The sequence below is a fragment of the Variovorax sp. ZS18.2.2 genome, from assembly GCF_024701975.1.
In the GTDB taxonomy this organism is placed as follows: domain Bacteria; phylum Pseudomonadota; class Gammaproteobacteria; order Burkholderiales; family Burkholderiaceae_C; genus Variovorax.
In genome coordinates this window covers 446,805-556,885 of sequence record NZ_JANLNM010000001.1, presented here as the reverse complement: position 1 = coordinate 556,885, position 110,081 = coordinate 446,805, and the positions used below count along the sequence as shown (strand labels likewise).

115 protein-coding genes (2 of these 115 cut by a window edge) are annotated in these 110,081 nt (G+C 67.1%); 52 read left to right on the top strand and 63 right to left on the bottom strand.

The window, feature by feature from the left end:
- Positions 1-1,058, bottom strand: the 5' end (the start) of a protein-coding gene (locus NU688_RS02770; RefSeq protein WP_257860491.1) for a DNA internalization-related competence protein ComEC/Rec2. It extends 1,378 nt beyond the left edge of the window; the window shows 1,058 of its 2,436 coding nt (coding positions 1-1,058); it begins with the start codon at positions 1,056-1,058; its stop codon lies beyond the left edge, outside the window.
- 141 nt (positions 1,059-1,199) lie between these two features.
- On the opposite strand from NU688_RS02770, the gene NU688_RS02765 reads away from it, so the two are divergent.
- From NU688_RS02765 to NU688_RS02740, 6 genes are all read left to right on the top strand, one after another.
- Positions 1,200-4,724: a DUF2126 domain-containing protein gene (locus tag NU688_RS02765; protein ID WP_257859015.1), complete on the top strand. Its 3,525-nt coding sequence runs from the start codon at positions 1,200-1,202 to the stop codon at positions 4,722-4,724.
- Positions 4,725-4,787: 63 nt separating this feature from the next.
- The gene (locus NU688_RS02760; protein WP_257859014.1) at positions 4,788-7,559 is read left to right on the top strand and encodes a circularly permuted type 2 ATP-grasp protein; all 2,772 of its coding nucleotides are present in this window, start codon (positions 4,788-4,790) and stop codon (positions 7,557-7,559) included.
- Positions 7,560-7,595: 36 nt separating this feature from the next.
- Positions 7,596-8,417, top strand: coding sequence for a basic amino acid ABC transporter substrate-binding protein (locus NU688_RS02755; protein WP_257859013.1), 822 nt, complete (start codon positions 7,596-7,598; stop codon positions 8,415-8,417).
- Between the two features lie 24 nt (positions 8,418-8,441).
- On the top strand, positions 8,442-9,398 hold the full coding sequence (locus tag NU688_RS02750; RefSeq protein WP_257859012.1) for a transglutaminase family protein: 957 nt from the start codon (positions 8,442-8,444) through the stop codon (positions 9,396-9,398).
- On the top strand, positions 9,395-9,853 hold the full coding sequence (locus tag NU688_RS02745) for a RidA family protein (RefSeq protein WP_257859011.1): 459 nt from the start codon (positions 9,395-9,397) through the stop codon (positions 9,851-9,853). The genes NU688_RS02750 and NU688_RS02745 overlap by 4 nt, the downstream gene beginning before the upstream one ends.
- A 58-nt stretch (positions 9,854-9,911) precedes the next feature.
- Positions 9,912-10,277 (top strand): DUF2845 domain-containing protein, encoded by a 366-nt coding sequence (locus tag NU688_RS02740; protein WP_257859010.1) that lies wholly within the window; start codon positions 9,912-9,914, stop codon positions 10,275-10,277.
- Between the two features lies 1 nt (position 10,278).
- Here the strand turns inward: NU688_RS02740 and NU688_RS02735 are convergent, their stop codons facing one another.
- On the bottom strand, positions 10,279-11,190 hold the full coding sequence (locus NU688_RS02735; protein WP_257859009.1) for a LysR family transcriptional regulator: 912 nt from the start codon (positions 11,188-11,190) through the stop codon (positions 10,279-10,281).
- A gap of 72 nt (positions 11,191-11,262) precedes the next feature.
- On the opposite strand from NU688_RS02735, the gene NU688_RS02730 reads away from it, so the two are divergent.
- Complete coding sequence (locus NU688_RS02730; RefSeq protein WP_257859008.1) at positions 11,263-11,925, top strand: HAD family hydrolase; 663 nt, start codon at positions 11,263-11,265, stop codon at positions 11,923-11,925.
- A 13-nt stretch (positions 11,926-11,938) separates the two neighbouring features.
- Entirely contained in the window at positions 11,939-13,078 is a 1,140-nt protein-coding gene (locus NU688_RS02725) for a DSD1 family PLP-dependent enzyme (RefSeq protein WP_257859007.1), read from the top strand.
- Between the two features lie 19 nt (positions 13,079-13,097).
- On the opposite strand, the gene NU688_RS02720 is transcribed toward NU688_RS02725, so the two are convergent.
- A complete protein-coding gene (locus tag NU688_RS02720) occupies positions 13,098-14,657 on the bottom strand; it encodes a serine hydrolase (protein WP_257859006.1) in 1,560 nt (519 codons plus the stop codon).
- 212 nt (positions 14,658-14,869) lie between these two features.
- On the opposite strand from NU688_RS02720, the gene NU688_RS02715 reads away from it, so the two are divergent.
- The gene (locus tag NU688_RS02715; protein WP_257860490.1) at positions 14,870-16,522 is read left to right on the top strand and encodes a GMC family oxidoreductase; all 1,653 of its coding nucleotides are present in this window, start codon (positions 14,870-14,872) and stop codon (positions 16,520-16,522) included.
- A gap of 138 nt (positions 16,523-16,660) precedes the next feature.
- On the opposite strand, the gene NU688_RS02710 is transcribed toward NU688_RS02715, so the two are convergent.
- From NU688_RS02710 to NU688_RS02675, 8 genes are all read right to left on the bottom strand, one after another.
- The gene (locus tag NU688_RS02710) at positions 16,661-17,686 is read right to left on the bottom strand and encodes a LacI family DNA-binding transcriptional regulator (protein ID WP_257859005.1); all 1,026 of its coding nucleotides are present in this window, start codon (positions 17,684-17,686) and stop codon (positions 16,661-16,663) included.
- Positions 17,687-17,810: 124 nt separating this feature from the next.
- The gene (locus NU688_RS02705) at positions 17,811-18,791 is read right to left on the bottom strand and encodes a D-glycerate dehydrogenase (RefSeq protein ID WP_257859004.1); all 981 of its coding nucleotides are present in this window, start codon (positions 18,789-18,791) and stop codon (positions 17,811-17,813) included.
- Positions 18,792-18,796: 5 nt separating this feature from the next.
- Positions 18,797-19,750 carry a sugar kinase gene (locus NU688_RS02700; RefSeq protein ID WP_257859003.1) on the bottom strand — a complete coding sequence of 318 codons (954 nt, stop codon included), beginning with the start codon at positions 19,748-19,750 and terminating at the stop codon, positions 18,797-18,799.
- Positions 19,751-19,762: 12 nt separating this feature from the next.
- Positions 19,763-20,506 carry a sugar phosphate isomerase/epimerase gene (locus NU688_RS02695; protein ID WP_257859002.1) on the bottom strand — a complete coding sequence of 248 codons (744 nt, stop codon included), beginning with the start codon at positions 20,504-20,506 and terminating at the stop codon, positions 19,763-19,765.
- Positions 20,507-20,516: 10 nt separating this feature from the next.
- Complete coding sequence (locus NU688_RS02690; RefSeq protein ID WP_308340278.1) at positions 20,517-21,272, bottom strand: amino acid ABC transporter ATP-binding protein; 756 nt, start codon at positions 21,270-21,272, stop codon at positions 20,517-20,519.
- A gap of 27 nt (positions 21,273-21,299) precedes the next feature.
- Complete coding sequence (locus tag NU688_RS02685) at positions 21,300-22,097, bottom strand: transporter substrate-binding domain-containing protein (RefSeq protein WP_257859001.1); 798 nt, start codon at positions 22,095-22,097, stop codon at positions 21,300-21,302.
- A 52-nt stretch (positions 22,098-22,149) separates the two neighbouring features.
- The gene (locus tag NU688_RS02680) at positions 22,150-22,803 is read right to left on the bottom strand and encodes an amino acid ABC transporter permease (protein ID WP_176658372.1); all 654 of its coding nucleotides are present in this window, start codon (positions 22,801-22,803) and stop codon (positions 22,150-22,152) included.
- A gap of 25 nt (positions 22,804-22,828) precedes the next feature.
- Entirely contained in the window at positions 22,829-23,500 is a 672-nt protein-coding gene (locus tag NU688_RS02675) for an amino acid ABC transporter permease (protein WP_257859000.1), read from the bottom strand.
- Between the two features lie 133 nt (positions 23,501-23,633).
- Between NU688_RS02675 and NU688_RS02670 the strand changes: the two genes are divergently transcribed.
- Together NU688_RS02670 and NU688_RS02665 are read left to right on the top strand one after the other, a co-directional pair.
- Positions 23,634-25,346 carry a CorA family divalent cation transporter gene (locus NU688_RS02670; RefSeq protein WP_257858999.1) on the top strand — a complete coding sequence of 571 codons (1,713 nt, stop codon included), beginning with the start codon at positions 23,634-23,636 and terminating at the stop codon, positions 25,344-25,346.
- Between the two features lie 9 nt (positions 25,347-25,355).
- Positions 25,356-26,093 (top strand): metallophosphoesterase, encoded by a 738-nt coding sequence (locus tag NU688_RS02665; protein WP_257858998.1) that lies wholly within the window; start codon positions 25,356-25,358, stop codon positions 26,091-26,093.
- Between the two features lie 3 nt (positions 26,094-26,096).
- Here the strand turns inward: NU688_RS02665 and NU688_RS02660 are convergent, their stop codons facing one another.
- Genes NU688_RS02660 through NU688_RS02650 form a run of 3 tightly spaced genes read right to left on the bottom strand, consistent with a single transcriptional unit; the run spans position 26,097 to position 28,681 of the window.
- The gene (locus NU688_RS02660; RefSeq protein ID WP_257858997.1) at positions 26,097-26,633 is read right to left on the bottom strand and encodes a cysteine hydrolase family protein; all 537 of its coding nucleotides are present in this window, start codon (positions 26,631-26,633) and stop codon (positions 26,097-26,099) included.
- 4 nt (positions 26,634-26,637) lie between these two features.
- Complete coding sequence (locus NU688_RS02655; protein WP_257858996.1) at positions 26,638-27,051, bottom strand: hypothetical protein; 414 nt, start codon at positions 27,049-27,051, stop codon at positions 26,638-26,640.
- 40 nt (positions 27,052-27,091) lie between these two features.
- Entirely contained in the window at positions 27,092-28,681 is a 1,590-nt protein-coding gene (locus NU688_RS02650; RefSeq protein WP_257858995.1) for a triacylglycerol lipase, read from the bottom strand.
- Positions 28,682-28,901: 220 nt separating this feature from the next.
- On the opposite strand from NU688_RS02650, the gene NU688_RS02645 reads away from it, so the two are divergent.
- Entirely contained in the window at positions 28,902-30,023 is a 1,122-nt protein-coding gene (locus NU688_RS02645; protein ID WP_257858994.1) for an MBL fold metallo-hydrolase, read from the top strand.
- Positions 30,024-30,043: 20 nt separating this feature from the next.
- On the opposite strand, the gene NU688_RS02640 is transcribed toward NU688_RS02645, so the two are convergent.
- Genes NU688_RS02640 through NU688_RS02615 form a run of 6 tightly spaced genes read right to left on the bottom strand, consistent with a single transcriptional unit; the run spans position 30,044 to position 37,084 of the window.
- Complete coding sequence (locus NU688_RS02640; protein WP_257858993.1) at positions 30,044-30,382, bottom strand: hypothetical protein; 339 nt, start codon at positions 30,380-30,382, stop codon at positions 30,044-30,046.
- A 7-nt stretch (positions 30,383-30,389) separates the two neighbouring features.
- A complete protein-coding gene (locus NU688_RS02635) occupies positions 30,390-30,575 on the bottom strand; it encodes a hypothetical protein (RefSeq protein ID WP_093434093.1) in 186 nt (61 codons plus the stop codon).
- The gene (parC, locus tag NU688_RS02630; RefSeq protein WP_257858992.1) at positions 30,575-32,980 is read right to left on the bottom strand and encodes a DNA topoisomerase IV subunit A; all 2,406 of its coding nucleotides are present in this window, start codon (positions 32,978-32,980) and stop codon (positions 30,575-30,577) included. Before parC ends, NU688_RS02635 begins: the two co-directional genes overlap by 1 nt.
- A 52-nt stretch (positions 32,981-33,032) precedes the next feature.
- On the bottom strand, positions 33,033-34,151 hold the full coding sequence (locus NU688_RS02625; RefSeq protein WP_257858991.1) for a kelch repeat-containing protein: 1,119 nt from the start codon (positions 34,149-34,151) through the stop codon (positions 33,033-33,035).
- A gap of 42 nt (positions 34,152-34,193) precedes the next feature.
- Positions 34,194-35,072, bottom strand: coding sequence for a lytic transglycosylase domain-containing protein (locus NU688_RS02620; RefSeq protein WP_257860488.1), 879 nt, complete (start codon positions 35,070-35,072; stop codon positions 34,194-34,196).
- 23 nt (positions 35,073-35,095) lie between these two features.
- Positions 35,096-37,084, bottom strand: a complete 1,989-nt coding sequence (locus NU688_RS02615) for a DNA topoisomerase IV subunit B (protein ID WP_257858990.1) — start codon at positions 37,082-37,084, stop codon at positions 35,096-35,098.
- Between the two features lie 154 nt (positions 37,085-37,238).
- Here NU688_RS02615 and NU688_RS02610 point away from each other — a divergent pair, with 154 nt between their 5' ends.
- The 6 genes from NU688_RS02610 to NU688_RS02585 all read left to right on the top strand — a co-directional run bounded on the left by NU688_RS02610 (position 37,239) and on the right by NU688_RS02585 (position 42,194).
- Complete coding sequence (locus tag NU688_RS02610; protein WP_257860487.1) at positions 37,239-38,462, top strand: MFS transporter; 1,224 nt, start codon at positions 37,239-37,241, stop codon at positions 38,460-38,462.
- A 33-nt stretch (positions 38,463-38,495) separates the two neighbouring features.
- Complete coding sequence (locus tag NU688_RS02605) at positions 38,496-38,624, top strand: hypothetical protein (protein WP_257860557.1); 129 nt, start codon at positions 38,496-38,498, stop codon at positions 38,622-38,624.
- Positions 38,625-38,640: 16 nt separating this feature from the next.
- Positions 38,641-39,210, top strand: coding sequence for a bifunctional 2-polyprenyl-6-hydroxyphenol methylase/3-demethylubiquinol 3-O-methyltransferase UbiG (locus NU688_RS02600; RefSeq protein ID WP_257858989.1), 570 nt, complete (start codon positions 38,641-38,643; stop codon positions 39,208-39,210).
- Between the two features lie 78 nt (positions 39,211-39,288).
- Entirely contained in the window at positions 39,289-40,179 is an 891-nt protein-coding gene (gene dapA, locus NU688_RS02595; protein WP_080898296.1) for a 4-hydroxy-tetrahydrodipicolinate synthase, read from the top strand.
- A gap of 141 nt (positions 40,180-40,320) precedes the next feature.
- Positions 40,321-41,412, top strand: coding sequence for an outer membrane protein assembly factor BamC (gene bamC / locus NU688_RS02590; protein ID WP_257858988.1), 1,092 nt, complete (start codon positions 40,321-40,323; stop codon positions 41,410-41,412).
- A 5-nt stretch (positions 41,413-41,417) separates the two neighbouring features.
- Positions 41,418-42,194, top strand: coding sequence for an MBL fold metallo-hydrolase (locus NU688_RS02585; protein WP_257858987.1), 777 nt, complete (start codon positions 41,418-41,420; stop codon positions 42,192-42,194).
- Positions 42,195-42,272: 78 nt separating this feature from the next.
- On the opposite strand, the gene NU688_RS02580 is transcribed toward NU688_RS02585, so the two are convergent.
- The 3 genes from NU688_RS02580 to NU688_RS02570 form a co-directional block, all read right to left on the bottom strand.
- Complete coding sequence (locus NU688_RS02580; RefSeq protein ID WP_257858986.1) at positions 42,273-42,533, bottom strand: hypothetical protein; 261 nt, start codon at positions 42,531-42,533, stop codon at positions 42,273-42,275.
- Positions 42,534-42,627: 94 nt separating this feature from the next.
- Positions 42,628-43,131, bottom strand: a complete 504-nt coding sequence (locus tag NU688_RS02575) for a hypothetical protein (protein WP_257858985.1) — start codon at positions 43,129-43,131, stop codon at positions 42,628-42,630.
- A complete protein-coding gene (locus NU688_RS02570) occupies positions 43,121-44,263 on the bottom strand; it encodes a JmjC domain-containing protein (RefSeq protein WP_257858984.1) in 1,143 nt (380 codons plus the stop codon). The genes NU688_RS02575 and NU688_RS02570 overlap by 11 nt, the downstream gene beginning before the upstream one ends.
- A 14-nt stretch (positions 44,264-44,277) precedes the next feature.
- Here NU688_RS02570 and NU688_RS02565 point away from each other — a divergent pair, with 14 nt between their 5' ends.
- Positions 44,278-44,802, top strand: coding sequence for a peptidylprolyl isomerase (locus tag NU688_RS02565; RefSeq protein ID WP_206178330.1), 525 nt, complete (start codon positions 44,278-44,280; stop codon positions 44,800-44,802).
- 59 nt (positions 44,803-44,861) lie between these two features.
- Here the strand turns inward: NU688_RS02565 and NU688_RS02560 are convergent, their stop codons facing one another.
- The 4 genes from NU688_RS02560 to coaBC all read right to left on the bottom strand — a co-directional run bounded on the left by NU688_RS02560 (position 44,862) and on the right by coaBC (position 47,674).
- Positions 44,862-45,362: a glycine zipper 2TM domain-containing protein gene (locus NU688_RS02560; RefSeq protein WP_257858983.1), complete on the bottom strand. Its 501-nt coding sequence runs from the start codon at positions 45,360-45,362 to the stop codon at positions 44,862-44,864.
- A gap of 189 nt (positions 45,363-45,551) precedes the next feature.
- Positions 45,552-45,998: a dUTP diphosphatase gene (gene dut, locus NU688_RS02555; RefSeq protein ID WP_257858982.1), complete on the bottom strand. Its 447-nt coding sequence runs from the start codon at positions 45,996-45,998 to the stop codon at positions 45,552-45,554.
- The gene (locus NU688_RS02550; protein ID WP_257858981.1) at positions 45,999-46,451 is read right to left on the bottom strand and encodes a hypothetical protein; all 453 of its coding nucleotides are present in this window, start codon (positions 46,449-46,451) and stop codon (positions 45,999-46,001) included.
- Complete coding sequence (gene coaBC / locus NU688_RS02545; protein ID WP_257858980.1) at positions 46,451-47,674, bottom strand: bifunctional phosphopantothenoylcysteine decarboxylase/phosphopantothenate--cysteine ligase CoaBC; 1,224 nt, start codon at positions 47,672-47,674, stop codon at positions 46,451-46,453. The genes NU688_RS02550 and coaBC overlap by 1 nt, the downstream gene beginning before the upstream one ends.
- A 123-nt stretch (positions 47,675-47,797) precedes the next feature.
- Between coaBC and NU688_RS02540 the strand changes: the two genes are divergently transcribed.
- From NU688_RS02540 to NU688_RS02500, 9 genes are all read left to right on the top strand, one after another.
- A complete protein-coding gene (locus NU688_RS02540; protein WP_257858979.1) occupies positions 47,798-49,477 on the top strand; it encodes a CTP synthase in 1,680 nt (559 codons plus the stop codon).
- Positions 49,478-49,532: 55 nt separating this feature from the next.
- The gene (gene kdsA / locus NU688_RS02535) at positions 49,533-50,390 is read left to right on the top strand and encodes a 3-deoxy-8-phosphooctulonate synthase (RefSeq protein WP_257858978.1); all 858 of its coding nucleotides are present in this window, start codon (positions 49,533-49,535) and stop codon (positions 50,388-50,390) included.
- The gene (locus NU688_RS02530) at positions 50,387-50,677 is read left to right on the top strand and encodes a DUF1330 domain-containing protein (RefSeq protein WP_257858977.1); all 291 of its coding nucleotides are present in this window, start codon (positions 50,387-50,389) and stop codon (positions 50,675-50,677) included. Before kdsA ends, NU688_RS02530 begins: the two co-directional genes overlap by 4 nt.
- A gap of 26 nt (positions 50,678-50,703) precedes the next feature.
- On the top strand, positions 50,704-51,987 hold the full coding sequence (gene eno, locus NU688_RS02525; protein WP_013540608.1) for a phosphopyruvate hydratase: 1,284 nt from the start codon (positions 50,704-50,706) through the stop codon (positions 51,985-51,987).
- 92 nt (positions 51,988-52,079) lie between these two features.
- Positions 52,080-52,358 (top strand): cell division protein FtsB, encoded by a 279-nt coding sequence (gene ftsB, locus NU688_RS02520; protein ID WP_257858976.1) that lies wholly within the window; start codon positions 52,080-52,082, stop codon positions 52,356-52,358.
- Between the two features lie 22 nt (positions 52,359-52,380).
- Positions 52,381-53,001 (top strand): nicotinamide riboside transporter PnuC, encoded by a 621-nt coding sequence (pnuC, locus tag NU688_RS02515; RefSeq protein WP_257858975.1) that lies wholly within the window; start codon positions 52,381-52,383, stop codon positions 52,999-53,001.
- Positions 52,998-53,678 (top strand): ATP-binding protein, encoded by a 681-nt coding sequence (locus tag NU688_RS02510; protein WP_257858974.1) that lies wholly within the window; start codon positions 52,998-53,000, stop codon positions 53,676-53,678. The genes pnuC and NU688_RS02510 overlap by 4 nt, the downstream gene beginning before the upstream one ends.
- Positions 53,679-53,709: 31 nt before the next feature.
- Positions 53,710-54,684 (top strand): hypothetical protein, encoded by a 975-nt coding sequence (locus NU688_RS02505; protein ID WP_257858973.1) that lies wholly within the window; start codon positions 53,710-53,712, stop codon positions 54,682-54,684.
- A gap of 16 nt (positions 54,685-54,700) precedes the next feature.
- Positions 54,701-55,501: an aminoglycoside phosphotransferase family protein gene (locus tag NU688_RS02500; RefSeq protein ID WP_257858972.1), complete on the top strand. Its 801-nt coding sequence runs from the start codon at positions 54,701-54,703 to the stop codon at positions 55,499-55,501.
- 15 nt (positions 55,502-55,516) lie between these two features.
- On the opposite strand, the gene NU688_RS02495 is transcribed toward NU688_RS02500, so the two are convergent.
- Complete coding sequence (locus tag NU688_RS02495) at positions 55,517-56,344, bottom strand: AraC family transcriptional regulator (protein ID WP_257858971.1); 828 nt, start codon at positions 56,342-56,344, stop codon at positions 55,517-55,519.
- Positions 56,345-56,483: 139 nt separating this feature from the next.
- Here NU688_RS02495 and NU688_RS02490 point away from each other — a divergent pair, with 139 nt between their 5' ends.
- Together NU688_RS02490 and NU688_RS02485 are read left to right on the top strand one after the other, a co-directional pair.
- The gene (locus tag NU688_RS02490) at positions 56,484-57,251 is read left to right on the top strand and encodes an SDR family oxidoreductase (protein WP_257858970.1); all 768 of its coding nucleotides are present in this window, start codon (positions 56,484-56,486) and stop codon (positions 57,249-57,251) included.
- Positions 57,252-57,280: 29 nt separating this feature from the next.
- Positions 57,281-58,144 carry an NAD(P)-dependent oxidoreductase gene (locus tag NU688_RS02485; protein WP_257858969.1) on the top strand — a complete coding sequence of 288 codons (864 nt, stop codon included), beginning with the start codon at positions 57,281-57,283 and terminating at the stop codon, positions 58,142-58,144.
- A gap of 22 nt (positions 58,145-58,166) precedes the next feature.
- On the opposite strand, the gene NU688_RS02480 is transcribed toward NU688_RS02485, so the two are convergent.
- Together NU688_RS02480 and NU688_RS02475 are read right to left on the bottom strand one after the other, a co-directional pair.
- A complete protein-coding gene (locus NU688_RS02480) occupies positions 58,167-59,165 on the bottom strand; it encodes an Hsp33 family molecular chaperone HslO (RefSeq protein ID WP_042579482.1) in 999 nt (332 codons plus the stop codon).
- 38 nt (positions 59,166-59,203) lie between these two features.
- On the bottom strand, positions 59,204-59,728 hold the full coding sequence (locus tag NU688_RS02475) for a gamma carbonic anhydrase family protein (RefSeq protein WP_257858968.1): 525 nt from the start codon (positions 59,726-59,728) through the stop codon (positions 59,204-59,206).
- A 37-nt stretch (positions 59,729-59,765) separates the two neighbouring features.
- Here NU688_RS02475 and NU688_RS02470 point away from each other — a divergent pair, with 37 nt between their 5' ends.
- Positions 59,766-60,578, top strand: a complete 813-nt coding sequence (locus NU688_RS02470; protein ID WP_257858967.1) for a ferritin-like domain-containing protein — start codon at positions 59,766-59,768, stop codon at positions 60,576-60,578.
- Between the two features lie 13 nt (positions 60,579-60,591).
- On the opposite strand, the gene NU688_RS02465 is transcribed toward NU688_RS02470, so the two are convergent.
- The 10 genes from NU688_RS02465 to phnD form a co-directional block, all read right to left on the bottom strand.
- Positions 60,592-61,065: a MaoC family dehydratase gene (locus NU688_RS02465; protein WP_257858966.1), complete on the bottom strand. Its 474-nt coding sequence runs from the start codon at positions 61,063-61,065 to the stop codon at positions 60,592-60,594.
- Positions 61,066-61,107: 42 nt separating this feature from the next.
- The gene (locus tag NU688_RS02460) at positions 61,108-62,241 is read right to left on the bottom strand and encodes a thiolase family protein (RefSeq protein ID WP_257858965.1); all 1,134 of its coding nucleotides are present in this window, start codon (positions 62,239-62,241) and stop codon (positions 61,108-61,110) included.
- 94 nt (positions 62,242-62,335) lie between these two features.
- Complete coding sequence (locus NU688_RS02455; RefSeq protein ID WP_257858964.1) at positions 62,336-62,932, bottom strand: TetR/AcrR family transcriptional regulator; 597 nt, start codon at positions 62,930-62,932, stop codon at positions 62,336-62,338.
- A gap of 51 nt (positions 62,933-62,983) precedes the next feature.
- Positions 62,984-63,955: a tripartite tricarboxylate transporter substrate binding protein gene (locus NU688_RS02450; protein WP_257858963.1), complete on the bottom strand. Its 972-nt coding sequence runs from the start codon at positions 63,953-63,955 to the stop codon at positions 62,984-62,986.
- Positions 63,956-64,002: 47 nt separating this feature from the next.
- Positions 64,003-65,463, bottom strand: coding sequence for a phosphonoacetaldehyde dehydrogenase (gene phnY / locus NU688_RS02445; protein WP_257858961.1), 1,461 nt, complete (start codon positions 65,461-65,463; stop codon positions 64,003-64,005).
- Positions 65,460-66,563 carry an iron-containing alcohol dehydrogenase PsrA gene (gene psrA, locus NU688_RS02440; protein WP_257858960.1) on the bottom strand — a complete coding sequence of 368 codons (1,104 nt, stop codon included), beginning with the start codon at positions 66,561-66,563 and terminating at the stop codon, positions 65,460-65,462. Before psrA ends, phnY begins: the two co-directional genes overlap by 4 nt.
- Before the next feature lie 10 nt (positions 66,564-66,573).
- A complete protein-coding gene (gene phnA / locus NU688_RS02435) occupies positions 66,574-67,836 on the bottom strand; it encodes a phosphonoacetate hydrolase (protein ID WP_257858959.1) in 1,263 nt (420 codons plus the stop codon).
- A complete protein-coding gene (phnE, locus tag NU688_RS02430; protein ID WP_257858958.1) occupies positions 67,833-68,654 on the bottom strand; it encodes a phosphonate ABC transporter, permease protein PhnE in 822 nt (273 codons plus the stop codon). The genes phnA and phnE overlap by 4 nt, the downstream gene beginning before the upstream one ends.
- Complete coding sequence (gene phnC / locus NU688_RS02425; protein WP_257858957.1) at positions 68,651-69,484, bottom strand: phosphonate ABC transporter ATP-binding protein; 834 nt, start codon at positions 69,482-69,484, stop codon at positions 68,651-68,653. Before phnC ends, phnE begins: the two co-directional genes overlap by 4 nt.
- Positions 69,481-70,344, bottom strand: a complete 864-nt coding sequence (gene phnD / locus NU688_RS02420) for a phosphonate ABC transporter substrate-binding protein (protein WP_257860486.1) — start codon at positions 70,342-70,344, stop codon at positions 69,481-69,483. Before phnD ends, phnC begins: the two co-directional genes overlap by 4 nt.
- A gap of 207 nt (positions 70,345-70,551) precedes the next feature.
- On the opposite strand from phnD, the gene NU688_RS02415 reads away from it, so the two are divergent.
- Positions 70,552-71,436, top strand: a complete 885-nt coding sequence (locus tag NU688_RS02415) for a LysR substrate-binding domain-containing protein (RefSeq protein WP_257858956.1) — start codon at positions 70,552-70,554, stop codon at positions 71,434-71,436.
- Positions 71,437-71,448: 12 nt separating this feature from the next.
- Here NU688_RS02415 and xerD read toward each other — a convergent pair whose 3' ends face one another.
- Both xerD and NU688_RS02405 read right to left on the bottom strand, forming a co-directional pair.
- Positions 71,449-72,360 carry a site-specific tyrosine recombinase XerD gene (gene xerD, locus NU688_RS02410; protein WP_257858955.1) on the bottom strand — a complete coding sequence of 304 codons (912 nt, stop codon included), beginning with the start codon at positions 72,358-72,360 and terminating at the stop codon, positions 71,449-71,451.
- A 67-nt stretch (positions 72,361-72,427) separates the two neighbouring features.
- Positions 72,428-73,402: a tripartite tricarboxylate transporter substrate binding protein BugE gene (locus NU688_RS02405; RefSeq protein WP_257858954.1), complete on the bottom strand. Its 975-nt coding sequence runs from the start codon at positions 73,400-73,402 to the stop codon at positions 72,428-72,430.
- Positions 73,403-73,519: 117 nt separating this feature from the next.
- On the opposite strand from NU688_RS02405, the gene NU688_RS02400 reads away from it, so the two are divergent.
- A complete protein-coding gene (locus tag NU688_RS02400) occupies positions 73,520-74,437 on the top strand; it encodes an AEC family transporter (protein WP_257860485.1) in 918 nt (305 codons plus the stop codon).
- A 1-nt stretch (position 74,438) separates the two neighbouring features.
- On the opposite strand, the gene NU688_RS02395 is transcribed toward NU688_RS02400, so the two are convergent.
- Both NU688_RS02395 and NU688_RS02390 read right to left on the bottom strand, forming a co-directional pair.
- Complete coding sequence (locus NU688_RS02395) at positions 74,439-75,188, bottom strand: sulfite exporter TauE/SafE family protein (protein WP_257858953.1); 750 nt, start codon at positions 75,186-75,188, stop codon at positions 74,439-74,441.
- A gap of 67 nt (positions 75,189-75,255) precedes the next feature.
- Positions 75,256-76,506 (bottom strand): MFS transporter, encoded by a 1,251-nt coding sequence (locus NU688_RS02390; RefSeq protein WP_257858952.1) that lies wholly within the window; start codon positions 76,504-76,506, stop codon positions 75,256-75,258.
- Positions 76,507-76,595: 89 nt separating this feature from the next.
- On the opposite strand from NU688_RS02390, the gene NU688_RS02385 reads away from it, so the two are divergent.
- From NU688_RS02385 to NU688_RS02370, 4 genes are all read left to right on the top strand, one after another.
- Positions 76,596-77,447, top strand: a complete 852-nt coding sequence (locus NU688_RS02385) for a helix-turn-helix domain-containing protein (RefSeq protein WP_257858951.1) — start codon at positions 76,596-76,598, stop codon at positions 77,445-77,447.
- 82 nt (positions 77,448-77,529) lie between these two features.
- On the top strand, positions 77,530-78,240 hold the full coding sequence (locus NU688_RS02380) for a phosphatase PAP2 family protein (RefSeq protein WP_257858950.1): 711 nt from the start codon (positions 77,530-77,532) through the stop codon (positions 78,238-78,240).
- 96 nt (positions 78,241-78,336) lie between these two features.
- On the top strand, positions 78,337-78,579 hold the full coding sequence (locus NU688_RS02375) for an acyl carrier protein (RefSeq protein WP_198787721.1): 243 nt from the start codon (positions 78,337-78,339) through the stop codon (positions 78,577-78,579).
- Positions 78,576-79,790 carry a beta-ketoacyl-[acyl-carrier-protein] synthase family protein gene (locus NU688_RS02370; protein ID WP_257858949.1) on the top strand — a complete coding sequence of 405 codons (1,215 nt, stop codon included), beginning with the start codon at positions 78,576-78,578 and terminating at the stop codon, positions 79,788-79,790. Before NU688_RS02375 ends, NU688_RS02370 begins: the two co-directional genes overlap by 4 nt.
- Here the strand turns inward: NU688_RS02370 and NU688_RS02365 are convergent, their stop codons facing one another.
- Complete coding sequence (locus NU688_RS02365; RefSeq protein WP_257858948.1) at positions 79,791-80,696, bottom strand: LysR substrate-binding domain-containing protein; 906 nt, start codon at positions 80,694-80,696, stop codon at positions 79,791-79,793.
- Positions 80,697-80,826: 130 nt separating this feature from the next.
- On the opposite strand from NU688_RS02365, the gene NU688_RS02360 reads away from it, so the two are divergent.
- From NU688_RS02360 to NU688_RS02345, 4 genes are all read left to right on the top strand, one after another.
- On the top strand, positions 80,827-82,179 hold the full coding sequence (locus NU688_RS02360; protein ID WP_257858947.1) for a M20/M25/M40 family metallo-hydrolase: 1,353 nt from the start codon (positions 80,827-80,829) through the stop codon (positions 82,177-82,179).
- Positions 82,180-82,272: 93 nt separating this feature from the next.
- A complete protein-coding gene (locus NU688_RS02355; protein WP_257858946.1) occupies positions 82,273-82,710 on the top strand; it encodes a DUF2501 domain-containing protein in 438 nt (145 codons plus the stop codon).
- Positions 82,711-82,798: 88 nt separating this feature from the next.
- Positions 82,799-84,517, top strand: coding sequence for a SulP family inorganic anion transporter (locus NU688_RS02350; RefSeq protein WP_257858945.1), 1,719 nt, complete (start codon positions 82,799-82,801; stop codon positions 84,515-84,517).
- A gap of 11 nt (positions 84,518-84,528) precedes the next feature.
- Positions 84,529-85,413: a LysR substrate-binding domain-containing protein gene (locus NU688_RS02345; protein WP_257858944.1), complete on the top strand. Its 885-nt coding sequence runs from the start codon at positions 84,529-84,531 to the stop codon at positions 85,411-85,413.
- Positions 85,414-85,422: 9 nt separating this feature from the next.
- On the opposite strand, the gene NU688_RS02340 is transcribed toward NU688_RS02345, so the two are convergent.
- Positions 85,423-86,001: a DUF3299 domain-containing protein gene (locus NU688_RS02340; RefSeq protein ID WP_257858943.1), complete on the bottom strand. Its 579-nt coding sequence runs from the start codon at positions 85,999-86,001 to the stop codon at positions 85,423-85,425.
- Positions 86,002-86,109: 108 nt separating this feature from the next.
- On the opposite strand from NU688_RS02340, the gene NU688_RS02335 reads away from it, so the two are divergent.
- Positions 86,110-86,637, top strand: a complete 528-nt coding sequence (locus NU688_RS02335) for a hypothetical protein (RefSeq protein WP_257858942.1) — start codon at positions 86,110-86,112, stop codon at positions 86,635-86,637.
- Here the strand turns inward: NU688_RS02335 and arfB are convergent.
- Genes arfB through clpB form a run of 3 tightly spaced genes read right to left on the bottom strand, consistent with a single transcriptional unit; the run spans position 86,606 to position 90,029 of the window.
- Positions 86,606-87,013 (bottom strand): alternative ribosome rescue aminoacyl-tRNA hydrolase ArfB, encoded by a 408-nt coding sequence (arfB, locus tag NU688_RS02330; protein WP_093434177.1) that lies wholly within the window; start codon positions 87,011-87,013, stop codon positions 86,606-86,608. The two genes, NU688_RS02335 and arfB, sit on opposite strands and share 32 nt — an antisense overlap.
- Positions 87,014-87,056: 43 nt before the next feature.
- Positions 87,057-87,398: a hypothetical protein gene (locus NU688_RS02325; protein WP_257858941.1), complete on the bottom strand. Its 342-nt coding sequence runs from the start codon at positions 87,396-87,398 to the stop codon at positions 87,057-87,059.
- Between the two features lie 9 nt (positions 87,399-87,407).
- Positions 87,408-90,029, bottom strand: a complete 2,622-nt coding sequence (clpB, locus tag NU688_RS02320) for an ATP-dependent chaperone ClpB (RefSeq protein WP_257858940.1) — start codon at positions 90,027-90,029, stop codon at positions 87,408-87,410.
- Between the two features lie 141 nt (positions 90,030-90,170).
- On the opposite strand from clpB, the gene NU688_RS02315 reads away from it, so the two are divergent.
- Entirely contained in the window at positions 90,171-91,166 is a 996-nt protein-coding gene (locus NU688_RS02315; protein WP_257858939.1) for a Bug family tripartite tricarboxylate transporter substrate binding protein, read from the top strand.
- Here NU688_RS02315 and NU688_RS02310 read toward each other — a convergent pair.
- On the bottom strand, positions 91,163-91,639 hold the full coding sequence (locus NU688_RS02310; protein WP_257858938.1) for a molybdenum cofactor biosynthesis protein MoaE: 477 nt from the start codon (positions 91,637-91,639) through the stop codon (positions 91,163-91,165). The genes NU688_RS02315 and NU688_RS02310 overlap by 4 nt on opposite strands.
- Before the next feature lie 253 nt (positions 91,640-91,892).
- Between NU688_RS02310 and dapA (NU688_RS02305) the strand changes: the two genes are divergently transcribed.
- Complete coding sequence (gene dapA, locus NU688_RS02305) at positions 91,893-92,783, top strand: 4-hydroxy-tetrahydrodipicolinate synthase (RefSeq protein ID WP_257858937.1); 891 nt, start codon at positions 91,893-91,895, stop codon at positions 92,781-92,783.
- Here the strand turns inward: dapA (NU688_RS02305) and moaD are convergent.
- The 6 genes from moaD to NU688_RS02275 form a co-directional block, all read right to left on the bottom strand.
- Positions 92,770-93,021, bottom strand: a complete 252-nt coding sequence (moaD, locus tag NU688_RS02300; RefSeq protein ID WP_013540539.1) for a molybdopterin converting factor subunit 1 — start codon at positions 93,019-93,021, stop codon at positions 92,770-92,772. The genes dapA (NU688_RS02305) and moaD overlap by 14 nt on opposite strands.
- A gap of 169 nt (positions 93,022-93,190) precedes the next feature.
- Positions 93,191-94,477: a gephyrin-like molybdotransferase Glp gene (gene glp, locus NU688_RS02295; protein WP_257858936.1), complete on the bottom strand. Its 1,287-nt coding sequence runs from the start codon at positions 94,475-94,477 to the stop codon at positions 93,191-93,193.
- Entirely contained in the window at positions 94,470-95,015 is a 546-nt protein-coding gene (mobB, locus tag NU688_RS02290; RefSeq protein WP_257858935.1) for a molybdopterin-guanine dinucleotide biosynthesis protein B, read from the bottom strand. The genes glp and mobB overlap by 8 nt, the downstream gene beginning before the upstream one ends.
- Positions 95,016-95,033: 18 nt before the next feature.
- The gene (gene thrC / locus NU688_RS02285) at positions 95,034-96,449 is read right to left on the bottom strand and encodes a threonine synthase (RefSeq protein WP_257858934.1); all 1,416 of its coding nucleotides are present in this window, start codon (positions 96,447-96,449) and stop codon (positions 95,034-95,036) included.
- A 20-nt stretch (positions 96,450-96,469) separates the two neighbouring features.
- Entirely contained in the window at positions 96,470-97,792 is a 1,323-nt protein-coding gene (locus tag NU688_RS02280; RefSeq protein ID WP_198787701.1) for a homoserine dehydrogenase, read from the bottom strand.
- A 95-nt stretch (positions 97,793-97,887) separates the two neighbouring features.
- Complete coding sequence (locus tag NU688_RS02275) at positions 97,888-99,120, bottom strand: pyridoxal phosphate-dependent aminotransferase (protein WP_257858933.1); 1,233 nt, start codon at positions 99,118-99,120, stop codon at positions 97,888-97,890.
- 99 nt (positions 99,121-99,219) lie between these two features.
- On the opposite strand from NU688_RS02275, the gene NU688_RS02270 reads away from it, so the two are divergent.
- The 8 genes from NU688_RS02270 to NU688_RS02235 all read left to right on the top strand — a co-directional run bounded on the left by NU688_RS02270 (position 99,220) and on the right by NU688_RS02235 (position 104,916).
- Entirely contained in the window at positions 99,220-99,603 is a 384-nt protein-coding gene (locus NU688_RS02270) for an Mth938-like domain-containing protein (protein ID WP_257858932.1), read from the top strand.
- Between the two features lie 135 nt (positions 99,604-99,738).
- Positions 99,739-100,215, top strand: coding sequence for a peroxiredoxin (locus NU688_RS02265; protein WP_007830801.1), 477 nt, complete (start codon positions 99,739-99,741; stop codon positions 100,213-100,215).
- 220 nt (positions 100,216-100,435) lie between these two features.
- On the top strand, positions 100,436-102,226 hold the full coding sequence (locus tag NU688_RS02260; RefSeq protein WP_257858931.1) for a PhoH family protein: 1,791 nt from the start codon (positions 100,436-100,438) through the stop codon (positions 102,224-102,226).
- A 152-nt stretch (positions 102,227-102,378) separates the two neighbouring features.
- A complete protein-coding gene (locus NU688_RS02255; protein WP_257858930.1) occupies positions 102,379-102,750 on the top strand; it encodes a VOC family protein in 372 nt (123 codons plus the stop codon).
- 6 nt (positions 102,751-102,756) lie between these two features.
- Complete coding sequence (locus NU688_RS02250) at positions 102,757-103,206, top strand: EVE domain-containing protein (RefSeq protein ID WP_257858929.1); 450 nt, start codon at positions 102,757-102,759, stop codon at positions 103,204-103,206.
- Positions 103,207-103,256: 50 nt separating this feature from the next.
- Positions 103,257-103,706 carry a GyrI-like domain-containing protein gene (locus tag NU688_RS02245; RefSeq protein ID WP_257858928.1) on the top strand — a complete coding sequence of 150 codons (450 nt, stop codon included), beginning with the start codon at positions 103,257-103,259 and terminating at the stop codon, positions 103,704-103,706.
- On the top strand, positions 103,703-104,170 hold the full coding sequence (locus NU688_RS02240; RefSeq protein ID WP_257858927.1) for an MGMT family protein: 468 nt from the start codon (positions 103,703-103,705) through the stop codon (positions 104,168-104,170). Before NU688_RS02245 ends, NU688_RS02240 begins: the two co-directional genes overlap by 4 nt.
- The gene (locus tag NU688_RS02235) at positions 104,170-104,916 is read left to right on the top strand and encodes a YafY family protein (RefSeq protein ID WP_257858926.1); all 747 of its coding nucleotides are present in this window, start codon (positions 104,170-104,172) and stop codon (positions 104,914-104,916) included. Before NU688_RS02240 ends, NU688_RS02235 begins: the two co-directional genes overlap by 1 nt.
- A 16-nt stretch (positions 104,917-104,932) precedes the next feature.
- Here the strand turns inward: NU688_RS02235 and dnaB are convergent, their stop codons facing one another.
- From dnaB to ppsA, 7 genes are all read right to left on the bottom strand, one after another.
- Entirely contained in the window at positions 104,933-106,339 is a 1,407-nt protein-coding gene (dnaB, locus tag NU688_RS02230) for a replicative DNA helicase (protein ID WP_198787693.1), read from the bottom strand.
- Between the two features lie 256 nt (positions 106,340-106,595).
- Positions 106,596-107,048, bottom strand: a complete 453-nt coding sequence (gene rplI, locus NU688_RS02225) for a 50S ribosomal protein L9 (RefSeq protein ID WP_176658462.1) — start codon at positions 107,046-107,048, stop codon at positions 106,596-106,598.
- Positions 107,049-107,060: 12 nt separating this feature from the next.
- The gene (gene rpsR, locus NU688_RS02220; RefSeq protein WP_007830781.1) at positions 107,061-107,342 is read right to left on the bottom strand and encodes a 30S ribosomal protein S18; all 282 of its coding nucleotides are present in this window, start codon (positions 107,340-107,342) and stop codon (positions 107,061-107,063) included.
- Between the two features lie 21 nt (positions 107,343-107,363).
- Positions 107,364-107,678: a primosomal replication protein N gene (gene priB / locus NU688_RS02215; protein ID WP_013540524.1), complete on the bottom strand. Its 315-nt coding sequence runs from the start codon at positions 107,676-107,678 to the stop codon at positions 107,364-107,366.
- Between the two features lie 4 nt (positions 107,679-107,682).
- Positions 107,683-108,057, bottom strand: coding sequence for a 30S ribosomal protein S6 (rpsF, locus tag NU688_RS02210; protein WP_198787691.1), 375 nt, complete (start codon positions 108,055-108,057; stop codon positions 107,683-107,685).
- A 116-nt stretch (positions 108,058-108,173) separates the two neighbouring features.
- The gene (locus tag NU688_RS02205) at positions 108,174-108,623 is read right to left on the bottom strand and encodes a hypothetical protein (protein ID WP_257858925.1); all 450 of its coding nucleotides are present in this window, start codon (positions 108,621-108,623) and stop codon (positions 108,174-108,176) included.
- Between the two features lie 132 nt (positions 108,624-108,755).
- On the bottom strand, positions 108,756-110,081 hold the 3' portion of the coding sequence (ppsA, locus tag NU688_RS02200) for a phosphoenolpyruvate synthase (protein WP_257858924.1). Its footprint extends 1,068 nt past the window's final position; 1,326 of the gene's 2,394 nt are visible here — the last part of the coding sequence; its start codon lies beyond the right edge, outside the window; it ends in the stop codon at positions 108,756-108,758.

Here is a 110,081-nt window from a genome sequence, read left to right as displayed (position 1 = left end):
GCAATGGTGGCGAGCATCCACACGGTGCGCTGCGCGGGCACGCCCCAGCCGCTGAAAAGCGCATAGAGCGTGGCGAGCAGCACGCCGCCGATCAATGCCGCCTGCGGCGCGGGCAGCCGCAGCATCAGCCGGGTGCTACGCCGCCACAGCGCGCCGACCACGTGCGCCGCGAGCCAGGCAAACATCGTGATGTGGAGGCCCGAGATCGACATCAGGTGCGCCACGCCCGTCGCCCTGAACACATCCCAGCCGGCCCGGTCGATGGCGCCCTGGTCACCGGTGACCAGCGCTGCGATCACGCCGGCCTGATGGCGGTCGGCCACGCGTTCGAACACGGCGTCGCGCACCGCCTCCCGCGCGCGCTCGACAGGGTGCCGCCATGTGTTTTCCAGATATACCGGCGCGGCATCGCGCGCACCGGTTCGCACATAGCCATTGGCATGCACGCCCTGCTCCCACAGCCAGAGCTCGCTGTCGAAGCCATGCGGATTGAGATTGCCATGCGGCGCCCTAAGCCGCACCGTCAGCTGCCATCGCTCGCCGGCATGGAGTTCGCCGACGACAGCAGAGGTAGATGCCCGCCCCTCGACGGCATGCCCCCAGAGCCCGGTGTTCTCGCCATACCAGCCCAGCGCGATGCGCGAGGGCACGGTCGGCGGCGCGTCGTTGCGCGCGTCGGCCCATCGGGCGGATTCGACATCGAGATGAAACCGCGTTCCAGTCTCGCTGCGTTGCGGCATCTGCGACACCACGCCGGTCACCTGCAGGTCGCGCCCTTCGAGCGCCGCGTCGAGCGCGCCGTCTGCATAAGCCACGGCACGCCAGCCCGCAAGGCCCGCGCCGGCCATCGCACCGCACATCAACGCCACGACCAGCAGCAGCAGCCCAAAAGCACGCCGCCACCACAGCCCTGCCGCTCCTGCGAACAGCAGGGTCGCATAGACGCTAGCCGCCCACAACGCCGGCTGATGCAATTGCAACGCCGCACCGATCAGCGATCCCCCCAACGCGGCAAACGCCCACGACCCGCCCCTGCCGGACGCGCGCGACGGCGTCAGCACACAACCTCACGACACATGATGCAAACCCTCCCCGAACCCGCGCTCGATGGCGCGTTAATTGCTTGGCTTCTGGGCTAGTATGCGTCTCACAAGAGACATCTTTTCGATGCAATCTCGCAGTACTGCACACAAAAACGCATGTCCATTCACGCCGCACTCCACCACGTCACCCACTACAAATACGACCGCCTGGTGCAGTTGGGCCCGCAGGTCGTGCGCTTGCGGCCTGCGCCGCATTGCCGCAGCAACGTGATCTCGTACTCGCTGACGGTCGAGCCGGTCGAGCACTTCGTCAACTGGATGCAGGACCCATTCGCGAACTACCAGGCACGGCTGGTGTTCCCCGAGAAGACACGCGAATTCAAGGTCACCGTCGACCTCGTGGTCGAGATGGCGGTCTACAACCCCTTCGACTTCTTCTTGGAGCCGCAGGCCGAGAACTTTCCGTTCAAGTACACCGCCTCGCAGGCCGAGGAACTCGCGCCCTACCTCGTGGCCGACCCGGTCACGCCGCTGGTGGAGGCCTACCTCGAGAAGATCGACCGCAAGGAACAGCGCACCATCGACTTCCTGGTGGGCCTGAACCAGCAGGTCCAGCAGGACGTCAACTACCTGATCCGCATGGAGCCCGGCGTGCAGACGCCGGAAGAAACGCTCACCAACGGCAGCGGCTCGTGCCGCGACTCGGGCTGGCTGCTGGTGCAGCTGCTGCGCCACATGGGCCTGGCCGCGCGTTTCGTCTCGGGCTACCTGATCCAGCTCACGCCCGACGTGAAATCGCTCGACGGCCCGAGCGGCACCACGGTCGACTTCACCGACCTGCACGCCTGGTGCGAAGTGTTCCTGCCGGGCGCAGGATGGGTCGGCCTCGATGCCACCTCGGGCCTCATGGCCGGCGAAGGGCACATTCCGCTTGCCTGCACGCCCACGCCTTCGAGCGCCGCGCCTATCGAAGGCGGCGTGGACGAGGCCGAGGTCGAGTTCGGCCATGAAATGAAGGTCACGCGCATCTACGAATCGCCGCGCGTCACCAAGCCCTACACCGAAGAACAATGGGCCGAAGTGCTCGCTCTCGGCGATGCCGTCGATGCGCGCCTGAAGGCCGGCGACGTGCGCCTCACGATGGGCGGTGAGCCCACCTACGTGGCCACCAGCGACCGCGATGCGCCCGAGTGGAACACCGACGCACTCGGCCCCACGAAGCGCGGCTACGCCACCGAACTCGTTCACAAGCTGCGCGCCGAATACGGCAACGGCGGCTTCCTGCATTTCGGCCAGGGCAAGTGGTACCCGGGCGAGCAACTGCCGCGCTGGGCGCTCTCGATCTTCTGGCGCGCCGATGGCCAGACGCTGTGGCATGACCCCGCGCTTTTTGCCGATGAACGTTTTCCCACGCACTACACCAGCGAGGACGCGCACCGCTTCACCAACACGCTGGCGCAGAACCTCGGCCTGAGCGAGCGCTACATCCAGCCCGGCTACGAAGACACCTACTACTACCTCTGGCGCGAACGCCGCCTGCCGGTGAACGTCGACCCCTTCGAATCGAAGCTGGACGACGAACTCGAACGCGTGCGCCTGCGCCGCGTGTTCACGCAGAAGCTGGACGCGGTGATCGGCTACATGCTGCCCATCGAGCCCGGCAACGCAGATGGCGATGCGCCCGCGCTCGCCGGCCCCGGCTGGAAGACCGGCCCCTGGTTCCTGCGCGACGACCGCCTGTTCCTGATCCCCGGCGATTCGCCCATGGGCTACCGCCTGCCGCTCGACTCGCAGCCATGGGCCAGCAAGGGCGACTACCCCTACCTGATCGAGCGCGACCCGACCGCCCCGCGCGGCGCGTTGCCGAGCGCGGCCGACTACCGTGCGCGCTACATCACGGGTGCAGCCGGTGCAACCGGTGCAGGAGCCCTCGGCGACGTGCCCTACACCTTCGGCGCGCCGCCGGTGGTGCCCGCGTCGCTTCGCATGCAAAGCCCCGGCGATGCGGCGAGTGGCGATGCAGCCGCATCGGCCGCCGCACTTGCCGCCGATGCCTCCGCCACGCCCGCCACCCGCCTGCCCCTGCGCGGCGAATCGGCCCACTGGGTCACGCGCACCGCGCTGTGCGTCGAAGTGCGCGACCCGCGCCGTGCCAATGGCCCCTCGGCCGAGAAGAAGGGCAGCGCCTCGGGTGTGCTCTACGTCTTCATGCCGCCGCTCGCGCGCCTGGAGGACTACCTTGACCTCGTCGCGGCCGTCGAAGCCACCGCGCGCGATCTCGGCATGCGCATCGTGATGGAAGGCTATCCGCCGCCACGCGATCCGCGCCTGAAGATGCTGGCCGTGACGCCCGACCCGGGCGTGATCGAAGTCAACATCCACCCGGCCCACAACTGGAAGGAACTGGTCGCGCACACCGAGTTCCTCTACAACGCCGCGTTCGAAACGCGCCTCTCGGCCGAGAAGTTCATGACCGACGGCCGTCACACCGGCACCGGCGGCGGCAACCACTTCGTGATGGGCGGCGCCACGCCGGCGGACAGCCCGTTCCTGCGCCGGCCCGAGCTGCTCGCGAGCCTCTTGCTGTATTGGCACAACCATCCGTCGCTGAGCTACCTGTTCTCGGGCATGTTCATCGGCCCGACCAGCCAGGCGCCGCGCGTGGACGAGGCGCGCAACGACCAGGTCTACGAGCTCGAAATCGCCCTGCAGGAAATCGCGAAGAACCGCGAGATCTACGGCCAGAACATGCCTGCATGGCTGGTCGACCGCACGCTGCGCAACATCCTGATCGACGTGTCGGGCAACACGCACCGCAGCGAGTTCTGCATCGACAAGCTGTATTCGCCCGACTCGAGCACCGGCCGCCTCGGCCTGCTGGAGCTGCGCGCCTTCGAGATGCCGCCGCATGCGCGCATGAGCATCGCGCAGCAGTTGCTGATCCGCGCGTTGGTCGCCCGCTTCTGGGACGAGCCCTACAAGGCCCCCGTCACGCGCTGGGGTACCGAGCTGCACGACCGCTTCCTGCTGCCGACCTTCGTGAAGATGGACTTCGACGACGTCATCAGCGAAATGCGCCAGGCCGGCTTCGCCTTCGACCCGGACTGGTTCGCGCCGCACTTCGAATTCCGCTTCCCGCTCGTGGGCCAGATGCAGGCGATGGGCGTGGAGCTGTCGCTGCGCAACGCGCTCGAACCCTGGCACGTGATGGGCGAGGAAGGCTCGGCGGGCGGCACGGTGCGCTATGTCGATTCGTCGCTCGAGCGCATCGAGGTGCGCGTGACGGGCCTGAACGAGAGCCGCCACGTCATCACCGTCAACGGCAAGGTGCTGCCGCTGCAACCTACCGGCGTCACCGGCGAATTCGTCGCGGGTGTGCGCTACAAGGCGTGGAACCCGCCTTCGGCCCTGCACCCGAGCATCGGTGCCCATGCGCCGCTGACCTTCGACCTCGTCGACACCTGGATGAAGCGCTCGCTGGGCGGCTGCCAGTACTTCGTGGCCCACCCGGGCGGACGCAACTACGACAGCTTCCCGGTCAATGCCTACGAGGCCGAGAGCCGCCGCCATTCGCGCTTCACGCGCATGGGCCACACGCCCGGCCTCATGCGCACGCCGCCGGCCACCATCGAGCTTCCGGGCAGCCGCGAATTCCCGTTCACGCTGGACTTGCGCCGGTAAGGGGACATTTCGCACAGTGCCCGAGCGGAGCCCCCGTGACGGCGGTGTGACAATCCCCCACCTGTGGAACCTTTGAACGAATCCCTGTTCGACGCCCAGGCCCTGGAGTTTCCAGCGGCCCTGGCGTCGGCGCTCGCACCGGCCGCGCTGCCCGGCCACTTCGATGAATTGCGTGGCGGGGCCACGCCGGCGGCGCCTGCGCGGCCCGCTCCGCCGAGTACGGCCCCGGCGGCAAGTGCCCCGCTGCTGTACGACGCGACAGCGGAACGCCCGGCGGCCACGCAATCGCAATCCCAATCTTCTGCATCGCAGTCCCAGAGCCAGTCGCAGTCGCAGTCGCAAGCGCAGCAACCGGCAGCGGCGCCCGGCGAAACCCCACCGCTCACCCCCGCCTGGAACGCCTTCTTCGACCAGCTCGGCCCGGGCGGCTTCAACGACCTGCCGCGCCGCGCGGTCAGCCTGGAGCGGCAGATCCGCGACAACGGCGTCACCTACAACGTCTACGCCGATGCCACCAACGGCCCGCAGCGGCCCTGGTCGCTCGACCTGTTCCCCTTGATCGTCTCGCCCGAGAGCTGGAGCCAGATCGAGGCCGGTGTGCTGCAGCGCGTGCGCGTGCTCGACCGGGTGATGGCCGACGTCTACGGCCCGCAGCAGTTGCTGAGCGAAGGGCTCATCCCGCCGGCACTGGTACGCGGCCATCCGGGCTACCTGCGCGCACTGCACGGCGTGAAGCCACCGGGCGACACCTGGCTGCACATCGCGGCCTTCGACCTCGCGCGCGGCCCTGACGGCAACTGGTGGGTGGTGTCGCAGCGCACCCAGGCGCCCTCGGGCCTGGGCTACCTGCTGGAGAACCGGCTGGCCATCACGCGGCAGTTCCCGCAGGCCTTCGAGGCGCTGCACGTGCAGCGCCTGGCCGCCACCTACAGCGCCATGATGGACGGCCTGCAGCGCATGTGCCCGGCCGGCGTGCCGCCCCACATCGCGCTGCTCACGCCCGGCCCGTACAACGAAACCTACTTCGAGCACGCCTACCTCGCGCGCTACCTGGGCGTGACGCTGGTCGAGGGCAGCGACCTCACGGTGCGCGACCAGCGGCTCTACCTCAAGACGCTGCAGGGCCTGCGCCCGGTGCACGGCCTCATCAAGCGGCTGGACGACCAGTTCCTCGACCCGCTGGAGCTGCGCCCCGATTCCACGCTCGGCGTGCCCGGACTCCTGCAGGCGATTCGCGCCGGCAACGTGCTGGTGGCCAACATGCCGGGCTCGGCCTTCCTCGAATCGCCCGCGCTGCTCGGCTTCCTGCCGGGCCTGGCGCGCCGGCTGATCGGCGAGAAGCTCAAACTGCCCGCCCTGCCGACCTGGTGGTGCGGCGAGCGCGCCGCGCTCGAGGCGGTGCTGCCACAGCTGGGCGATTGCTTCATCAAACCCACCTACCCCGGCATCGACGGCCGCACGAGCTTCGATGCGGTGCTCGGCAGCCAGTTGCGGCGGCGCGAACTCGACGAGTGGGCCGGCCGCATCGTGCGCGAGGGCGACGCCCACACGGTGCAGAGCTACCTGCCGCTGTCGCAGATCCCCACCTGGGCGAGCGACCTGGGCCCCGGCCACATCGCACCGCGCGCGGCGCTGCTGCGCGTGTTCGCGGTGAGCGACGGCGCGCAGTCTTGGCGCGTGCTGCCCGGCGGCCTCGCCCGACTCGCGGGCGCCGACGCGCAGATCGCCTCGATGCAGCGCGGCGGCAGCAGTGCCGACGTGTGGGTGCAGACGCACGGCGAGGTCGATCGGACCACGCTGCTGCAGCCGCACGCCACGCCGGCCTCGCTCGCGCGGCACCGCGCGCCGGTCACCAGCCGCGCCGCGGAGAACATGTTCTGGCTCGGCCGCTACACCGAGCGCGCCGAGAACGCGGTGCGCCTGGCACGCCTCACGCTCAACCTCTTGGGCGGCGAAGACCAGTCGTCGCGCCCGCTGCTCGAATGGCTGCACCGCATGGCCGTGCGCAACGCGCTGGTGCCGGCCGAGGCGCCGAGCGCGCCGCAGTCGCGCCGGGTGTTCGAGCGTGCCCTGGTGGCCGAACTCGGCGACGTCGACGGGGGCGGCAGCGTTGGCTATAGCCTGCGCTGCATCCGGCAGACCGCAGCCGCGGTGCGCGAGCGACTCTCGCAGGACAACTGGAACCAGATCGTGCGCGCCGAGGCCGACTTCCTGCGCCGTGCCGCGGAGCAGGCCGGCGAAGGCAGCTTCGCGGCCAGCGCCGCGCTGCGCGCGCTCGAATCCGCCAGCACCGCGCTGGCCGCCATGACCGGCGCGCAGACCGACCGCATGACGCGCGACGACGCCTGGCGCCTGCTGTCCATCGGCCGGCACATCGAGCGGCTGGGCTTTTTGTCGAACGCGCTCGAAGTCGGCTTCGACAACGGCGCGGTGCACGAGGTCAGCGGCTTCGAGGCGATGGTGGCGCTGTTCGACAGCACCATCACCTTCCACGCGCGCTACCAGCAGCGGCGCGACGTCGCCACGCTGGTCGACCTCCTGGTGCTCGACGCGGAGAACCCGCGCTCGCTGGCCTGGGTCACGCAGACCCTGCGCGGGCGCATCGCGCGGCTCGCGGGCAGCGCGCCCGGCAAGCTCACCGCGCTGTCGTACGAGCTGCCCGACCCGGCCACCTGGACGCTCGAGCACCTGTGCGCCGGCGGGGCCGATGCGAACTACCCCGCGCTGGTTCACCTGCTCGCCAACTGCGAGACGGCCGCCTACCATGTGTCGGACGCCATCGGCACGCGCTACTTCACGCTCACATCCGAATCGCTGCGCTCCGTCGGAGCCTGATCGATTCCACAACGATATTTCGAAGGAGGCATCTCCATGTCAGGCATCGCCATCAACCGCCGTTTCACGCTGACCGCCGCTGCACTTCTCGTCGGCCTTGCACTCGCCGGCTGCGGCAAGCAGGAAGCCGCCGCGCCCGCAGCCGCTTCAGCACCACCGCCGCCCGCCGCGGCGCGCGCGCTGGTCGTGGGCACCGACGCGGCCTACGCACCCTTCGAATTGCAGAACGAAAAGGGCGAGGTCGTAGGCTTCGACATCGACGTGGTGAAGGCCGTCGCGCAGAAGGCCGGCATCGAGGTGAAGTTCGTCAACACGCCGTGGGAAGGCATCTTCAATTCGCTCGACCAGGGCGACCGCGACCTGCTGGTGTCTTCCATCACCATCACCGACGAGCGCCGCCAGACCATGGACTTCTCGCAGCCCTACTTCGAAGCCAGGCAGCTCATCGCGGTGAAGAGCGACTCGCCCGTTGCGAAGTTCGAGGACATCAAGACGCTGAAGGTTGGCGTGCAGAACGGCACCACCGGCGACGAGGTCGTGGGCAAGCTGCTGGGCAAGTCGAGCACCGCCATCAAGCGCTTCGAATCGACCCCGCTCGCGCTCAAGGAGCTCGAAGCCGGCGGCGTGCAGGCCGTGGTGGCCGACAACGGCGTTGTGGCGCACTACCTCGCGAACAACGCTGCGGGCGGCTTCAAGACGGTGAGCGATGTGGGCTTTCCGGCCGAGCAATACGGCATCGCGGTGAAGAAGGGCAATGCCGAGCTCCTGGCGAAGATCGACAAGGGCCTGGCGGACATCAAGGCCGACGGCACCTACGCGAAGATCTACGCCTCGCACTTCGGCGCGGCGTCGAAGTAAGAAGTCCATCGCCACGACAACGCCATGCTGCTGCACGTCACCCACGAAACCCGCTACGAGTACGCACCACCGGTCGAGACGGCGCAGCACCTGGCCCACCTGAAGCCACTGGCCACCGGTTCACAGCGGCTCGTGAGCCACCTGCTCACGATCGATCCGCCACCGGCACAGCGCGGCGAGTTGCCCGATGTGTATGGCAACACCCGCGCCTTCTTCGCGCTCGAAGCCACGCACGACCGGCTGGTGGTCACGGCCGAGAGCGTGGTCGATACCTCGGTGCCGGTGCTCTCGGGCGCCATCGCCCGCGAACTGCCCTGGGAGACCGTGCGCGAGCGCTTCCGCTTCCGCAAGGACGCCACTTTCGATGCGGCCTCCGAGTTCGTCTTTCCCTCGCCCTACGTGCCGCGCCACGACGACTTCGCCGCCTATGCGCGCGCGAGCTTCGTGCCCGGACGCCCCACCTTCGATGTGGCGATGGACCTCACCGAGCGCATGTACCGCGACTTCGACTACGACGCCGACAGCACCGAGATCAACACCCCCGCCGTCGAGGCGCTGGCCCAGCGCAAGGGCGTGTGCCAGGACTTCGCGCACATCATGATCGCGTGCTTCCGCACCCTGGGCCTGCCCGCGCGCTACGTGAGCGGCTACCTGCTCACGCAACCGCCGCCGGGCCAGCCGCGGCTGGTGGGCGCGGATGCCTCGCACGCGTGGGTGTCGGTGTACCTGCCCGGCAAAGATGACGGGGCTGGCGGCTGGGCCGACTTCGACCCCACCAACGGTCGCCAGCCGGGCGAGGACTACGTCACGCTGGCCATCGGCCGCGACTACTCCGACGTCTCGCCGATGCGCGGCGTACTGCATGGCGGCGCAAGGCACACGCTGAGCGTCGGGGTGACCGTGCAGCCGGTGGGGGAAGTGATCCAGCTCGCGCCGCAAAGCCAGACACAATCGACATCCCAAGACAAGGAGTCTCCATGAGCGTTTACGACAAACTTTCCAGCCTCGGCATCACCCTGCCCCCCGTCTCGGCCCCGGCCGCCGCCTACGTGCCCTTCGTGCAGACCGGCAACCTCGTGTTCCTGTCGGGCCACATCGCCAAGAAGGACGGCAAGGTCTGGGCCGGCCAGCTCGGCCTGAACATCACCACCGAGGAAGGCAAGCAGGCCGCACGCGCCATCGCCATCGACCTCCTGGGCACACTGCACGCGGCCGTGGGCGACCTCAACAAGGTCAAGCGCATCGTCAAGGTGATGAGCCTCGTGAACTCGGTCGGCACCTTCACCGAGCAGCACCTCGTGACCAACGGCGCGAGCGAATTCTTCGCCGAAGTCTTCGGCCCCGAAAAGGGCGCGCATGCGCGCAGCGCGTTCGGCGTGGCACAGGTCCCGATGGGCGCCTGCGTCGAGATCGAGCTGATCGCCGAAGTCGGCTGATCCGGCAGAAGAAAAAGCGCCCCGCCGGTCGGGGCTTTTTTTTGAAGCCTTCAAAACCATGAACATCGTCCTGCGCACCCTCGCCTCGACTGCACTTCTGTTCGCAGCCATGCACCCGGTCGGCGCCTCTGCGCAATCGCTCAGTTGCGGCGGCTTTCTCGCAGGCGCCGGCGAATCGAAGTTCTCCGTCCTCAACAAATGCGGCGAGCCGGTCCTGAAGGACATCGTCTGCGTCCCGCGCCCGCAAGTCGAAGTGATCGTCGCGCCGGGCCTGCGCGGCGGCGGCACGCGGCAGATCATCAGCCAGCAATGCATTCCGATGGAAGACTGGACCTACCACCGCGGCCAGGGCAACTTCCTCGGGATCGTGCGGTTCTACAACGGCGCGGTCGAGTCTGTGCGCGACGGCGACCGGGTGCAGTGACCTAGCTGCCGAAGCTCTCCCCCAGAAACTCGATCAACGCCTGCACGCGCGCCGTGCGCCCCTTGCGGGTCGGCACCAGCAGCACCACCGGTGCGCTGTCGAACGCCCAGTCCTTCAGCACCCGCACCAGCGAGCCCCGCGCGATCGCATCGGCCGCATCCCATTCGGAGCGCAGCACCAGCCCCATGCCCTGCTCGGCCCAGTGCCGGGCCACACTGCCGTCGTTGGTGACGAAGGCCGGTGCGATGCGCAGCGTTTCGCGCGCGCCCACTCGTCGCAAGGCCTTTGGCTTCGCGGCACGGCGCACATGCCACAGCGTGACGTCTTCGTCGTTCTCGCGGATGACGATGCAGTCGTGCGTCATCACATCGCGCGGAACGCGGGGCGTGCCGCGCGCACGCAGGTAGTCGGGGCTCGCGCACAGCCAGCGCTCGTTGGCGCTGAGTGTTCGCGCGATCCACGACGAATCGTGCACCGTGCCGATGTGGATGATCGCGTCGGCATCGTGCCGGTCGGGCCATGGCGTCTCGCGCAGGTCGAATTGGATGCGCAGGCCCGGGTGCAGGCGGGCGAAGCGCGCGAGCATCGGCGCCACGTACTGCCGGCCGTAGCCGAAGGGCGCGGCGATGCGCAGCGTGCCGGTGAGCCGGCGGTCGTCGCGCTGCATCGATTCGCGCAGGCCCTCGATCTGCCCGAGCAGCGCCGCGGCCTCGCGCGCAAAGCGCTCGCCCTCGGCCGTGAGGCTCAGCCGCCGCGCGGTGCGGGTGGCGAGAGACAAGCCGAGCGTGGCTTCGAGCTTGCGCAACCGCATCGACAGCGCGGGTGGCGTGACATCGAGCGAGCGCGCCGCGGCGCTCAGGGACGGCTCGCGCAGTAGAGCAGCCGCCAGTTGCATGTCTTCGATCTGAATCATTAATCTGTGCTTAACGATTGATGAGTTCGCATTGAAGCACAACGAAGGCTTTGAAACGTACAGTCCGTACCCATGCAAGCCCCCGTTTCCCCAACCAACGCCTACCCACGCGCCGTGCTCTTCGACCTGCTCACAGCCCTGCTCGACTCCTGGACCGTGTGGAATGCCGCGGCGGGCTCCGAGGAAAAGGGCCGTGCATGGCGCGCCGAATACCTGCGGCTCACCTACGGTTGCGGCGCCTACGTGCCCTACGAGCAACTGGTGAAAGACGCCGCCCGCAACACCGGCATGGCCGACACCGCACCGGATGCGCTCGAAGCGCACTGGGACGAACTGCCCGCATGGGACGGCGCACGCGAACTGCTGCAGGCGCTCAAGCCGCACTGCCAGCTCGCGGTGGTCACCAACTGCTCGCGCCGGCTTGGCCATCGCGCAGCGGCGTTGCTCGGCGTCGACTGGGACGTGGTCGTCACCTCCGAAGAAGCCGGCTTCTACAAGCCCGACCCGCGCCCCTACCGCATGGCGCTCGACCGCCTCGGCGTGCAGGCGAGCGATGCCGCCTTCGTCGCCGGCTCGGGCTACGACATGTTCGGCACCTCGGCGGTGGGCCTGCGCACCTTCTGGCACAACCGCGTGGGGCTCGCCTTGCCGAACGGTGCGCCACCGCCTGAACAACAGGCCGCGACGCTCGCACCCGCGCTGCCGTGGCTCCAATCCTTCGCTTCGATTGCCTGAACGGAACTCCTTCATGAACACCCCTTCTCTCTTCACCATCGACACGCCCGCCGCCATCGTCGAGCGGCCGCGCATGCAGCACAACATCGCGCGGATGCAGGCGCGCATGAACGCGCTTGGCGTGCGTTTCCGGCCGCACGTGAAGACCAGCAAGTGCATCGACGTGGCGCGCGCGCAGCGCGATGCGGGCGCGCAGGGCATCACCGTCTCCACGCTGAAGGAGGCCGAGCAGTTCTTCGCCGCGGGCTTTACCGACATCCTCTACGCGGTGGGCATGGCACAGCACCGGCTGCCGCATGCGCTCGAGCTGCGCCGCCGCGGCTGCGCGCTTTCGATCATCACGGACGGCGTGGCCTCGGCACGCGCCATCGCCGAGTTCGGCCGCGCGAACAGCGAAGTCTTCGAGGTGCTGATCGAAGTCGACACCGACGGCCACCGCTCCGGTATCCGCCCGGACGACGACGTGCTGCTAGCGGTTGCCCACGTGCTGCACGACGGCGGCATGCGCCTCGCCGGCGTGATGACGCACGCGGGCTCCAGCTACGACCTCGACACGCCGGAAGCGCTCAAGGCCATGGCCGAGCAGGAGCGCGCCGGCTGCGTGCGCGCCGCGCAGCGGCTTCGCGATGCGGGCCTGCCCTGCCCCATCGTCAGCGTGGGCTCCACGCCGACGGCGCTGATGGCCGAGCGCCTCGATGGCGTGACCGAAGTGCGCGCGGGCGTCTATGTTTTCTTCGACCTCGTGATGCGCAACGTCGGCGTGTGCGACACGGACGAGATCGCGCTGAGCGTGCTCACCACCGTGATCGGCCACCAGGTCGAGAAGGGCTGGGCCATCGTCGATGCGGGCTGGATGGCGATGAGCCGCGACCGCGGCACGCAGAAACAGAAGCGCGACTACGGCTACGGCCAGGTCTGCGGGCTCGACGGCGCGGTGCTCGACGGCTACGTGCTCAGCGGTGCGAACCAGGAACACGGCATCCTGTCGCGCGAAGGTGCGCCCGACACCGACATTGCGACGCGCTTTCCGATCGGCACGCGCCTGCGCATCCTGCCCAACCACGCGTGCGCCACCGGCGCGCAATTCCCCGAGTACCAGGCGCTGGCCGAAGACGGCGCGCTGCAGCCCTGGGGCCGCTTCCACGGCTGGTGACCGGTCTCAGTCAGCTGTCTCAAGCCTTCGCGCGGGTCCCCGTGAGCGTCGGCAGTTCCGTCGCGCTGGAGTTGACGTTCACGCTGCGGTCGAAGCGCATGTACGGCCCCGAGAAGCGGCACTCCACCGTGTCGCGGAACGCCGACTCGACGAAGGTCCACGTCATGACGAAGGTGCGCGCGTCGCGCCATTCGCCGCTGGCCACCACGCGCATCACGTCGGGCTGGTACTCGTGGTGCAGCTTGTTGCCGGTGATGGTGGTGTCGCCCTCGAAGGGCTTCTTCAACCCGGCCTGCACCTTGTGCGTTCCGCGGTCGTCTTCCATCGTGAAGGTGCAGATGTCGCCCGTGAAGTCGAGGCGCATCGACTTCACCTTCTCCGCGTTCTCGGGAAAGTCGAAGCGCACGCCCGAGACGTTCGCCGCGACGGGAGAACTCGTCGCCTTCACCGGCGGGAGGAGTTGCAGCGTGCGCGTGCGGTTCTTCAGCGTGGCGTAGTCCCGCTCGCTGGCCGGCAGCGTGTTGCCGAACGCCGCGGGAAAGTGCTTGTACAGAATGCCCGCATTGAAGCCTGCCTTCGGCGGCAGCGCCGAGTTGAGCGCGAGCACCGCGTTCTGCTCGGGGAACACCACCGAATACTGGCCGAACAATCCGTCGGCGTTGTAGGCACCGTGCTGGCCCAGCCACCACTGGTAGCCATAGCGGTCCTTGGTGTGCGGCTGGTGCACCGACGCGACCCATTCCTTCGTGAGGATCTGCTTGCCGTTCCACTGGCCGTTCTGCGCATGCAGGATGCCGAGCTTGAGCGAATCGACCGTCTTCCAGCTCAGGCCGTTGGCGCCGGGCGAGATGCCCTCGGGCCCCACGTCCCACTCGTAGCCGGTGATGCCCAGCGGATCGAAGAAGCGGGGCTTGAGGTAATCGGCCGTCGACTGCCCCGTGGTCTTCGTGACGATGGCCGACAGCATGTAGGTGGCCGCGCTCGTGTAGACGAACTTGCTGCCCGGCGTGTAGACCACCGGGATCTTGAAGAACTCCGCGATCCAGCTCGTGCGGATCGGCCGCCACACCGAGCCCGACACCATCGACTCGTGGCCGGTGCGCATCGTCAGCAGGTCGCGCACCGTCATCGCCGCGAGGTTGGCGCTGACGGTAGGCGGCAGGTGCTCTGGGAAGAAGGAGACGACCTTGTCGTCGAGGCTGAACTTGCCATCGGCAATCGCCATGCCCACCGCGCACACGGTCACGCTCTTCGTGAGCGAGTGCGTCATGTGCCGGCGCTCGGGCTTGTAGGGGTCCCACCAGCCCTCGGCCACCACATGGCCGTTGCGCCACAGCATGAAGCTGTGCAGTTCGAACGCACCGCGCTCCGCATCGTCGAGGAAGGCGAGGATCGCCGCGGGCGAGATGCCCTGCGCCTCGGGCCGGCTGCGCGGCAGGCCGTCGGCAAAGACCGGTGCAGCGGCGCCGGTGGCGGCCCAGCCGATGCCAGGCAGCGAGGCCATGGCGGTGCCGCCGAGGGAAAGGCGCAGCAGGCCGCGGCGCGAGATGGCGGAAGGGATCGTTGTTGTCTCTTGCATGTTGTTGGCTTCCTTGTCTTGCGGATGGACAGGTTGCATCAGTTTGGTGCAAGGACCTGTCAATCCCCTGTCGCGGGTGGCAGGGGAAACCCGGGAGCTGCGGCCGGCTGCATACCTTCGACCAACGGGAAAACGCTAGGTGCCCGTCTGCGCGTTGTTCCTACAGTCGATCCCGCCCGGCAGGCCGCAACAACAAAAGGAACATGAGCGCCATGGAATTCGACTACGTGATCGTGGGCGGTGGCTCCGGCGGCGCGACGCTGGCCTCCCGTCTCAGCGAAGACCCGGGCGTGACGGTCTGCCTGATCGAAGCCGGCGGCGACGGCCGCGGCATCCTGGTGCGGGCCCCCACCGCCACGGTGGCGATGCTGCCGGGCCGCCCGAAGATCAACAACTACGCCTACCAGACCGTGCCGCAGCCCGGCCTGAACGGGCGCCGCGGCTACCAGCCGCGCGGGCGCTGTCTCGGCGGATCGAGCGCGATCAACGCCATGCTCTATGTGCGCGGCCATCGCGACGACTACGACGACTGGGCGCGCGCCGGCTGCGCGGGTTGGTCGTTCGACGAGGTGCTGCCGTACTTCAAACGTGCCGAAGGCAACGAGCGCGGCGAGAGTGCGATGCACGGCGGAGCCGGGCCGCTGCAGGTGTCCGAGCAGCAGAGCCCGCGTCCGATCACCGAAGACTTCGTGCGGGCGGCCGCGGAGTGCGGCATTCCGCGCAACGACGATTTCAACGGCGCCGAGCAGGAAGGCGCGGGCCTCTACCAGGTCACGCAGTTCCACGGCGGCGCGAAGAACGGCGAGCGCTGTTCGGCGGCCGCGGCGTACCTGCACCCGGTGATGAACCGCCCCAACCTCACGGTGCTGACCGGCACGCAGGCCCTGCGCGTGGTGCTCGAGGACAGCCGCGCCACCGGCGTGGAAGTGCGGCGCGGCGGCGCCACCGAAGTCATCCGCGCGCATCGCGAAGTGGCGCTGTGCGGCGGCGCCTTCAACTCGCCGCAACTGCTGATGCTCTCGGGCATCGGCGACCCCGCCGAGTTGGGCCGCCACGGCATCGCGGTGCGGCATGCGCTGCCGGGCGTCGGCCAGAACCTGCAGGACCACACGGATTTCATACTCGCCTACACCTCGAAGGACACCGACCTTTTCGGCATCGGCGTGAAAGCCGGGTTGAAGCTGATGAAGGCGATCTTCGAGTGGCGCAAGAGCGGCAAGGGCCTCGTCGCGACACCCTTTGCCGAAGGCGGCGCCTTCATCAAGTCGTCGCGCGAATTGCGCCGGCCCGACCTGCAACTGCATTTCGTGATCGCGATCACCGACGACCATGCGCGCAAGCTGCATGCGGGCTTCGGCTTCTCGTGCCATGTGTGCGTGCTGCGTCCCAAGGGCCGCGGCGACGTGCGGCTGAACGATGCGAACCCGCTGTCGGCACCGCGCATCGACCCGCGGTTTCTCTCCGACGCCGAAGACATGGCGCTGCTGCTGCAGGGCGTGAAGAAGATGCGCGAGATCCTGCGCGCGCCGGCGCTCGAGAAGTACCGGCACCGCGAGGTCTACACGGCCGATGCGCACTCCGACGAAGAGCTCACGCAGCACATCCGCGCGCGCGCCGACACCATCTACCACCCGGTGGGCACCTGCAAGATGGGCGTGGATGCGATGGCGGTGGTCGATCCGAAACTGCGCGTGCACGGCATCGAGAACCTGCGCGTGGTCGACGCCTCGGTGATGCCGACGCTGATCGGTGGCAACACCAATGCGCCGACGATCATGATTGCCGAGCGTGCGGCCGACTGGATGCGCGGGCCGATCACCTTCGATCGCGCGGTGCAGGACGCCAGGGTGCTGTCCCACCAATAGCTGCGCAGATGAAATCGATGCGTTTCGCGTCAGGGCAAGGCGCAAACCGCAGCGATACCGTCGGTATCGCGAGGATTTGCAACGCCGCCCTGGCGCGAAAGGCGCGATTTCATGCGCAGCTATTGGTGGGACAGCACCCTATCGCGCCTGCGACGAGCCCCGCACCATCAGCTCCCCTGGAAGCAGAAGCTGGCGTGGCGCAGAATCCAGCCCCCGCAGCCGCTCGATCAGGCATGTAGCGGCGGTGCGGCCGATGGCGTCGGTCGGCTGTGCCACGGTGCTCAGGCCCGGGCCGATCAGCGAGGCCCATTCGGGATCGTCGAAGCCGACGAAGCCCAGGTCGTCACCGAAATGCAGGCCGAGGCGCGCCATGGCCTGCGCCACACGCAGCGTGACCACGGCATTGCCCGCGACCACGGCGGCGCGGCGGCCCCGCTTGGCGCGCTTGCGCAAGGCGGTCAGCGCGGCATCGAGCGCATCGCCCTCGCCTTCGACGCTTTCGAACACCTCGCCCGCCACGCGCGGCTCGTGCGCCGACACGCATGCGCCGAACGCGGCCGTGCGCTCGCGCCGCGAGCTCACGCCCTTCTGCGGCTCGGTGACGTAGAGCAGTTCGCGATACCCGCCCTCGACCAGGTGGTTGCAGGTGGCCTGCATCGCCGCATGGTTGTCGAGCGAAACGAAGTCGGTGTGCATGCCCGTGTGGCGGCGGTCGACCAGCACCGCGGGCTTGCCATGCAGCGTGACCGCATCGACCACGTTGCTGCCGCGCCCGAGCGTGTTGAGGATGAAGCCATCGACCTGGTAGCCCGCGAGTGCATCGATGGCCTCGCGCTCGCGTTCGCTCTCGTTGCCGAGGTTGAACAGCATCACGAGGTAGCCGGCGTCCTGGCAGGCCTTCTCGGCGCCGCGCAGCACCGCCACCGAATACGGGTTGGTGATGTCCGCCACGATCAGGCCGATGAGCCGCGAGCGGCCGTGGCTCAGCGCTTGCGCCATCGGGCTCGGCGAATAGGCCAGTGCCGCAATTGCCACCTCGACGCGGGCGGCGATGTCGGGGCTGAGCAGCCGCTCGCGATGGTTGAGGAAGCGCGAGACGGTGGCTTTGGAAACGCCCGCCGCTTCGGCGACATCGGCGATGGTAGCGCGGCCCGTGGGCTTCATGGTCTTGCTCCTTCCCCCTCTGGGGGAAGGTTGGGATGGGGGCAGGCAGAGCGCTCGATGGATGCGCCGCTTGCCCCCACCCCAGCCCTCCCCCAGAGGGGGAGGGAGAAAAGCAGGGTCGCAGTCATGCGGCGGTCGTGTCGTAAGGCGCCGTCGGCTTCTCTCCGGCCAGCACCTGCAGCAGGTTGGTCGTCGCGAGCTCCGCCATCGCGTGCCGCGTCTCGTGCGTGGCCGAGCCGATGTGCGGCAGCGGCGTCACGCGCGGGTGCGTGCGCAGCGGTGAATCGGCGGGCAGCGGTTCCTTCGCGAACACATCGAGGCCGGCGGCGCGCAGCGTGCCGTGGTCGAGCGCGTGGAGCAGCGCCTCTTCGTTCACCGTGGCGCCGCGGCCGCCGTTGATGAACGATGCCCCCGGCTTCATGCGCGCGAAGAAGGCGGTGTCGATCATGCCGCGCGTGGCCTCGGTCAGCGGCAGCATCGCGAGCACGATGTCGGCGCGCGCGAGCAGGTCATCCAACGGCGTGTGCGTGGCGCGGCCTTGCAGCTCGGGCGCCTGCGCGGCCAGGTCGACCGGGCGGCGTGCGTGATAGAGCACCGGCATCCCAAAGCCCAGCGCCGCGCGCCGTGCCACGGCCTGGCCGATGCGGCCAAAGCCCAGGATGCCCAGCGTCTTGCCATGCACGTCGGTGCCGAAAAGCTCTTCGCCGATGTTCTTGGTCCAGCGGCCTTCGCGCACTAGGTTCGAGAGTTCGACGACGCGGCGCTGCGTGGCCATGAGGATCGCGAACACCGTGTCGGCCACGGTCTCGGTGAGCACGTCGGGCGTGTGGCACAGCACGATGCCGCGCTTGTGCAGCTCGGCCAGCAGGTAGTTGTCGACACCGACCGACACGCTGGAGATCACCTCGAGCTTCGGTGCCGCATCGAGCAGCGCGGCATCGACCGTGTGGCTCGATCCGATCAAACCGTTCGCGGTGGCGAGCGCGGCGGCGAAGGCCTCGGGCTCCTTGCGCGGATCGGCCACGGTGACGTGGTGCGCAGCCTGCAAGCGCGCGAGTTGGTCTTCGGGCAAGGGCCGGAAAACGAGCACGTTCTTTTTCGTCATGTTCTTCAGAGTCCCGCTTCTTCGAGTTGCGCACGCGTCGGCAGGCCCTCGGTATCGCCCAGCACCTGCACGGCGCGCGCACCGATCCACGCGCCGCGGCGCACCGCCTCGGGCACGCTCTTGCCTTCGAGCAGCGCACTCACCACACCGGCCGCGAAGCCGTCGCCCGCGCCCACGGTGTCGATCACTTCCTTCACCGGAAAGCCTTCGACGCGGCCGGTGCCGGCCACGTCGCTGTCGTAGTAGGCGCCCTCGGCGCCGAGCTTGACGACCACCAACTTCGCGCCGCGCTCGCGATAGAAGCGCGCGACGGCCTCGGGCTCGCTGTGACCGGTGAGCAGCAGGCCCTCTTCGATGCCGGGCAGCACCCAGTCGGCACGCGAGGCGAGTTCGTTGATCCAGTGGCGCATCGTCTCGGTCGAAGACCACAGCGTCGGGCGCAGGTTGGTGTCGAACGAGATCGTGCGGCCAGCCGCACGCATCACATCCATGGTCTTCAATGCAGCCTGCAGGCTGGTCTCGGAGATCGCGGCGAACACGCCCGTGGCGTGCAGGTGGCGCGCCGAGCGCAGCCAGGCTTCGTCAACATCGGCCGGCCCCATCTGGCTCGCGGCCGAACCCTTGCGGTGGTATTCGACAGGCGGGTCGCTGCCGTCGGTGACGCGGCCCTTGAACTGGAAGCCGGTGCGCTGCGCCGGATCGCAGATGACGTGCGAGCAGTCGATGCCTTCGCCCTTCATCGTCGCGAGCAGCGAACGCGCCATCGAGTCGGTGCCCAGGCGGCTGGCCCAGCCCACCTTGAGGCCCAGGCGCGAGAGGCCGATCGCCACGTTGGTCTCGGCACCCGCGGTGCGCTTGTGGAACGCCTCTGCGTTTTCCAGCGGCCCGGGGCGGTCCGCCACCAGCAGCATCATGGCCTCGCCGAACAGGGCGACATCGAAAGCGGTGGGTTCTGGCATGTGTGGTGGGTTCTACGCCCGTGCGGCGCGGATGAAGTCGATTTGCGAGCGGGTGACGGCCAGCAGGTCGTCGCCCATCAGAGGGTATTCGATGGCGTGGGGCACGTCGGCGGGCAAGGCGCGCAACACCGCGCGCCACGGTGCGACCGAATCGCCGAGCGGCACCGCCACCCACTTGTGCGGCAGGCGCTGCGCGCCCTTGCAGTGCACGTAGCGCACGCGATGGCCGAGCGCCTGTGCGGCCTGCAGCGGGCACTCGCCGAGCCAGTGCCAGTTGCCCATGTCGAAGGTCATGCCCAGCGACACGCCGGCGCGGTCTGTTGCATCGAAGAAGGCTTGCAATGCGGGCAACGTGCCGGCGCGCACGGTCTGGTCGTTCTCGATCAGCAGTTCGACGCGGGTCTCGGCAAGCTCCACCTTCAGGCCCCAGAGCGAGCCGTGCGAGGACGCCTGGAAATCGCCGATGGACATCTTGAGCCGCTTCGCGCCGACGCGCGTGGCGGCGGCGATGCCGCGCTTGAGCGCCGCGCTGTCGAGCCAGCCGCCCTCGGCCCACAGGCCTTCAGGGCTGGAGTACACAGAAGCAAGACCTTTGAGCGCAGGCAGTTCGGCGTCCGCATCGCGCAGCATCTCGCCGCGCACTTCGACCGAATCGGCGCCAGCTGTGCGTGCAAGTTGCGAACACCAGAGCTGGCCGTGCCGCCCCACCTCGGCCGCGCCGAAGGACGACAGAGAAATCAGGACCTCGAATGACATCAGTGGGCGATCAATGGGCTTGGTGGGAACTGAGGATCTGGCCGAGGAACTGGCGCGTGCGCTCGTCCTTCGGGTTGCCGAAGAATTCTTCGGGCGGTGCCTGCTCGACGATCTTTCCTTCGGCCATGAAGATCACGCGATCGGCCACGCTGCGGGCAAAGCCCATCTCGTGCGTCACGCACAGCATGGTCATGCCGTCTTCGGCCAGGCCGATCATGGTGTCGAGCACTTCCTTGACCATCTCGGGGTCGAGGGCCGAAGTGGGCTCGTCGAACAGCATGATCTTGGGCGCCATGCACAGCGCACGCGCAATCGCCACGCGCTGCTGCTGGCCGCCCGAGAGCTGGCTCGGGTACTTCTTGGCCTGCTCGGGAATGCGCACGCGCGTGAGGTACTTCATCGCCACCTCTTCCGCTTGCGCTTTGGTCATACCGCGCGAGCGCATCGGCGCGAGCGTGCAGTTCTCCAGGATGGTCAGGTGCGGGAACAGGTTGAACTGCTGGAACACCATGCCGACTTCGGCGCGCACCGCGTCCACGTTCTTGCCGCCGGCCGTGAGGTCGATGCCATCGACCACGATGCGGCCCTTCTGCACCGTCTCCAGCCGGTTGATGCAGCGGATGAGCGTCGACTTGCCCGAACCCGAAGGCCCGCAGATCACGATGCGCTCGCCCTGGCGCACCGACAGGTCGATGCCGGTCAACACCTGGAATTCACCGTACCACTTGTTGACCGCTTCCATGCGGATGATCGATTCCGTCGTCATGCCAGGGATTCCTTCAAGCGCTTCGGCTTATTGCATCTTGGGCAGGTCGGCCTGCAGCCACTTCTGGTACAGCTTGTTCAGCTCGCCATTGGCGGTGTTCTTCTGCACGAACTCGTTCACCGCCTTGGTCAGCTCTTCCTGGCCCGGACGCATCGCGATGCCCATCGACTGCTGCACCAGCGTGAACTTGTTTTCGTAGGTGCCGGCGGGCACGCGCTTGGCGATTTGCGCGGCGACGGTGACCGAACAGCCGATCGCATCGACCTGGCCCGAAATCAGCGCCTGCATGGCCGAGGCGTCGTCGTCGAAGCGGCGGATCTCGGTGCCTTCGGGTGCGGCCTTGGTCACGGCCACGTCTTGCGTGGACGCGCGGGCCACGCCGACGCGCAGGCCCTTCAGGTCGGTCGCTGTCTTGATGGGGGTCTTGGTCGCGCCGTACAGCACGATGGTCGCGGCCGCGTAGGGCTGCGAGAACTGCACCTGCTTCGCGCGCTCGGGCGTCACGGCCAGCGAAGCGACCAAGAGATCGACCTTGTTGGTCAGCAGGAACGGAATGCGGTTCGGGCCGGTCACCGGCACGATGTTGGCCTTCACGCCCCAGTCCTTGGCCAGGAGCTTGGCCACGTCGGCGTCGTAGCCGTCGGGCTGGTTCTTAGCGTCGGTGGTGCCGTAGGGCGGAAAGTCGACCAGCATGCCGATGGTGATCTCGCCCTTCTTCTTGATGTCGGCCACGCTTTGCGCCGAGGCGAAAGGCGCGAACACGGTGAGGGCGGCGCCGAGGCCGAGGGCTGCGAGCGCTGCGCGGCGGGTAGAGGTACGGGTCATGGGTTGTGTCTCCTGAATAAAGAAAGGAAGCGACGAGAAAAACGAAAGACGATCAGCGTGCGAGGGCCCGGGCGCGCTTGCGCTCCATGCGTGCGGCCAGCAGTGACAACGGCCAGCAGATCACGAAGTAGATCGCCGCCACCACCGAGAACACGATGAGCGGCTGGAAGGTGGCGTTGTTGATGATCTGCCCCGCGCGGGTGATCTCGGTGAAGCCGATGATGGCCGCGAGCGATGTGCCCTTGATGATCTGCACCAGGTAGCCGACGGTGGGCGCGAGCGCGATCTTGAAGGCCTGCGGCAGCACCACGTCGCGCATGCGCGCACCGTACTTCAGGCTCAACGCCTCGGCCGCTTCCCACTGGCCGCGCGGAATGGCTTCGATGCAGCCGCGCCAGATCTCGCCGAGGAAGGCCGCGCTGTTGAGGATGAGCGCCACGCCCGCGGCGATCCACGGGTTGATGTCCAGCCCCAGCACCGGCGCGCCGAAGAAGATCAGGAAGAGCTGCAGCAAAAGCGGCGTGCCCTGGAACACCTGGATGAAGACCATCGACGCGTTGCGCGCCCAGGCCGAATCGGAGGTGCGCATGAGCGCGATGATCAAACCCAGGATCGCGCCGCCGACGAAAGCGATGGCCGACAGCGCCAGCGTCCACTGGGCCGCTTCGAGGATGAAAAGGAATTCGGGAAAGCCGAAGGTACGCATGATGTTGTCTTCCGTGCGGCTCTCGTTACCGGCGGTCCGGATAGTTGAGCGTTCGCTTGTAGATCAGCTTGAACATCGCCGAGAAGGCCAGCGCCAGCGCAAGGTAGATGGCGGCCACCACGATGTAGATCTCGAAGCTGCGGAAGGTCTGCGACTGCAGGTTGGCCGCCACCGATGTCAGGTCGTCGGCCGAGATGACCGACACCACCGCCGAGCTCAGCATCAGCAAGATGAACTGGCTCGTGAGCGCCGGGTAGATCGCCTTGAGCGCGGGCTTGATGATGACGAAGCGGAAGATTTCCCAGGGCTTGAGGTTCAGCGCCCTGCCCGCCTCGATCTGCCCCTTGGGAATCGACTCGATGCCCGCGCGGATGATCTCGGTGGCGTAGGCGCCCAGGTTCACCACCATCGCCACCAGCGCGGCCGTCTGCGGCGACCACCGGAGGCCAATGGCCGGCAGCGCGAAGAAGAAAAAGAACAACTGCACGAGGAATGGCGTGTTGCGGATTACCTCGATGTACGCATTGACGATGAAGCGCAGCCACGCCGGCCCCGAGGTCTTGCCCCAGGCGCAGAAGATCGCGACCAGGAGGCCCAGCACCGTCGCGATGAGCGAGAGCTGGACCGTGATCCACGTGCCCTTGAGCAGCAACGGCCAGGCAGCGAAGACGGCGTCGAATTGAAACTGGTAGTTCATGGTGCGGCGTGCACGAAGGCCGTGCACGTGCCTCGAAAAGCAATGCTTGCAGCTTATATGAAACCGGTTTCAGGCCTGACTAGGGATTCCCCTAGGTGGGCGTTTTGACCTACCTTCTGCCTACACTGGCGCGATGCTGAACCCACCTGCAGCCACCCTGCCCACAGAGGCGAATGCCCTCTCATCCGGCGCCCCCGGCACTCCCGTCGTTCAGCATTTCAGGCAGGCCCTGCTCTGGCCCCTGCGGCTGATGCCCTCGCCCGATGCCAAGCCCACGCACCACGGCCCCTGGCAGGTGCTGCGCGACATGGGCGATGCCTCCCCGTGGCACGAAGAGGTCGACGAATACACCGGCGACAGCAGCCGCTTCCACGAGCGGCACTACAACGAGTTCGTGAGCTTCCTGCCGTATGTGCAGCGCTTCCTGTACGGCGAAGGGCGCTCGCGCAACAAGGCGGACGATTCGGCATCGGGCAGCGATGGCGATTCGCCAATGCGCATCTTCCGCCGCCACGACATCGCCGCCGTGCGCGTGGTGTCGCAGCCCGGTGATGCACCCATCACGCTCGACGTGGTGCATTGCGACCTCTACTTCTTCTTCGACATCGACGTGGTGCTGCTCAACCTCGAAGTCGGCGTGAACAACCTGAGCCTCGCAGAGGCGCAGGACATCCTCTACCGCTTCGGCCGCGCCTACCCCTCGGGCTGGGAGCCCGACGGCTCCGCGCTGCATTGCATGGCGAGCGTCGAATGGCTGGGCGCCGACGGCCGCGTGCTCGCGAGTTCCGATGCGCAGCAGCGCGAGAGCTTTCTCTCGCACGTGGCGCAACACCGCGCGCCGCGCATCTCCTCGCACTGGGCCTACCTGATGCAGCCGCTGGTGAGCGACCATTCGGAAGACCCCGGCACGCTGCGCTACCGCCAGATCGAGTACTACCGCATGCCGGTGATGGCGTACCTCTCGATGGACGATCCGCGCCGCCTCACGCGCGACGACTTCGTGCGCCTCGCGCTGGTGACGGGTGCGGGCACGACCGATGCCCACCTGCCCTACGCCGATCACCACCTCGCGGACTTCGAGCACAAGTACTGCTACGACCGCTTCTGGGTCGACGCGGGCGCAGCGCCCAACACGCGGTATCTCTGCAACGGCCACGCGCTGATCGTGGTGGGCGATGCGCACTCCGATTTCTTCTGCTGTCGCGACCGCGGGGTGCTCGCGCAGTTCAGGCACCAGCACTTCCTGCTGTTCCTCATCGCGCACTTCCAGAAAGCGTCGCTCCTGATGTTCTCGGACCAGCTGGTCGAGGCGCTCAAGCGGCTGGACATCCGCAGCACACCGAGCGTGAAGCAATTCAAGCGCGCGATCCGCTCGAGCTTCGAGCGCTTTCTGCGCTTCACGCACCGCTACTGGTTCCACGAGATTTCCGAGCAGGCGCAGGTGCGCGCGCTCTCGCACATGTGCGCCACGCACCTCGGGCTCGATCCGCTCTACGACGAGGTCAAGTCGCGCATCGCCGACATGAACACCTACCTCGATGCGGACAGCCTGCGCCGGCAGGCCAGCACCGTCGTGCGGCTCACGGTGGTCACGCTGTTCGGTTTGATCGGCACCGTCACCACGGGCTTCCTCGGCATGAACCTGCTCGCCGAAGCCGACGCGCCGTTGTGGCGCAAGGCGCTGTGGTTCGGCGTGGTGTTCGTCGCGACGACCTGGCTCACGATCTACACGATGGTGAAGTCGCAGCGGCTGTCGGATTTCATCGATGCGCTGTCGAACGACCGGCTGGGGTTTCGCGGGAAGCTGGCGGCGTTGGCGCGGGTCTGGCGGCCTGGGGCGGATTAGAGTCTGCCGATGCGCATCGCCATCGTCTCCGACATTCACGGAAATCTCCCCGCACTCGAAGCCGTGGTCGAAGACATCGAACGCCGCGGCGTGGACGCCATCGTCAACCTGGGCGACAGCCTCTCGGGTCCGCTGATGCCGCTGGAGACCGCGCAGTTCCTGATGGCGCAGGACTGGGTTCAGCTTGCAGGGAACCACGAGCGTCAACTGCTCACTGTGCCCGCAGACCGGCGCGGCGCCTCCGATGCGTTCGCACACGCACGACTCGGTGCGAAAGAATTTGCCTGGATCGCATCGCTGAGGCACACGCACCGCTTCAGCGCGGAAGTGATGCTGTGCCATGGCACACCGGCGAGCGATCTCGAATACTTCCTCGAGACCGTAGCGCCCGATAACTTCCGCGCAGCCACGCAGGCGGAGATCGATGCGCGGACCGGCGATGTCGATGCAACGTTGATCGCCTGCGGGCACACGCATGTGCCGCGCGTGGCGCGTGCGTCCGGCGGGCAACTGATCGTCAATCCGGGCAGCGTCGGCCTGCCAGCCTACGACGACATTCACCCCTATCCGCATGCTGTCGAGACCGGCTCGCCCCATGCACGCTATGCCATCGTCGAGCAGCGCGACGGCGAATGGACCGCCAGGCTTGTCGCCGTTCCGTACGACCACACGGCGATGGCGAGGCTGGCACTCGAGAACGGGCGGCCGGACTGGGGCCATGCACTCAAGACCGGGCGCATGCCCTGAGGATCAATCGCCCAATACGATCTCCGCGCTGTCGACCGCACTGATGCGCACACCGAAGCTCGTGATGTCCGACAGCGTTGCGTTGTGGTGCGCGCGGATGAAGGCGCCCGTGGCATGCGGCTTGTCGTGCGAGGTGTGCGCATCGGCCGCAAGCACCACCTCGTAGCCCAGCGCGGCCGCGCGACGGGTGGTGGTGTCGACGCAGAACTCCGACGAGTAGCCGCAGATCACCACGCGCCGCACACCCTGCCCCATCAGCCACGCTTCGAGCGGCGTGCGCAGGAAGGAGTCGGGCGTGGTCTTGCGGATCCGGGTGTCGGCCGCATCGATCTGCAGTGCATCGGCCAGCTGCCAGCGTTCGGAATCGAATTCCAGATCGACTGCGTTCTCATGCTGGATGAAGGCCACCGGTGCGCCGGCGGCGCGGGCTCGCACGGTGAGCGCGTTGATGCGCTCGATCACTTCCGGTGCCTCGTGCGGGCGCGGCGGATCGTCGCAAAGGCCGCGCTGCACATCGATGACCAGAACTGCAGTTTTCATGGCGTCAGAAGGCAATGCCCTTGACCGACCAGAGGATGGCACCGGACAAGAGGGTCGAGATGAATGCGACGACGGCGCTGGCACCGAAGGAGGTACCGATGCCGATCTGGAAGCCCAGCGTGTAGGCCACGAACAACCCCACCATCACCGCAATCGCAGGCAGCCCTTCGACATGGTGAATGCCGGTTCCGCTGGAGAAGCTCATGTAGGCCAGCAACACCAGCGCCACCAGCAGGGAGGCATAGAACACCGACTTGAACGACTCGCCCAGGGTCGGCGACACGCCCGCCACGACCTGCGCCGAGATCTTCACCACCACCGTCACGAACAGCACCAGCGCGCAGATCGCGATCGCAAGCTTCAGCGGCGTCATGAACGCGAAGAAGATGAGCGCGCCGATGAAGAGGAGGTAATGCATGTGAGGTGCGATTGTGGGGCCATCCGTATGGCCTGCGACCTCAACTCCAGGCGCTCACCTCCAGCCGCACCTTGCCGGAGATGCCCGGCGCCGCCGCTGCGGCACCGAGGCTGGAGAGCGGCACGACGAACTGCAGCTTGCCGCCGGCCAGCTGCTTCGGACTGATCGGCAGCGACGCCTGCCCCGCCGTGTCGGTCTGCCAGCCGTACTTGAGGTTCCAGTTCTGCGCCGGGTCGTCAGCCTGGGGCGGCGCGATCTCGATGATCAGCGTGTCGCGAAAGAGAGAGCTTCCTTCGTAGTGCCCGTCGAGCCAGAACTTCTTGTTCACCTGATAGTCGGGCACGCGCACGCCCAGCGTCATGGCGTAGGCCAGCGTCGGGCGGTCCTGGTTGACGCGGGCCTTGTTGGCCAGGAACACGGTCGAGAGATAGATCGAGCGGCGCTCGGGCTTCTTCGGGTCGGTCAGCTCCTTGTGCGTGCGGCAGGCGGGCGAGTCTTCCTCGGCCACGCGCCGGCTCAGGTACCAGCGCTTGCCGCGCGGCGCGGCCAGGAGCTCGACCTGGTAGAGCGCATCGATGTCGGCGTCCTTGGGCAGATCAGGCGGTAAGGTCACGCCGTCGACGTCGAACCAGAGGTCGACGCGCACATCGCCGAAGAGAAAGCGCACGAGGTTCTGATAGGCCTCCTCGGAATTGACGATGCCGAAATAGCCCGAGTGAGAACGAAAGGCGTACGCGGTGGCCACGGGCTGCGTCTTCTTGTTCGCGTCGATGGACCAGAGCGAGGCGTTCTCGATGCGCACCAGCCCGTCGCTGCCGTGGCCCGCGAACATGCGGGAGAGCCCCTTGGCGGTTTCGTAATCGCCGCGGTTGGAGCCGACCATGCAGAAGAAGCGCTCGGCCGGGAAGGCCGAGGCCGGCAGGTAGTCCATGCGGCCGTTGACGGCCGGCGTGGCGAGAAATTCGGACATCTTCTCGCGGTTGAAGGTGTTCATCTCGTTGGCCGTGAGCCAGGCCGGGATGTTGACGCCGCCCATGTCGATGCCGTTGTGCGGCGTGGCATAGGTGAACACCTTGTCGACGCAGGCCCGCGCCGCGGGGTCGCCCAGCGCCGGGTTCTGCAGGAAGGCGCGCACCACCAGCCCGCCCATCGAATGCGCCACCAGGTAGCAACGAAAGTCAGCTGCAGCGGCAGCCCCTTCTCGCTGCCCCACGAGGTCGCGCACCCGCAGGATCAGCTTGCTCAGGCCCTGCGCGTAGAACTTGATGTTGCGCGACTTGCCGTCGCCCAGCAGCTCGGAGCCGGTGTCGTAGTAGCGGTAGATGATGACCGAGGCGGAAGGGATGCCGTCCACGTCCTTGCCGGTCTCGTCGGGCGAAGGCTTCCAGTCGTCGTCCAGGATGTCCAGGCCGTTCTGGTAGACGCTCTGGTACTGGAAGTCAGCCAGGAGGCGCACCACCGGCGACTCGAAGACGAACTTCTGCGCGGGCGCGTCTTTCTTGACCGTGGCGCGATAGACCGTGGAGCCGATGTTGAAACCGCAGAACGGGTCTGCCGCGGTCTCGTCGCGCTCGGATTCGGTCATGGCATAGCCACGCACGTAGATGATGGGATAGCGGTTGCCGCTCATTTTTGTATCGCCTTCTCCTGGCCCATGAAGGCCCCGAGTGTGCCGTGCCGAAGCGGTGCGTGCCATAGGGCGCATGGCATAAGGACAGACTTGGCCGGGCACGGCGAGCCCGCCCCGAAATTCCCCTGTCCGCCGAATGTTTCTGTCCTTGAAACCATTGAAACATCGGCTCGCGATAGTCTCGCGCCTCAACACAAACACACGTCCAGAGGTTCTTTCCATGGCTGACGATTCGGCTTCGCAGGGGTCCTACCTGCCCCAACTCCTGCGCCGGGGCACGGCGCTCGCCGCAGTCGGCTGCGCCTTCGTCGCGGGCTGCAGCGCCGCCGGTGGCGGTGAAACGCGCTACGACAGCTCGCCGCAGTTCCGGGACGGCGTCTTCCAGAACATGGTCAACCCCGACGAGAAACCCTCGGCCAGCGCCTGGCGCATCTGGTCGCGTTTCATCGTCGGCAGCAAGGTCGACACGGTGCCGGTCGATGCGATCCCGGTGCGCGAAATCAGCACCAAGGACCTGGATGCGCTCGACACCAAGGCCAACCACGTGGTGCGCCTGGGCCACTCGTCGCACCTGCTCAAGCTGCGCGGCAAGTACTGGCTGATCGACCCCGTGTTCAGCGAGCGCGCGTCGCCCGTGCAGTGGGCCGGCCCGAAGCGCTTTCACAAGCCACCGCTCACGCTGGAGCAGTTGCCGCCCATCGAGGGCGTGATCCTCTCGCACGACCACTACGACCACCTCGACGTGGCGACCATCGAATACCTCTCGAAAAGCGTGAAGCGCTACTTCGTGCCGTTGGGCGTGCGCTCGCGGCTGGTGGTGATGGGCGTGCCCGCCGAGCGCGTGACCGAGCTCGACTGGTGGCAGGACGCCGAGCACGACGGCGTGAAGCTCACCGCCACGCCCGCCCAGCATTTCTCGGGCCGCACGCTCGCCGACCGCGGCCGCACGCTGTGGGCCTCATGGGTGGTGCAGAGCGGCGAGCAGCGCATCTTCTACAGCGGCGACTCGGGCTACTTCCAGGGCTTCAAGCAGATCGGCGAGCGCTTCGGCGGCTTCGACCTGGCGCTGATGGAAAACGGCGCCTACGACGCCTACTGGCCCGGCGTGCACATGACGCCCGAGCAGAGCGTGCAGGCCTTCGAGGACCTGCGCGGCAAGGTGTTCTTCTCGGTACACAACAGCACCTTCGACCTCTCCTTCCACACCTGGCACGACCCGCTGGACCGCATCGCGAGCCTCACCGAGGCCAAGAAGATCGAGCTGGCGACGCCGGTGATCGGCGAGGTGGTGACGGTGGGGCAGGCGCGGACCAATACGCGGTGGTGGCAGGGGCTGCGTTAGCCTGACCCTCTTGCTGCCAGTCAGTTCGTCGTCGGTTCGGCGAGAGGAAGCGATTGTTCGACATACCCGTGCTTCAGCAGATCGGCAACGAGCCACTTCTTGCCGAACCATCCGAACAGGAACATGAGCACGACGTACCCGAGCAAACCGGCTGTCGCCACCAGCGCCGAGCCCGAAGAGCGATAGACGTCGATCGAGAATTTCGCGAAGGCGCCCCCCAGAAGGGCGAGGCCGAAGGGGCGCCACAGTCCTTCGGAAATCGCCCAGAGCATGGGCAGAAGAAACGCGAACCACGAAAACCCAAGGCGGACGGTTCTCGTCTTGCCGCCGCGATGGGTCAGCAGGATCGTTGCCGCCACTTCCGCCTCAACGTTCGCGCCGCTCGCGCGCCCGGCGCACCTGCCGCGTCTCGATGGCCTGCGCCGCGGCGCGGTCCTTCTCGCGCCGCTTGGCCGCCCGCTTCATCCGGAAGTGCCGCCCCACCAGGAAGCTGGCAAGGCCGGTGACCACCGCGATGAACAGGCCGATGACGCTGATGTCGATGCCGCCCATCACAACACCCGCACGATGCTGGCCGGCTTGAAGCCCAGGTCGGCCGCCTTGCCCTTGCGCGCACGGGTGCCGCGCGCGTTGTTGAGGGTGCGGATCTCCAGCGTCTCGTCGCGCTCCTTGCCGCCGCGGCCGATGCCTTCGATCTTCACGCTGCGCGTGTAGGCCGCGGCACCCGCGAGGGTGTCCTTGGGTTCCAGGTCGATCAGCGTGAGGCCGCGGCCGCCCTTGGGCAGGCTCTTGAGCTCGGCGATGTCGAAGGTCAGGATGCGGCCGCCGGTCGAGGCGCAGGCCACGTGCGTGGCGGCCGGCATCGGCTCGGCGCCGCTCGCGCCGCCCACCAGCGAAGGACGGCAGAGCTGTTCGCCCTCGCCCACGTCGATGAAGGCCTTGCCGCCGCGCTGGCGCGACATCATGTTCTCGACCGTTGCGATGAAGCCGTAGCCGCCGGTGTTGGCCAGCAGCACGCTCGCGCCCACCGGTCCAGCGAAGAAGTGCGTGACGTGCGTGCCGGCATCGAGCTCGATGAGCGTGGTGACGGGCTGGCCGTCGCCGCGCGCGCCGGGCAGCGAGGCCACGGGCACGGTGTAGACGCGCACCGATTTGTCCTTGGAGGAGCCGAAGACCAGCAGCGTGTCGACGCTGCGGCACTCGAAGGCGCCGTAGAGCGCGTCGCCGGACTTGAAGCTGTACTCGGGCGCTGCGGAACCGTTGCCACCGTTCGCGCCGGCCTTCTCGCTGGCCCAGCCCTTCTGCGCACGGACCCAGCCCTTCTGCGACACGATCACGGTGACGGGCTCGTCGACCACCTTCACTTCGGCAACGGCGCGCTTCTCGGCCTGGATCAGCGTGCGGCGCGGGTCTTCGAAGGTCTTGGCGTCGGCCTCGATTTCCTTGATCAGCAGGCGACGCAGCGTGGCCGGGCTGCCGAGGATGTCTTCGAGCTTTTTCTGCTCTTCGCGCAGGCCCTTGAGTTCCTGCTCGATCTTGATGGCTTCGAGCCGCGCGAGTTGGCGCAGGCGGATTTCAAGAATGTCCTCGGCCTGCCGTTCGCTGAGGTTGAAACGCGCGATCAGCGCCGCCTTCGGGTCTTCCGCCGCACGGATGATCGCGATCACCTCGTCGATGTTCAGCAGCACCAGCTGCCGGCCCTCGAGGATGTGGATGCGCTCGAGCACCTTGTTCAGGCGATGCCGCGAGCGCTTCTCGACGGTGATCTCGCGGAACGCGATCCACTCGGTGAGCATCTGGCGCAGCGACTTCTGCGTCGGTTTGCCGTCGATACCGACCATCGTCAGGTTGATCGAAGACGAGGTTTCGAGCGAGGTCTGCGCGAGCAGCGTGGTGATGAACTCTTCCTGGCTGATGCGCGAGGTCTTGGGTTCGAACACCAGGCGCACGGCGGCGTCCTTGCTCGACTCGTCACGCACCACGTCGAGCACCGACAGCATCGCGGCCTTCAGTTGCGTCTGGTCGGCCGAGAGCGCCTTCTTGCCGGCCTTGACCTTCGGGTTGGTGATTTCCTCGATCTCTTCGAGCACCTTCTGCGTGCTCACGCCGGGCGGCAGTTCGTTGACCACGAGCTGCCATTGGCCGCGCGCGAGGTCTTCGATCTTCCAGCGCGCGCGCACCTTGAGCGAGCCGCGGCCGGTGCGGTAGGCGTCGGCGATGTCGTTCGCGCCGCTGATGATCTGTGCGCCGCCGGGGTAGTCGGGACCGGGCACGATGGCGAAGAGCTCTTCTTCGCTGAGCTTGCCGTTCGACTTGATCAGCGCGACGCAGGCGTCGGCGATTTCGCGCAGGTTGTGGCTCGGGATCTCGGTGGCAAGGCCCACCGCGATGCCGCTCGCGCCGTTCAGCAGCGTGAACGGCAGGCGCGCGGGCAGGAGGCGCGGCTCTTCGGTGCTGCCGTCGTAGTTGGGAATGAAGTCGACCGTGCCTTCGTCGATTTCGTCGAGCAAGAGGCTGGTGATGCGGGCGAGCCGCGCCTCGGTGTAGCGCATGGCCGCGGCACCGTCGCCGTCGCGGCTGCCGAAGTTGCCCTGGCCGTCGACCAGCGGGTAGCGCTGCGAGAAATCCTGCGCCATGCGCACCAGCGCGTCGTAGGCGGCCTGGTCGCTGTGCGGGTGGAAGCGGCCAAGCACGTCGCCGACCACGCGCGCGCTCTTGACGGGCTTGGCGCCCACGGTGCCGTTGGTGCCGCCGAAGCCGAGGCCCATGCGCGACATCGAATAAAGAATGCGCCGCTGCACCGGCTTCTGGCCGTCGGACACATCGGGCAGCGCGCGGCCCTTGACCACGCTGAGCGCGTATTCGAGATAAGCGGTCTGTGCGTAGTCGGCCAGCGTGAGGGTGGTGTCGCCGTCGGTGGGACCTGCGAGATCGAGCGGAGGTTGGGAGTCGTCCATGAAGAAGAGAGAAAGAAAAACAGTTGCTGCAGGCCGCGCGCTTGGTTCGCGTTCAGCCCAGGGTGAAAGCCTCGTGCACCGCGGACTGCACGGCACCGCCGAGCACCGCGCCGCCGCCGGCCACGTAGATGAAGTCGCCGATCGCCGCGGCGCCGACGGCATGGCGCGGCGTGGTCATCGGTGCATGGCGCTGCCAGGTGTCGTCCACGGGGTCGTAGCTTTCCATCTGGCCGAACACCTTGGCCTGGCGCGGCACGCCGCCCACGAGAAAGCCGCCCTCTCCGCCCATGGCGAAGAAGCGCCCCCTGTACACCACAAGGCCGTGGCCCGAACGCGCGGTGGGCAGCGGCGAGCGCAGCTCCCAGGTGTCGCGCGTGGGCAGGTAGACGTGGTGCAGGTCGGTGTTGTATTCGAAGGTGTTGAAGCGCCCGCCGATCACGTGGATCTGGTTGCCGTGCGAGACGCAGCCCACGTGGTCGCGCGCGCCGGGCAGCGGCTTGCGCGCGGACCAACGGTCGGCCTTCGGGTCGTACACCTCGTGCCAGCCGACGCTCGCGCGCTCGGCCGCGGGCTCCGAGGCGCCGCCGATCAGGTGCAGCGAGCCACCAAGCATGACCGCGGCCGCCGCACCGCGCGGGCGCGGCAGTGGTGCGATCGCGGTCCAGCGGTTGGCGGCGATGTCGTAGACGTAGGCGTTGGTGTCCGAGCGGCGGTTCTGCTCGACGAAGCCGCCGAGCGCGTAGACCCTGCCCTCTTCCGCCGTCACCGCGACGTGGTTGGCACCGCGCGGCAACGGTGCGCCGTCGAGCCAGCGGTCGACCTTGGGGTCATAGATGTGGTGGTAGTCGCGGTTGACTGCGCCCTCGCCGTAGCCGCCGACCACATGCATGCGGCCCATGGCGGCGGTCGCCCAGGCCATTTCGCTGCGCGGGATCGGCAAGGCGGCACGGGTCACCCATCGGCCCTGCGGACCGGCCGGTGCGGGGCTGTCGGTGACGCGCTGCGACTCCTGCTCGGGCGTCATGTGGTGCGGCACGCCGCCCTGCAGGCGCGCGTAGGGCTCCTTCGACGAAGGCGCGGCCGGCAGCGTGTCGTGCGTGGCCGCATGCTGGGCGCGCGCACCGGCCACCGCGCAGGCGGCGGTCGCGAGGACGAAGCTTCGACGGTGCATGACGGACTCCTTCTTCATCGGCGGAAAGGGCTGCTTGCGCGATCAGGACACCGGCGGCTCGGCCGCGCTGGCCGGCACCAGCGATTGATCGGGAATGTCGGGCATCGCAGGCATGCCGCCGGGCGAATCGGGTGGCATGTTGCCGCGGCCCACGGCCCCGCCCTTGGGCACCACCAGCTCCATGCGGATGCGTCCCGGCGTCTTGCCGCCGCGCGCACCGCCGCCACCCGTCGCCACCGAGGGCTTGAGGTAGACGTAGAGCTGCAGCACCGTCTGCACGTAGTTCTGCGTTTCCTTGTAGTTCGGGATCTTGTTGCCCGCGCGCTGCACCGCACCCTCGCCCGCGTTGTAGGCGGCGAGGGCCAGTTCGATCTGGCCCGGGAACATCGCGATCAGGTCGCGCAGGTAGCGGGAACCGGCGGCGATGTTGATGCGTGGGTCGAACAGCTTCTTCTCGATGCTCGTGCGCTTGTCCGCCGCGACGCCGTAGCGCTGCGCAGTCGCTGGCATGAGCTGCATGAGGCCCATCGCGCCCTTGGGCGAGACGGCCTGCGCATCGAAACCCGACTCGGTGGCGATCAGCGCCTGCAGCAGTTCGTAGTCGATCGAATGCTTGTTCGAGGCATCGCGCAGCGCCGCCTTGGCGGTCTTGTAGCTGGGCGAGGCCTCGAAGAGCGCCAGCAGGCTCTGCGCCGCCGGCGGCACCTTGCCATCGAGCTTGCGCCCGCTGCGCGAGAGCGGCGAGACGCCCTGCGCCGTGTCGAAGCTCTGGCCGCCGCGAAAGAACACCTGGTAGCGCTCGTCGACCTTCTCGGCGGCGAAGTGCGCAACGCCCTTGCTGTCGATGTAGCCGTAGATGTCAGCGGCGTGCGCCAGCCCCTGCTGCACGCACAACAGCAGGGCCAACAACAACGGACGCATGAAGTCTTGGAGGGTCACGGGGGTCAAACATCGATGTCGACGTCGTCGGCACGCAATTCCATCAACTCGCGCCGGGCGGCCGCTTCGCCCTTGCCCATGAGCTTGGTGATCTCGCCCTGGGTGGACGTGAAGTCGAAGCGTCCCAGCTGGACCTTCATCAGGCGCCGGGTATCGGGATTGAGCGTGGTTTCCCACAATTGTTCCGCGCTCATCTCGCCCAGGCCCTTGAAGCGGCTGATGCTCCAGGCGCCTTCGCGCACGCCGTCCTTGCGCAGCTTGTCGAGCGTGGCGGTCAGTTCGCCCTCGTCGAGCGCGTAGACCTTGGAAGCCGGCTTCTTGCCGCGCGCGGGCGCATCGACCCGGAACAGCGGCGGTTTTGCGACATACACGTGGCCGGTTTCGATGAGTTTCGGAAAGTGGCGGAAGAACAGCGTGAGCAGCAGCACCTGGATGTGCGAGCCGTCCACGTCGGCATCGGAGAGGATGCAGATCTTTCCGTAGCGCAGGCCGCTCATGTCGGGCGTGTCGCTGGGGCCGTGCGGATCGACGCCCACGGCCACCGAGATGTCGTGGATTTCGGTGTTGGCGAAGAGCCGGTCGCGCTCGACTTCCCAGGTGTTGAGCACCTTGCCGCGCAGCGGCAGGATGGCTTGGCTTTCCTTGTCGCGGCCCATCTTGGCACTGCCGCCGGCGGAGTCGCCCTCGACCAGGAAGACTTCGTTGTGGCTGATGTCCTTGCTCTCGCAGTCGGTCAGCTTGCCGGGCAGCACGGCCACGCCGGAGCCCTTGCGCTTCTCGACCTTCTGGCCGGCGCGCTGGCGGGTCTGCGCGGCCTTGATGGCGAGGTCGGCGAGCTTCTTGCCGTAGTCGACGTGCTGGTTGAGCCAGAGCTCCAGCGCGGGGCGCACGAAGCTCGACACCAGCCGCACCGCGTCGCGCGAATTCAGGCGCTCCTTGATCTGGCCCTGGAACTGCGGATCGAGCACCTTGGCGCTCAGCACGTACGAAGCGCGTGCGAACACGTCTTCGGGCAGCAGCTTCACGCCCTTGGGCAGCAGCGAATGCAGCTCGATGAAGCCCTTCACCGCGGTGAAGAGGCCGTCGCGCAGGCCGCTCTCGTGCGTGCCGCCCGCGCTGGTGGGGATCAGGTTGACGTAGCTCTCGCGCACGGGCTGGCCGTCTTCGGTGAAGGCCACGCACCAGTCGGCGCCCTCGCCTTCGGCGAAGTTGTCGGCGTTCTTGTCGGCATGGCCGCTGCCTTCGAAGAGCGGGATCACCGGGTCGCCGTTGAGCGTCTGCATGAGGTAGTCGCTCAGGCCGCCCTTGTAGAGCCACTGCTGGGTGTCCTTGGTCTTCTCGACCGTCAGCGTGACGCTCACGCCGGGCATCAGCACGGCCTTGCTGCGCAGGAGGTGGGTGAGCTCGCTCATCGGGAGCGCGGCGGTTTCGAAGTACTTGGCGTCGGGCCAGGCGCGCACGGTGGTGCCCTGCTTGCGTTCGCCGGCCTCGAGCTTGCGGATTTCGAGCGCCTCGATCACGTCACCGGCGCTGAAGGCCAGCCTGGCGATCGAGCCTTCGCGGTGGGAGGTAACTTCGAGCCGCTTGGACAGCGCATTGGTCACCGACACGCCCACGCCGTGCAGGCCGCCCGAGAAGCTGTAGGCGCCACCGGAGCCCTTGTCGAACTTGCCGCCGGCGTGCAGGCGGGTGAACACCAGCTCGACCACGGGGGCCTTTTCTTCGGGATGCAGGCCAAACGGAATGCCGCGGCCATCGTCTTCGATGCTCACCGAGTTGTCGGTGTGCAGCGTGACCTTGATCTTCTTGCCGTAGCCGGCCAGCGCCTCGTCGGCGGCGTTGTCGAGCACTTCCTGGATGATGTGCAGGGGGTTGTCGGTCCGGGTGTACATGCCCGGGCGCTGCTTGACGGGCTCGAGGCCCTTGAGCACGCGGATGGAGCCTTCCGAGTAGCCGGAAGCGGAATCTGAGGTTGTCTTGGGAGGAGTCGCCATGGGGGCGGATTGTAGTCAGTCGCCGGCAAACAACTGGATACCCATACAGCAGGCGCTTTGATGCCCGATGCGCATTGAAACGACCCCGATAAATCATCAATGGCTTTGGCCGCCCGCCCGCCTGCCACAGCACGCAATGGCTACATTCGATGCCATGCAAGCCTCCACGCCCACCCTCTCGATCAAGCAGGTGCTGTTCTGCGGCGCCATGATCGTCACGCTCTCGATGGGCATCCGCCACGGCTTCGGCCTCTGGCTGCAGCCGATCACGCAGGCGCAGGACTGGAGCCGGCAGACCTTCTCCTTCGCGCTCGCGATCCAGAACCTCTCGTGGGGCATCTTCGGGGTGTTCGCGGGCATGCTGGCCGACCGCTTCGGCGCGTTCCGGGTGCTGATCGGCGGCTCGGTGTTCTACGGGCTGGGGCTGCTGGGCATGGCGCATTCGCCCACTCCGCTGCTGTTCACCTTGAGCGCGGGCGTGCTGATCGGCGCGGCGCAGGCGGGCACGACCTACGCGGTGATCTACGGCGTGATCGGGCGGCAGATTCCGGCCGAGCGGCGCTCCTGGGCGATGGGCGTGGCGGCTGCAGCCGGCTCGTTCGGCCAGTTCCTGATGGCACCGATCGAGGGACGCTTGATCGGCCACCTGGGCTGGCAGACCGCGTTGGCGGTGCTGGCCGTGCTGGTGCTGGTGATCGTGCCGCTGGCCTTCGGCCTGCGCGAGCCGCAGCGCGAGGCGCTCGCCGGACACCGCGAACAGTCGGTGCTGCAGGCGGTGGGCGAGGCCTTCCGCTACCCGAGCTTCGGCCTCTTGATGGCGGGCTATTTCGTCTGCGGCTTCCAGCTGGCCTTCATCGGCATCCACATGCCGACCTATCTGCGCGACCGGAGCCTGTCGGCCGACGTGGCCGGCTACGCGCTGGCGCTGATCGGGCTCTTCAATGTGTTCGGCACCTACACGGTCGGCCTGCTGGGGCAGACGCTGGCCAAGCGAAAGATCCTCGCGGCGATCTACTTCGCGCGGGCGGTGTCGATCGCGCTGTTCCTGATCGTGCCGATCTCGCCGGTCAGCGTGTATGTGTTCTCGGCGGCGATGGGCTTTCTCTGGCTCTCGACCGTGCCCGCGACCAACGCGATCGTGGCGGGCATCTTCGGGGTGGCGCACCTGTCGATGCTCAGCGGCTTCGTGTTCCTGAGTCACCAGGTCGGCTCGTTCCTGGGCGTGTGGCTCGGCGGCTACCTGTACGACACCACCGGCAGCTACGACATCGTCTGGTACATCGCGATTGCGCTGGGCGTGTTCGCGGCGCTGATCAACCTGCCGGTCAAGGAGCACGCCATCGCCCGCGCGGCCCGGCCGGCGGCTGTGCCGGGCTGATTGCGGACAGACAATCGGACCATGACCCCGCAGATGCGCCACCACTTTGCACACGCCAGTTGGCTCGCAGCCGTGCTGGCGGCGCTGGCGGGCGTGTTCATGCTCTATACCCATCCGGAGTTTCTGGTGACGCTGGTGGACCAGGTGTGGTCGTGTTTCTGAGGCAGGCTGAATTGCTATGAAAGATGTAGCGCCGTTGCATGGCACGGGTGCGCCTTCGGAATGGGTCGTGCGCTGGTCGCACCTGCTGGTCGCCGATGCCACGGTGCTCGACGTGGCCTGCGGCTCGGGCCGGCATATGCAGTGGTTTGCCGGGCGTGGCCACTCCGTCACGGGCGTCGACCGGTCGCCGGAAGCGATTGAGGCAGCAGGCGCCTTCGGCCAGACCGTCACAGCCGACATCGAATCTGGCCCGTGGCCCTTCACAGGCCAGACCTTCGGCGCGGTGGTCGTCACCAATTACCTGTGGCGCGCCCGCATGGCCGACATCGTGGCCGCCGTGGCCCCTGGCGGCGTGCTGCTCTACGAGACCTTCGCCGCCGGCAACGAAACGGTGGGCAAGCCGTCGCGGGCCGACTTCCTGCTGCAGCCCGGCGAACTGCTGGCGGCCTGCCAGGATCTGCGCGTGGTGGCCTACGAGGACGGTTTCCTGCCCGAACCGGCGCGCTTCGTGCAGCGTATTGCCGCCATCCGTGCGCCCGAGCCCCTTGCGGGCCAGCCGCTGCGGGCCCTCCTTAAGGGAAACTGAGGGGGCCGGCCCCGCTGCCTTGGCGGTGCCCGGAGTAAGTAGAATCGGCGCTTTCGTCCAACGACAAAGAGATCCCCCTTGGAGCAACTGACAGGCAGCATCGTCGCGCTCGTCACGCCGATGCACGACGACGGCAGTGTCGACTACCCCGCCCTGCGGCGACTCATCGACTGGCACATCGACGAAGGCACCGACTGCCTCGGCGTGGTCGGCACCACCGGCGAATCGCCGACGGTCGATGTCGAAGAGCACTGCGAAATCATCCGCGTCTCGGTCGAGCAAGCCAAGGGCCGCGTGCCCGTGATGGCCGGCTGCGGCGCCAATTCGACCAAGGAAGCCATCGAGCTGGCCAAGTTCGCCAAGGGCGTTGGCGCCGATTCGCAACTGCAGGTCGTGCCCTACTACAACAAGCCGACGCAAGAAGGCCAGTACCAGCACTTCAAGGCCATCGCCGAAGCCGTGGGCGACCTGCCCGTCGTGCTTTACAACGTGCCCGGCCGCACCGTCGCCGATATGGCGCACGACACCGTGCTTCGGCTCGCGCAGGTGCCCGGCATCATCGGCATCAAGGAAGCCACCGGCAACATCGAACGCGCCCAGTGGCTCATTCGCGACCTGCCCAAGAACTTCGCCGTCTATTCGGGCGACGACCCGACCGCTGTTGCGCTCATGCTCTGCGGCGGCCAGGGCAACATCAGCGTCACGGCCAACATCGCGCCGCGCAAGATGCATGAACTCTGCGTGGCGGCCCTCGCCGGCGACGTGAAGCGCGCGATGCAGATCCAGTTCGAGCTGATGCCGCTGCACCGCAACCTGTTCGTCGAACCCAATCCGATCCCGCTCAAGTGGGCCATGGCCCGGCTCGGCCTCTGCGGCGGCGCCCTCAGGCTGCCGCTCACCGAACTCGGCGAAGCCAGCCGTCCGGCGGTCGAGGGCGCCCTGCGCGCCACCGGCCTGCTCAAGAACTGAGCCCCATCCCCAACACACGCCTGCGATCCGCTTTTCCCTGACCGCAACAAGGTTAAGCAACCTTTTGCCCGAACCGTGCTCAGAGATGGCGGGCACTGCGGCCCATAGATTGATCGAACCATTCCAACAAGGAAGACGACGTTGAAGAACCTTTCGCAACTTTCGCGATATGCATTGCTGGCCACCCTCGTTGCCAGCCTCGCCGCCTGCTCCGTGCTCGAGAGCGACAAGATCGACTACAAGAGCGCCGGCAAGGCCCCGACGCTCGAAGTCCCGCCCGACCTGTCGCAGCTCTCGCGCGACAACCGCTACGCGGTGCCCGGCGGCGCAGTCACCGCCAATTCGTACCAGACCGGCATCGCCAACGCGCCGGGCGTGCCCACCGCCGTCGCCAACATCGGCGACGTGCGCATGGAGCGCGCGGGCACGCAGCGCTGGATCGTCGTCAGCCGCACGCCCGACCAGCTCTGGGACCCGGTGAAGGACTTCTGGCAGGAAAGCGGCTTCCTGCTGACCACCGAACAGCGCAATCTCGGCATCATGGAAACCGACTGGGCCGAAAACCGCGCCAAGCTGCCGCAGGACATCATCCGCGGCACGCTGGGCAAGCTGGTCGACTCGGTCTACTCGACCGGCGAACTCGACCGCTTCCGCACCCGCATCGAACGCACGACCAACGGCACCGAGATCTTCATCAGCCACCGCGGCATGCAGGAGGTCTACAACAATTCGCGCCAGGACCAGACCGTGTGGCAGCCGCGTCCGAGCGATCCTGAACTCGAAACCGAGTTCCTCCGCCGCCTGATGGTCAAGCTCGGCGTGTCGCAAGAGCAGTCGAAGATCCTGGCCGCCACCTCAGCACCGGCGAAGACCGCCACCATCGCCAGCGTAGGCAACCAGCCCGTGGTCCAGATCAGCGAAGGCTTCGAGCGCGCATGGCGCCGCGTCGGCCTGGCGCTCGACCGCACCGGCTTCACCGTGGAAGACCGCGACCGCAGCGCCGGCATCTACTACGTGCGCTACGTGACGCCGAACCCCGACAAGAAGGAAGAGGGCTTCTTCGGCAAGCTGTTCAGCAGTTCGTCCAAGGACGAAAAGCCGATCAAGTTCCGCATCCTCGTGAAGAGCCAGGGCGAATCGACCACCGTCTCGGTGCTCAACGAAGCCGGTGCGCCCGAAACTTCGGCCAACGCACAGCGCATCGTCAAGGTCATTGCCGACGACCTGAAGTAACCCGCATGCTCCGCTTCCGAAGCCTCGGCAGCGGCAGCACGGGCAACGCCGCGCTGGTCGAAGCGACCAGCGGCGGCCGCACCTCCCGGCTCCTCGTCGACTGCGGCTTCGGCATCCGGCAACTCGATCAGCGGCTGGCCCAGGCGGGCCTCGCCGCCGGCGACATCGACGCCATCTTCATCACCCACGAGCACGGCGACCACATCGGCTGCGCCCACACGCTCTCGCGGCGCAACCGCATTCCCGTCTGGATGAGCGAAGGCACCTGGCTTGCCACGGGCGGCCGCGACTTCGAGGGCCGTCTGAACCTGGCGCGCGACGATGCGGAGTTCGCCGTCGGCGACATCGGCGTTCAGCCCTTCACCGTGCCGCACGATGCGCGCGAGCCGCTGCAGCTGCGCTGCACCGACGGTGCGCGCACGCTCGGTGTGTTGACCGATCTCGGGCATGCCACCGCGCACGTCCTGAATCGCCTGGCCGGTGTGCATGCACTGCTGCTCGAGTTCAACCACGACAGCGACCTCTTGGCCAACTCGGCCTACCCACCTTTTCTCAAGCTGCGCGTCGGCGGCAACTACGGGCACCTGTCGAATTCAGCGGCAGCGGAGATCGCGCGCACGGTTCGCCACGACGGCCTGCGCCATGTGGTCGCGGCACACCTGAGCGAGCAGAACAACCGACCCGACATCGTGCGGCGCCTGATGGCCGAGGCGCTGGGTGGCCATGAGGCGGAAATGCTTACCGCCACCGCGACCGAGGGCTCGCCCTGGCTGGATGTCTGACCGCCAGCTGACCTGCTGACGGCCTCAGTAGAAAAGCCGCCCTGGGGCGGCTTTCTGCTTTGTGAGGAACCCGACTTGTTACTTGGGTGCTTCGTTCTTCTTCGCAGCCTCTGTCGCGGCATTCGCGGCGTCCAGCGCCGACGAAGCGGCGGCCGAAGGTGCGGTTGCGGCCGGATCGGCGGAAGGCGCCGGCGCGGCGGCAGGCGGGGCTGCGGGCTCGGTCACGGGGGCGGGCGGAGGCGTCACGACCGCGGGGGCAGCGTCCTCTTTCTTGCCGCAGGCAACGAGTGCGGCAGCGGCGATCAACGAGGCAATCAGGACGGACGACGACTTCTTCATGAGAACTCCTTTGGCAAAGAATGTCTGGGACGAAAAAATTCTAGACCCGCATCTCCGCCTGAATGTGTCTCGCGGCCGCATTCGCGGCATTGGCTTACAAGCCGAGCGTCGATGCCGGAAATGCCGGCCGCCCCAGGCGCCAGCTCTCGTCGATGGCTTCGCGCAGTTCGCGGCGGGCGCGCGGATCGGCGCCACAGACGCCGCGGCAGCGCTCGGGGTCGATGCGGTGCGCGAACCAGGTGGGCGTCCAGATCGCACTCGGCACCTCGGCGCCAACCGCCTTGCCGGTGACGCGGCATTCGATGATGTGGTCCCACATGCGGCGCCACGGCACGAAACGCGCGTGGCCGCGCTCGATCACATCGAAGCGCTGCGCCAGCAGCACGAAGCGCCGGCCGCTGGCCGACCAGGCCTGCAGCGCCTCGATGCTGGCTCGCTCGCCCAGGGGCCAGTCGGCGAAATCGGGATCGCTGAAGACGATCTCTTTCCAGCCTTCGCGCACGGCGGCCGACAGCGCATTGCGCACGATCGCGCCGAAAGCCTCGCGGCCGTCGAAACGGCCTTCGGGCAGCAGCAGTGGCGCGTCGTCAGCTGGCATGAACCCAGCCCGCCTCGCACCACTCGCCCAGCAACGCCAATGCGCCTTCACTGGCCCGCGCCAGCTCGCGCGGACCGAGCGCGCGCTGGTCGGCCAGCCGGCGCATCAGCGTCGCATCGGCACCGCCTGCGCGAAAGCTCTCGCCGTTGATGTAGATGTGGCGCGTGTCATAGAGCATGCGCGTGCGGCGGTCGAGTGCCACGTGCTGCATCGCATCAGGTATGTCACGGCCTTCGTCGAACCAGATGTTGGCCTTGGGCTCGGTCAGCGATTCGCCGAGGGCGCGGTCGATGGCGTCCGGGTCGCGCAGCGCGGCTTCGACGGCCTTGCGTGCGAAGTCCTGCAGTGCGGCAGGCATCGCGGCAGGGGTATCGACCGCGGGCTGCGTCGGATCGCGGTAGCGCGTCAGCTCCGCGGGGCCGGCGTCCTCGAGGTCTTCGGAATAGGCCTGCGCCATGCGCGCGAGCAGGTCGGCGCCGAGCTCGCCAACGGCGGACGAGCGCAGGCCGATGGAAAAGGTCATGCAGTCATCGCCCACCGCCACGCCTTCATGGGCGTACTTCGGCGGCAGGTAGAGCATGTCGCCCGGCTCGAGCACGAAGCTTTCTTCCGGCTCGAAGTTCTCGAGTATCTTGAGCGGCACGTCCGGCTGCAGGCGCAGGTCGCCCTGCTTGCCGATGGACCAGCGGCGGCGGCCCTGCGCCTGCAGCAGGAACACGTCGTAGCTGTCGAAATGCGCGCCGACGCCGCCGGTGTCGCTCGCGTAGCTGATCATCAGGTCGTCCAGGCGCGCATCGGGCAGGAAGCGGAACTGCCGCAGCAGGTCGTGCACGCCCTCGTGATGCAGGTCGACGCCCTGCACAAGCAGGGTCCAGGCGGGTTGTTTCAGCGGCGGCAGGGCACGTCTTGGCAACGGTCCGTGCTTGAGCGACCAGCCGGATTTGCCATGGCGGATGAGGCGCGATTCCACCTCTTCGCGCTCGGCCAGCGCAAACAAGGCGCTGCGATCGATCGGTGGCACCATGACGGGAATGGCCTGGCGGACCAGCAGCGGCTTCTTCTGCCAGTACCGCCGCATGAACTGCGCGGCGCTCAGGCCGCCGAGCAACGGCAGCGGTTGGGTAATCTCCATGGGAGAATTCTGCAATGGAAATCTCTGAACAATGCGTGGTCGGTTTGACCTGGACGATGAAAGACACGCTCGGCGACGTGCTGGATGTGCTCGACGAGCCGGTCGAATTCATGGTGGGCGGCGACGATCTCTTCGACGTCATCGAGGCGGCTCTGCAGGGCCATGAGCCCGGCGCCCGTGTGCAACTGCAGGTCGAGCCCGAACAGGGCTTCGGCGACTTCAACGACCAGTTGCTCTTTCTCGAGCCGCGCTCGCTGTTTCCCGAGGGCACGGAAGAAGGCATGACCTTCGACGGCTCTGCCCTGCCGAAGGGCGTGAGCGACGCCATCCCGCGGGACGCGCTCTACACGGTCGCCGAAATCTACCCCGACCACCTGGTGCTCGACGGCAACCATCCGCTGGCCGGCATCGCGATCCGGCTGGACATCACCGTGCGGTCGGTGCGCGAGGCAACGGAAGAAGAAGTCGGCCGTGGGACGGCGGGGACGGCCTTCTTCAAGGTGCCGCCGATGGCCCCGGGCAACCAGATGCTGCACTGAGGACTGCAGACGTCAAAAAGCCGGGCAGTGCCCGGCTTTTTTGTGCCCGCAGGAGCAGCCTACATGCGCGAAATATGGCCGTTGTCGATGCGCACCCGGTCGCCGATGCGCAGGTCGCCGGGGCTTTGCACGTCGAAGGCCCGGAACCCGCCGCGGTCGGTCTGCACCGACACGCGATAGCTTTCATAGGCACGCGGCCCGTTCTGCTGGGCCTCGATGGTGTTGCCCAACAGGGCGCCGCCCACGATGCCCAGTGCGGTGGCGGCCGCACGGCCCTGGCCACGTCCGAACTGGTTGCCGACCACGCCGCCGATGAGACCACCGGCGACTGCACCGCCGCCAGAGGTGCCGGTGCCGGCAGTTTCGCTGCGCAGCACCTCGATATTGGCCACGTGGCCGTACTCGACGTAGGCGGCCTCGCGGTACTGGATCGCCTGCGGTGGCGCTTGATAGGGATAGCGCGAGGTCTGGTAGACCGGCATGGGTGCCACGCACGCCGTGAGCGTGGCCAGGGCCAGCACGGAAGCGGTGACGGATACGAAGCGCATTGAGATCTTCATGTTGAGAGGCTCCTCGAATAGAACTGCGCGAGAAAAGTGCGCCTGCCTGTGACTAACGCCGCAGCTTTCGCCGCGATGACGCAAGACACATGCTGAAACTTTCGAGCGCGGCGCCGCTGCGGCGGTTCCACTCTTTACCCCTCGCTTACCTGGCGGTTACTCAGGCTGGCTTCAGCTTTCGGTGCTCGCTCAGTGCTTGCCGGTGGAGCCGTAGCCGCCCTCGCCGCGCTGCGACGCCTCGAATTCCGTGACCACCCGGAACTGCGCCTGCACCACCGGCACGATCACCAGCTGCGCGAGCCGCTCCATCGGCTGCAGCACGAAGGGCGTGTCGCTGCGGTTCCATGCGCTGATCTTGAGTTCGCCCTGGTAGTCGCTGTCGATCAGGCCGACGAGGTTGCCCAGCACGATGCCGTGCTTGTGGCCCAAACCCGAGCGCGGCAAGATCAGCGCAGCAAACGCCGGGTCCGCCAGGTGGATCGCAATGCCGGTGCCCACCAGCTGCCAGCCGTTGGACTCCAGCGTGATCGGTGCGTCGAGGCAGGCCCGCAGGTCGAGGCCGGCGCTTCCGGGGGTGGCATAGGCGGGCAATTGATCCACCATGCGTGGATCGAGGATACGAACGTCGACTTTCACTTACTTGCCTTGCTTTTGTTGCTGTTCTTTTTGCCTGCGGGCGGCCTCTTCGAGGACCTGCTGCCACTTGGCCACGCCAGGCGTGAGCTTCAAACCCTTGAAAAAACTCTTGCCGAACCACGCAGCCGCGGCGAACCCCGCGACCAGCACGAAGAACGGCACACCGATCGACCACAGCACCAGGAACACCAGCGCCCCCACGGCGCCGAGCACCTTGAGCAGCGTCGGGTCGAACGAGCTCGGCTCCCGTTTCGGCACTTCGCCGTTTGGCAGGTCGGCGCGCTGCATGGCGGCCGTGACCGGTCCCTGCTGCCCGGGCGCCTGCGTCATGCCGACATCGAGCCCGGGCTCTCCCGGCTGCGCTGGCCGTTTCGGCAGCGCGGCCCGTGCCGAAAGCTGCTCCACATAGCGAGCGAAGTCGCCATTGGGCGGTGTGTTCGATTCGGTATTCATCAGACCCTCCAGTCGGGAAGCCGTGCGGCGATCTCGGTCATCAGTTCACGCGCCAGCGTGAGCTTGGGCGCGCGGGGCAACTCGCGCACGCCCTTGGCGTCCACGAGCAGCAATGCGTTGTCGTCCTGCCCGAAGGTCAGCGGTCCGATGTTGCCGACCAGCAGCGGAATGCCCTTGCGCTCGCGCTTGGCCTTGGCATGTTCGACAAGGTTCTCGCTCTCGGCCGCGAAGCCGACGCAGAACAGCTTCTTCGCCTGCGCCCGCTCGCTCTTGGCAACCGTGAGCAGGATGTCGGCGTTCTCGACGAAGTTGAGCACCGGCGTCTTGCCGCTGCCGTCCTTCTTGATCTTCTGGTCGCTGTGCGTGGCCGGGCGCCAGTCGGCGACGGCGGCTGTCGCTACAAAAATGCTAGCACTCTGCGCAGCACGGACAGTCGCTTCGAGCATGTCCTGCGCGGACAGCACATCGACGCGAGTCACGCCGCGCGGCGTGGTCAGGTGCACCGGGCCGGCCACCAGCGTGACCTCGGCGCCCGCCTCTCGGGCGGCCCGTGCGATGGCAAAGCCCATCTTGCCGGACGAGTGGTTGGTGATGCCGCGAATCGGATCGAGCGCCTCGAAGGTCGGACCGGCGGTGACCAGCACCTTCTGCCCCGCCAGCAGCTTGGGCCGGAAGAAGGCGGTGATGTCCTCGAGGATCTGCGCCGGCTCCAGCATGCGCCCGTCGCCGGTCTCGCCGCAGGCCTGCCAGCCGTTGCCCACGCCCAGCACGGTCGCGCCGTCGGCCGACACCTGCATCAGGTTGCGCTGGGTGGCCGGATGGACCCACATCTCGCGGTTCATGGCCGGGGCAAGCAGGAGCGGCACGCTGTCCATCGGGCGGGCCAGGCACATCAGGCTCAGCAGATCGTCGGAGCGGCCCTGCACCAGGCGAGCGATGAAGTCGGCGCTGCACGGCGCCAGCACGATCGCATCGGCCTCGCGGCTCAGGTTGATGTGCGGCATGTTGTTGGGCTCGCGGGCGTCCCACTGCGAGGTGTAGACCGTGCGCCCCGAGAGCGCCTGCATCGTCACCGGGGTGATGAACTGCTCGGCCGCCTCGGTCATCACGACCTGGACCGTGGCGCCGGCCTTCACGAAGAGCCGGCACAGCTCGGCCGACTTGTAGCAGGCGATGCCCCCTGTGAGCCCCAGGACAATGTGTTTTCCGGCGAGATCTTGCATGGGCCGTATTGTTGCTCATAGGCCATCGAACAAATGGCAACAAGCCCTTGGCGCAAGGTGTCGCAAAGGGCACACCTATAATCGCAATTTCCCACTGCCCGGATTGCAAAGTCCGGAACTGGCATGACCAAATTTGTCTTCGTCACCGGTGGTGTCGTATCTTCCCTTGGCAAGGGAATCGCCTCCGCCTCTCTCGCCGCGATCCTCGAATCGCGCGGCCTCCAAGTCACCCTCATCAAGCTCGATCCGTACATCAATGTCGACCCCGGCACGATGTCGCCCTTCCAGCATGGCGAGGTGTTCGTCACCGATGACGGCGCAGAAACCGACCTCGACCTCGGCCACTACGAGCGCTTCATCAACACGCGGATGCGCAAGGCCAACAACTTCACGACCGGCCAGATCTACAAGACCGTGCTCGAGAAAGAGCGCCGCGGCGACTACCTCGGCAAGACGGTACAGGTGATCCCGCACATCACCAACGAAATCCAGGAATACATCAAGCGCGGCGCCGGCATCGGCACCTCGCACGAGGTTGACGTGGCCATCGTCGAGATCGGCGGCACGGTCGGCGACATCGAATCGCTGCCTTTCCTGGAAGCCGTGCGCCAGATGAGCCTGCGCAACGGCCCGAACAACTCCGCCTTCGTGCACCTGTCGTACGTGCCCTGGATCGCCGCCGCCGGCGAGCTCAAGACCAAGCCCACCCAGCACACCGCCAAGGAACTGCGCGCCATCGGCATCCAGGCCGACGTGCTCCTGTGCCGCGCCGACCGCCCGATCCCCGACGACGAACGCGCCAAGATCTCGCTGTTCTCGAACGTGCCCGAATGGGGCGTCATCTCCATGTGGGACGTGGACACCATCTACAAGGTGCCCCGCATGCTGCACGAGCAGGGCCTCGATGGCCTCATCTGCGACAAGCTGCGCATCAACACCCCGCCCGCCAAGCTGCAGCGCTGGGACGAGCTGGTCTACGAGGTCGAGCATCCGCAGCAGGAAGTCTCGATCGCCATGGTCGGCAAGTACGTCGACCTGTCGGACAGCTACAAGTCGCTCAACGAGGCGCTGCGCCACGCCGGCATGAAGAACCATGCGCGGGTGAAGATCGACTACATCGACTCCGAGACCATCTCCACGCAAGACGTCTCGCGCCTCGCGAAATACGACGCGATCCTGGTGCCCGGCGGCTTCGGCCAGCGCGGCGTCGAGGGCAAGATCTCCGCCGCCCGCTTCGCCCGCGAATCGAAGGTGCCCTACCTCGGCATCTGCCTGGGCATGCAGGTCGCCACCATCGAGTACGCCCGCCACGTGGCGGGCCTGAAGAACGCCAACAGCACCGAGTTCGATCCCGAGACGCCCATCCCCGTGATCGCGCTGATCACCGAGTGGAAGGACCGCGACGGCACCGTGAAGACGCGCGACGAGAAGTCCGACCTCGGCGGCACCATGCGCCTGGGTGCGCAGAGCTCCGACGTCACGCCCGGAACGCTGGCCCACAGCATCTACGGCGACGTGGTCACCGAGCGTCATCGCCATCGCTACGAAGCCAACGTCAATTACCTGGACGAACTGCGCGCCGCCGGCCTCGTGATCTCCGCGCTCACGCAGCGCGAGCACCTGACCGAAATCGTCGAGTTGCCGCAGGACGTGCACCCCTGGTTCATGGGCGTGCAGTTCCACCCCGAGTTCAAGTCGACGCCGTGGGGCGGCCATCCGCTCTTCAACGCCTTCATCAAGGCGGCGCTCGAACACAAGGACCAGGGTGCCGGAAGCACCAAGACACTGAAGGCGGTTGCATGAGCCGCCGGGCCGTTCCCAAGGCGAATACCGTAGTGCGAAGCACGGAGGCATCCCAATGAAACTCTGCGGATTCGACATCGGGCTGAACCAGCCCTTCTTCCTGATCGCCGGCCCCTGCGTGGTCGAGTCCGAACAGCTGCAGATGGACACCGCCGGCACGCTGAAGGAAATCACCTCGGCGCTGGGCATTTCGTTCATCTTCAAGAGCAGCTTCGACAAGGCCAACCGCTCCTCGGGCACGAGCTTTCGCGGCCCGGGCCGCGACAAGGGCCTCGAAATCCTCGCCAAGGTGAAGCGCGAACTCGGCCTGCCGGTGCTGACCGACGTGCACACCACCGAAGACATCACCGAGGCCGCCAAGGTGGTCGACGTGCTGCAGACGCCCGCGTTCCTGTGCCGCCAGACCGACTTCATCTACGCCGCGGCGCAGTCGGGCAAGCCGGTCAACATCAAGAAGGGCCAGTTCCTCGCGCCGCACGACATGAAGAACGTGATCGACAAGGCGCGTGCTGCCGCCAAGGAAGCCGGCCTCGACGAAGACAGCTTCATGGCCTGCGAACGCGGCGCGAGCTTCGGCTACAACAACCTCGTCTCGGACATGCGCTCGCTTGCGATCATGCGCGAGACAAGAGCGCCCGTGGTGTTCGACGCCACGCACTCGGTGCAGCTCCCCGGCGGCCAGGGCACGACCTCGGGCGGCCAGCGCGAGATGGTGCCGGTGCTCTCGCGCGCGGCCGTGGCCGTGGGAGTGGCCGGCCTCTTCATGGAGACGCACCCCGATCCCGCCAAGGCACTCAGCGACGGCCCCAACGCCGTGCCGCTCAAGCACATGAAGGCCCTGCTCGAGACGCTGCTGGCGCTCGACCAGGTCACCAAGAAAAACGCTTTCCTCGAGGACATCTTTCAGCAATGACAAGCGCCTACATCATCGCTAACGTGGAAGTCACCAACCCGGTGCAGTATGAGGACTACAAGAAGTGGTCCTCCGAAGCCATGAAGGCGCACGGCGCCGAGGTGTGCGTGCGCGGCGGCAAGGTCGAAGTGCTCGAGGGCGACTGGGCCCCGCAGCGCATCGTGATCCTCAAGTTCCCGAGCGTCGAAGCCGCAAAGAAATTCAATGAATCGCCCGAATACGGCAAGGCGCGCACAGCGCGTCAGGGCGCCGCGATCATGCGCATGATCGTTGTCGAAGGTGTGTGATCCGTTTTATTTGAGAAAGACAAAAGATGAGTGCAATCGTTGACATCGTCGGCCGCGAAATTCTCGACAGCCGAGGCAACCCCACCGTCGAGTGCGACGTGCTGCTCGAGTCGGGCACCATGGGTCGCGCGGCCGTGCCCTCGGGTGCATCGACCGGCTCGCGCGAAGCCATCGAGCTGCGTGACGGCGACAAGAGCCGCTATCTCGGCAAGGGCGTGCTGAAGGCCGTCGAGAACATCAACACCGAGATCTCCGAAGCCGTGCTCGGCCTCGATGCCAGCGAACAGGCTTTCCTCGATCGCACGATGATCGACCTGGACGGCACCGACAACAAGGCGCGCCTGGGCGCCAACGCCACCCTCGCCGTCTCGATGGCCGTGGCCCGCGCCGCAGCCGAGGAGTCGGGCCTGCCGCTGTACCGCTACTTCGGCGGCATGGGCGGCATGCAGCTGCCGGTGCCGATGATGAACGTCATCAACGGCGGCGCGCACGCCAACAACAGCCTCGATCTGCAGGAATTCATGATCATCCCCGTGGGCGCCAAGAGCTTCCGCGAGGCCGTGCGCTATGGCGCCGAAGTGTTCCATGCCCTGAAGAAGATCCTGGGCGACCGCGGCATCAGCACGGCGGTCGGCGACGAAGGCGGCTTCGCCCCCAGCGTCGAGAGCCACGAAGCGGCCATCCAGTTGATCCTGGAAGCCATCGACAAGGCCGGCTACACCGCGGGCGAACAGATCGCGCTGGGCCTGGACTGCGCCGCCAGCGAGTTCTACAAGGACGGCAAGTACGTGCTGTCGGGCGAGAACCTCTCGCTCTCGGCCGAGAGCTGGACCGACATGCTCGCCAACTGGGTCGACAAGTACCCGATCATCAGCATCGAAGACGGCATGCACGAAGGCGACTGGGACGGCTGGAAGCACCTGACCGAGCGCCTGGGCAAGCGCGTGCAGCTGGTGGGCGACGACCTGTTCGTCACCAACACCAAGATCCTGCAAGAGGGCATCGACAAGGGCATCGCCAACTCGATCCTGATCAAGATCAACCAGATCGGCACGCTGACCGAAACCTTCGCCGCCATCGAGATGGCCAAGCGCGCGGGCTACACCGCCGTCATTTCGCACCGCTCGGGCGAAACCGAGGACAGCACCATCGCCGACATCGCCGTGGGCACCAACGCCGGCCAGATCAAGACCGGCTCGCTCTCGCGCTCGGACCGCATCGCCAAGTACAACCAGCTGCTGCGCATCGAAGAAGACCTCGGTGACATCGCCAGCTACCCGGGCCGCGGCGCGTTCTACAACCTCAAGTGATGCCAGCCACCCGGCTCGCCAGGCCGCGCACTTCGCCGCTCCCTCCGGAACGGCAGCGCGGCGGCCTCGGTGTGCGGGTGGTCTAGCCGATCATGCGCGCGCGCTTCGTTCCTCCCATCGTCCTGTTGCTCCTGCTGGCCGTTCTCCAATGGCAGCTGTGGAACGGGCGCGGCAGCGTGCGCGACGTGGTGCAACTGCAGAGCAAGCTGACCGACCAGAAGGAAGCGAACGCCAAGGCCACGATCACCAACGAGCGCCTCGCCTCGGAGGTCAATGACCTGAAGGACGGGCTCGAGATGGTCGAAGAACGCGCAAGAGCGGAACTCGGCATGGTCAAGCCGAACGAAGTATTCGTGCAAATCGCGCACTGAACCTTCACCACCCCGCCTGCTGATGCCCGAGCTTCTCTCGGCCCCCGCCTTTGCGCTCTGGGGCTCCCCCGTCAGCTGGCTCGAACTCGTGGCCGCCGTCCTGGCGCTCGCCATGGTCGGCTGCAACATGCGCGAGATCCACTGGGGCTGGCCACTGGCCATCGCCAGTTCGCTGCTCTACGTCGTGGTCTTCGCCAAGGCGCGCATCTATGGCGACGCATCGCTGCAGGTGTTCTTCGCCTTCGTCGCGCTGTGGGGCTGGTTCCAGTGGCTGCGCGGCCATCGCAGCGATGGCAGTGCACTGCATGTCAGCCAGCTCTCGTCGCGCGGCATCGCCCTCACCCTCGCGGCCTGCGCCATCGCATGGCCCGCGGTCGCCCTCTTCCTTCGCCGTTTCACCGACACCGACGTGCCGTGGTGGGACGGTTTCGCCACCGGCCTCAGCCTTGTCGGCCAGTTCCTGCTCGGGCGCAAGTTCATCGAGAACTGGCTCATCTGGCTGGCCGTCAACGTCGTGAGCGTGGGCCTGTTCATCCACAAGGGCCTGTGGCTCACCGTGGGCCTGTACGCCGTGTTCGCCGTGCTCAGCGTGGCCGGCTACCTGGCATGGCGCCGGCGCCTGCCGGCGGCGGAGCGCGCATGACGCCGATGCTGCCCAATGGCTGCGTCATCGCGGTGCTCGGCGCCGAGAGCACCGGCAAGACCGAACTGGCGCGCGCCATCGCGCAGCGCCTGCAGGAGCGCGGCATTCCGGCGACGCTGGTGGGCGAGTACCTGCGCGAATGGTGCGATCGCGAAGGCCGCACGCCTCGCCCCGACGAGCAGCAGGCGATTGCCGACGAACAGACGCGCCGCATCGACGCAGCAGCAGCAACGGGCGTCGTGATCGCCGACACCACCGCGCTCATGACCGCGGTCTACAGCGAGCAGCTCTTCGACGACCGCACGCTCTACGCCGACGCCCTCGCAGCCCAGCGGCGCTGCGCCATCACGCTGCTCACCGCGCTCGACATTCCCTGGGTCGGCGACCACCTGCGCGACGGGCCCCATGCGCGCCAGCCGACCGACACACTGGTGCGTGCCGCGCTGGCGGACGCGAAGCTCTCGTTCACCGTCGTGCATGGCACCGGCGGCGAGCGCCTGGCCAACGCATGGAACGCCATCAACTCGATCGCCAGCGGCGAAGACCGCGAAAACCGTGCGCGCGTGCGCGGCAAGGCCGACGCAAAACCCGCCGCGTGGACATGGCCTTGCGAGAAGTGCTCCGACCCGGAATGCGAACATCGGCTTTTCACAGACCTGATCGGGCGGCGCGAATAAGCACACGCCGCCGTTCTTCCTCGGAGACCTGATGCCCCTGCACCCCGCCCCGCGCACCGCCTCCCTCCTGCCCCTCTTCCTCGCCACGCTGCTCTCGGCCGGCCCAGCCCTCGCGGCCCCGGTCGCCGCCACCATCGAGAACGGCACCACCCCCACCGCCTGCGCCGAGGAAGACAACGTCTCCATGGTGCTGCGCGGCGAGGGCATCCGCCACATGCGCATCGAGGCGCTGCAGCCCGACTACCTCGACAAGATCGGCAACGACGTCACCGCGCCCGACTTCTCGGGCTGCAACTTCGACGGCGGCGCGCACCCCACCGACCCCGCGCACCGCTTCAAGAAGCGCACCGTGGTGCTGCTGGACAACGCCGACTGGCGCATCGTCGGCATGACGCTGCCGACCTTCTGGCGGCTGCAGCGCGTGCCGGTGCAGGTGGGCCATCGCAGCGATCGCGGCTTTCACCTGCTGCAGGTGTTCAGGAAGGAGAACGGCAAGGCGCTCGAGGCCATCGTGCTGTACCCCTCGGACGGCTACTGGCGCCTGAAGCCGCTGCCCGAGGCGCGCTTCGGCGATGGCGTGTACGGCTCGTCGTTCCTGCTCGGGCCGGTCGAGCAGGCGGGACGGCCGGTGGTGAACATCGCGTCGATCCGCGTGGTGACGAAGCCGCTGGCGATCCACCTGCGCTTCACGAACGGCGGCAGTGCCGTGGCGCGGGTGGACGAGATCAGCCGCAAGCGCACTGCGCTGGATGTGACGCTGTCGAAACCCACTGCGAGCGCACAACCCTTCGCTGTGCTGCGCTCGATGTACGTGGCAGCCGACAACGCGGACATGAGCGAAGTGCGCTGGCAGGAATCGCCGAATGCCGCATCGCAGGCCAGGCCGCTGCCCGAGGTGAAGTCGCTCAACGCCACGCAGGTGCGCTTCGGCCGCAGCCTGCCTTCGAAGCACAACACGAGCGCGCCCGATATCGAGTTCAGCGGCTTCGACGACGAAGCCCGCTAGCGCCAGGAGCCAGCGCATGTTCGAGCCGTATCTGGAGCGGTGGAACCTGAGCATCGATGGTGAGCCCTTCACCTCGTTGAGCGGCAGCCTCCTGCCCGTTCGCCGGCACGGCGTGGCCGCCATGCTCAAGGTCTCGCCAGAGGCCGAGGAACAGGCGGGGAGCCTGCTGATGGCCTGGTGGGATGGCGATGGCGCCGCACCCGTGCTGGCGCACGATGGCGAAGCCTTGTTGATGGTGCGCGCACAGGGCCGGTCCTCGCTCACGCAGATGGCCAGGAACGGCCACGACGACGAAGCCACGCGCATCCTGTGCGCGGCAGCGGCGCGCCTGCATGCGCCGCGCACGAGGCCCCTGCCTGCCCTGGTTCCGCTCGCGCAATGGTTCGAGGCGCTGTGGTCCGGGGCCGCGCAGCACGGCGGCATCTTCGTGCACTGCGAACGTACCGCGCGCGAACTGCTCGCGGCACCGCGCGAGGCCGCGGTGCTGCATGGCGACATCCACCACGGCAACGTGCTGGACTTCGGCCCCTCCGGCTGGCTCGCCATCGACCCCAAGGGCCTGCTCGGCGAACGTGGCTTCGATCACGCCAACATCTTCTGCAACCCCGATGGAGATACCGCACTGGCGCCGGGCCGCTTCGCGCGCCGCATCGAGATCGTCGCGGAGGCTTCCGGCATCGAACGCCGGCGATTGCTGCAATGGGTGCTCGCGTGGACGGGGCTGTCGGCTGTCTGGATGCTCGAAGACGACGACGAGCCGGGCAGCACCCTCGAGGTGGCGAAGCTGGCGGCGTCCGCGCTCGGGCTCGGCGACTGAGCCACGGGCGCGTGGCTAGCCCGCGCGCCGCACCTCGCCCGGCGTCACGCCGAGCACCCGCCGCATGCAGCGCGCCATGTGGCTCTGGTGCGAGAAGCCGCTCTCCAGCGCCACGAGGCTCGCCGGCATTGCGCTGCGCAGCAGCAGGCCGCGCGCGCGGTCCACGCGCCGGTGCACCACGTACTCGTGCACCGGCAGGCCGGTGGAGCGCTTGAACTGCGTCTTCAGGTGCGAGGCGCTCAGGCCCGCGATGTCCGCCAGCGCGGACAGCGACAGATCGCCATCGAGGTTCGCCTCGATGTATTCCGTCACACGTCGCAGCTGCAGCCGCGACAGCCCCTGCACGGGCACCGCCTCGATCTTCTGCCCGGCGATCAGGTGCACCGCCAGCGCGGTGCCCAGGCTGTCGGTGTACAGCGTGCCGTTCGGAAAACCCGCGCGCCGCTCGGCATCGAGCGCGAGGGCGATGTGCTCGATCTGCGCGTCGCGGAACTGGTGGCGCTCGCCGAGCCGCGCCCGTTCGGCCGGCAGGCCCATCTCGTCGGCGGTGCGCTGCAGCAGCGACGGTGCCATGCGCACGACGATCGAGGTGCTGGGGGCCTCCTCGTGCCAGACGTCGGTCGCACCGGCCGGCAGGATGTCGAGGTCGCCGCGCGTGTAGAGGAACTTGTGCAGCCGGCAGGCGCCCGGCACCGGGGCGCCCGCGTGCAGCTTGATGCGGTGGTCAGGCAACGCCTCGTAGCCGACCACGCCAGCCGGGGTCTGGCGCATGTCGACGCGCAGGCCGGAGGGTGCGGGCATCACGAAGCTGTCGGCCGTCAGTGCCAGGTCGGTGTAGCTCATCCGGAAGATTATCTGCCGCCACTGCGCCGCATGCCATCGTCCGTTTGTGCTCCGGCACGGCCGAACGTGCGCGACCGTTCGTGCGGCAATCCCGATCATTCGCAGCCATGAACTCCACTCGTTTCAAGGCATGCGAATCATGAACAAACCCTATGCGGGCAAGAAGGCCGTCATCACCGGCGGCACCATCGGCATGGGCCTGGCGACGGCCGAGGCGCTGCTCGAAGGCGGCGCCGAAGTGCTGGTGACCGGGCGCAACCCGGAAAACCTCGAGGCGGCGCGCCGCATGCTCGGCCCGGGCGCGCAGGTGCTGTCTTCTGACACAGCCTCGCTGGCCGACATCGACGCCCTCGCCGCCACCGTGCGCGAGCGCTTCGGTCACATCGACCTGCTGCACATCAACGCGGGCATCGCGACGCTGGAGTCCTTCGAGCAGGTGACCGAGGCGGGCTACGACCGCGCCTTCGCGATCAACACCAAGGGCCCGTTCTTCACCGTGCAGCGCCTCGCGCCGCTGATGCGGCCGGGCAGTGCGATCGTCTTCACCTCGTCCATCGCCGACGAGGGCGGCATGCACGGCATGAGCGTCTACAGCGGCACGAAGGCTGCGCTGCGCTCCTTCGCCTCGGGCTTTGCAGCCGAGCTGGTGACGCGCGGCATCCGCGTCAACGTGGTGAGCCCCGGCTTCATCGACACGCCCACGCTCGGCATTGCCGATGCGACGGCGCAAGAGCGCGCGGAATTCATCCGCGTGGGCGACCAGATCACGCCGATGCGGCGCCACGGCACGGCCGCCGAAGTGGCGCGCGCGGTGCTCTTCTTCGCCTTCGAGGCGACCTTCACGACGGGGGCACGGCTCACCGTCGATGGCGGGCTGGGGCAGAAGCTCACGCCGGCCGCGGCCTGAATGAAATTCACATCCAAGGAATACACGACATGACCGACGTTTCCCTCATCGGCCTCGGCCCCATGGGCATTGCCCTTGCGCGCGCCCTGCAATCGAAATTCACGCTGACCGTGTGGAACCGCACCGCCGAACGCGCGAAGCCTGTGCTGAACCAGGGCACGGTGCTCGCGCCCGGTGCGCTCGCCGCGGTGCAGGCCAGCCCCGTCGTGCTGGTCTGCGTGGCGGACTACGCGGCATGGCGCACGATCCTCGCTGCGCCCGGCGTGGCCGACGCGCTGCGCAGCAAGGTGCTGGTGCAACTGAGCACCGGCACCCCGCAGGATGCGCGCGACGACTGGGCGGCCCTGAGCGGCGTGGCCTACCTCGACGGCGCCCTGCTCGCCACGCCCGGCCAGATCGGCCGGTCCGACACGCCGCTCTTCATCTCCGGCGAAGAACGCGCCCTCGCCGCCTGCCGTCCGGTGCTCGAAGCCATTGCCGGGAACATCCAGTACATGGGCGAGCCCATCGGCAACGCGGCCGCGTGGGACCTGGCCACGCTCTCTTGCATGTTCGGCGCGATGAGCGGGTTCTTTCACGGCGTGCGCATCTGCGAATCCGAAGGGCTGGGGGTGGACGCCTTCTCGCAGATGATCGGCGCGATCTCGCCGGTGCTCGGCGAAATGATCAGCGCCGAGGGCGAGGCCATCCACGCCAACCGCTACGGCGAACCCGAGAGCTCGATGGCCACCTGCGCGGGCTCGGGCCGGCTCTTCGTGAAGCAGGCGCGGGAAGCCGGGCTGGATGCGAGCTTTCCGGAGTTTTTGATGGGGTTGTTCGAGCGGTCGCTGGATGCGGGCTTTGCGAACGAACGCCTGGCCGCGATGGTCAAGGTGATGCGCCAGCCCACCTGAACGGGGACCGGCGCGGCATGCCTTACTGAACGATCGGACTGCCCGGAATCTGATCCGTAGGCGGCCTGAAGATCTGCGCCGCATCGATCGCGTCGAAGCGGTACTGCTTGCCGCAGAAGTCGCAACCCACCTCGATGTCGCCACGCTCGGCCAGGATCTCCTCGGCCTCTTCGACGCCAAGCCCGCGGATCATCTGCGCCACGCGCTCACGGCCGCAGGTGCACGCGAAGTGCGGACCCAAGAGGCCCGCCTGCGGTTCGAAGCGCAACAGCTTTTCTTCCCAGAACAGGCGGCGAAGGATGGTCTCGATGTCGAGGGTGAGCAGCTCGTCGCGCGTGAGGCTCGAGGCGAGGATCGAGATGCGGTTGTAGTCCTCGTTGCGGCCGATCTGGTCTTCATTGGCCTGGTCGCGATCCTTGTCGGACGTGCCTTCGAGATTGCCCTCGCCCTTCACCGGCAAGCGCTGGATCAATAGGCCTGCGGCCACCTTGTCGTCGGCCGCGAGCACCAGCGTGGTGTCGAGCTGCTCGCTCTGCAGCATGTAGTGCTGCAGCACGTCGCTGAGCTTGCCGAGCTTCTCGCCTTCGTCGCCGAAGAGCGGCACAACGCCCTGGTATGGCGTGGCGCCCGGGAGCTTGTCCTTCGGGTCGAGGGTGATCGCGCAGCGGCCCTTGTTGCTCACGTTGACCATGTCGGGCAGGCGCGCATCGGCCGGCAGGTCGCCGATCACCTTGGCGGTGGCGCGCAGGCTCAGGTCGGGCTTGGCTTCGGCCACTGCCACCTTCACGGGGCCGTCGCCGAAGATCTGCAGGATCAGCGCGCCGTTGAACTTGATGTTGGCCTGCATCAACGTGGCCGCGGCGGTCATCTCGCCGAGCAGCTCGGCCACGGGCGGCGGGTAGGCGCCGGTGGCGGTGTTGGAGGCGCGCCGCGCAAGGATCTCCTGCCACGCATCGGTCAGGCGCACGATCATGCCGCGCACCGGCAGGCCATCGAACAGGAATTTGTGCAGCTCGCTCAAAACGGATTCTTCTTTCTGTCTGTTGGGCCTGCGCGGGGTCAGGCGATTTTCTTCAAGCCCTTCGCGTAGCGAACGGCGTTTTCTACATAGTGCTCGGAGCCGTGACGCAGCCGCGCAGCGTCTTCGTCGCTGATCGTGCGCATCACCTTGGCGGGCGAGCCGAAGATGAGGGAATTGTCGGGAAACTCCTTGCCCTCGGTGACCACGCTGCCGGCGCCAACGATCGAATTGCGGCCAATCTTCGCGTTATTCAAGACCACCGCCTGGATGCCGATCAACGAGTTGTCGCCGATGGTGCAGCCGTGCAGCATGACCTGGTGGCCGATGGTGACGTTCTCGCCCACGGTGAGCGGGCTGCCGGGGTCGGAATGCAGCATCGACATGTCCTGCACGTTGCTGTTGCGGCCGATGGTCATGGTCTCGTTGTCCCCGCGCAGGACGGCGCCGAACCAGATGCTCGCGTTCTCGCCCAGCTTCACGTTGCCGATCACCTCCGCGCTGTCGGCGACCCAGGCGCCGGTGGCGAGTTGCGGCGCAACGCCGTCGAGTTCATAGAGGGCCATCGTGGGGTCTCCGGGGGCAAAAACTAGAATTGTAGGGATGCACCCCCGATTGAGCGCGCTGGCCGCGCTGCGACTGACCGATCCTGAACAAAAGGTGGCGACAACGCGCGCTGCCGCGGCGTTGGTTGCTACCGATTCCATAGCAATCGACCCGATCCGCACCGCAGGCGACGACCTGGGCGTGCCGGGCCGGCCCGAGCGGCCGGTGCGCGTGTCCGCCACCGCGGTGCAGAAGCGCTCGCCCTTCACGCCCGAGGGCCGCGCCTCGCTCATCCATTCGATTTGCCACATCGAGTTCAACGCGATCAACCTCGCGCTCGACGCGGTCTGGCGCTACGACGGCATGCCCGAGGCCTACTACCGCGACTGGCTGCGCGTGGCCGACGAGGAGGCGCTGCACTTCACGCTGCTGCATGCGCATCTGCAGGACATGGGCTGGCGTTACGGCGACTTCCCCGGCCACGACGGGCTGTGGAACATGTGCGAGAAGACGAAGGACGACGTGCTCGCCCGCATGGCGCTGGTACCGCGCACGCTCGAGGCGCGCGGGCTCGACGCCACGCCGCTGATCCAGGCCAAGCTCAGGCGCGTCAACACGCCCGACGCACTGCGTGCGGTGGAGATCCTGGACATCATCCTGCGCGACGAGGTGGGCCACGTCGCCATCGGCAACCACTGGTACCGCTGGCTTTGCGAACGCGCGGGGCTCGATGCCGAAGCCAACTACCCGGCGCTCGTGGCGCGCTACGACGCGCCGCGGATCAGGCCGCCGTTCAATCTCGAGGCGCGCAGCCGCGCGGGCTTCAGCGCCGAGGAGTTGCGCGCGCTCTCGGCCGACGGCAACAACTGATCGGGAAAAGAGCTCAGGTGGGCCTGCTGTGCACCACCAGCTTCGGCGTGAAGTGCTGTAGCACCTCGCCGCGCTGGTTGCGCGTCTGGCAGCGCATCGTCACCATCGCGCGACCGGGCTTGGAGCGCGAGGGCGTGATGTCGACCACCTCGCTCACCACGTGCAACACGTCCCCGGGCCGTGTCGGCTTGGGCCACTGCAGTTCGCCACCCGAGCCGATGATGCCGTCGGCCAGCGGCACGCCGCTTTCCACCAGCAGCTTCATCGTGAGCGCAGCCGTGTGCCAGCCGCTCGCCGCGAGACCGCCGAAGAAGGTGTGCTTCGCGGCCTCTTCATCCGTATGAAAAGGCTGCGGGTCGAACTGCAGCGCGAAGGCCTTGATCTGCGCCACGTCGAGCGTGTGCTCGCCGCTCTGGAAACGGTCGCCGACCGACAGGTCTTCGAGGTACAGCGCGCGCTTCGCGCCGGTGTCAGTGGGTGCGGCCATGAGGTCTCCTTGTCGTGCCTGCGCGCATTCTCGAACTCTCCCTCAGACGCGCTCGAGGATGGTCGCGATGCCCTGCCCGCCACCGATGCACTGCGTGGCGAGTGCGTAACGGCCCTTCTCACGGACCAGCAGCGACGCCGCCTTGCCCGTGATGCGCGCGCCGGTCGCACCCAGCGGATGCCCGATGGAGAGGCCGCCGCCGTCGAGATTGATCTTCGCCGGATCGAGGCCCAGATCGCGGATGCACGCGAGCGCCTGCGACGAGAAGGCTTCGTTGATCTCGATCACGTCGAGGTCTGCCGCGCTCAGGCCCGCGCGTGCCAGGGCCTTGCGGGTCGCGGGGATCGGGCCGATGCCCATGATGGCCGGGTCCACGCCCACGGTCGCGAACGACTTGATGCGCGCGAGCATCTGCAGGCCGTGCTTCGCGGCGAAGGCATCGCTGGTCACGAGCACGACGGCCGCGCCATCGGTGAGCGGCGACGAGGTGCCGGCCGTCACCACGCCGTCAGGACGGAACGCGGGCTTGAGATTGGCCAGCGCTTCGGCAGAGGTCGCAGGGCGGATGCAGCCGTCCGCATCGACCATGTCGCCCGAGGCCAGGCGCACCGGCACGATCTCGCCCGCCAACCGTCCTTCTGCGCGCGCAGCGGCAGCCTTGCGGTGCGACTCGACGGCGAACACCTCCTGGTCGGCGCGGCTCACGTTCCAGCGCTGCGCGACGTTCTCCGCCGTCTCGCCCATCGAGATGTAGGCGTCGGTGTGGGCCAGCAGCTCGGGGCTGGGCGAGAAGTTGAAGCCGCCCTGCGGCACCATGGTCATCGACTCCACGCCCACGCACAAAAAGGCCTCGCCCATGCCCGCCTCGATCTGCGCCGCGGCGATGTGCACGGCCTGCATCGACGAGCCGCAGAAGCGGTTCACCGTCATGCCGCCCACCTCGTGCGGCAGCCCGGCCAGGAGGCCGACGATGCGCGCGACGTTGTTGCCCTGCGAGGCTTCGGGGTAGGCGCAGCCGAGGATGATGTCTTCGAGCAGCGCGGGGTCGAGGTCGGTGCGCTGCAGCAGGCCCTTCACCACGCCGGCGGCCAGCGTATCGGGGCGCACCTCGGCGAGCGCGCCTTTCTTTGCGAAGTGAAACGGCGACCGGGCGTAGGCGGAAATGACGGCTTTCATGAAGATGCTCCTTGATAAAATCTACCATCCAATCGGTAGGCTATGAAGTCAAAAAATAAGCACGCCGATGCGTGCCTGCGATGCCGCCTGGCTCTCAGCCGGGCAACGAACTCCTGAGCTGTGCGATGGCTTCGTCGAAGTCTTCGACGCGCCCCGTCATGCGCGATGCGAGCAGCGCGCCCTGGCACACCGAGAACACATAGCTGGCCTGCGCAGCGACCGGGGAAGCGCCCTTCTTCCGCGCCCCTGCCGGTGCCAGTGCGCCCAGCACGCCGGTGAGCCACAGCACCTGCGTGTGGCGCAGCTCCTGCACCGCCTGCCGCAGCTCTTCGTTGATGCAATCCCACCCCGGCGCCAGCGAGCCGGCGGGGCACATGCCCGAACCGGCCTTCAGCGTGTTGCGGTACATGCGGAAGTAGGAGTCGAGCGCGTCCTGGGGCTCCCGCTCCCGGGCCGCATCCCAGTCCTTGAAGTACTGGGTGGCCTGCCGGATCACCGCGATGCCCAGCGCCTCCTTGGTCGGGAAGTGGTGGTACAGGCTCGCCTTGCGGATGCCGACCGCATTAGCCACGTCCTGGAAGCTGAAGCCCAGGTACGAGCGGGTTTCGATGAGGCTGCGCGCCACCCCGAGGATCTGGTCCCGGGTGCTGCCGGCAGCAAGCGCGGCAGGGGTGGCGGTGGCGTTGTTCATCTACCTACTATAAGGTAGGGAAATTCGAAGCACAAGCCGAAGGGTCATTCGTCAATCCACCTTGATGCTCGCGGCCTTCACGATGCGCCCGTTGCTCTCGAACTCCGAGGCGATCTCCTTGGCGAAGGCTGCGGCTGTGCCGCCGGTCGGCACGTTGTCGGTGGCCGTGAGCTTGGCGCGCAACTCGGGACTGGCCAGGGCCTTGTTGATCTCGGCGTTGTATCTGGCGACCAGTTCGGGCGGCGTGGCGGCCGGTGCGAACACACCGAACAGTGACTTGATGTTCGCCGCGGTGTAGCCCAGCTCGCCCAGCGTGGGAACCTGCGGCAGGCTGTCGAGCCGTGCCGGCGCCCCCACGGCCAGGGGACGCAACTTGCCCGACTGGATGTGCGAGGTGAGCGTCGGGCTCGCGTTGGTCGACAGGATCTCGAACTGCCCGCCCAGCGCATCGTTGAGCTGCTGGCCGCCGCCCTTGTAGGGCACGTGCGTGATGTCCACGCCCGTCGCCGCCCTCACCTGCTCCAGCACGATGTGCCCGAGCGACGCCGGCCCCGACGTGGCCCAGCGCACCGACCCAGGCTGCGCCTTGGCATCGGCGACGAGCGCGCGGAAATCCTTGGCCTTGCTGGCCGGCGTGGCGATCAGCAGCACCGGCGAATACATCACGCTCGCGACCGGCGCGATGTCCTTCAACGGATCGAATGGCAGCTTGCCCAGGTGCGGGCTCAGCACCAGCGGGCTGATGGCCGAGAAGCCGAGCGTCGCGCCGTCGGGCGCGGCCTTGGCCACCGCATCCATGCCGATGGCGCCGCTCGCGCCGGCGCGGTTGTCGACGATCACCGTGGTGCCCAGCTGCGCGGCGAGCCTGTCGCCGAGCGCACGCGCGACCACGTCGCTCACGCCGCCTGCGGGGTACGCCACGATGAGCCGGATGGTCTTGGGGACGGCCGGGGCCTGCGCGGCGGACAGTCCCGCCGTGGCGGCCAGCGCGAGGCCGGCACACAGTTTCTTGTTGAAATTCATGGATGTCTCTCGAAGGCAATCGCCTATTTTGAAACATCCGGCCCCGCCTACCCCCAGGGCATCGTGAAGGTCTTGCCGTTGGTGAACGACTTGATCGCCTCCTGCACCCCTTCCTTGTAGCCCAGCCCCGAGTCCTTGATGCCGCCGAAGGGCGTGAGCTCGATGCGATAGCCCGGCACCTCCCACACGTTCACCGTGCCCACCTTCAGTTCGTTGGCGAAGCGGGTCGCGTAGTCCATGCGGTCGGTGCAGATGCCCGACGAGAGGCCATAGGCCGTGCCGTTCGAGATCGCGATCGCCTCGTCGATGCTGCCGAAGCGGATGATCGGTGAGACGGGGCCGAAGGTTTCTTCGCGCACGACCGTCATCTCGGGGCGCACGTTGTCGAGCACGGTCGGCGAGTACAGCGCGCCTTCGCGCCGGTTGCCCACGAGCAGCCGCGCGCCCTGCGCCACCGCCTCGTCCACCAGCAACTCGAAGCGGCGGGCGGCAGCTTCATCGATCACCGTGCCCATGTCGTTGTTCGCATCCGCCGGGTCGCCGTGCTTCCAGCGTTTCGTCTTCTCGACCACGCGCTCGATGAACTCGCTCGCCACATCCTTGTGCACCAGCATGCGCTTCACTGCCGTGCAGCGCTGTCCCGAGTTCTTGTACGAGCCCTGCACCGCGAGGTCGGAGGCGCGATCGAGGTCGGCGTCCTCCATCACGATCAGCGGATCGTTGCCGCCCAGCTCCAGCACGATGCGCCGGTAGCCGGCCTTCGCGGCGATGTACTTGCCGATGGCCACGCCGCCGGTGAAGGTGACGAGATCCACCTGCGCATTGGTGATCAGCTCGTCGGCGATCTCGCGCGGGTCGCCGGTGACCACCTGGAACATCTCCGGCGGCAGCCCCGCCTCGTAGAGGATGTCGGCCAGGTAGAAGGCTGAGAGCGGCACTTTTTCCGAGGGCTTGAGCACCATGCGGTTGTTGGTCGCGATGCTCGGCACCACCTTGTGCGCGACCTGGTTCATCGGGTGGTTGAACGGCGTGATCGCGGTGATCACACCCAGCAGCGGCTCGCGCAGCGTGATGACCTTGCGCTTCTTGCCGTGCGCCGTGAGGTCGCACGAGAACACCTGCCCGTCGTCGCGCAACGCCTCGGTGGCGCCGAAGGTCAGCACATCGGCGACGCGACCGATCTCGTACAGCGCGTCCTTGCGGCACAAGCCCGACTCCATCGTGATGATCGCGGCCCCTTCGTCGGCGCGCGCGCGCAGCAGCGCGCAGGCCCGCTGCAGGATGCTGGCGCGCTCGTAGCGCGAGAGCGTCGAGCGGTACGCATGGCCGATGCGGAAGGCCTCGCGCACATCGTCCACCGAAGCGAGCGGCACGGTGCCCACGCGCTCGTTGGTGTAGGGGTTGAACACATCGAGCGTGCGCTCCCGCCGCACGCGCTCGCCGCCGATGCGCAGGGACTCGGCGCGAAAGGCGGCGCTGTCCCGGTGGGGTGTCGAAACGGTGGTCATGCCTGGTTCTCCGCGAGGTCGTTGCCGATGAAGTTCTTGCCGCGCGCACCGCCCTGGGCGTGCAGCAGCATCTCGCGGGCTTCGTCGTCGCCCACGCCGTAGTCGGCGAAGCGCGTCTTCACGCCCAGCGATTCGATGAAGGCCGCCAGTTGTTGCGGCGCCTCTGCGAGCGGCATGCCAAGGGCTTCGCGCAGCACCGCATCGCGGTCGGCACGCCGGCCGATGGCGCGCTCCAGCACCATCGGCAGCAGGAACGAACAGGCGATGCCGTGCGGCAGACCGTAGCGCAGCGTCATCTCGTAGGAGATGGAGTGCGCGAGCGCCGTCTTGGTGTTGGAGAACGCCATGCCGGCCTTCAACGCCGCGAGCGCCATGCGCCCCCGCAGTTCGACGTTGTCGAGCTGGCCCATCAGCTGCGGCAGCACCTCGAGCGTGTCGCGCACGGCCGAGACGGCGAAGGTGTCGGACAGCGGGTTCGCATTGACATTCCAGATGGCTTCGAGTGCATGCGACAGCGCATCGAGCCCGCTCTGCAACGTGACGGCCGCGGGCAGCGACAGCATCAGCTCCGGGTCGACCACCGCATAGCGCGGCCAGGTCTCGGGCAGGTGCAGCGAATACTTCTTCTGGCGCTCGCGGTCCCACACCGTGGCCCAGGGCGTGACCTCGCTGCCGGTGCCGGCGGTGGTGGGCACGGCGATCAGCATCTTGCTGCGCGTGGGCACGAAGGGGCGCTCGCCGGCAAGGCCCGCCACGAGATCGGAAAAGCTCGCCGCATCGTTCGCGACCATGAGTGCCTTCGCGGTGTCGATGGCGCTGCCGCCGCCGACCGCGATGAGCACTTCCACATCCGCGTGCTCCCGCCAGAACCACTCGTAGAGGCCAGCGAGTTCGGCGACGTCGGGGTTGGGCCGCGTCTGGTCGATGGTGCAGGCCAGTGCGCCCTGCAACACCGACTCCAGCCGGCCCAGCAGGCCGATGGCGCGGGCCTCCGGAAAGGTCACCAGCGCGGCGCGGCGGCCGTCGAGCAGTTTCGGCAGGGACGACAGGGCCCCTGCCCCGTACACGCTCTGTACGGGGTTGTGATAGTTGGCGCTCATGGATGTCTCTTCAGGTCGCGGTCCGTGCCGCCTGGTTCGTGTGATTGAGGGCAAGGTCGAAGATGTCGAAGTTGCGCAATCGCCGCTTCGGGTCGACGCCCTGCAGTTGCCGGTTGAACAGCAGCGGCACCTTCTGCTCGGAGAGCCCGCCGTGCGAACGCAGCGGCACCGTGAGGCCGCTCAGGTCGTGCTCCGAGGCGCGCGTGCCGATCACGGCGAGATGGTCGGACACCACCACGAGGTCACCGATGCGGTCGGGCGGCAGCTCGAAGCGCTCGGCCGCTTCGTCGCGCGTGAGCACCTGCTCGATGCCGTCGGTGGCCTGCAGCGCCGCGACCAGCGCGGGCACATCGACACCCGCTTCGAGATACACGGTCGCAAACGAACCGAGCGCGCCGTGATGCACCACGTACGGATCGGTGATCGGCAGGATCACCCGGCCGCGCCCCGCGCCGAGGCGCGCATCGAGCACCTCCTGCAGGAACACGATGCGCGGGTTGCCGGCCGCATCGGTCTTCGGGCTCATGCCGTGGTCGGCGGTGAGCGCGATGGTCGCGCCCAGCGCGTCGAGCTGCGCGAGGTAGCCGTCCATCATGGCGTAGAAGTCGTTGGCGCCGGCCGTGCCCGGCGCGCACTTGTGCTGCACGTAGTCGGTGGTCGAGAGGTACATGAGGTCGGGCCGCTGCGTCTCCATCAGCTTCACGCCCGCCGCGAACACGAACTCGCTCAGGTCGGCGCTGTAGACCGAGGGCACGGGCTTGCCAACCAGCGCCAGCACGTCGTCGATGCCGCCGTTGGCGCGCGTCGCCTGGTCGGCCTTCTCGGCCGAGAAGCAGATGCCTTCCATGCGGTGGCCCAGGAGCGTGCGCAGCTTGTCCTTGGCGGTGACCACCGCGACCTTGGCGCCGGCCTTGGAGAACACCGCCAGCAGCGTCTCGGCGCGCAGGTAGGCGGGGTCGTTCATCATCACTTCCTTGCCTTGCGCGGTGTCGAGGAAGTAGTTGCCGCAGATGCCGTGCACCGAGGGCGGCGCGCCGGTCACGATCGAGAGGTTGTTCGGGTTCGTGAAGCTGGGCACCACGCAGTCGCCCACCAGCGAGGTGCCCGCGGCCAGCATCTTCTTCATGAACGGCGCGACACCGGCCTGGATCGCCTGCGTGATGTAGTCGGGCTCGCAGCCGTCCACGCACACCACGACGACGGGTTGCGTGGGCGACCTGTAGCTGCGGCCGTTCACCGAGACGTCCGGGATGCTCGACTTGCTGCTTGTCATTGATGCGCTCCTTGTTGAATCCATCCGCGCAACTTGGTCGACAGGTAGTCGGCGGTCATGACCATGACGACGATCACCAGGATGCAGGTCGCGGTGTCCTGGTACTGGAAGAGCTTCATGCTCCCCACCAGTTCGAAGCCGATGCCGCCCGCCCCCACCATGCCCAGCACCGTGGCCTGGCGCAGGTTGGTCTCGAAGCGGTAGACGATGACGCCGATCCACGCGGTCACCACCTGCGGGATCACGCCGAAGATGATGGTCTGTATGGGGCCGGCGCCGGTGGCGCGCAATGCTTCGAGCGGGCCCTGGTCGATCTCTTCAATCGATTCGGCGAAGAACTTGCCGAGCATGCCCGCGCCGTGCAGCGCCAGGGCCAGCACGCCGGGGAACGGGCCGAGTCCCACAGCCGCGACGAAGATCAGCGCAAGGATGATCTCGTTGATGCCGCGCGTGATGTTCAGCACCTGCCGCATCGCATGAAACACCGCGAGGTTCGGCGAGATGTTGCGCGCCGCGAAGAAGCACAGGGGCACCGCAAGAATCACCGACAACAGCGTGCCCCAGAGCGCGATCTGCACCGTCTCGATGGCGGGCTTGACCAGCCGCTGCATGAACTCCCAGTTGGGCGGCAGCATGCGGCCGAGGAAATCGGCGATCCATGGCATGCCCTTGATCAGTTCGCTGACACTGACCTGGCTGCCGATGGCGGCCCACCACATCACCGACAGCAGGGCCAGTCCGGCAAGGGCGTACTTCCACCAGCCCGGGTTGCCGCCGCTCTTGGCGACCAGCAGGTTGTAGCGTCCGATGGCGATCATGATTGCTCCAGGGCGAGTTGCTGGGCGGGGCGTGCGGGGGCCACGAGCGTGGCCGCGGGCGGCGCGACGGGTGCGGGTGTCTCGATCGGGCCGTCTTCCAGACCGCCCGGATAGATGCGCTGCAGCACCTCTTCGGTCAGCTCGTCGGGCCGGCCTTCGAACACCACGCGACCGGCCGCGACACCGATCACGCGCTGCGCGAATTCACGCGCGTAGTCCACCTGGTGCAGGTTGCAGATGACGGTGATGCCCGCTTCGCTGCTGGCCTGCTTCAGATAGTTGAGCACCTTGCGCGAGGTCTTCGGATCGAGGCTCGCGACGGGCTCGTCGGCCAGGATCACCTTGGGCTGCTGCGCCAGCGCACGGGCGATGCCCACGCGCTGCTTCTGGCCGCCCGAGAGCGTGTCGGTGCGAAGGTCCGACTTGTGGTCGAGCTCCACGCGGCGCAGGCACTCGCGGGCGATGGCGATGTCCTTTGCGGGGAAAATCTGGAACCACGAGGCGATGGCCGGCATGGAGCCGAGCCGCCCGGTCAACACGTTCTTCAGAACCGACAGGCGCGGCACCACGTTGTAGTGCTGGAAGATCATCGCCACATCGCGGCGCACCTTGCGCAGCCCGGCGCGGTCACCGCGCGAACGCTCGCCATCGACGTGAATCTCGCCCTCGCTCGGCTCGGCCAGGTGGTTGATGCAGCGAAGCAAGGTGGACTTGCCCGCACCCGACGCGCCGAGGATGACGACGAACTCGCCCTTGGCGACCGTGAGGTCGACGCGGTGGAGCGCGGTGAAGTCGCCGTAGCGCTTGCACAGGCCGCGGATCTCGATCATTTCATCTTCCTCAGGTCGAGGTTCAGCACCTTGGCCGTGTCGCGGATGATGTTGTAGGCCGCGTCGTTGGTCGGGTGGAAACCGTTGAGCTCGCCCTGGTCGGACCAGGGGATGTCCTTCACCTGCAGGAAGGCGGCCTGCACGCGCGCCTTCAGATCGGCGGGCAGGTCCTTGCGCCAGACGGTGGGCGACTCGGGAATCGGGTCCGACTTCCACACCTCGACGAGGTCTTCGCGCTTGACGAGCCCCTTGGCGACGGCTGCATCGAGGATGCGGTCGGCAATGGCCGCGGCGTCCACCTTCCTGTTCTGCACCGCGATCGCGCTGGAGTCGTGCGAGCCCGAGAAGATCACGCGGCCGAAGTCCTTGTCGGTGTTGAAGCCCAGCTTCATCAGCCCCGCCTTCGGGAACAGGTGGCCCGACGTGGAACTCGGATCGACGAACGCGAAGGTCTTGCCCTTGAGATCGTTCACCGTCTTGATGCCGGTGTTCTTGTGCGTGACGATCTGGCTGTAATAGAAGGTGCGCCCGGCCTTCTTGGTTTCGGCGACCGCGAAGGCCTCGATGTCGGCGACCGTCGCGCCCAGCACGTACGAGAACGGGCCCAGATACGCCACGTCGAGCCGCTTGGAACGCAGCGCCTCGATCACGCCGTTGTAGTCGGCCGCCACGAAGGGCTTGACCGCGAATCCCAGGGCCTTGGACAGCATGTCCATCATGGCCTGGCTGTTGGCGATCATGGCGCGCGAATCCTCGGATGGGATCAGCCCGACAGTGAGAACCTGCTGTGCCCGTGCCATCGGCACGAAGGCGGACGCTGTGACGGCGGCGGTGCCGAGCAGCAACTTTCTGCGCTTCATCATGGTTGTCTCCAATGGTCTGTATTGCATGAATTCTTCCGGTGCTGCCCAGGGTCGCGGCGGCTGGAAGATTCGGGACGTCCGGCGTTTTTCTGTCGATGCCTGGGTCGTCTTGGGAGCGAGTAAATCACCGAGACTGGTATCGAACAAATTCAAATTTTTTCGATGATCTATATACTGAATCTATAGATTCAAAGGGTCTTCCCCATGCGCCTCACACAGCTGCGTTCCTTCTATGCCGTGGCCCGCGAAGGCAGCTTCACCAAGGCCGCCGAACACCTGCATGTGAGCCAGCCCACCATCACCACGCAGGTGCGGTTTCTCGAAGAGGCCTACCAGGTGGAGCTCTTCCACCGGCGCGGCCGGCGCGTGCAGCTCACCGAAATCGGCGAGCAGCTGATGCAGCTCGCGCAGCAGATCTTCAGCCTCGAGGGCGATGCGGTCGCGCTGCTCGGCGATGCCGGCACGCTGCGCACCGGCCACCTCCGCGTGGCGGCCGTGGGGCCGTACCACGTGACCAAGATGCTGGTCGACTTCAGCCTGCGCTACCCCGGCGTGAAGGTGACGGTGAGCACCGGCAATTCGCAGGACGTGCTCGACAGCCTCGTCGACTACAGCGCCGACGTCGGCGTGCTCGCGCAGATGGTGCGAGATGACCGGTTTCTGTCGGTACCCTTCAGCCAGCACCCGGTCGTGATGTTCGTGCCGGCCACGCACCGCTTCGCGCGGCGGCGCAACATCCGGCTCGCGGAGCTGCAGGGCGAACGGCTCATCATGCGAGAAGAAGGATCGACCACGCGCAAGGCGCTCGAACTCGCGCTCGCCAAGGCGAAGGTCGAGGTCGATGTGGTGATGGAGATCAGCAGCCGCGAGGTGATCCGCGAAGCCGTGGCGCAAGGCCTGGGCATCGCGGCGGTGTCGAGCGTGGAATTCGTGCCGAGCCCAGATCTCCGCATGGTCGGCTTCAGCGACACAGAAATCTTCACGTACGCGCATGTGCTGTGCCTCGCCGAGCGGCGCGAGATGCGCATGGTCAGCGCCTTCTTCGACACGCTGGTGCCGGCCATCGAGGCGCGCAAGCGCAAAGCCTGAGCGACTGCAAGTTCAACCGCGCGGATGGTGCGCGGCGTGCAGCTGCTTCAGGCGCTCGCGCGCCACGTGCGTGTAGATCGTGGTGGTGGAGATGTCGGCATGGCCCAGCAGCAGCTGCACCGCGCGCAGGTCCACGCCGTGGTTCAGCAGGTGCGTCGCAAAGGCGTGCCGCAACGTGTGCGGCGACAACGGCACATGGATGCCCGCGGCCGCAGCCTGCTTCTTCACGATGATCCAGAACATCACGCGCGTCATGCCCGCACCGCGCGCGGTCACGAAGAGGTCGGGCGTCTGCTGGCCGTCGAGGATCGCGGGGCGCGACTCGTCGAGGTAGCGCTCGATCCAGCGCCGCGCCTCGCCGCCGAAGGGCACGAGTCGCTCCTTGTTGCCCTTGCCGAGCACGCGCAGCACGCCGTCGTTCAGGCTCATGTCGATGACCTTGAGCGCCACCAATTCGCTCACGCGCAGGCCGCTTGCATACATCACCTCGAGCATCGCGCGGTCGCGCAGACCGAGCGGCGATTCGACATCGGGTGCGGCCAGCAGGTCGTCGACCTGTTTCTCCGACAGCGTCTTGATCGCACGCGGCATCTGCCGTGCGGGTGCAAGGCGGATCGTCGGGTCCGCCGTGATGCGGCGCTCGCGCAGCGCCCAGCGGTAGTAGCGCTTGAACACGGTGAGCCGCCGGTTGGCCGAGGTGGCCTTGCCCTTGGTCGAGAGGCGCACGCCCATGTAGGCCTGCACGTCGGACTCCTGCGCGGTATTCAGCGCGACGCCGCTGCGCTGCTTGCCGAGCCACTGTGAAAACAACGCAAGGTCCCGGCGGTACGCGGCCAGCGTGTTCTTGGAGAGACCATCCTCGAGCCAGAGGGCATCGACGAACTCGTCGATTTCGGGAGTGGGTGCTGCGGCGGCCTCGGTCATGCGGTGCAAGATAACAAAAGAAAAAGCCGCCCTGAATGCGGGGCGGCTTTTGCGAGGCAGAAGCGGATCAGTCCAGCTTCAGGTTCTGCTTCTTCACGACCTGCTTGTAGACCTCGTACTCGGCCTTGATCTGCGCTGCGAACTGCTCGGGCGAATTGGCCACGATCAGCGAGCCGGTGTCTTCGATGCGCTTCTTCACGGCCGGATCTTCGACCGCCTTCTTCACGCCGGCGGCGACTTTGTCGACCACGTCCTTCGGCAAGCCCTTGGGGCCGAGGATGCCGTAGTAGGCCATGCGGTTCACCGGCTCGAGACCGACTTCCTTGAAGGTCGGCACGTTCGGCAGCGCAGCCAGGCGCTGGGGCGCCGACACCACGATCGGGATCAGCCGGCCGCTGGTGATGAAAGGCATGGCCGAGGGGATGTTGTCGAACATGATCGGCACCTGGCCGGCCACCACGTCGTTCAGTGCCGGGCCCGCGCCGCGGTACGGGATGTGCGTGACGAAGGTGCCGGTGAGGCTCTTGTAGAGCTCCATCAGCAGGTGGCCGATGCCGCCCGTGCCCGACGAGGCGTACGAATACTTGCCTGGGTTCTTCTTCAGCTCGGCGACGAACTCGGCGTAGTTCTTCGCCGGGAAGCTCGGGTTCACCGCAATGATGTTCGGCGTGGCCGCGATGTTGGTGATCGGCGTGAAGTCGTTGATCGGGTCGTACGGCACCTTGGGGTTGATGGCCGGGTTGGCGGCCGTGCTCGACACGGTGGCCACGCCGAGCTTGTAGCCATCGGGCGTGGCGCGTGCGGTTTCGGCCGCGCCGACGATGCCGCCGCCACCGGCGCGGTTGATCACCACCACAGGCTGGCCCAGGATCTTGCCCAGCGGATCGGAGATCACGCGCGCCACGATGTCCGTCGTGCCGCCGGGTGCGAACGGCACGCTCAGTTCGACCGGCTTGTTGGGATAGCCCTGTGCAAAGCTCTGGCCCGCGACTGCGGCCAGGGCGACTGCCCCCATCAGGGCGCTCCATTGACGACGTTGCATCGAATAACTCCTTGAATTGACTGACTTTGACTGACGGATGTCGAAAAAGCGAAGCACGGATGCTAGCGGTTCGACACGCCTCCCCATGCTCTGGATTACCCATGGTCCATGCGGTTTATGCTCGAAACGGTGAACTACGCGCAGCTGCTCTTCCCCGACTTCTCCCTCATCGCCATCGGCTGGCTCCTGTGCCGCTACACCGCGCTCGACCGCCGCGTGTGGGACCAGGTCGAGAGCCTCGTCTACTACTTCCTCTTTCCGGTGCTGCTGTTCCATTCGATCGTGCGCAGCCCGCTCGATTTTGGTGCCACCTCGAGCCTGCTGACCGCGGGCGTCGGCATCGGCCTGTGCGGCATCGCGCTGGCCTACGCCCTGCCCTTCGTGCCGGGCATCGGCCCGCACATCGACCGGCGCGACCATGCCGCGAGCGCGCAGGTCGCGTTCCGCTTCAACTCCTTCATCTGCCTCGCGCTGGCCGACCGGCTCGCGGGCCCCGAGGGCTTGCTGCTCATCGCGGTGCTGATCGGCGTGTGCGTGCCGATGTTCAACATCGCGGCCGTGTGGCCGATGACGCGGCATGCGCAGACCGGCTTCGTGCGGCAGTTGGTGCGCAACCCGCTGATCGTGGCCACGGTGGCCGGGCTGCTGGCGAATGTGCTGGGCCTCACGGTGCCGAACTGGCTCACGCCGACGCTCACGCGCATCGGCGCGGCCTCGCTTGCGTTGGGACTGCTGGCCGCGGGCGCGGGGATGCAGTTCGCGACGCTGGGGCGGGGCAAGGTGCTCGCGGTGTCTGTGCTGGCGATACGGCACCTGATCCTTCCACTGGTGGCGTGGGGGCTGGCGCTGGCGCTGCGGCTCGATGGCATGCAGGCGTCGGTGCTGATGGCGTTCTCGGCGGTGCCCACCGCCTCGAGCGCCTATGTGCTCGCGGCGCGCATGGGCTACAACGGGCCGTATGTGGCGGGGCTGGTGACGCTGTCGACGGTGCTGGGGGTGGTGAGCCTGCCGTTCGCGCTGGCGTTGCCGCGATAGCTCAGCGCTGCAGCAACGCCGGCACCGCCGACGCCAGCATCGCGATGCCCGACGCGGTGAGCAGGCTCAACACGAGCTTGCGAAACGCCGTCTCGCTGATGCCGATATAAAGCCGCGCTCCCAGCAGCACCGGCACCGCGACGGCCAGCGCCACGAGCCCCAACAGCGGCACCATCGAAGTCACGACGCTCCCGCTGAACAGGTGAATCGCAAACGCCACCAGCAGCATCGAAAGATTGAAGTTCTGGATCACCGCGCGTTGCGTGTCGCGCTGAAAGCCGCGCAATGTGCACCAGAGCGTGGGGATCGTGCCGGAGAAGCCGCCGATGCCCGCCATCGCGCCGCCGATGGTGCCGACGATGCCATCCGCCACGCGGCCGCCGAAAGTGATCTTCGGCAGGTGCTGCGACATCAGCATCGCCGGGCACCACAGCACCAGCAGCGTGCCCAGACACACCTTGAAGACCACGAGATCGAGGTGCGGCAGCAGCCACACACCGAATGGCACGCCGACCAGGCCGCCGAGCACGAACGGCCACAGCAAGGACTTGTCGAAAGTGCGCCGCACCGTGACGGCGGCGATGACCTGTCCCGTCAACGCACCGAACAGCGCCAGCACCGCGGCCAGTTGCGGCTCCAGCGTCCAGGCCCAGACCGACATCGCGACCAGCCCAAACGCAAAGCCCGACAGGCCCTGCACGAATCCCGCCAGCACGGCGCCGACGATCACATAGACATACAAGGCTTGCATGCGGCCGATGATAGAAGCCGCCGCACCGGGCCCGCCTCGGCAGACGGGCCGGGCGAAGGAAGGAGGATCAGGCCGAAGCCGGCACCAGCGCCGTGCGGCGCACGCGCGTCACGTTGAACGCGCTCGCGATCAGCACGCCCTGCACCAGCGCCAGGCCGACGATCACGCTCGTGTACTGGCCGTGGTCCATCAGGCGGCCGAACACCAGCGGCGCGAGCGCCTGGCCGATGTCGAGCCCTGCGTACACCACGCCGTAGACGCGGCCCGTGGCATTGGGCGGGGTCGAGCGCTTGACCAGCAGGTCGCGCGACGGCCCGGCCACGCCGGAGACAAAGCCCATCGCGCCGAACAGCACCGGCACGAGGATCGGCGGGAACTGCGCGAAGGCCAGCACCAGCGCCAGCGCGGCCGCGATGCCGAAGCCCGCGCCCACGATGCGCTCGCAGCGCGAGGGGTCGGACGCGAGGAAGCCGCCCACCACCATGCCGGCCGCGCTCGCCACCATGTAGACCGTGAGGCACACCGCCACCAGCGCCATCGGCACCGCGTGCAGATGGCCCGCGGCCACCGGCGCGAAGGTCTGCACCACGCTGATCACCGCGGCATAGAAGAAGAAGAAACCGAAGCACATCCACACGGCCGGGATGCGCAGGAAATCGAACTCGCCGCCCACCGGCGCCGGCTCGCCCTGCCCCGTGGCCTTGTGCACGGCCGCGACGTCGAGCGAGAGCACGCTGCGGTAGATCCACAGCACCAGCAGCACGACGATGGCCAGCACGCCCGCCGAAGCCAGCGCCACGCGCCACGAGAACGCGATGGCGATCGGCACCACGAAGGCCGGCGCGAGCGCCCAGCCGAGGCTGCCGGTGATGCCGTGCACGCTGTAGGCATGGCCCAGGCGCGTGGGCGCGACCTTGCGGTTGAACAGCGTGTAGTCGACCGGGTGAAACACGCCGTTGCCGATGCCGCCGACCACGGCGCACGCCAGCAACATCCAGTAGCTCTGCGCCATCGCATAACCGAAGGCAGCGAGGCCGAGCGCGCCGAGGCCGACGAACAGCACCGGGCGCGGGCCCAGCTTGTCGACGATGAAGCCCGAGGCCGCCTGCACGATGCACGAGACCACGAAGAACACGGTGAGCACCGCGCCCAGCTCGGTGTAGCTCACGTTGAAGGCGTCCTTGAGCCAGGGGAACAGGGGCGCCAGGATGAGCTGGCTGAAGTGGCTGATCGCGTGGGCCAGGCCGACGAGGCCGATGAGCTTCGCGTCGGAGCGCAGGGAGGTGGCAGAGGGAGTGGTGGTCGCGTGGGAAGACATGGATTGCTACAAAAAACCGGGGCAGGCACCGATGCTATGTCCCCAGGGCGCGGCAGAATGGCGATACAGCGACAACATTTGTCGAAACCATGCCACGCGTCTCTTCCACCGCTTTCCATCCCTCCCCGGTCACCAGCGTCGCCTCGCTCACGCCGCACCTCTATGCGCCCGACGCGGTGCGCCCGTTGCGCGCCAAGGAGCACTTCCTGAGCGCCGACACCTTCGTCGAGCTGCACCAGCATCCGTGGCCGCAGCTCACCTTTTCCACCCGCGGCGTCATCCGCCTGAGCACCGAGGACGGCAGCTACATCGTGCCGCCCTCGCGCGCGCTCTGGGTGCCGGCGAACATGCCGCACAGCATCATGCTGATCGAGGACGCCGAGCTGCGCACCATCTACCTGCATGCCTGGCTCGCACCGTCCTGGGAGAAATGCGAGGTGCTCGAGATCAGCCCGCTGATGCGCGCCCTGATGCTCGCGCTGGACACCACGCCCGACGGCCTGCCGCCCACCGACCCGCAGGCGCCGCAGCGCGAACGCATGATCGCGCCGCTCCTGGTCGACGAGATCGAGCGCGCCACGCAGATCCGCATCGACGTGCCGTTGCCCACCGACAAGCGCCTGCGCCAGCTGTGCGAGGCGCTGCTGCGCAATCCGGCCGACCGCTCCACGCTGGCCGAGCGCGCGGCCACCATCGGCGCCAGCGAGCGCACGGTGGCACGGCTGTTTCGGGACCAGTTGGGCATGAGCTGGCAGCAGTGGCGCCAGCAGGCGGTGATGGCGCATGCGCTGCCGCTGCTCGCGCGCGGCATGGCGGTAAGCCAGGTGGCGGCGGCCAGCGGGTACGCCACCGACAGCGCGTTCTGCGCGATGTTCAAGGCCGCCACGGGGCGCTCGCCGACTTCGTTCCAGCACAAGAAGCGGTCGACTGTCCCCGCCTGAACCATTTCAGAGCACAGGGGCTTCACGACGCTCTGGCAAGATCGGCGAGCCCGAAGAACCACGGACCCCCATCAGCTTGCCCATGGCACCGCCCCCCCGACCGCAGACCTGGACCGCCGACATCGGCCTGCGCATCCGCCGCCATTTCCTCCTGAAGGCGGTCGGGACCACGGTCTTCACCTGGCTGTTCTTCATCGGCTACTTCCACCTGCTGCGCAACCCCTCCTTCCCGGTCGCGGTGATGCCGCTCACCGCGCTGGACCACCTGATTCCGTTCCAGCCCTACACGCTGGGCGCGTACCTCTCGCTGTGGGTCTACGTGGGCCTCGCACCCGGGCTGCAACTCACCTTCCGCGAACTGGTGGTCTACGGGTTGTGGATCGGCGGGCTGTGCCTCACTGGCCTCGCGCTCTTCTACTTCTGGCCGACCCAGATACCGCCTTTGGCCATGGACGTCTCGGGCTACCCCGGTTTCGCGATGCTGCAGGGCGTGGACGCGGCGGGCAACGCCTGCCCGTCCATGCACGTGGCCGTCGCGATCTTCACGGCCCTGTGGATCGAGCATTTGCTGCGGCAGGCCGGCACGCCCATCGTGCTGCGCATCGTCAATTGGACTTGGTTCGCCGCCATCGCCTACTCGACGCTGGCGGTCAAGCAGCACGTGGTGCTGGACGTGGTGGCGGGCGCGCTGCTCGGTATGGCGTTCGCACTACCCTCGCTCCGTTGGCGGCCGGGCAGGCGTTTTCGAGGGGATTCCCCTCAGGTCGGAGCGGATATCATTGGTCATCACTGACCAACACAGGCCGAGCGAGGAAGGGATCGACCCCATGGCACACCCCGCAAGGGTTGCCATCGATCAACGGCGGCACAAGACGACAGGCATCGCACGATGAGTTCGCTGAAGGAATTGCAGGACCTGATTCACGAGAAGTACGGCATCGAACCGTCCAAGCTCGACCCCAACGCCTCGATGCGTGAAACCGGCGGTCTCGATTCGCTGGCGCTGGCCGAATTCCTCTTTGCCATCGAAGACCACTTCGGCATCACCATGCCCGACGAGGACGCGAGCATCGACACCCTGGCCGAGCTCGCGCTGCTGGTCGACAAGGTCCGGGCCGCGAAGGTCGCGTGAACCACCACGAGGTTGCCGTCACCGGGCTGGGCGTCATGGCGCCCCACGGCGACGAGCCCGGCGCACTGTTCGAGGCGCTGCTGCAAGCCCGCTCGGCGATCCAGCCCTTCTTTCCCGAATTGCCCAAGCCGGCGGCCGCAGCCACGGTGGCCTTCGACGAGACGCGCTGGTTCACCAAGCTGCAGCTCGCCGGCGTCGACCGCGTGAGCCAGCTCGCGGTGGCCGCGGCCGATCTGGCGTTGCGCGATGCGAACCAGCCCCTGGCCGATGCCGACCTCGAACGCGTCGGCGTCTACGCCGGCTGCGGCATGGGCGGTGCGGCCGCGCTCGAGGCCGCCTACCGCGGCAACGGTCGCGTGTCGCCGCTCACCATTCCGGCCTTCATGCCCAACGCGCCTGCAGCCCATGTCGCGATGCGCAACGGCGTGCTCGGCCCTGTGCTCACCTACTCGGTTGCCTGCGCGTCGTCATCCGTGGCCATCGCCGAGGCTGCCAAGGCCATCCAGCGCGGCGAAGTCGACATCGCGATTGCCGGCGGCAGCGAAGCGCTGATCGTGCCGGGCGTGGTGCTGGCCTGGCAGGCGATGCAGACGCTGGCCACCTTCCAGCCCGGCGAAGCGGCCGGCGCGGTGCGGCCGTTCGCGAGCGACCGCAGCGGCTTCGCGCTCGGCGAAGGCGCGGCCTTCCTGGTGCTCGAATCCGCCGAGCGCGCACGCCGCCGCGGCGCGCGCAGCTACGCCACGCTGGCCGGCTGGGGCTTGAGCAGCGATGCCACCCATCTCACCAAGCCCGACGCACCCGGCCAGGCGCGCGCGCTGCGCCAGGCGCTGCGGCAGGCCAGCCTGCAACCGCACGACGTGGGCTACTGCAACGCGCACGGCACGGCCACGCGCATCGGCGACGTGGTCGAGCGCAACGCGTTGGCAGAGGTGTGGGGCGACGATTTCGAGGGCCTCCGCGTAAGCTCGACCAAGGCGCTGCACGGCCACATGCTGGGCGCGGCCGGCGCCATCGAGGCGCTCATCACGGTGCTCGCGCTGCATCGACGGCAGTTGCCGCCCAATGCGAACTGCCGCGAGATCGATCCGGCCTGCCGCATGAACCTCGTGACGCAGGACGACAGCGCCGCACCGGCGCTCGAAGCGGCGATGAGCAATTCCTTCGCCTTCGGCGGCACGAACTCGGTGCTGCTTTTCCGCCGCGCTGACTAGCTAAGCCGGCGGCTGCGACGCGGCTCCAGCCTCGCAGAGCCATTCGACGAAAGCTTCCGCCAGCGGATCGGCCGTGCGGTTCGGCGCCATGAACACGCTGTAGCCGCGGCTCGATGGCGCCCGGTGCGCGCACGCGAGCTGCAGCTCGCCCGAACGCAGTTCGCGCTCGACGTAGTACAGCGGCACCAGCCCCACGCCGAGGTCGGCGCGCACCGCCGCAACCAGCGAAGAGAAGAGATCGAAGCGATGCCCCACCACAAGGTTTTCGGGCGGCCGCGCGTGCGGTGTCTGCGCGAACCATTCTTCCCACGCCCCCATGCGCGTGCGCAACTGGAGCAGCGGCGCGGCGCGAAAGTCGCCGCGCGCCATCGCCGCCCTGCCCTTCGCGCGCGGCGAACACACCGCCACGCAGAACTCGCCCATCAGCGGCCGCGCATCGGCGCCGGGCCACACGGCATCGTCGTACTGCACGCCCACGTCGAACGGCATGTCGGCCATGTAGAGATCGGTCGGAAACACCTGCAGGTGCAGGCTGCAGCCCGGGTTCCGTGCGATGAACTGCGGCAGCAGCGGCGTGAGCCAGCCCTCCGCCAGCACGGGCACCGCGCCGACGATCAGGCGCAGGCCGTCGACGCGCTGCGCCATCGCTTCGAGCGTGTGGTTCTGCAGCCGCATCAGGTCGCCCGCGATCTGGCCGTGGTAGCGGCGCCCGGCATCGGTGAGCTCGGTGCCGCGCGCGGTGCGCTGCACCAGCCGCACGCCGATCTGCGATTCGAGGAGCCGCAGCTGCTGGCTCACCGCGCTGTGCGTGAGGCACAACTCCTCGGCCGCCTTGCCCACGCCGTGATGACGGGCGACCGCATCGAAGATCAAGAGCGCTCGGGTGCTCGGAATATGGCGGCGCATGGCGGTGTTCGTAAGAAAAACTGACAAGGCCAAAGATTAAACCAGAGCAGGCGCGCGGCTTGCCCCTAAGAATTGCTGACGGCGCCGCGCCGGCGGCGCGCTCTCCCACCTTCAAGGACAACCCACCGCCATGCCTCGCTCCGCGTCATTCCGCCTTGCCCCGATCGTCCTCGCTCTGGCCTGCACCGCCGGGCTCGCCCAGGCCCAGAACGCCGCCGTCGCGGCCACGCCTGCGCAGGTCCGGCCCGAGATCGACAAGGCCTACACGCAGCTGATGGCAGCGCCCGCGATCCAGAAGCTGCTCGATGCGGTCAAGGCCGACCACGAGCGCTCGGTCGAAGATTTGAAGATGCTGACGGAGATCGAAGCGCCCCCGTTCAAGGAACAGAAGCGCGCCGAAGCCTTCCTCGCGCGCATGAAGGCCCTCGGTCTCACCGACGCGAAGATCGACGCCGAAGGCAACGTCGTCGGCCTGCGCAAGGGCGTGGGCAACGGCCCGAAGCTGTTGATCTCCGCACACCTCGACACCGTGTTCCCCGCCGGCACCGACGTGAAGGTGAAGGAGCGCGACGGCAAGCTCTACGCCCCTGGCATCTCCGACGACACGCGCGGCCTCTCAGTGCTGCTGTCGTGGCTCAAGGTGCTCAACGACAACAAGATCCAGACCGTGGGTGACCTCTTGATCGTCGGCAACGTCGGCGAGGAAGAACTGGGCAACCTGCGCGGCATCAAGGCGATCTTCCGCGACAACCTGGACGTCGACGGCATGGTCGGCCTCGAACCGGCACCCGACGGCACGGTGCTGATGCTGGGCACGGGCAGCCACCGCTACGAGGTCACCTTCAAGGGCCCGGGTGGCCACAGCTTCGGCGCGTTCGGCCAGGTGCCCAGTGCGATCCACGGCATGGGCCGCGCGATCGCGAAGATCGCCGAAGTCCGCACGCCGACTTTCCCGAAGACCACCTTCACCGTCGGCACCGTGGGCGGCGGCACGTCGGTCAACACCATCGCGCCCGACGCGCGCATGGCCATCGACATCCGCTCCGACGAAATGGCGCCGCTGCTGGAGACCGAGAAGAAGATCCTTGCGGCCATCGACGAAGCGGTCGAGGAAGAGAACAAGCGCTGGAACGTCACGACGCTGAGCGCGAGCCGCAAGCTGATCGGCGACCGGCCGGGCGGCCGCACGCAGTCCGACACAGTGATCGTCGAAGCCGCCACGCGCGCGAACACCGCCTTCGGCCACAAGACCCTGCTGACGGGCGCGAGCACCGATGCCAACGTGCCGATGTCACTGGGCATCCCGGCCATCATCATCGGCGCCGGTGGCAAGACGGGCGGCTTCCACGCGCTGTCGGAATGGATCGACGTGACCGATGGCTGGAAGGGGGCGCAGAACTCGCTCGTCACGGTGCTGGGTCTGGTCGGCGTGCAGGGCACGAGCGAGCCGCTGCTCGAGAAACGCACGCCGCGCAAGAACTAGCGCGAACCGCGGGGGCCATGTCCCCGGAAACTCCGGGGACTCTCCGGTATGCTGGTGGCCGCTTCTCCCCTCATGTTTTCCAAGGAGACCACCATGCATGCTCGCTCCACACTCATCGCCCTGGCCCTGCTCGCTGCAGGCGCCTCGGCGCAGGCCAACGACCTGCTCAACCAACTGAAGGAAAAGGCCGGCGCGGCCGCCAGCTCGCAAGGCGACAACTCCTCCAGTTCCGCCCTCGGCAACCTCGGCTTCAAGATGCCCGCGATCGGCTCCAGCACCGTCGGCAATGCGGCTGGCGTGCTGCAGTACTGCATCAAGAACAACTACCTCGGCGGCGACGCCGCATCGGTCAAGGACAAGCTCCTGGCCAAGATCACCGGCCAGAAGCAGCAGGAGACCGGCTTCGCGAGCGGCGCCAAGGGCTTGCTCAAAGGCGGCGACGGCAAGTCGCTCAACATGAAGATGCTGTCGTCGAAGGTGAAGGAAAAGGCCTGCGACTACGTGCTCAAGAACGCGACCTCGCTGATCTGACCTGACCTGACAGCGGCCTTGCATTGCCCCCGCGCGGCGCACCGCGCATGTGCTTGCCTGTTTCTCCCCGTGCGCGCGTAACGACTCCATGACCCCGGCAGCCTCCCCCTCTTCCCTGCGCCAGCGCCTCGCGCGCTGGGTTCCCTGTCTTGCATGGCCCCGCCCTTCCGCGGCGCTGCTGCGCAGCGAGGCGATGGCCGGCATCACCGTGGCGCTGATGGTCATTCCGCAAGGCGTGGCGTATGCGGCGCTGGCCGGCATGCCGCTGGTGACCGGCGTGTACGCGGCGCTGTTCCCCGCGCTGATCGCGGTGATGTTCAGTTCTTCGCAGCGGCTGTCGGTCGGGCCCACTGCCCTCACCAGCCTGCTGGTTGGCGCCTCGCTCGCGCCGCTGGCGGTGGCGGGCAGCGCCGAGTGGGTGGCGATGGCGGTGTGGCTCACGCTGATGTCGGGCGCGATCCAGATCGTGCTGGGCGCGGGGCGCTTCGGCTGGCTGCTGCGGCTCGTCAATTCGCCGGTGCTGATCGGCTTCACGCAGGGCGCGGCGGTGCTGATCGCAATCTCGCAATTGCCGTCGCTGCTGGGCTTTACCGGGCGCACGATTCCTCAGGTGCTGCAGGGCGGGCCGCTGCCCGATCTCGTGGCCATCGCCTTCGGGCTCGGCAGCATCGCGGTGCTGTGGCTGGGCAAGCGGCTCGCGCCGCGCTTTCCGACCACGATGGCACTGGTGGCCGGCGCTGCGGCCATCAGCTGGGGCATCGACTACGCGCTGCGCGGCGGTGCGGTGGTCGGCAGCCTGCCCTCGGGCCTGCCCTCGTTCTACTGGCCCGGCCTGCTCCCCTTGGGCACGTTCAGCGCGCTGGTGCTGCCCGCGCTGATGATCACGCTGGTGAGTTTCCTGGAGACCGCCTCCAGCGCCAAGGTCGACAACGCGCGCGCCGGCACGCTGTGGAACGAAAACCAGGACCTGATCGGCCAGGGCCTGGCCAAGCTGGCCTCGGGCTTCACGGGCGCGTTTCCGACCAGCTCGTCGTTCTCGCGCTCGGCCATCACGCTCTATGCGGGCGCGCAGACCGGCTGGGCCACGCTCTTCAGCGTGGTGGTGGTGGCCGGTGCGCTGCTGTGGCTGATGCCGCTGCTGTACCACGTGCCGCAGGCGGTGCTGGCGGCCGTGGTGGTCACGGCCATCCTCGGGCTGGTGAAGCCCGCGAGCTTCACGGCGCTGTGGCGCATCTCGCGCATCGAGGCGGGCATCGCCTTCGGCACCTTCGTGCTGACCATCGCGACCGCACCCAGCATCTACTGGGGCGTGCTCGGCGGGCTGCTCGCGAGCATGGCGCATTACATGTACCGCCACCTGCATCCGCGCATCATCGAAGTGGGCCTGCATCCCGACGGCAGCCTGCGCGACCGCAACCTCTGGAAGCTGCCGCCGCTCGCGCCGCGGCTCTATGCGCTGCGCATGGACGCCGAGCTCGACTTCGCATCGGCCTCCACGCTGGAACGCGCGCTCACCGTGGCGCTGGCCGAGCGCCCCGAGCTCACCGACGTGTGCCTCTTCGCGCAGCCCATCAACCGCATCGACATCACCGGCGCCGAGGTGTTCGGCTCGATCCGCCGGATGATGGAATCCAAGGGCGTGCGCCTGCACCTGAGCGGCATGAAGCTGCCCGCCATGCAGGTGCTCGAGCGCGCCGGCCTGCTCGCGCCGGGACCGATGCTCTTCAGCTACCGCACCGACGGCGAAGCGCTTGCGGCGCTGATGCCGCGCATCGACGTGCCGATAGAGGCCGAGACCGCAGGCTGAGCCCAGCGCCAATGAAAACCACCATCGAAGAACTCGTCGCGTTCCGCACGGTGGTGGACACCGGCTCGATCACCGCCGCGGCCGAGCAGCTTGGCCACACGGTCTCGGGCATCAGCCGCGCGTTGAGCCGGCTCGAGCAGAAGCTGGACACCACGCTGATGCGCCGCACCACGCGGCGCCTCGAAATCACCGAGGAAGGTGCAGCCTTCCTGCAGCGCACCCGCGCGATCCTCGATGCGATCGACGATGCCGAAGAGCAGATGGCCGCGCGCCGCGAGCAGCCAGCCGGCCGGCTGCGCGTGAACGCGGCCTCGCCCTTCATGCTGCACGCCATCGTGCCGCTGGTGCCCGAATTCCGGAGGCTCTACCCGCAGATCAGCCTGGAGCTGGACACCGACGACCTGCCCATCGACCTGCTGGAGCGCCGCACCGACATCGCGATCCGCATCGGGCCGCTGCGCGACTCCACGCTGCATGCGCGGCCGCTCGGCACGCACCGCCTGCGCGTGCTCGCGAGCCCGGCGTATCTCGAGGCACACGGCAAGCCGCGCACGGCGGCCGAGCTGGTGGACCACACGCTGCTGGGCTTCACCCAGCCCGAGTCGCTCAACCGCTGGCCGCTGCGCGGCGTGCATGGCGATGAGTGGGCCATCGCGCCCACGCTCGCCGCGTCGAGCGGCGAAACGCTGCGCCAGCTCGCGCTGGCCGGCGCGGGCATCGTGTGCCTGGCAGATTTCATGACCGGCGCCGACCGCGCAAGCGGTGCGCTGGTGCAGGTGCTGGCGAAAGAAACGGTGGATGTGCGCCAGCCGGTGAACGCGGTGTACTACCGCAACACGCAGCTGTCGGCGCGGATCACGTCGTTCCTCGACTTTCTGTCGCAGCGAATGACTTGATGCTCGCGCTTATTTCGGCTGGGCCGGAACAAAGCGCTCCACCGCCGCCGACTTGATCTCGTACCCGCTCACGCCCATGTCCACCGAGGCGTAGCGCGCGGCCTTCAGGATGCCGCTGACCTTGACCGTGTCCATCGCGTGCAGGCCCTTGAAGGCCTGGTCGGCGATCACATGCACGATCTGGTTGGCGGGTGGCGGCGGGGTGTGGATGCAGGCGCCGAAGTACGGCACGAGAAGAAATTCGCGGATGCCGTCCTGCGTGCTGTCCAGTGGCACGACAAAACCCGCGAGCTTGGCCGCGGTGCCGTCGAGCGCTACGTTGACCGGCGCGTTGTCCCAGACGGCGCGCATCTCGTCGAGCATCTGGATCGCGCGCGGATCGTTGTCGCGCAGCGCCTCCAGGCTGATGTTGCGGTAGCGCTTGGTCGGGTCCCAGCTCTTGGGGATGAGTTCGTCCCACTTGAGCTCCGGGGCGGCGGCCATGCTGGCACCTGCTGCAGGAGCCTGCGGGCCGCAGCCGGCCAGCAGCGCAGCGGCCGGCGCCAGGAGAAACGCCGACAGCAGAACGCGCGGAAAGAACCTTCTCATGACCACGATTTTGCTTGGGAGATGTTTCAGGGACGTAAAGCGGGGACAAATCACCCAAATGGGCGGCCCCGCGCCAGAATGCCGCACCACGACAACGAGGAGATCCGCATGGCAGCTACAGGATGGCTGGGACTCACGTCCCTCGGCTTGGTTCACACCGCGATCAGCCTGATCGCCGTCATCGCGGGGATCGCCGCCCTGCTGCGCTACAAGGAAATCACCCTCCGCACCGGATGGGGCCAGGTCTTCGTCTGGACCACCGTGCTCACCTGCCTGACCGGCTTCGGCATCTTCCAGCACGGCGGCTTCGGCAAGCCGCATGCGCTGGGCATCATCACGCTGGTCGCGCTGGCGGTGGGTGCGCTGGCTGGCCGGGGTGGCCTCGGGAAGAACTCGCGCTACATCGAGGCCATCGCCTACTCGGCCAGTTTTCTCTTTCACTGGATTCCAGCCTTCACCGAAACCCTGACCCGCCTGCCACTGGGTGCGCCGTTGCTGTCGAGTGCCGAGGCGCCCGAACTCAAGGCGATCACCGCGGTGCTCGGCGCGCTGTACCTGGTCGGCGTGACGCTGCAGATCAAGCGGCTGCGCGGCGACAAGCCGGTCAGTCCCGCACAGGTCCGCGCAGGTTCTTGATCTGCGCGCGCTGGCTCTTGCCTTCGAGCCGGCGCTGCTTGGAACCATAGGTGGGCTTGGTGGCGCGCCGCACGCGCGGCGGCGTGGCCACGGTGTCGATCACCGCCTGCAGGCGCGCGAGCGCATCGGCGCGGTTCATCTCCTGCGTGCGGTGCTGCTGCGCCTTGAGCACGAAGACGCCCTCCTGCGTGATGCGGCTGTCGCGCAGCGCGAGCAGCCGCTCCTTCACGTCGGCGGGCAATGAGCTTGCGGGGATGTCGTAGCGCAGGTGGATCGCGCTCGAGACCTTGTTGACGTTCTGCCCGCCCGCGCCCTGCGCACGGATGGCGCTGATCTCGACTTCGTCGGGATCGATCAGGAGAGGTGGGCGCAGCATGAAGGCGAGTGTGCCTTCAAACGCGTTGGGCGACGGCGAAGGGTCAGCCGCGCGAGACCGACTTCGGCGCGACGTCGGTCACGTCGCTGGCGCTGCCGCGGATGCGCTCGGGGCGCACCACCGACTCACCGCGCGCACGCGCGTTGGCAACGTCGGCGGCCGTCGGTTCGGCCGGATTTGCCGCATTGCGAAACCGGTCGAAGCCCGAACGTGGATTGAAGCGCCCGCCCATCGAAGCAACCCAAGGCGTCACGGGCTTGCCCGTGAGACGCCCCCAGGCGTAGCGCACGCCCCACACAGCCGCCAGCAGCATGACCGCGACGGCCAGGCTGGCCGCGAACACCAGCCCCAGGAGCACAAGAATGACGCGAAAAATGAAGTTCATCATCCGACTTTAGGCCGAAGCAGCCGCCGTTGGTTCCCCGCCCTTGGTGAACGAGAACTGGCCCGGCGACTGGATCGGGTCGGTATTGACCTCGATCGTGTCCTTCGGCCCGAAGCTGCCGTCCAGCAACAGCCGCGAGAGCGGGTTCTCGATGCGCTGCTGGATCGCACGCTTCAATGGCCGCGCACCGAACACCGGATCGAAGCCGACCTTGGCGATTTCGGCCAGCGCCGCGGGCGACACCTCCAGGCCCAGGTCCATCTTCGCCAGACGCGCCTTGAGCACCTTCAGCTGGATCGCGGCGATCGATTCGATGTTCTTCGCGTCGAGCGCGTGGAACACGACCGTCTCGTCGATGCGGTTCAGGAACTCGGGGCGGAAGTAGTTCTTCAGCTCGTCCCACACCGCTTCCTTGATCTCTTCGGAAGGCTTGCCCACCATGGCCTGGATGATCGGCGAGCCGATGTTGCTGGTCATCACGATCACGGTGTTCTTGAAGTCCACGGTGCGGCCCTGACCGTCGGTCAGGCGGCCATCGTCCAGCACCTGCAGCAGCACGTTGAAGACGTCCGGATGCGCCTTCTCGACCTCGTCGAGCAGCACCACGCTGTAGGGCTTGCGGCGCACGGCCTCGGTGAGGTAGCCGCCCTCTTCGTAGCCCACGTAGCCGGGCGGCGCGCCGATGAGGCGCGCGACGGAATGCTTCTCCATGAACTCACTCATGTCGATGCGGATCAGGTGGTCTTCGCTGTCGAACAGGAAGCCCGCGAGCGCCTTGCACAGCTCGGTCTTGCCCACGCCCGTGGGGCCGAGGAACAGGAACGAGCCCGTGGGGCGGTTCGGGTCCGACAGGCCCGAGCGCGAGCGGCGGATCGCATTGGCGACCGCGCCGATGGCCTCGTCCTGGCCGACCACGCGCTCGTGCAGCTTGTCTTCCATCACGAGCAGTTTGTCGCGCTCGCCCTGCATCAGCTTGGCGACCGGGATGCCGGTGGCGCGCGCCACGACCTCGGCGATTTCTTCCGCGCCGACCTGCGTGCGCAGCAGCGTGGGCGCACTCGACTTGCCCTTGCTCGCCTCGCTGGCCTCGGCTTCCTTCAGTCGCTTTTCGAGCGCGGGCAGCTGGCCGTATTGCAGCTCGGCCAACTTGTTGAAGTCGCCCTTGCGCTCCCATTCCTTGATCTCGATCTTGAGCTTTTCGATTTCTTCGCGGATGTGCGCACTGCCCTGGGCCTGGGCCTTCTCGGCCTGCCAGATTTCGTCGTAGTCGGCGATTTCCTTCTGCAGCTTGGCGATCTCGTCCTCGATGAGGCCAAAGCGCTTCTGCGAGGCCTCGTCCTTCTCGCGGCGCACGGCTTCGCGCTCGATCTGCAGCTGGATCAGGCGGCGGTCGAGGCGGTCCATCACCTCGGGCTTGGAGTCCATCTCGATCTTGATCTTGGCCGCAGCCTCGTCGATCAGGTCGATGGCCTTGTCGGGAAGGAAGCGGTCGGTGATGTAGCGGTCAGACAGTTCGGCCGCGGCCACGATGGCCGGGTCGGTGATCTGCACGCCGTGGTGCACTTCGTATTTTTCCTGCAGGCCGCGCAGGATCGCGATGGTGGCCTCGACGCTGGGCTCGCCCACGATGATCTTCTGGAAGCGGCGCTCCAGGGCCGCATCTTTCTCGATGTACTTGCGGTATTCGTCCAGCGTGGTGGCGCCCACGCAGTGCAGTTCGCCGCGCGCGAGCGCAGGCTTGAGCATGTTGCCCGCGTCCATCGCGCCCTCGGCCTTGCCGGCGCCGACCATGGTGTGGAGTTCGTCGATGAAGACGATGGTCTGGCCCTCGTCCTTCGCGAGTTCGTTGAGCACGGTCTTCAGGCGCTCCTCGAATTCGCCGCGGAACTTGGCGCCCGCCAGGAGCGAGGCCATGTCGAGCGACAGCACGCGCTTACCCTTGAGCGAATCGGGCACCTCGCCCGCGACGATGCGCTGCGCGAGGCCTTCGACGATGGCGGTCTTGCCCACGCCAGGTTCGCCGATGAGCACCGGGTTGTTCTTGGTGCGGCGCTGCAGCACCTGGATGGCACGGCGGATTTCCTCGTCGCGGCCGATGACCGGGTCGAGCTTGCCGAGACGCGCGCGCTCGGTCAGGTCCATCGTGTATTTCTTGAGCGCTTCGCGCTGGCCTTCGGCATCGGCGCTGTTCACGCCCTGTCCGCCGCGCACGGCGTCGATGGCCGATTCGAGCGACTTGCGGCTCAAACCGTTTTCCTTCGCGATCTTGCCGATGTCGGACTTGCTGTCGGTCACGGCCAGCAGGAAGAGTTCGCCGGCAATGAACTGGTCATTGCGCTTGAGGGCTTCCTTCTCGGTGGCCTGCAGCAGCTTGCCCAGGTCGGGGCCGACCTGCACGATGTCGTGGCCCTGCACCTGCGGCAGCTTCTTGATGGCCGCTTCGGCGGCCTGCGCGAGACCCGGCACATTGACGCCGGCACGTTCCAGCAGGGCGCGGGGGCCGTCGTCCTGGCGCAGCATCGCGACCAGCAGGTGGGCCGGCTCGATGTAGGCGTTGTCGTTGCCGAGCGCAAGCGACTGGGCGTCGCTCAGTGCTTCCTGAAATTTGGTGGTGAGTTTGTCTTGTCGCATGGTGGTATTCCTGCTTCCAAAATAGGGCCGTTCGGGCACGATTCAAGGTTGTAAATCGGGCCCGTGCCATGGGCACGGGTATTGCACGGTGCCCCGCACCTTTCTGCCACAGGCATTTCTCTCTCTCGAATGGAGTCGATCATGGTTTTTTCAATGCAGCGCGTCCAGCCGGCGCGCCGCGCGCTCAGCGTGGGTCTCTTTGCGGCCGCCATGGGCATGGCCGGGCTGGCGCAGGCCCAGAGCGGCACGCCGATCCGCATCCTGGTCGGCTTCCCCGCAGGCGCGGGTACCGACGCGATCGCGCGCACATTGGGTGAAAAGCTCAAGGACGTGCTGGGCGTGCCGGTGGTGGTCGAGAACCGCGCGGGCGCGGGTGGGCAGATCGCCGCGACGGTGCTGAAGTCGTCGCCCGCCGACGGCCACACGCTGTTCCTCTCGCACGACCACACGATCTCGATCTTGCCGCAGGTGGTGAAGAACCCCGGCTTCAACCCAGCGACCGACTTCGTGCCCGTGGCCGGTTTCGCCACCTTCGCCAACGTGCTGGCCGTCTCGGGCGGCACGCCGGCCAAGAGCATCGACGAGTACGTGAAGTGGGTCCGCACCGCCAAGGACGGCAAGGAAACCATCGGCATCCCCGCGCCCGCATCGATTCCCGAATTCCTCGTGAAGATGATCTCGGACAAATACAAGATCGATGTGCAGCCCGCGCCCTACCGCGGCAGCGCGCCGATGACGGCCGACATGCTGGGCAACCAGATCACCGCGGGCATCGCCTCGGTGCCGGACTTCATCGAGAACCACAAGGCGGGCAAGGTGCGCATCGTGGCCTCCATCGGCGCCAAGCGCCAGGCGGTGATTCCGAACGTGCCGACCTTCACCGAACTGGGCTTCTCGAACCTGGAAGACCTGCCCTACTACGGCATCTTCGCGCCGGTGGGCACGCCGCAGCCGATCATCGACAAGTACGGCGATGCGCTGCAGAAAGTGCTGGCGATGCCCGACGTGAAGCAGAAGCTGACGACGATGGGGCTCACGGTCGGCTACGAACCGCAAGGTCAGTTCGCAGGCCGCGTGCGCACGTACACGCAGACCTGGGAGCGGATCATCCAATCGAGCGGCTTCAAGCCGCTTTAAGCGTTCGGGGCAGAGATGCCCCAACGCGCCAACGCCGCGTCGTCGCTGACGCGCGCATCGACCCAGCGGGCGCCTTCGGGCGTCTGTTCTTTTTTCCAGAACGGGGCCTGGGTCTTGAGGTAATCCATCAGGAACTCGCAGGCCTCGAAGCTCTGGCCGCGATGGGCCGAGACCACCGCCACCATCATGATCTGGTCGAGCGGCTGCAGCAGGCCGACACGGTGGATCACGCGGGCGCCGAGGATGTCGAAGCGCTTGTGCGCCTCGTCGATCATGGCCTCGATGGCCTTCTCGGTCATGCCGGGGTAGTGCTCCAGCTCCATCGAGGCGATGGTGCTGCCGTCGTTGCGGTCGCGCACTGTGCCGATGAAAGCGCAGACCGCGCCCACGCGCTTGTCGCCCGCGCGCAACGCGGCGACCTCCTGGCTTAAGTCGAAATCACCCGTCTGGATCGAAACACGCGCAACGCTCATGTCCGGATTGTGTCATCGAGATAGACTGCGTCCATGCCTTGCCTCGCCACGCTCTCCATGGTGCTTTCGCACCCCGAGGGCCGTTGCGCGCGCCAGGGCAGCAAAGCCAAAAAACCAAAGCTCGTCTGACCGGAGCTGCGGTTCCGTCGTCGGATGAGCGACGGAACCTGCCAAGAGGCTTTGACCCCTGCATGGTTGTGCGCGCATCGGACGGTGGTTCTTTCCATCGGTTGATTCCTGAAAGGAAGCCTGCGTGCCACAACAACAAACCACCTCCCCTGATTTCTCGGGCCTCTGGATTCCGCTCGTCACGCCGTTCCGCGACGGCGCGATCGACCACTCAGCGCTCGCCGCGCTGACCCGGCGCCTCGCCGCCGACGGCGTGGCCGGCTTCGTGGTCTGCGGCTCGACCGGCGAAGCCGCCGCACTCGACGACGCGGAGCAACTGGCGTCACTAGACACCGTGCAGGCCGCCGCCGGTGGCCTGCCGGTCCTCATGGGCCTCTCGGGCTACCACCTGGGCAAGACGACGGCCTGGGTGCGCAAGCTCTCGGAACGGCCGCTCGCGGGCCTGCTGGTGCCCGCGCCGCACTACATCCGCCCCTCCCAGGCCGGCCTGCTCGAATGGTTCCGCGCGATTGCCGATGCGAGCGCGGTGCCGGTGCTGATCTACGACATCCCCTATCGCACCGGCGCCACCCTCTCGCGCGAGACGCTGCTCGCGCTGGCCGCGCACCCGCGCATCCAGGGCATCAAGGACTGCGGCGGCGACATGGCCAAGACGCGCGCGCTGATCGCCGATGGCCGGCTGCAGGTGCTGTCGGGCGAAGACCACCAGATCTTCTCGACGGTGGCCGAAGGCGGCGTGGGCGCCATCGCTGCGAGCGGGCATGTGCAGACCCGGCGCTTCGTGCAGGTGCTGCGCCTCCTGGCCGACAACCGCGTGGCTGAAGCGCGCGCCGAATGGCAGCCGTTGCAGCCGCTGATCGAGATGCTGTTTGCTGAATCGAACCCCGGCCCATTGAAGGCGCTGCTGGCCCACGGCGGTGCGATGCGCGACGAGCTGCGTTCGCCGATGACGCGCGCCTCCGAGGGCCTGCGCGAGCGCCTCGTAGCGCTGGACGCGCGGCTCAGCCGCCCGTAACCGGCGGGAAGAACGCGACCTCGCAGCCTTCGTGCAGGGCTGCGGCTTCGTCGCTCATGACCTGGTCGAGCGCCATGCGCACCGCCTTGCCGCGCGCGAGGGCGGTGGCGTGCGCCCCGCCGCGCGCGATGAGTTCGTCGCGCAATGCGGCGAGCGTTTCGGCGTGGGTGTCGACGGTTTCGTTGCTGCTGGAGAGCGCCTCGCGCACCGAGGCGAAATAACGGATCTGGACCTTAATCGGCATGTCGGCTTTCCATCACGCCTTGCGTGACCCGCGACGCATGAAACCGTCGCGATCCAGTCGGGAGACACCGCGGAACCGGCTCTGCCGGGCCGCTGGTGTCGCCCCCTGGAAGGGGGTTGGCGAAGCGACACGAAGTGCGCGAAGACTGGGGGTAAGTTTCATCCTAGGCGAGCAGCGAGGCGAAGGGAATGAAGTTCACGGTGTCGCCCGACTTGATCGTCTGGCCCGAGGGGTTGTCGACCACGCCGTCGCCCCAGACCATCGACGTCAGCACGCCCGAACTCTGGTTGGCGAACAGGTCGAGCCCGCCCGTGGCGTTGCGCCGTGCGCGCAGGAACTCGCGGCGCTTGTCGGCGCGCGGCCAGTCGAAATCGGCGCGCATCTGCACGGCCTCGGGCGTCACGCGGTCGGCGCCCTGCAGCATCAGCAGGAAGGGGCGCACGAGCATCAGGAAGGTCAGGAAGCTCGACACCGGATTGCCGGGCAATCCCGTGACATGGCACACGCCCTGGCCGTTGCTGCGCGCAATGGACCCGTAGGCGAAAGGCTTGCCGGGCTTCATCGACAGCGACCAGAGCTGCAACTCGCCGAGCGACTGGAGCGCGGCGCGGATGTGGTCTTCCTCGCCGACGGAGACGCCGCCGGTCGTGATGATCAGGTCGCTCGCCTCGGCCGCGTCGCGCAGCGCCGCGATGGTGGTCTCGCGGTTGTCGGGCACGATGCCCAGGTCGTTCACCTCGCAGCCCAGCCGGTGCAGCAGGGCGCGCATGAAGAAGCGGTTGGAGTTGTAGATCGCGCCGGGCTTCATCGCGTCGGGCGCGACCTCGCCGGGCATCACCAGCTCGTCGCCGGTGGAGAGCATCGCCACGCGCGGTTTGCGGGCGACCTGCAGCTTGTGAAAACCGACGCTGGCGGCGAGGCCGAGCGCTGCGGGCGTGAGGCGTTCGCCCTTCTTCAGCACGACGTCGCCGGAGGCCACGTCTTCTCCCGCGCGGCGGACCCACTGGCCGACGACGGGAACGATCGCAATGCGCACTGAACCCAGGCCGCCTTCCTGCGGCGTGGCGGTCGTGTCTTCCTGCATCACGACGGCGTCGGCGCCCTCGGGAATCTGCGCGCCGGTGAAGATGCGCGCCGCGGTGCCGGCTGCCAGCGGCGTGCCGACGGTGCCTGCGGGAATGCGCTGCGTCACCTGGAGCACGGCACCGGGCGCGGCGCAATCGGCCCCGCGCACTGCGTAACCATCCATCGCGCTGTTGTCGCGCGGCGGCACGGTGAGGCCGGAGACGAGGTCCTGCGCGAGCACGCGGCCATCGGCGTCGAAGGTGACGACGCTCTCCTCGGGAAGCTTCGGTGCGGCCTTGGCCAGCAACTGCGCGATGGCCTCGTCCAGCGGCATCAGCGGGGGCCGCGCGTTGGACGCGGAGAACGGAACGGGTGTGTCAGCCATGGTGTTCCGGGTTGTACTCGAAGCGCTCGCCATTGGCGATGAGCCACTGCGCGATGGCCTCGGCGTCGTTGAGGTCGAACAGTTGCCGCTCAGTGGGGGCCGGCAGGCTGCCGGGCGCATCGGTCGCGACGGCGGTGACGAACGGATCGTCGGTATAGAGCACGGGTCTTGATGACTCGCCCACCTCGGGCAGGCGCCAGACCTCGATCTTGAGCACGTCGCTGTGCCGGAAGCCCTCGACCAGCACCCAGTCGGCAGCCGGATGCAATTCAGCTAGCAGCTGATGCACATCGAGCTCGACGGGGGTTTCGAATTCGCGCATCACCGCCAGGCGCTTGTCGGAGGCGACGACCACTTCGAAGGCGCCGGCCTCGCGATGGCGGTACGTGTCCTTGCCGGGGTGGTCGATGTCGAACTTGTGGTGCGCATGCTTGACCACCGAGACGCGCTGGCCGAGGCGCTTGAGCACGGGAATCAGCTTTTCCACCAGCGTGGTCTTGCCCGCGCCCGAGTACCCGGCGAAGCCGACGACCTTCATGCCGGACAACTCGATGCGTCAGTCACAGTTCTGAGCGATGTAGGCCTTGACGGCCTCGGCGTCCGCCGGCAGCTTGACCACGCGCTTGGGCAGCGCCTCGATGCCTTCGAACTTCGCGGGCCGGTCGGGCTCGTGGCCCAGGGCCTCGACGATCGTGGCGGCGAACTTGATCGGCAGCGCCGTTTCGAGCACCACCATCGGCACGCCCGGCACGAGGAATTCGCGCGCGGCCTTCAGGCCGTCGGCCGTGTGCGGGTCGACCAGCGTGGCAAAGCGCTTCTCGGTGTCGCGGATGGTGGCCAGACGGTCTGCGTGCGTGCTGCGGCTGCTCTTGAAGCCGAAGCGTTCGGCAGCCTGCTTGAAGGCCGGGTCGGCGCTCAGGTCGAAGCGGCCTTCCAGGCCCAGGTCTTCCACGAACAGCTTGCGCAGCTTGCCGGCATCGCGGCCCACCAGGTCGAACACGAAGCGCTCGAAGTTGCTGGCCTTGCTGATGTCCATCGACGGGCTGGAGGTCTCGTGCGTGTCGGCCGCGCCGCGCACGCGGTAGATGCCGGTGCGGAAGAATTCGTCCAGCACGTCGTTCTCGTTGGTGGCGACCACCAGCGTCCGGATCGGCAGGCCCATCATGCGCGCCACGTGGCCCGCGCAGACGTTGCCGAAGTTGCCCGAGGGCACGGTGAAGCTCACCGGTTTGTCGTTGCTGGCCGTAGCCTGGAAGTAGCCCGCGAAGTAGTAGACGACCTGCGCGAGCAGCCGCGCCCAGTTGATCGAGTTGACCGTGCCGATGCGGTACTTGCGCTTGAAACCCAGGTCGTTGGACACCGCCTTCACGATGTCCTGGCAGTCGTCGAACACACCGGTGATGGCGATGTTGTGGATGTTCTCGTCCTGCAGGCTGAACATCTGCGCCTGCTGGAACGGGCTCATGCGGCCGTCCGGCGAGGTCATGAAGACGCGCACGCCCTTCTTGCCGCGCATGGCGTACTCGGCCGCGCTGCCGGTGTCGCCGCTGGTGGCGCCCAGGATGTTGAGCTCGGCGCCGCGGCGGGCCAGTTCGTACTCGAACAGGTTGCCCAGGAGCTGCATCGCCATGTCCTTGAAGGCCAGCGTGGGGCCGTTGGACAGGGCCTCGATGTACACGCCGTCCTCGAGCTCGCGCAGCGGCACGATCTCGTCGGTGCCGAACACCTCGGCGGTGTAGGTCTTCGCGCAGATGGCCTTCAGGTCGGCCGCGGGAATGTCGTCGATGTAGAGCGAGAGGATCTGGAAGGCCAGCTCGGCATACGGCAGGTCACGCCACTTGGCTAGCGTGGCGGTATGGACCTGCGGGTACGTTTCCGGCAGGTACAGCCCACCATCGGGCGCGAGGCCTTCGAGGAGGATTTCGCAGAAGCGCTTGCGGTCGGGATGACCGCGGGTGCTCAGGTAGTTCACGGTGTTCCTCTGTGCCGTCCTCAGGACAGCTCTTCCTTGCGGATGCGCACGATCGGCTCCAGCACGGTCGGCAGCGCCTGCAGCTCGGCCAGCACGTCGTTGACGGTGCCTTCGCGCGCGTCGTGCGTGAGGATGATCAGGTCGGTCTGCGTGGAGCCCTCGCCGCCCACTTCGTCGGCTTCGCGCTGCAGCACCGCGTCGATGCTGATGCCGGCGGTGGCCAGCAGGCCCGTCACCTTGGCGAGCACGCCGGCCTGGTCGGCCACGCGCAGGCGCAGGTAGTAGCTGGTGACGACCTCGGCCATCGGCAGCACCTTCAGGTCGCTCATCGCGTCGGGGTGGAAGGCCAGGTGCGGCACGCGGTGCGCGGCGTCTGCCGTGTGCAGGCGGGTGATGTCGACCAGGTCGGCGATCACCGCGCTGGCGGTCGGCTCGCTCCCGGCGCCCTTGCCGTAGTAGAGCGTGGTGCCGACGGCGTCGCCATGCACGACCACCGCGTTCATCGCGCCTTCGACGTTCGCCAGCAGGCGCTTGGATGGAACGAGCGACGGATGCACGCGCAGCTCGATGCCCTTGGCCGTGCGCTTGGTGATGCCCAGGAGCTTGATGCGGTAGCCGAGCTGCTCGGCGTACTTGATGTCCTGCGCGGCGAGCTTGGTGATGCCCTCGATGTGAGCCTTGTCGAACTGCACCGGAATGCCGAAGGCGATGGCACTCATCAGCGTGACCTTGTGGCCGGCGTCGACGCCTTCGATGTCGAAGGTCGGGTCGGCTTCGGCGTAGCCGAGGCGCTGGGCTTCCTTCAACACAGTGGCGAAGTCCAGGCCCTTGTCGCGCATCTCGGAGAGGATGAAGTTGGTCGTGCCGTTGATGATGCCGGCCAGCCACTGGATGCTGTTGGCAGTGAGGCCTTCGCGCAGCGCCTTGATGATCGGGATGCCGCCGGCAACGGCCGCTTCGAAGGCCACCATCACGCCCTTGGCGTGCGCGGCCGCGAAGATCTCGGTGCCGTGCACCGCAAGCAGCGCCTTGTTGGCGGTGACCACGTGCTTGCCGGCTGCGATGGCCTCGAGCACCAGTTGCTTCGCGACGCCGTAGCCGCCGATCAGTTCGATGACGATGTCGATGTCGGGGTTGGCGATGATTTCGCGCGCATCGGCCACCACCTTGACGCCTTCGCCGGCCACTTCGCGGGCGCGGGCGGTGTCCAGGTCGGCCACCATGGTGATCTCGATGCCGCGGCCGGCGCGGCGCTTGATTTCTTCCTGGTTGCGCTGGAGTACCTTGAAGGTGCCGCTGCCGACCGTGCCTGCGCCGAGCAAGCCTACTTGGATGGGTTTCATTGGGAGAGTCGCGCTCATGGCGTTCATGGTTTGGATGGGTGGCAGCCTTCAGGCATCGCCGGCAAGGCGACGGCACATGCCGCCGCCAGCAGATTTCACGATCCTGTCCTGCGGCGCAGGCGGTACTGCTCCAGGAACTTCGCGATGCGGTTGATGGCCTCGCGCAGGTCGTCTTCGTGGGGCAGGAACACGATGCGGAAGTGATCCGGCGTGGCCCAGTTGAAGCCGGTGCCTTGCACCAGCATTACGCGCGTTTCCTTGAGCAGTTCGAGGAAGAACTGGCGGTCGTCCGTGATCGGGTAGACCTCGGGGTCGAGCCTGGGGAACATATAGAGCGCTGCGCTCGGCTTGACGCAGGTCACGCCCGGAATGGCGGTGATCAGCTCGTAGGCCAGGTCGCGCTGACGGCGCAGGCGCCCGCCGTCGCAGACCAGATCGTTGATGCTCTGGTAGCCGCCCAGGGCCGTCTGGATGGCCCACTGGCCCGGCACGTTGGCGCACAGGCGCATGTTCGAGAGCATGTTCAGGCCCTCGATGTAGTCCTGCGCAGCGCGCTTGTCGCCCGAGACCACGACCCAGCCGGCGCGATAGCCGCACGAGCGATAGCTCTTGGAGAGCGAATTGAAGGTGAGCGTGAGCACGTCGGTCGACAGGCTGGCGATGGCGGTGTGCTTCACGCCGTCGTACAACACCTTGTCGTAGACCTCGTCGGCAAAGATCACGAGACCGTGTTCGCGCGCGATGGCCACGATGCTCTTGAGCAGATCGTCGGAATAGAGCGCGCCGGTCGGGTTGTTCGGGTTGATGACCACGATGCCCTTGGTGCGGGGCGTGATCTTGGCGCGGATGTCGTCCAGGTTGGGCATCCAGCCGTTGGCCTCGTCGCAGAGGTAGTGCACCGGAGTACCGCCCGAGAGGCTGGTGGAGGCGGTCCACAGGGGGTAATCGGGGGCCGGCAGGAGCAGCTCGTCGCCGTCGTCGAGCAGCGCGTTCGTGGACATGGCGATGAGCTCGCTGGCGCCGTTGCCCAGGTAGATGTCGTCCAGCGTGACGCCGGCAATGCCCTGCTTCTGGGTCTCGTGCATCACCGCCTTGCGCGCGGCAAAAACACCTTTGCTGTCCGAATAGCCCGCCGAATTCGGCAGGTTGCGGATCATGTCCTGCTGGATTTCCTCGGGCGCATCGAAGCCGAACACGGCCAGATTGCCGATATTGAGCTTGATGATCTTCTGGCCGTCCTCTTCCATCTGCTTGGCGGCGTCCATGATGGGACCGCGGATGTCGTAGAGAACGTTGGCCAGCTTGGCCGATTTCTTGAGCTGCTTCAAAGGGCCCTCCCGGGCGTGTTTACTCGAGGGTCAAAGGCCCCTGCAGGCCTCGTGTCACTGGGGAAAACCTATAATTTGACCACAGTTCCCAGTGACCAGATGAAGCTCCAGCCCGACAAATCCGACGCCCAGTCCCTCACCGCACACGGCCCTGGCTGGGTCGCGATCAACAACGAAAAGGTCGAGGGCAGCGTGGTGGTCGGCTCCCGCGGCGAGCGTTTCGAGTGGAATTGCACCCGATTCGACGAAATCGGCCCCGAGCATTTCGCGCAATTGGCTCAATTGGGGGCGGAATTGATCATTTTCGGCAGCGGAAGCCGCATCCGCTTTCCGCAGCCCGCCTGGCTTCAGCCCCTGATGGCGCAGCGCACCGGCGTCGAGACCATGGACACCCCGGCGGCCTGCCGGACCTACAACATCCTGGCCGGTGAAGGCAGGCACGTAATAGCCGCCCTGCTGATCGAGAGCCCGTCGTCTGACTGAGAGGGGTGTTTTCGGGGTAAAATAGCGGGTTGCGAACAGGCCAGCTACCCCAAAGTTAGCAACGACCAATCCTCCGCGCGTCGAGTCTGCCCCGAAGAACTCGATCCACGGAATCTAACGGAGAAAACAAGTTTCATGGCGATCGTTGTCAACAAACCCATTCCTGAATTCGACGCCAACGCCACGGGCGGCCTCAAGGTCTCGAATACCTCGCATCTCGGCCACGTGCTGGTCATGTATTTTTACCCGAAAGATAACACTCCGGGTTGCACCACCGAAGCCATGCAGTTTCGCGACCGCTACAAGGACTTCGAAAAGGCCGGTGCCACCGTTTTCGGCGTTTCGCGTGACAACATGAAGTCGCACGACGAGTTCAAGGCCAAGCTCGAGCTGCCCTTCGAACTCATCGCCGACACCGAAGAAAAAATGTGCCACATGTTCGGCGTGGTCAAGAACAAGATCATGTACGGCAAGAAGGTCAAGGGCATCGAACGCAGCACCTTCCTGATCGGCGCCGACGGCATCCTGAAGGCCGAATGGCGCGGGCTCAAGGTTCCGGGCCACGTCGACGACGTGCTCAAGGCAGTCAAGGCGCTCAAGAAGGCCGCCTGACACTGCAAGACGCGACCAGGGCTGCGCTTTTGCGCATTGCGTGGGGAATGCCCAACGCAGTGCGTAAAAGCCGCAAAGAGCCTCTGGCGTGTCATCTGCGGTGTGCATAATGGCCTCATGCCGTTGAGCTCCACGACCGCATCCCCCGAACAAAGCCGCCTTGGTCTTCAGGCGGCTTTTTCGTTTTCTGGTTTCCACTTTCCTGCGAGCGACCTCACACATGCCATTGCCTCCCGCCCCCACGAAACGCGCCGCATTGCTCTCGCCGGACGCCATCGATGCGCCAGCCCGGTCCTCGCACAGGGGGTCGCGCCGATCCGGCGACCAGCGCGCTGACGAAACGGCCCCGAACGGGCCGCAGCCGCTGGAGTTGTTCGACAACCTGGGCTCCGAGGCGGCAGGCGGCGGCGACACCGCGCGTCCGTCGTCGCGCCGGGCCAGATCCCGAACCGCGCCTGCACCGGCACCCGCCCCGCAGCAACCTGCTGCCATCCAGATCGAGACCCGGGTCCCCACAGCACCTGCCCCGACCTACGCACCCGTTCCCGCAGCGGCGGCGCCCCAGGCCCCGGCACGCCCCAAGCGCAACAAGTCCACCGGTCCGGCCAAGCTGTTCGTGCTCGACACGAATGTGCTGCTGCACGACCCGATGTGCCTGTTCCGCTTCGAGGAGCACGACATCTTCCTGCCGATGATCGTGCTGGAAGAGCTCGACGGCCACAAGAAAGGCACCACCGAAGTCGCCCGCAACGGCCGCCAGACCAGCCGTACGCTCGACGCGCTGGCTGGTGCGCAGGACGCCGACATCGACAAGGGCCTGAAGCTCGACACCACCGGTCATCGTGAGGCCGGCGGTCGTCTGTTCTTCCAGACCGCTCCGCTCGACTACTCGCTGCCGATCAGCCTGCCCCAGGGCAAGGCCGACAACCAGATCCTGGGTGTCGTGCACGCACTGCGCGACGAGTACGCCAAGGAACGCCCGGGCAAGCCGAAACAGGAAGTGGTGCTGGTGTCGAAGGACATCAACATGCGCGTCAAGGCGCGCGCCCTGGGCCTCGCCACCGACGACTACCAGAACGACAAGACGCTGGAAGACGGCGACCTGCTCTACGCCGGCTCGCTGGCGCTCCCGCCCGACTTCTGGACCCGCCAGAGCAAGACCGTCGAGAGCTGGCAGAGTGGCAGCAACACCTTCTACCGGATCAGCGGTCCGATCGTGCCCAACCTGTACATCAACCAGTTCGTCTTCTTCGAGGCGCCGGGCGAGCCGAGCATGTACGCGCGCGTCACCGAAATCCGCGACAAGACCGCGGTGCTCAAGACGCTCAAGGACTACAGCTCGGGCAAGAACGCGGTCTGGGGCGTGAACACGCGCAATCGCGAGCAGAACTTCGCGATGAACCTGCTGATGGACCCGGAGATCGACTTCGTCACGCTGACCGGCACCGCCGGCACCGGCAAGACGCTGATGGCGCTGGCCTCGGGCCTCACGCAGGTGCTGGACGACCGCCGCTACACCGAGATCATCATGACCCGCGCGACCGTGAGCGTGGGCGAGGACATCGGCTTCCTGCCCGGCACCGAGGAAGAAAAGATGGGCCCCTGGATGGGCGCACTCGACGACAACCTCGAGTTCCTGGCCAAGGGCGATGGCGGCGGCGCCGGCGAGTGGGGCCGCGCGGCCACCAACGAGCTGATCCGCAGCCGCATCAAGGTCAAGAGCATGAACTTCATGCGCGGGCGCACCTTCCTGAACAAGTACGTGATCATCGACGAGGCGCAGAACCTGACGCCCAAGCAGATGAAGACGCTGATCACCCGCGCCGGCCCGGGCACCAAGATCATCTGCATGGGCAACCTGGCGCAGATCGATACGCCGTACCTCACGGAAGGCTCCTCGGGCCTCACCTTCGCGGTCGACAAGTTCAAGGGCTGGCCGCACGGTGGGCACATCACGCTCGCGCGCGGTGAACGCTCGCGCCTGGCCGACTTCGCGAGCGACGTGCTCTAAAAAACCGCGATTCCCGGCCATCGAGCCCGCGCATGCTCCCAGGGGCATCGCGGGCTTTTTTTCGCTCGCCATGACAGGCTCCTGACAAGACGCTGTCAGGAGGCGGCTCGCACCATCGAGGCTCCTTCCAGCACAACGAAAGAGAGCTCCTCATGCAGAACGCAATCACCTGGTTCGAGATTCCGGTCAGCGACCTGGACCGCGCCCAGGCCTTCTATGAAACCGTGCTGGCGCGCAAGCTGCGCCGCGAAAGTCTCGGCGGCGAGGCGCTGGCTATTTTTCCGTATGACGCCCCGGGCGTCGGCGGCGCCTTGCAGGCCGGCGCCAGTGCTGCTGCCCGCGCGGGCAGCAGCACCCGCATTTATCTCGACTGCATGCCAAGCATCGACGCCGTGCTCTCGCGCGTGGAGGCGGCCGGCGGGCAGATCGTGGCGCCCAAGTCCGCGCTGCCGCCGGGCATGGGTTTCATCGCCCATCTGCGCGACACCGAAGGCAACGAAGTCGGCCTGCACGCCCTCGCCTGAAGCACCATGGCACAGCGCAACTGGATCGCCGTCGCGAGCGCCGAACATGCCCGGCGCGGGCGCGACCACAAGCCGCTCGGCTTCATGCAGGTCGGCCACGGCAAGCTGGGCCCGCTCAAGCGGGTCGCCGCGGGCGACCGCGTGGCCTACTATTCGCCGGCCACGGTGTTCGGCGGCACGGACAAGCTGCAGAGCTTCGTGTCGATCGGCATCGTGCTGCCGGGCGAGCCCTACGAATTCGACATGGGCGGCGGCTTCATCCCCTGGCGCCGCGACCTGAGCTATGCAGCGTCGCACGAAGCACCCATCGCGCCGCTGATCGAGCGCCTTGCCTTCATCGAGACGCCCAAGCAATGGGGCTACAAGTTCCGCTTCGGCATGTTCGACGTGACCGATGCCGACATGGCATTGATCGCCCGGACCATGAAGGCAGACCTGAAAACGCTCGTCCTTTGAGCAGCAACACCCGAACATCGCCGCACAGCGCAAACGCAGGAGAAGAACCCATGGAACCCGCCCGCCAACACCACGACGCCTTCCGGGTCGCCGGCCTCACGGTCCGCACGACCAACCGCGAAGAAAACGATCCCGTCACAGCCCGCATCGGCGCGCTGTGGGGCCGCTTCTTCGGCGAGCAGACCTATGAATCGACGCCCCATCGCACGCGCGACACGCGCATCTTCGGCATCTACTCCGCCTACGAATCCGACGCCCATGGCCCCTTCGACATCACCGTCGGCGTGGCCGTCTCGGAGGGCGCGGACAGCGTGGCCATCGAAGCCGGCGACTACCTCGTCTTTACCGGCCAGGGCGAGATGCCGCAGATGGTGATCGCCACCTGGCAGCGCATCTGGCAGTATTTCGAGGCGCACCCGGAAATCGCGCGCCGCTACCGCAGCGATTTCGAAGCCTACGAGGGGCCAGACAAGGTGGCGATCCACATCGGAGTTGCATGAGCATGAAGAAGAGCTGGCGCGACAGACTCGCCAGCTACCCGCACCTGCCGAACGTCAAGGAGATCCCTCCGCCCATGCGCAAGCGCCACGGCGAGGGCACCATCGCCACGCCCTCTCCGCGTGAGGTCGAGGAAGCGATGCGCGGCATTCCCGAGGGCCGGCTCGCCACGGTGCTCGGCATCGGCGAGGACATCGCGGTGCGCCACCGCGCCACCATCGGCTGCACCGTGACCACGGCGATCTTTGCGCACATGGTCGCGCACGCCACCGAAGAGTCGCCGAAGCCGGAAGACCGGACGCCCTACTGGCGCACCCTCAAGATCGGCGGCGAACTCAACCCCAAGTACCCCGGCGGCATCGAGGCGCAAATGGCCAGGCTCGAAGCCGAAGGCCACACGGTCGTGCAGCGCGGCAAGCGCTACTTCGTCGAGGACTTCGCCAAGAAGCTCTCCGGAACGCGCTGATGCGCCGCGCCGACCGCCTCTTCCAGCTCGTGCAGCTCATCCGCGGCCGCCGGCTCACCACGGCCGCATTTCTCGCGCAGCGCCTGGAGGTTTCGGAGCGCACGGTGTACCGCGACGTGGCCGACCTGCAGCACCAGGGCGTGCCGATAGAAGGCGAAGCCGGCGTGGGCTACCGGCTGGGCGTGGGCTTCGAGCTGCCGCCGCTGATGTTCACGCAAGACGAGGCCTCGGCGCTCGTGGCCGCGGCGCGGCTCGCGCAGAGCTGGGTCGACCCGGCGCTGGCGCGCGACATCGAAGCGGGGCTGGGCAAGATCCTCTCGGTGCTGCCGCCGGCCGCGCGCGTCTCGGCGGAGGCGCTGGCGCTCTATGCGCCCGCGCTGGGGCTGGACGACGTGATGGGCGCCCGGCTGCAGGCCTTGCGCGAGGCCGTGCAGGCGCGCCAGAAGCTGCGCCTGAACTACCGCGACGTGTCCGGCGATGCCAGCGAGCGCACGGTGCGGCCGCTCGGCTGCTTCTACTGGGGAAAGGTCTGGACGCTCTCGACCTGGTGCGAACTGCGCAACGACTTTCGCGGGTTTCGCGTCGATCGCATGGATGCCGTCGAGGTGCTGCCCGAGCGCTTTCGCGACGAACCGGGCAAGACGCTGGCCGACCTGCTGCGCCAGGTAAAGGCCCGGCAGGTGGAGACGACGCCGCCGGAACCCCAGAAATGGCCGTCGAAGGCCCAAGGTCCTTCGGCCGTTTGACCTCGCTGCGTTCGCGTCAGTACTGGTCGCTGTGGCTGTAGCCTTCCAGGTTCTCGAACTTGGTGATCGGCTTCAGGAAGGCCAGCTTGATGGTGCCGGTCGGGCCGTTCCGGTGCTTGCTGATGATCACCTCGGCCACGCCCGGCTCCTTGCTGTTCTTGTCGTAGTAGTCGTCGCGGTAGATGAACATGATGATGTCCGCGTCCTGCTCGATCGCGCCTGATTCGCGCAAGTCGCTCATCATCGGGCGCTTGTCGGTGCGACTTTCCACGCCGCGGCTGAGCTGCGAGAGCGCGATCACCGGGCACTTGAGTTCCTTGGCGAGCATCTTCAGGCCCCGCGAAATTTCGCCCACCGCCGTGGCGCGGTTCTCGTCGCCGCTCGTGCTGGTCGACATGAGTTGCAGGTAGTCGACCACGATCAGCCCCAGGCGCCCGTACTGGCGCGCGAGTCGGCGTGCATTGGCGCGCAGTTCGCTGGTGGAAAGGCCCGGCGTCTCGTCGATGTGCAGCGACACGGTGCGCAGCTTCTCGATGGCTTCGGTCAGGCGCGGCCACTCCTCGTCACTGAGCTTGCCGGTGCGCAGGTGCCCCTGGTCGATGCGGCCGATCGAGCCGACGATACGCACCGCCAGTTGGGAGGCGCCCATTTCCATCGAGAACACGGCAACGGGCAATCCTTCGTTGAGCGCCACATGCTCGGCGATGTTGATTGCCAGCGAGGTCTTGCCCATCGAGGGACGCGCGGCCAGCACGATCATGTCGCCCGGCTGCAGGCCCGAGGTCATCTTGTCGAAGTCGTGAAAGCCCGTGCGCACGCCCGTGATGTCGTTCGGGTTCTCGGCCATCTCGGTCACGCGGTCAAGCAGTTCGACCACCAGGGCGTCCATGCTCTGGAAGCCTTGCTTCATCCGCGAGCCTTCCTCGCCGATGTTGAAGATCTTCTGTTCGGCTTCGTCCAGGATCTTGTCGACCGGCTTGCCCTGCGGGTTGAAGGCGTTGGTCGCGATCTCGTCGCTGGCGGAGACGAGCTTTCGCAGGATCGAGCGCTCGCGCACGATCTCCGCATAGCGCCGGATGTTGCTCGCGCTCGGCACGTACTGCGCGAGCGAGTTCAGGTAGACCAGCCCGCCGATATCGTCGGCCTTGCCCAGGCTCTGCAACCGCTCGAAGACGGTGATGACGTCGGCCGCCTTGCTGGCATTGATCAGTCCGCCGATGGCGGCGTAGATCAGCTTGTGCTCGTGACGGTAGAAGTCGTCGTCGACCAGCAAGTCGCCCATTCGGTCCCAGGCGCCGTTGTCGAGCAGCAGGCCACCGAGCACGCTCGATTCGGCCTCGATGGAGTGAGGCGGAATGCGCAGTTGGGCGATCTGGCGGTCGGCCGACGAATTACCGTCGGAGTAGGAGAAAACGGCGGACATGGACTTCCCTTGCAACCCTGCATGCTAAGCCGCGCACGGCGCTGCGCTTGTGGACAAGGTTGTGAATAAACAGTGATCTTCCAGTGCAGCGCGCTGGAAAACGCAGGCGGGCGCCGCCGGGCCGCCCCAAGGCGAGCCGCGCGGCCCCCTCGGGGGGTGGCGTTACGCGCAGCGAAAAGCCGGGGGGGCAACATTCGCAAAAAGAAAAGCCGCCCGAAGGCGGCTTTTGCGGCAGCGCACGAAGCGCCGCAAGCGATCAGGCGGTTTCGCCGTAGACCGTCACGGTGATCTCGACGACCACGTCGGTGTGCAGCGCAACGCTCACGGTGCTGTCGCCAACAACCTTGATCGGGCCGTTGGGCAGACGCACTTGCGACTTGGCAACCTTGTAGCCTTGCTTGCCCAGTTCTTCAGCGATGTCGCTGTTGGTGACCGAGCCGAACAGGCGGCCGTCGACGCCAGCCTTTTGCGTCAGCTTGACGGTCGTGCCGCCGAGCTTTTCGCCTTGGGCTTGCATTTCGGCCAGCTTGGCGGCCGCAGCCTTTTCGAGTTCGACGCGCTTGGCTTCGAATTCGGCCTTGTTGGCAGCGGTAGCGCGGCGAGCGCGGCCCGACGGAATCAGGAAGTTGCGTGCGTAACCGTCCTTGACCTTGACGATTTCGCCGAGGGTGCCGAGGTTGACGACCTTGTCCAGAAGAATGACTTGCATGGTGTCGGCTCCTTAGACGCGGTGTTGGTCGCTGTACGGGACCATGGCCAGGAAGCGGGCGCGCTTGATGGCGGTGTTGAGCTGGCGCTGGTAGATCGCGCGCGTGCCGGTCAGGCGTGCGGGGATGATCTTGCCGTTTTCGCTGATGAAGTCACGCAGCGTGTCGATGTCCTTGTAGTCGATTTCCTCGACGCCAGCGACGGTGAAACGGCAGAAGCGCTTGCGCTTGAACAGCAGCGACTGGGTGTTGCGCTTCGGGCGCTTGTCTTTGTTGAATTTCTTGAACGTGGCCATTTGGGGACCTCTTGTCGAAAATTAATCTTGCTGAAAATCCTGGATGTGCAGGACCGGATGCTTACCGTTGCCCGGTGTCGCGAGAAACCCCTGAAAACGCCAGAGACTTCCCATCGACTGTCTTGCGAGCCGCTCGGCGATGGCGCCGAAGGCAACGGCCTTGAGGGCCGTCTTCACCTGCCGGGGTTTTCCTGCTTCATCGAGGGTCGACTCGTGTTCGAGTCGGAGGTCGATGGCGGGCAGGCCGGCGGGCGTGTATCGCAAGGCTCCGAGTTCGGCAACCGAGGCGGTCAGCAGCAGCTGATTGACACCGGTTGCCAGAGCGGCAGCAGTCACGCCATCAGTTGTTGTTGGCGGCGTATTCGGCCTGCTGGGCCTTGCGGGCTTCTTCGCGCTCGACCGTCTTCATCATCGACGAAGGACCGGTGTCGGCCTTCTTCTTCTGGACGGTGAGGTGACGCAGCACGGCATCGTTGAACTTGAACGCGTGTTCCAGTTCGCCCATCACGGTTTGCTCGGCTTCGATGTTGACGCACAGGTAGTGCGCCTTGTTGAGCTTGTTGATCTGGTACGCCAGCTGACGGCGGCCCCAGTCTTCAACGCGATGGACCTTGCCACCGCCGGCCGTGATCAGGCCCTTGTAGCGCTCCAGCATGGCCGGAACTTGCTCGCTCTGATCCGGGTGGATCAGCAAAATGATTTCGTAGTGACGCATGGCACTCCTTGTGGATTCTTCCGAGGAAGAGGAAAAGCCACCTGCAGCGTCGGGCGCAGTGTGGCAAGGCAAAGCCGGCGATTATAGCCCTGTAATTGACAATCCGGCAAGGCACCTCAGTCGTTGAGGGCCTTGTCCAGGGCTGCCGCCTTCTCGGGACCGACCGCCGCGCGGATCTTGGGCGCCAGCGCCAGCAGGTCTTCGTAGCTCGTCGCGCCCTCGACCTGCAGGTTGAGCCGGAACCCCATCAGGCCCAAGCTGCCGGTGAGCTGGATGGCGATGGGGTAGGCGTCCTTGTAGCGCTGCTGCTTGCTGCGGGCGGAAGCGCCGGCCGCGGGTGCGGCGGGGGTGGCCTCGGCGGGAGCGCTGCCCTCTGCCGGCTCGAGAAGTCCCAGCGCGACCATGTGGTCGATGTCCTCGCGCACGATGCCCATGCCGTTCGCCAGCACCTCGTCGACCGAGCGCTTGCCATCGAAAAGAATGAAGGCCGAGCGTTGGCGCGGCGTCAGGGGAACCGAGCGGTCCTTCAGGGCCTGATGGCCCGCTGGCGTCTTCACAAGAATCATGGTGGTCTCCCCCTTCCGGGATAGGCCCGTGAGTCTCAGAAGTCTGGCATCAAATACGCAATTTGTTTCAGAAACACCCACGCCTCGCGGGAATCCCCCCATGGGGATTTCCGCAATCCGACACGTGGGGCTTCAACGATTGGCGAGCAGTTGCCAGGTGTCGATCACGCTGTCGGGGTTGAGGGAGATCGACTGGATCCCCTCCTCCGCCAGCCAGAGCGCGAAGTCCGGGTGGTCGCTGGGGCCCTGGCCGCAGATGCCGACGTACTTGCCTTCGGCCTTGCAGGCCTTGATGACGCGGCTCAGCAACGCCTTGATGGCCGGGTCCCGCTCGTCGAAGTCGGCGGCCAGCAGTTCGAGCCCCGAATCGCGGTCCAGGCCCAGCGTGAGCTGGGTCAGGTCGTTCGAGCCGATCGAGAAGCCGTCGAAGAACTTCAGGAACTCTTCCGGCAGGATCGCGTTGCTCGGCACCTCGCACATCATGATCAGCTTGAGATCGTTCTCGCCGCGCTTGAGGCCATGCTCGCCCAGCAGCGTGGTCACGCGCTCGGCCTGGCCCAGGGTGCGCACGAAGGGCACCATGATCTGCACGTTGACCAGGCCCATGTCGTTGCGCACGCGCTTGAGCGCCTCGCACTCCATGGCGAAGGCTTCGCCGAAATCGGCGCTCAGGTAGCGCGCCGCGCCGCGGAAGCCCAGCATCGGGTTCTCTTCTTCCGGCTCGTAGCGGCTGCCGCCGATCAGCTTGCGGTACTCGTTCGACTTGAAGTCGGACAGGCGCACGATGACCTGCTTGGGCCAGAAAGCGGCCGCGATGGTCGCGATGCCTTCGGCCACCTTGTCGACGTAGAAGGCTCGCGGCGAGGCGTGGCCGCGGGCCACCGACTCGACGGCCTTCTTCAGGTCGTTGTCGACGTTCGGGTAGTCGAGGATCGCCTTCGGGTGCACGCCGATGTTGTTGTTGATGATGAACTCCAGGCGGGCCAGGCCCACGCCATGGTTCGGCAGTTGCGCGAAGTCGAAGGCCAACTGCGGGTTGCCGACGTTCATCATCAGCTTGATGTCGATTTCGGGCATCACGCCGCGCTGCACTTCGGTCACTTCGGTCTCGAGCAGGCCGTCGTAGATGAAGCCGGTGTCGCCCTCGGCGCAGCTCACGGTGACCAGCGTGCCATCCTTCAGAAGGTCGGTCGCATCGCCGCAGCCGACCACGGCCGGAATGCCGAGTTCGCGCGCAATGATGGCCGCGTGGCAGGTGCGCCCGCCGCGGTTGGTGACGATGGCGGCGGCGCGCTTCATCACCGGTTCCCAGTTCGGGTCGGTCATGTCGGTGACGAGCACGTCGCCGGCCTGCACCTTGTCCATTTCGCTGATGTTGTGCACGAGGCGCACGGGGCCGGTGCCGATCTTCTGGCCGATGGCACGGCCTTCGGCGAGCACTGCGCCCTTGCCCAGCAG

Coding starts and splice junctions, on each gene's coding strand:
- NU688_RS02645 (WP_257858994.1), top strand. CDS start 28,902: ATGGCTGACGATTCGGCTTCGCAGGGGTCCTACCTGCCCCAACTCCTG.
- NU688_RS02625 (WP_257858991.1), bottom strand. CDS start 34,151: ATGCACCGTCGAAGCTTCGTCCTCGCGACCGCCGCCTGCGCGGTGGCC.
- NU688_RS02335 (WP_257858942.1), top strand. CDS start 86,110: ATGGCAGCTACAGGATGGCTGGGACTCACGTCCCTCGGCTTGGTTCAC.
- phnY (WP_257858961.1), bottom strand. CDS start 65,463: ATGACCACCGTTTCGACACCCCACCGGGACAGCGCCGCCTTTCGCGCC.
- NU688_RS02505 (WP_257858973.1), top strand. CDS start 53,710: ATGCCCCTGCACCCCGCCCCGCGCACCGCCTCCCTCCTGCCCCTCTTC.
- NU688_RS02260 (WP_257858931.1), top strand. CDS start 100,436: ATGCCATTGCCTCCCGCCCCCACGAAACGCGCCGCATTGCTCTCGCCG.
- NU688_RS02415 (WP_257858956.1), top strand. CDS start 70,552: ATGCGCCTCACACAGCTGCGTTCCTTCTATGCCGTGGCCCGCGAAGGC.
- NU688_RS02360 (WP_257858947.1), top strand. CDS start 80,827: ATGCCTCGCTCCGCGTCATTCCGCCTTGCCCCGATCGTCCTCGCTCTG.
- psrA (WP_257858960.1), bottom strand. CDS start 66,563: ATGAGCGCCAACTATCACAACCCCGTACAGAGCGTGTACGGGGCAGGG.
- NU688_RS02310 (WP_257858938.1), bottom strand. CDS start 91,639: ATGAGCGTTGCGCGTGTTTCGATCCAGACGGGTGATTTCGACTTAAGC.
- NU688_RS02680 (WP_176658372.1), bottom strand. CDS start 22,803: ATGCGTACCTTCGGCTTTCCCGAATTCCTTTTCATCCTCGAAGCGGCC.
- NU688_RS02250 (WP_257858929.1), top strand. CDS start 102,757: ATGGCACAGCGCAACTGGATCGCCGTCGCGAGCGCCGAACATGCCCGG.
- coaBC (WP_257858980.1), bottom strand. CDS start 47,674: ATGCAAGATCTCGCCGGAAAACACATTGTCCTGGGGCTCACAGGGGGC.
- NU688_RS02765 (WP_257859015.1), top strand. CDS start 1,200: ATGTCCATTCACGCCGCACTCCACCACGTCACCCACTACAAATACGAC.
- phnD (WP_257860486.1), bottom strand. CDS start 70,344: ATGAAGCGCAGAAAGTTGCTGCTCGGCACCGCCGCCGTCACAGCGTCC.
- kdsA (WP_257858978.1), top strand. CDS start 49,533: ATGAAACTCTGCGGATTCGACATCGGGCTGAACCAGCCCTTCTTCCTG.
- NU688_RS02700 (WP_257859003.1), bottom strand. CDS start 19,750: ATGCCAGAACCCACCGCTTTCGATGTCGCCCTGTTCGGCGAGGCCATG.
- NU688_RS02570 (WP_257858984.1), bottom strand. CDS start 44,263: ATGGAGATTACCCAACCGCTGCCGTTGCTCGGCGGCCTGAGCGCCGCG.
- NU688_RS02450 (WP_257858963.1), bottom strand. CDS start 63,955: ATGAATTTCAACAAGAAACTGTGTGCCGGCCTCGCGCTGGCCGCCACG.
- NU688_RS02620 (WP_257860488.1), bottom strand. CDS start 35,072: ATGCGTCCGTTGTTGTTGGCCCTGCTGTTGTGCGTGCAGCAGGGGCTG.
- NU688_RS02610 (WP_257860487.1), top strand. CDS start 37,239: ATGCAAGCCTCCACGCCCACCCTCTCGATCAAGCAGGTGCTGTTCTGC.
- pnuC (WP_257858975.1), top strand. CDS start 52,381: ATGCCCGAGCTTCTCTCGGCCCCCGCCTTTGCGCTCTGGGGCTCCCCC.
- NU688_RS02265 (WP_007830801.1), top strand. CDS start 99,739: ATGGCGATCGTTGTCAACAAACCCATTCCTGAATTCGACGCCAACGCC.
- NU688_RS02730 (WP_257859008.1), top strand. CDS start 11,263: ATGCAAGCCCCCGTTTCCCCAACCAACGCCTACCCACGCGCCGTGCTC.
- NU688_RS02235 (WP_257858926.1), top strand. CDS start 104,170: ATGCGCCGCGCCGACCGCCTCTTCCAGCTCGTGCAGCTCATCCGCGGC.
- NU688_RS02240 (WP_257858927.1), top strand. CDS start 103,703: ATGAGCATGAAGAAGAGCTGGCGCGACAGACTCGCCAGCTACCCGCAC.
- NU688_RS02710 (WP_257859005.1), bottom strand. CDS start 17,686: ATGAAGCCCACGGGCCGCGCTACCATCGCCGATGTCGCCGAAGCGGCG.
- NU688_RS02580 (WP_257858986.1), bottom strand. CDS start 42,533: ATGAAGAAGTCGTCGTCCGTCCTGATTGCCTCGTTGATCGCCGCTGCC.
- NU688_RS02755 (WP_257859013.1), top strand. CDS start 7,596: ATGTCAGGCATCGCCATCAACCGCCGTTTCACGCTGACCGCCGCTGCA.
- NU688_RS02405 (WP_257858954.1), bottom strand. CDS start 73,402: ATGCAACGTCGTCAATGGAGCGCCCTGATGGGGGCAGTCGCCCTGGCC.
- NU688_RS02660 (WP_257858997.1), bottom strand. CDS start 26,633: ATGAAAACTGCAGTTCTGGTCATCGATGTGCAGCGCGGCCTTTGCGAC.
- NU688_RS02685 (WP_257859001.1), bottom strand. CDS start 22,097: ATGACCCGTACCTCTACCCGCCGCGCAGCGCTCGCAGCCCTCGGCCTC.
- NU688_RS02455 (WP_257858964.1), bottom strand. CDS start 62,932: ATGAACAACGCCACCGCCACCCCTGCCGCGCTTGCTGCCGGCAGCACC.
- NU688_RS02365 (WP_257858948.1), bottom strand. CDS start 80,696: ATGCGCCGCCATATTCCGAGCACCCGAGCGCTCTTGATCTTCGATGCG.
- NU688_RS02350 (WP_257858945.1), top strand. CDS start 82,799: ATGACCCCGGCAGCCTCCCCCTCTTCCCTGCGCCAGCGCCTCGCGCGC.
- ftsB (WP_257858976.1), top strand. CDS start 52,080: ATGCGCGCGCGCTTCGTTCCTCCCATCGTCCTGTTGCTCCTGCTGGCC.
- NU688_RS02600 (WP_257858989.1), top strand. CDS start 38,641: ATGAAAGATGTAGCGCCGTTGCATGGCACGGGTGCGCCTTCGGAATGG.
- NU688_RS02390 (WP_257858952.1), bottom strand. CDS start 76,506: ATGTCTTCCCACGCGACCACCACTCCCTCTGCCACCTCCCTGCGCTCC.
- NU688_RS02355 (WP_257858946.1), top strand. CDS start 82,273: ATGCATGCTCGCTCCACACTCATCGCCCTGGCCCTGCTCGCTGCAGGC.
- NU688_RS02550 (WP_257858981.1), bottom strand. CDS start 46,451: ATGAATACCGAATCGAACACACCGCCCAATGGCGACTTCGCTCGCTAT.
- NU688_RS02615 (WP_257858990.1), bottom strand. CDS start 37,084: ATGGCGACTCCTCCCAAGACAACCTCAGATTCCGCTTCCGGCTACTCG.
- NU688_RS02325 (WP_257858941.1), bottom strand. CDS start 87,398: ATGAACTTCATTTTTCGCGTCATTCTTGTGCTCCTGGGGCTGGTGTTC.
- NU688_RS02465 (WP_257858966.1), bottom strand. CDS start 61,065: ATGGCCGCACCCACTGACACCGGCGCGAAGCGCGCGCTGTACCTCGAA.
- NU688_RS02470 (WP_257858967.1), top strand. CDS start 59,766: ATGCACCCCCGATTGAGCGCGCTGGCCGCGCTGCGACTGACCGATCCT.
- eno (WP_013540608.1), top strand. CDS start 50,704: ATGAGTGCAATCGTTGACATCGTCGGCCGCGAAATTCTCGACAGCCGA.
- parC (WP_257858992.1), bottom strand. CDS start 32,980: ATGGACGACTCCCAACCTCCGCTCGATCTCGCAGGTCCCACCGACGGC.
- NU688_RS02575 (WP_257858985.1), bottom strand. CDS start 43,131: ATGCCAGCTGACGACGCGCCACTGCTGCTGCCCGAAGGCCGTTTCGAC.
- NU688_RS02495 (WP_257858971.1), bottom strand. CDS start 56,344: ATGAGCTACACCGACCTGGCACTGACGGCCGACAGCTTCGTGATGCCC.
- NU688_RS02205 (WP_257858925.1), bottom strand. CDS start 108,623: ATGATTCTTGTGAAGACGCCAGCGGGCCATCAGGCCCTGAAGGACCGC.
- NU688_RS02375 (WP_198787721.1), top strand. CDS start 78,337: ATGAGTTCGCTGAAGGAATTGCAGGACCTGATTCACGAGAAGTACGGC.
- NU688_RS02735 (WP_257859009.1), bottom strand. CDS start 11,190: ATGATTCAGATCGAAGACATGCAACTGGCGGCTGCTCTACTGCGCGAG.
- phnA (WP_257858959.1), bottom strand. CDS start 67,836: ATGACAAGCAGCAAGTCGAGCATCCCGGACGTCTCGGTGAACGGCCGC.
- NU688_RS02460 (WP_257858965.1), bottom strand. CDS start 62,241: ATGAAAGCCGTCATTTCCGCCTACGCCCGGTCGCCGTTTCACTTCGCA.
- NU688_RS02650 (WP_257858995.1), bottom strand. CDS start 28,681: ATGAGCGGCAACCGCTATCCCATCATCTACGTGCGTGGCTATGCCATG.
- NU688_RS02385 (WP_257858951.1), top strand. CDS start 76,596: ATGCCACGCGTCTCTTCCACCGCTTTCCATCCCTCCCCGGTCACCAGC.
- NU688_RS02245 (WP_257858928.1), top strand. CDS start 103,257: ATGGAACCCGCCCGCCAACACCACGACGCCTTCCGGGTCGCCGGCCTC.
- NU688_RS02655 (WP_257858996.1), bottom strand. CDS start 27,051: ATGCATTACCTCCTCTTCATCGGCGCGCTCATCTTCTTCGCGTTCATG.
- clpB (WP_257858940.1), bottom strand. CDS start 90,029: ATGCGACAAGACAAACTCACCACCAAATTTCAGGAAGCACTGAGCGAC.
- NU688_RS02490 (WP_257858970.1), top strand. CDS start 56,484: ATGAACAAACCCTATGCGGGCAAGAAGGCCGTCATCACCGGCGGCACC.
- NU688_RS02255 (WP_257858930.1), top strand. CDS start 102,379: ATGCAGAACGCAATCACCTGGTTCGAGATTCCGGTCAGCGACCTGGAC.
- mobB (WP_257858935.1), bottom strand. CDS start 95,015: ATGAAGGTCGTCGGCTTCGCCGGGTACTCGGGCGCGGGCAAGACCACG.
- NU688_RS02485 (WP_257858969.1), top strand. CDS start 57,281: ATGACCGACGTTTCCCTCATCGGCCTCGGCCCCATGGGCATTGCCCTT.
- NU688_RS02475 (WP_257858968.1), bottom strand. CDS start 59,728: ATGGCCCTCTATGAACTCGACGGCGTTGCGCCGCAACTCGCCACCGGC.
- NU688_RS02675 (WP_257859000.1), bottom strand. CDS start 23,500: ATGAACTACCAGTTTCAATTCGACGCCGTCTTCGCTGCCTGGCCGTTG.
- NU688_RS02720 (WP_257859006.1), bottom strand. CDS start 14,657: ATGCAAGAGACAACAACGATCCCTTCCGCCATCTCGCGCCGCGGCCTG.
- NU688_RS02510 (WP_257858974.1), top strand. CDS start 52,998: ATGACGCCGATGCTGCCCAATGGCTGCGTCATCGCGGTGCTCGGCGCC.
- rpsR (WP_007830781.1), bottom strand. CDS start 107,342: ATGGCCACGTTCAAGAAATTCAACAAAGACAAGCGCCCGAAGCGCAAC.
- NU688_RS02540 (WP_257858979.1), top strand. CDS start 47,798: ATGACCAAATTTGTCTTCGTCACCGGTGGTGTCGTATCTTCCCTTGGC.
- NU688_RS02270 (WP_257858932.1), top strand. CDS start 99,220: ATGAAGCTCCAGCCCGACAAATCCGACGCCCAGTCCCTCACCGCACAC.
- NU688_RS02395 (WP_257858953.1), bottom strand. CDS start 75,188: ATGCAAGCCTTGTATGTCTATGTGATCGTCGGCGCCGTGCTGGCGGGA.
- NU688_RS02695 (WP_257859002.1), bottom strand. CDS start 20,506: ATGTCATTCGAGGTCCTGATTTCTCTGTCGTCCTTCGGCGCGGCCGAG.
- NU688_RS02605 (WP_257860557.1), top strand. CDS start 38,496: ATGCGCCACCACTTTGCACACGCCAGTTGGCTCGCAGCCGTGCTGGCG.
- xerD (WP_257858955.1), bottom strand. CDS start 72,360: ATGACCGAGGCCGCCGCAGCACCCACTCCCGAAATCGACGAGTTCGTC.
- NU688_RS02560 (WP_257858983.1), bottom strand. CDS start 45,362: ATGAAGATCTCAATGCGCTTCGTATCCGTCACCGCTTCCGTGCTGGCC.
- NU688_RS02725 (WP_257859007.1), top strand. CDS start 11,939: ATGAACACCCCTTCTCTCTTCACCATCGACACGCCCGCCGCCATCGTC.
- NU688_RS02740 (WP_257859010.1), top strand. CDS start 9,912: ATGAACATCGTCCTGCGCACCCTCGCCTCGACTGCACTTCTGTTCGCA.
- NU688_RS02705 (WP_257859004.1), bottom strand. CDS start 18,791: ATGACGAAAAAGAACGTGCTCGTTTTCCGGCCCTTGCCCGAAGACCAA.
- arfB (WP_093434177.1), bottom strand. CDS start 87,013: ATGCTGCGCCCACCTCTCCTGATCGATCCCGACGAAGTCGAGATCAGC.
- phnE (WP_257858958.1), bottom strand. CDS start 68,654: ATGATCGCCATCGGACGCTACAACCTGCTGGTCGCCAAGAGCGGCGGC.
- NU688_RS02400 (WP_257860485.1), top strand. CDS start 73,520: ATGCTCGAAACGGTGAACTACGCGCAGCTGCTCTTCCCCGACTTCTCC.
- NU688_RS02715 (WP_257860490.1), top strand. CDS start 14,870: ATGGAATTCGACTACGTGATCGTGGGCGGTGGCTCCGGCGGCGCGACG.
- NU688_RS02670 (WP_257858999.1), top strand. CDS start 23,634: ATGCTGAACCCACCTGCAGCCACCCTGCCCACAGAGGCGAATGCCCTC.
- NU688_RS02340 (WP_257858943.1), bottom strand. CDS start 86,001: ATGAGAAGGTTCTTTCCGCGCGTTCTGCTGTCGGCGTTTCTCCTGGCG.
- phnC (WP_257858957.1), bottom strand. CDS start 69,484: ATGATCGAGATCCGCGGCCTGTGCAAGCGCTACGGCGACTTCACCGCG.
- NU688_RS02690 (WP_308340278.1), bottom strand. CDS start 21,272: ATGACGACGGAATCGATCATCCGCATGGAAGCGGTCAACAAGTGGTAC.
- NU688_RS02585 (WP_257858987.1), top strand. CDS start 41,418: ATGCTCCGCTTCCGAAGCCTCGGCAGCGGCAGCACGGGCAACGCCGCG.
- NU688_RS02635 (WP_093434093.1), bottom strand. CDS start 30,575: ATGGGCGGCATCGACATCAGCGTCATCGGCCTGTTCATCGCGGTGGTC.
- NU688_RS02750 (WP_257859012.1), top strand. CDS start 8,442: ATGCTGCTGCACGTCACCCACGAAACCCGCTACGAGTACGCACCACCG.
- NU688_RS02500 (WP_257858972.1), top strand. CDS start 54,701: ATGTTCGAGCCGTATCTGGAGCGGTGGAACCTGAGCATCGATGGTGAG.
- dnaB (WP_198787693.1), bottom strand. CDS start 106,339: ATGTCCGCCGTTTTCTCCTACTCCGACGGTAATTCGTCGGCCGACCGC.
- NU688_RS02280 (WP_198787701.1), bottom strand. CDS start 97,792: ATGAAACCCATCCAAGTAGGCTTGCTCGGCGCAGGCACGGTCGGCAGC.
- NU688_RS02315 (WP_257858939.1), top strand. CDS start 90,171: ATGGTTTTTTCAATGCAGCGCGTCCAGCCGGCGCGCCGCGCGCTCAGC.
- NU688_RS02665 (WP_257858998.1), top strand. CDS start 25,356: ATGCGCATCGCCATCGTCTCCGACATTCACGGAAATCTCCCCGCACTC.
- glp (WP_257858936.1), bottom strand. CDS start 94,477: ATGGCTGACACACCCGTTCCGTTCTCCGCGTCCAACGCGCGGCCCCCG.
- NU688_RS02345 (WP_257858944.1), top strand. CDS start 84,529: ATGAAAACCACCATCGAAGAACTCGTCGCGTTCCGCACGGTGGTGGAC.
- NU688_RS02380 (WP_257858950.1), top strand. CDS start 77,530: ATGGCACCGCCCCCCCGACCGCAGACCTGGACCGCCGACATCGGCCTG.
- NU688_RS02530 (WP_257858977.1), top strand. CDS start 50,387: ATGACAAGCGCCTACATCATCGCTAACGTGGAAGTCACCAACCCGGTG.
- rpsF (WP_198787691.1), bottom strand. CDS start 108,057: ATGCGTCACTACGAAATCATTTTGCTGATCCACCCGGATCAGAGCGAG.
- NU688_RS02745 (WP_257859011.1), top strand. CDS start 9,395: ATGAGCGTTTACGACAAACTTTCCAGCCTCGGCATCACCCTGCCCCCC.
- NU688_RS02565 (WP_206178330.1), top strand. CDS start 44,278: ATGGAAATCTCTGAACAATGCGTGGTCGGTTTGACCTGGACGATGAAA.
- rplI (WP_176658462.1), bottom strand. CDS start 107,048: ATGCAAGTCATTCTTCTGGACAAGGTCGTCAACCTCGGCACCCTCGGC.